Below are 110072 nucleotides of genomic sequence, written 5' to 3'. Positions count from 1 at the left end.
TAAACACATTTCAAGGAGATGCGGATGAAACAGTTTTTGATTGCTCCCTCAATTCTGTCGGCCGATTTTGCCCGCCTGGGTGAAGATACCGCTAAAGCTCTCGCGGCTGGCGCAGATGTCGTCCATTTCGACGTTATGGATAACCACTACGTCCCCAATCTGACCATTGGTCCAATGGTGCTTAAGGCGCTGCGCAACTACGGCATTACCGCCCCGATTGACGTCCATCTGATGGTGAAACCTGTCGACCGTATCGTGCCGGATTTCGCCGCAGCGGGCGCCAGCATCATCACCTTCCATCCGGAAGCTTCTGAACATGTGGATCGCACCCTGCAGCTGATCAAAGAGAACGGCTGCAAGGCGGGTCTGGTATTTAACCCGGCCACGCCGCTGAGCTATCTCGACTATGTGATGGATAAGCTGGACGTCATTTTGCTGATGTCCGTTAACCCTGGCTTTGGCGGTCAGTCGTTCATTCCTCACACGCTGGATAAGCTGCGTGAAGTACGCCGTCGCATTGATGAGTCAGGTTACGATATTCGCCTTGAAGTAGACGGCGGTGTGAAAGTGAATAACATTGGTGAAATTGCGGCAGCGGGCGCGGATATGTTCGTTGCAGGTTCAGCGATTTTCGACCAACCGGATTACAAAAAAGTCATTGATGAAATGCGCCGCGAGCTGGCGAAGGTAAGTCATGGATAAGTTGCAGGCAATTCGGGGTGTGGCATTCGACCTCGACGGCACGCTGGTTGACAGCGCGCCGGGCTTAACGAGTGCCGTCGACCAGGCGCTGTATGCCCTTGAACTGCCCGTTGCGGGCGAAGAGCGCGTCGTCACGTGGATTGGCAACGGCGCCGATGTGCTGATGGATCGCGCGTTGACGTGGGCGCGCCAGGAGCGCGCGTCGCAGCGTTCCGCGCAGGGTAAACCGAGCGTCGATGGTGCCGATATCCCGCAGGAAGAGCAGCTGCGCATTCTGCGCAAACTGTTCGATCGTTTCTATGAAGAGACCGTCGAGGAGGGCAGTTTCCTCTTCCCGGACGTTACGGAAACGCTGAGCGCGCTGCACGCGAAGGGCATTCCTCTGGGGCTGGTGACCAACAAACCGACGCCGTTTGTGGCACCCCTGCTTGAAGCGCTGGATATCGCGAAGTACTTCTCCGTGATTGTGGGCGGCGACGATGTGCAAAACAAAAAGCCGCATCCGGAACCGCTGCTGCTGGTGGCAGGAAAATTATCCTTAACACCTGCTGAGCTGCTCTTTGTCGGTGATTCGCGCAATGATATTCTGGCTGCCCGAGCGGCTGGATGTCCTTCCGTCGGATTAACCTATGGCTACAACTACGGTGAGGCCATCACGCTAAGTGAGCCGGATGTTGTGTTCGACCACTTCAAAGATTTGTTGCCCGCACTCGGGCTTTCGCACAGTGAACATCAGGAATTGAATAATGACTAAGCCCATCGTTTTTAGTGGCGCACAGCCTTCAGGTGAATTGACCATTGGTAACTACATGGGTGCGTTACGTCAGTGGGTCAGCATGCAGGATGACTACCATTGCATTTACTGCATCGTCGATCTCCATGCAATTACCGCCCGTCAGGATCCTGAGAAGCTGCGCAAAGCCACGCTGGACACCCTCGCCCTGTATCTGGCCTGTGGGATCGATCCTGAGAAGAGCACCATTTTTGTTCAGTCCCATGTGCCAGAGCATGCACAGCTGGGCTGGGCGCTGAACTGCTACACCTATTTCGGTGAACTGAGCCGCATGACCCAGTTCAAGGATAAATCCGCGCGCTACTCTGAAAACATCAACGCCGGTCTGTTTGACTATCCGGTGCTGATGGCGGCAGACATCCTGCTGTACCAGACTAACCAGGTGCCGGTGGGCGAAGACCAGAAGCAGCATCTCGAGCTGAGCCGCGATATTGCCCAGCGCTTCAACGCGATCTACGGCGATGTCTTTAAGGTGCCAGAGCCGTTTATTCCGAAATCCGGCGCGCGCGTGATGTCGCTGCTGGAGCCAACCAAGAAGATGTCCAAGTCTGACGATAACCGCAACAACGTTATCGGCCTGCTGGAAGATCCGAAATCGGTGGTCAAAAAGCTCAAGCGCGCGGTGACCGACTCCGACGAGCCGCCTGTGGTGCGCTACGACGTGCAGAATAAAGCGGGCGTCTCCAACCTGCTGGATATTCTCTCCGGTGTTACCGGCCAGAGCATTTCTGAGCTGGAACAGCACTTTGAAGGGAAGATGTACGGCCACCTGAAAGGCGAAGTGGCAGATGCCGTTTCCGGCATGCTGACTGAGCTGCAGGAGCGTTATCACCGCTATCGCAACGATGAAGCTTTCCTGCAGAAAGTGATGAAAGAGGGCGCGGAAAAAGCCAGCGCGCGCGCGTCCGAAACCCTGAAAGCGGTGTACGAAGCGATTGGGTTTGTGGGTAAACCTTAAGCCTGCTTTGCCGGGTGGCGCTGACGCTTACCCGGCCTACGAGGTCATGTAGGTCGGGTAAGGCGGAGCCGCCACCCGACAAAAAACCACCCTAATAAAAAACCGGGAAGCCCCGGTTTTTTTACGCCTGTAAAACGCTTACTGCTGTGCCGCCGGGCCGCAACCACCGATGATCTTTGAAATGGAGATCGCCGGGTGCAGCAGGTAATCGTAGCTGCAGTTATTTTTGGTGTTCTGTACGTGACCGGTGCAGGCCGTCAGAGTGGATAACAGGCCGACCAGAACGGCGGCTTTTGCCAGTTTGAACATACGCATTCCTTGTCTTAAAAACGAAAATTGGATGTAACTCAAGGGAATAAAGGGAAAATCTCCACTTCGGGGCGGTATGTTATCGACAGCGGTAAGAGGGGAGTAGTCCGCTTAAGGACTACTCCGGAAAGGAAGAATATGCGTTAGTGATTCGAGAACCAGTTGAGTTTATCGCGCAGTTCGACCACGCGCCCAACTACAATCAGCGCCGGGCTTTCGACCTGCTGCGCCAGTTCGCCTAGCTGCGTCAGCACCCCATCCACCACGCGCTGCGTAATGACGGTACCGTTTTCGATCAGCGCGACGGGCATATCTGACTCCATGCCATGCTCCAGCAGCTTCGCCTGGATTGTGGCAGCCTGGTTCAGCCCCATGTAGAACACCAGCGTCTGCTTTTCGGCTGCCAGGTTATGCCAGTCCAGCTCGCTGCCGGTCTTCAGGTGGCCCGTCACCAGGCGCACGCTCTGGGCGTAATCCCGGTGGGTCAGCGGAATGCCAGAGTAAGCCGAGCAGCCGGATGCCGCCGTAATCCCAGGCACGACGGAGAAGGGAATACCCGCGTCGCACAGGGTTTCCAGCTCTTCGCCTCCGCGACCAAAGATAAACGGATCGCCCCCTTTCAGACGCACCACGCGTTTGCCCTTTTGCGCCTCGCGCAGCAGGATCTGGTTAATCTCTTCCTGCGGAACGCAGTGGTAGCCCGCGCGTTTGCCGACGAAGACGCGGTCGGCGTCGCGACGCACCAGGTTCATGATGTCATCAGAGACCAGACGATCGTAAACCACAATATCCGCCTGCTGGATCTGCTGTAGCCCTTTCAGGGTCAGTAACCCTGCGTCGCCAGGGCCTGCGCCCACCAGCACTACTTCACCGCGATGGTCCAGCGGTTCAGAGAATAGCTGCGCCGTTGTCTCTTCAACCGCTTTGCTGTCCTGATTCGCCAGCGACTGCGCCAGCCTGTCGTTCACGAAGAATTTTTCCCAGAAGCGTCGACGCTCGCCAACGGTCGCGAAGGTTTGCTTCACGCGGGAACGCAGCTGCCCCGCGTAGTGGGCAATCTGACCGAGGTGCTGTGGCAATACGGCTTCCAGCTTTTCCCGCAGCAGGCGCGCCAGAACGGGCGAGCGGCCGCCGGACGATACCGCGATCATCAGCGGCGAACGGTCGATAATCGACGGCATGATGAAGCTGGCCTCTTTCGGCGCATCCACCACGTTGCAGAAGATCCGGCGCGCTTCGCAGGCGTCGCTGACGCGCTGGTTCACTGCATCGTCATCCGTCGCGGCAATGGTCAGCCAGCAGGTATCCAGCAGGGATTCATTAAACTCCCCCTGCTCCAGCGTAAGCATCCCTTCCTGCGCCCAGACGTCAAACTGGGGGGAGAAGGCAATGGCGTTGACGGTCAGTCGGGCGCCAGCCTCTAACAGCAGGCGCGCTTTGCGCTCAGCCACGTCGCCGCCGCCCACAAGCAGGCAGTCGCGGTGGCGTAATTGACAAAAAATCGGCAGGTGATCCACGACGTTACCTCGCAGTATTCATGGAGGGGGTAAGAATTGACGTCAGGATAACAGCAGGAATCGTACAGAACATACGGTTTTTCCTGCCGTTACCCATAAGGGGTCATAAGCTTTTCATATTGAAAAGGCGAGGGAATTAGCCTTTCAGCTGCACCTTGCCGTCCTTCACGCGGGCGTCGTAGTGCTTCACAGAGAAGCTTTCATCTTCCATGCAGTGCCCGTCGCTTAAACGGAAACGCTGCTTTTTCAACGGACTGGCGACCCAGAGCTCACCCTGATGTTCCGCAATCAGTCCACGGGAGAGCACGCTGGCCTCGAAGAACGGGTCGATATTGCTGATGGCAAAAACCTGTTCATCGCGGCGAGGGCGGAAAATCGCAACCTGCTCGCTGCCCAGCAGCGCGCACACGCCGGTTGCGGGGATAATGTCGTTAATATCGCAAATGTTTATCCACTGGCTCATGCGTTTTCCTCCACCAGCGTAACCGGAATACGTTCATACGGCGTTGCTGGACGATGCTGTTCACGCTCTGGCACAACCTGTACGTTCGGGTCGCGCTGGGTGCTGTTGATAAAGTGTTTGAAGCGGGTCTGTGCCGCCGGGCTATTAACGGTTTCAGTCCACTCGCAGATAACCGCCGCGCGCAGGCGAGCCATCTCGGCTTCCAGATGTTCGTTCAGGCCCAGCTTGTCGTCGATGATGACCGCTTTCAGGTAGTCGATACCGCCTTCCAGGTTATCGAGCCAGGAGGCCGTACGGGTCAGCTTATCGGCGGTACGGATGTAGAACATCATGAAGCGGTCGAGATACTGAATCAGCGTATCGTGGTCGAGATCCGCGGCCAGCAGGTCCGCATGGCGTGGCTTCATCCCGCCGTTACCGCAGACGTACAGGTTCCAGCCTTTTTCGGTGGCGATAATACCCACGTCTTTACCCTGCGCTTCCGCACATTCACGGGTACATCCGGAGACGCCGAACTTCATTTTGTGCGGCGTACGGATGCCTTTGTAGCGGTTTTCCAGCTCCACGCCGAAGCCCACGCTGTCACCGACGCCGTAGCGGCACCAGGTGCTGCCCACGCAGGTTTTCGCCATACGCAGCGCTTTGGCATACGCGTGGCCGGTTTCGAAGCCAGCTTCAATCAGCTGACGCCAGATTTCCGGCAGATCGTCTTTCTGCGCGCCAAACAGGCCGATGCGCTGGGAACCGGTGATTTTGGTGTACAGGTTAAATTCACGTGCAATGCGGCCCACCGCGACCAGCCCTTCCGGCGTAATTTCGCCACCGGCGGAACGTGGGATGACGGAGTAGGTGCCGTCTTTCTGAATGTTTGCCAGGAAGTTGTCGTTGGTATCCTGCAGCGGCGTGTGTTCCGGTTTGAGCACGTACTCGTTCCAGCAGGAGGCCAGCAGTGACCCGACGGTCGGTTTACACACTTCGCAGCCGTAGCCCTGGCCGTGTTTCGCCAGCAGTTCGTCGAAGGATTTGATGCCTTCCACGCGGATCAGGTGGTAAAGCTCCTGGCGAGAGTACGCAAAGTGCTCGCACAGGTTGTTGTTCACTTCGATACCCTGTTTCGCAAGCTCGGCGTTCAGCACCTGAGTGACCAGCGGAATACAGCCGCCGCAGCCGGTACCGGCTTTGGTTTCCGCTTTCAGCGCCGCCACGGTGTGGCAGCCTTTGTTGATGGCTGAAATCAGCATGCCTTTGGTGACGTCGAAGCAGGAGCAGATCTGCGCGCTGTCCGGCAATTTATCCACGCCGATAGAGGGCTTACCGCTGGAGGCGTGCGCCGGCAGGATCAGCGCGTCCGGGTTCTCCGGCAGTTCGATAGCATTCAGCACCAGCTGCAGCAGGTTGCCGAAGTCGCTGGTATCGCCCACCAGCACCGCGCCGAGCAGGGTTTTGTTGTCCTGGCTGACGATCAGGCGTTTGTAGACCTCTTTGCTTTCATCGAGATAAACGTAGCTGCGAGCGCCAGGCGTGCGGCCATGCGCATCGCCAATACCGCCAACGTCCACGCCCAGCAGCTTCAGCTTGGCGCTCAGGTCCGCGCCTTCGAAGGCGTTTTCAGTGCCGAGGATATGGTCCACGGCAACCTGCGCCATTTTGTAACCCGGCGCGACCAGACCATACACGCGGTTGTTCCAGCTGGCGCATTCGCCAATCGCGTAGATATCCGGGTCTGAGGTCTGGCAGGTATCGTTAATCATGATCCCGCCGCGCTGGGCGACGGCCAGGCCGCACTGGGTTGCCAGCTTGTCGCGCGGGCGAATACCGGTGGAGAAGACGATGAAGTCGACTTCCAGCTCGCTGCCGTCGGCAAAGCGCATGGTTTTGCGCGCCTCGGTGCCTTCCTGGACGATCTCTTTGGTGTTTTTGCTGGTGTGAACCTTCACGCCCATGCTTTCGATTTTACGACGCAGCTGATCGCCACCCATGTGGTCCAGCTGTTCGGCCATCAGCATTGGGGCAAATTCGATGACGTGGGTTTCAACGCCGAGGTTTTTCAGCGCGCCCGCGGCTTCCAGGCCCAACAGGCCGCCGCCGACCACCGCGCCGCGCTTGCTTCGACGTGCGCAGGACTCAATGGCGTTGAGATCTTCAATGGTACGATAAACGAAGCAATCCTGAGTTTCTGAGCCTTTAATCGGTGGGATCCACGGATAGGAGCCCGTCGCCATAATCAGCTTGTCGTAAAAAACCGTACGCCCGGCGCTGGAGTGGATCACTTTTTCCTGACGGTTGATGGTGATAGCGCGTTCGCCTACCAGCACTTTTACGCCATGCTTCTCGTAGAAACCTTCGCGCACCAGAGAGAGCTCTTCGGCGGTATGATGGGAGAAGTAGGAAGACAAGTGCACACGGTCGTACGCCTTGCGGGGTTCTTCACAGAACACGGTAATATCGAACTGCTCAGCATCGGCTTTATCGAGAAGATCCTCAATAAAGCGGTGGCCGACCATGCCGTTACCGATGATAGCGAGTCTGACTTTGCTCATTATTGCCTCGATTTCTTTTCTATTACTGCCTACCTTAACGATTCAGCAGGGGCGCTTATTGATGCAAATCAAATACGCCTTCGCCTACCCCTTAGGTGGTATGCGACTGATTTGTCAGGATTTTTATAAGTGGCGGAAATCGCAGGCTTTTCGTGTTCGTTGAATTTGTGTACAAATCAGGGGCGGTTTTGCAAAAATCGATACGCCTGAATATCAGCTGCGTTTTTTAGGGGAAAGGTATGTCTACAACACCGTTATGGCTTGTTCAGAATGTTCGTTTACCGGGTCGGGAAGGGCTGTGGCAGCTTGCCATTGAGAACGGGCGATTTGGTGACATCACCCCAATGGACGATACTCATGCCGAAAGTTATGAAGTACTGAATGCGCGCGGTGGGCTGGCTATTCCCCCGTTCATCGAGCCGCATATCCATCTTGATACCACCCAGACGGCGGGCGAGCCGAACTGGAACCAGTCCGGAACGCTGTTTGAGGGCATTGAGCGCTGGGCGGAGCGCAAGGCGCTGCTCAGCCATGACGATGTGAAAGCGCGTGCCTGGAAAACGCTGAAGTGGCAAATCGCCAACGGCATTCAGTTTGTCCGCACCCACGTGGATGTCTCCGACCCGACGCTCACCGCCCTGAAGGCGATGCTGGAGGTGAAGCAGGAGGTTGCGCCGTGGGTGACGCTGCAAATCGTCGCGTTCCCGCAGGAGGGCATTCTCTCTTACCCGAACGGCGCGGCGCTGCTGGAAGAAGCCTTAAAGCTGGGAGCCGACGTGGTGGGGGCGATCCCACACTTCGAGTTCACCCGCGAGTACGGCGTCCAGTCGCTGCATATCGCGTTTGACCTGGCGAAGAAATATGACCGTCCGCTGGATATCCACTGCGATGAAATTGACGACGAGCAGTCGCGGTTTGTCGAGACGGTGGCAACGCTGGCGTATGAGGCCGGTATCGGCCAACGCGTGACGGCAAGCCACACCACCGCCATGCACTCCTACAACGGCGCGTACACCTCGAGGCTTTTCCGCCTGCTGAAGATGTCGGGAATTAACTTCGTCGCTAACCCGCTGGTCAACATCCACCTGCAGGGTCGCTTTGACGACTATCCGAAGCGTCGCGGTATCACCCGCGTGAAAGAGCTGCAGGAAGCGGGCATTAACGTCTGCTTCGGGCATGACGATGTGTTTGATCCGTGGTACCCGCTTGGTACCGGCAACATGCTGCAGGTGCTGCATATGGGGCTGCACGTCTGCCAGATGATGGGGTATCCGCAAATCGACAGCGGCCTGAATCTGATAACCCATAACAGCGCCCGGACCTTTGGCCTGAGCGATTACGGCATTGAAACGGGAAACCCGGCGAATCTGATTATTCTGCCTGCGGAGAGCGGGTTTGAAGCGGTGCGCTGTCAGGTGCCGGTGCGCTGGTCCATTCGACAGGGGCGCGTGATTGCCACCACGCAGCTGGCGCAGACCTGGATCCAGATGGATATCGGGGGAGAAGAGGTGAGCTTTGCCAGAAACAGCCCCTCTGCCGAGCGCAAAGGGGCGTAGGGATTAGTGAGACGCCGCTGCCGCGTTGTGCTGGCGGTGGCGGGTCACGAAGCCCAGAACGAAGCACATGATAAACACCACGGCGTACAGACCGTTCGCGGTGTGCAGCGCCGCCAGCGGACCGCTGTGGGCGACGATCGGGCCCGTGACCACGAAGGTCAGCATGGTGCCGATGGTACCGCAGGTCAGGACGAAGTTAACCAGCTTCGGCGAGGCCACTTTGGTCTGCAGAGAGCCCAGGGTAATGATCGAGGTGTAGATCGCGCTGGAGAAGAAGCCCAGGGTCAGAATGAACCACGGCATATGCTCCGGCGAACCGTTGATGAACAGATACATCAGCACGGTGGCCAGGCCCGCCAGCACGGTCAGAATACGCTGCAGGTCGAAGAAGCGCAGGATGAAGCTAAACGCCCACATGCCGAACATGTAAGACATCCAGAAATCGCTCACCAGCTTACCCGCGTCGTTCAGGCTCATGCCCAGGCCTTTCGCATACTCCGGTACCCAGGAGATAAAGCCCAGCTGGCCCAGGATGTAGCACAGTGCGGCAATGGAGAGGAACAGCACGCCGATGCCCCATTTCTCTTTCGCGACGGGTTCTGCGGTAGTCTGCGCTTTTTTGCCCAGCACCGGGAACTCACAGCCGAAGGTCAGAATAAAGATTGCCACGTAGACCAGGCCGATGCAGGCATAAACCCAGTACCACTCAATGCTGCGGGCCAGCAGAACGGCGGCGACCATCGGGAAGATCATTCCGGCCATGCTGAAGAAAGAGTCGGTAAACAGCAGGCGCGCGCCGCGTTGACGGCCTTCATACATATGGGTAATAAGGAAGGTCCCGATCGACATGGTGATACCGCTGACCAGACCGAGCACGAACATGGCGGCGGAGAACAGGGCGATGCTGTGGCTCAGCATCAGGCCCGCCACGGCGGCGAGCATCAGCACAAAACCAAAGCGCAGCTGGGTTTTCAGCGGCACGATCTCCATCAGCCAGGCATTCAGGAAGATGGAGATCAGGATCCCCGCGTTGAGGAAGGTGAAGGTGTTACTCATGCTGGAAACGGGCAGCTGGAAGTAGTCTGCGATATTTCCCATCACCATCCCGGTGACGATCACCAACGCGCCGGTCAGGGCGTAGGAGAAGAAGCTGATCCATGTGAGCTTGATGCGATTGCTGTTAGTCATGTCTGGCCTGTTCAAAAAAAGAAAAGCGCCCATCGGGCGCTGAGAGCGGGCAGATTTTAGACATTAAAGTGATCTATTCATATCTTTTAAGAGAAATTAGAACTTCATTGCAGGTTTTTATGTGATCACGATCACATAAAAAGCCGCAAATACCAATCGTTTGCGCGGTTACAACTGTTTCAATTTCGTAAAATTAGGTAAAAGGCTGGTCTCCGTTCATACTGCTCTTTAGAATCAAGCCATTCGCTTTTTATACTGCGCTTTGTTAAGGAATTCTCATGCTCAAATCAACACTGGCGGCTGTCGCAGCTGTGTTTGCTCTTTCTGCCGTTTCCCCTGCTGCGCTGGCAGCAAAAGGAGACCCTCACGTTCTGCTGACCACCTCCGCCGGGAACATTGAGCTGGAACTGAACAGCCAGAAAGCCCCTGTTTCCGTGAAAAACTTCCTCGACTATGTGAACAGTGGTTTCTACAACAACACCACTTTCCACCGCGTGATCCCAGGCTTTATGATTCAGGGCGGCGGCTTCAACGAGCAGATGCAGCAGAAACAGCCGAACCCGCCGATTAAAAACGAAGCGGACAACGGCCTGCTGAACAAGCGCGGGACCATTTCTATGGCGCGTACGGCGGATAAAGACAGCGCGACCAGTCAGTTCTTCCTCAACGTGGCCGATAACGCCTTCCTGGATCACGGTCAGCGTGATTTCGGTTATGCCGTTTTCGGTAAAATTGTGAAAGGAATGGATGTGGCTGATAAGATTTCTCAGGTGCCTACCCATGACGTCGGCCCGTACCAGAATGTGCCGTCAAAACCGGTGGTTATCCTCTCCGCGAAAGTGCTGCCGTAATTGTCTTAAATACGGGCGATCCTCGCCCGTATGATTTAGCCCTCCCTGCGAAAGCGCGTTTTGCTGCTTATACTTGTGGCAAACGGACTATTCAGGGAGGCGTTAAGTGAAAAAACTCACCGATAAGCAAAAATCCCGTCTCTGGGAGCAGCAGCGTAACGTCAATCTTCAGGCCAGTTGTCTCCTTGAAAAAGGTATTGGTCCCTCAGAACCCCATATTGAGACGCTGGAGCTTGGGCCTCCCGCGCCCGGGTTACCCCATCTGTGCCTCATTCATCGACACCTGTATCGCAGTGAAATGAAGGGGGCAGGCGAGTTCCGTACCGACGATATTTTTAAGGGCGATATTCCGTTCTGCCATTTCGAATACATCGAAAAGATGGGTAACGAGCTGATGGCGGCGCTGGAAAGCGAGAAGTATCTGGCTGGCCTTGAGAAAGCGGCGTTTGTTGACAGAATTAGCCACTATTACTGCGAAATCAATATGCTGCATCCTTTTATGCGCGGCAACGGTATTGCCCAACGCGTTTTCTTCGAGCAGCTGGCCATTCATGCGGATTACGCCCTGGACTGGCGCGATATCGATCCCGAGCAGTGGGTCGCCGCTAACCGAAGTGGCGCAACGGGTGATTTGTCCGCGCTGAGCGCGATCTTTGCCAAAGTAGTGAGCGAAGCGCGGGAATCTGAGTAGAATAGGGCGGCATTTTTTTCGGGAGCCGCCATGATTCTGCTGATTGATAACTACGATTCCTTCACCTGGAACCTTTACCAGTATTTTTGTGAACTGGGTGCAGAGGTGGTTGTCCGCCGCAACGACGAGATCGATCTCGCCGATATTGAGACGCTGGCTCCGCAGAAAATCGTGATTTCACCCGGGCCGTGTACGCCGTCGGAGTCGGGTGTTTCTCTGGATGTCATCCGGCACTATGCCGGCAAGCTGCCGATTCTGGGCGTCTGCCTGGGCCACCAGGCGATTGCCCAGGCGTTTGGCGCTACCATCGTGCGTGCCGCGAAAGTGATGCACGGCAAAACCTCTCCGGTCACTCACGCCGGTACCGGAGTATTTACGGGGCTTAATAATCCTTTAACCGTGACGCGCTACCATTCGCTGGTGATTGACCCACCGACGCTGCCTGAGTGCTTTGACGTGACGGCCTGGAGCGAGTCGCAGGAGATCATGGGGATTCGCCACCGCGAATGGGATCTCGAAGGCGTGCAGTTCCACCCGGAAAGCATCCTCAGCGAACAGGGGCACGCGCTGCTGGCAAATTTCCTCAATCGCTGAATATCTGTTGCCTTGCCGTGATTTTTTATGCATATTTTGTGATTATATTTTCACAATTGATGTGACATAAAATGGATGGGCATGACATGGCAACTGAACAACCAGCAATTACCCGCGCGACATTCGATGAAGTGATTCTGCCGATTTATGCACCGGCTGAGTTTATCCCGGTGAAGGGAAAAGGCAGCCGCGTCTGGGATCAGCAGGGTAAAGAGTACGTGGATTTCGCGGGCGGGATTGCGGTTACGGCGCTCGGTCATTGCCATCCTGCGCTGGTGGACGCGCTGAAAACCCAGGGCGAAACCCTGTGGCACACCAGCAACGTGTTCACCAACGAACCGGCGCTGCGTCTAGGCCGCAAGATCATTGATGCCACGTTTGCCGAGCGCGTGCTGTTTATGAACTCCGGCACCGAAGCCAACGAAACCGCCTTCAAGCTGGCGCGCTACTACGCCACCACGCGCCACAGTCCGTACAAAACCAAAATTATCGCTTTCCACAATGCCTTCCACGGGCGCTCCTTCTTTACCGTCTCCGTTGGCGGTCAGCCGAAGTATTCCGACGGTTTTGGCCCGAAACCGGCCGACATTGTCCACGTGCCGTTTAACGATCTGCATGCGGTGAAAGCGGTAATGGACGATCACACCTGCGCGGTGGTGGTGGAGCCTATTCAGGGCGAAGGCGGCGTGACGGCGGCCACGCCGGAATTCCTGAAAGGGCTGCGCGAACTGTGCGACGAGCATCAGGCGCTGCTGGTCTTTGATGAAGTTCAGTGCGGAATGGGCCGTACCGGGGATCTGTTTGCCTACATGCACTACGGCGTGACGCCGGATATTCTGACCAGCGCCAAAGCGCTCGGCGGCGGCTTCCCGGTGAGTGCAGTATTGACGACCCAGGATATCGCCTCCGCGTTCCACGTGGGCTCTCACGGCTCTACCTACGGCGGCAACCCGCTGGCGAGCGCTGTGGCGGGTGCCGCGTTTGATATTATCAACACGTCTGAGGTGTTGAACGGCGTGAACGCGAAGCGCGAGCTGTTCGTAAAACACCTGCAAAAGATTGACGACCAGTACGACGTGTTCAGCGAGATCCGCGGGATGGGGCTGCTGATTGGTGCCGAGCTGAAGCCGCAGTACAAAGGCCGCGCGCGCGATTTCCTGCACGCCGCCGCCCACGAAGGGGTGATGGTGCTGAACGCGGGTCCGGACGTGATGCGTTTTGCACCGTCGCTGGTGGTGGAAGACAAAGACATTGAAGACGGGTTAACCCGTTTTGCCGCTGCGGTCGCGAAGATCGTAAAAGGTTAATACGCCGTCCGCTTCAGCCTGCGGGTGAGCCAAATCCCGTGATGTGGACGCTGACGCCATGCCACCGACGAAATGGTGTGCATGGTGTTCAGATGCCCCAGAATGCGCTGTAAATGCTGCTCCAGGGTGCTCATGGGCCCGTGGGTTAACGTCTCCGGCGCTTCCAGAATGTTCGAATCTCCCGACTCGCCCGGCGAGTCATATTCCAGGCGCTGCTGACATCGCTGCAGCGCAATTTCACACGACTGCAGGTAACGTTGGGCCAGGTCTGGCGTCAGCATCGTGTGCTCGCGCGCCAGCGTTGTCATGGCGTTAATATGCTCGACGATAAACTGGCTGTGCGTCACCCAGAGCTTCATGTCCGCCAGATAGTGCGAGTTAAAGCCCGGCTCCTGCATCGCCTGGTTGAGCGAGTTAAACAGGGCGTTATGCGCCTGGTTGACCTTCATGCGCTGATAGGCCAGCGGGGAGGGCTGCGGGTCGTCGCTCAGGATCAATCGAATGGCCTGCTGGTCGGCCTCCAGCGCGTCGTGGGCGTTCTGCCTGAGCAGCCCGCTTTGCCACTGCGGCCACAGCCAGACCATGCCGCCAAAGGCAATCAGGCAGCCAATGAGGGTATCAATCAGCCTGGCGACAATAAACTGTTCACCATTGAGCGTGAGCAGCTGCAGGGTATACACCGCCGTCACCGTAAAGCCCACCATCGCCCAGCCGTAGTTTTTGCGGATAATCAGGTAGCTCACCAGCGTAATCGCTAACATCCCTGCCAGGGTATAACCTTCCGGCACGTGGAAGTGCAGCGTCACGCCCGCAATAATCAGCCCCGCCATCGTTCCGCCGGCCCGGTGCAGAATACGCACCCGCGTGGCGCCGTAGCCGTTCTGGGTGACAAACAGCACGGTCATTAAGATCCAGTAGGGTTTCGGCAGATGCAGCGCCATGCCCATCAGGCTGGCGGTACTGAGCATTACGCTGATCCTGGCGGCGTTACGCAGGGCGGATGATTTAAGAGAAAGATAGCTTCTGAGCGCGGGCAGTAGCGGCAGCCGCTTTTGCTTATCCGCCATCAGATCGCGGGGATAAAGCGGGCGCTGCGTGCGCAGCACGCGGGCGATGCGGCTGAAGTGCCAGGCGGCAAACTGGCCAACCGGGTTATCCGGATGCTGGCGTGCGATTTTCTCCAGCGCGCCGAGCTGTTTTTCCATGTTAAAGCGCGTGGGGTAGCGGTGGTAGAGAATATCGTCAGCCAGGACCCGCAGACGTGCCGATACGGTCTGCGCGTTCCAGCGGATCACCGCTTCGGCGTGGCTGCGCTCGACCAGCTTTTGTACCTCCTGCGGATGGTGAAGGCTAACGGAGATATGTTCCTGCAGATCGAGCCCGACCTGGAAGGTGCGCAGCAGCCGTTTGTATTCGTGGTTCTTGTTGGCGGCGAGCATGTGCAGCTGCTGATAGCACTGGCTTATCAAATCCACCACCTTTTGCTGGCGCGTCAGCAGAGGCGGCAAGGATTTTTCCGGATCGGTATGCTGGGTGAGCAGGGTATATTTGGCTTCGCAGTAATCCGCCAGCTGCACATAGAGCAGGCTCAGGGATTCGCGCAGCGGCTGTTCGCGCCACAGCCAGAACCAGAACCAGTTGAACAGCCCGTACCACAGCGTCCCCAGAGCGTAGATCAGCAGCGGCTCCCACACCGGCATATTCCCGGCGAGGCTCAGCGTGAAAATGGCCGCAATCAGCGAGGCGGGAAGCAGGCGGGCGTGCAGCGAGCTGATTTCGGCGGTGACGCCGAGGGTCATGGCCAGCACGGTCAGGATCAGCGGCAGCGGGATGTCCCGGGCAAGCAGAAGCTGTACGGCGAGGCTGCAGCCCGCAAACAGGCAGCCGCCAATAGTCAGACGTTTGAAAAAGCGCTTATGCGGCGTGTCCAGACCGGCGATGTTGCAGCAGGCGGGCACGAGAGAAAACAGCAGACCTTGCTGAAGATGTCCGAGGATCAAGCCCACGGCCACAGGAAGACACAACACCAGCGTTTGTCGCAGTGCGTAGTTAACTTCGGGGTGATAGATCAGCCTGCGCCACATGGGGAGTAGAGACAAAAACGGCGTGACACCCTGCGGTGACACGCCGTTTAAGCGGAATTAACGCGTTCCGTAGACCACGATGGTTTTACCGTGGGCGGAGATCAGGTTTTGATCTTCCAGCATTTTCAGGATACGGCCCACTGTCTCACGGGAACAACCGACGATCTGACCAATTTCCTGACGGGTAATTTTAATTTGCATGCCGTCCGGGTGGGTCATTGCGTCTGGCTGTTTCGCCAGGTTCAGCAGCGTTTGTGCAATACGGCCAGTTACGTCCAGGAAGGCGAGGTTACCCACTTTCTCAGAGGTGACCTGCAGACGGCGCGCCATCTGGGAAGAAAGACGCATCAGGATGTCAGGGTTAACCTGAATCAGCTGACGGAACTTCTTGTAAGAAATTTCAGCCACTTCACATGCTGTCTTTGCACGAACCCAGGCGCTACGTTCCTGGCCCTCTTCAAACAGGCCCAGTTCACCGATGAAATCGCCCTGGTTCAGATAAGAAAGGATCATCTCTTTCCCTTCTTCATCTTTGATCAGCACTGCCACCGAGCCTTTAACGATGTAATACAACGTTTCCGCTTTTTCACCCTGGTGAATCAGCGTGCTCTTCGATGGGTACTTATGAATGTGGCAATGAGACAAGAACCATTCGAGAGTCGGGTCTGTTTGCGGTTTGCCAAGCACCATGCGCTGTTATCCTCTGTTATAAGCTGTCACCAGAGTCATCAGATGCATCCGGACTCTGGGGTTGCAATCGAATTCTTACCCATACCCTGGGAAGTCGGCTACCGTAACGTTTCGCAGCCAGTAAAGTTTGATGTCCTCTGCATACACGTGTAACGTCAATGTATTACTGTAGCATCCTGAGTGTTTTAGCATAGCTTTCGCCGCGTGTCTCCTGGTGTCTCGCTTCAGCATGATGCAGGTCGCCTTCCATTGCGAGAAATGTAACGCACGCGTAATCTGTCACCAAAAATGCAACGTTGGAGTTCAAAAATATGCAAGCGCGCGTGAAGTGGGTTGAAGGTTTAACGTTCCTGGGCGAGTCCGCGTCAGGACACCAGATTTTGATGGATGGTAACTCCGGCGATAAAGCGCCAAGCCCAATGGAAATGGTGCTGATGGCGGCAGGCGGATGCAGCGCGATTGACGTGGTGTCGATTCTGCAAAAAGGCCGTCATGACGTGACGGATTGCGAGGTCAAACTCACCTCAGAGCGCCGGGAAGAGGCACCACGCCTGTTCACCCACATTAATCTTCACTTTGTTGTCACCGGTAAAGCGCTGAAAGACGCGGCGGTCTCACGCGCGGTGGACCTGTCTGCGGAGAAGTACTGCTCTGTGGCGTTAATGCTGGAGAAAGCGGTAAAAATTACCCATTCGTATGAAGTGATCGAGGCTTAATCTTTTGGCGGGTGGCGCTGCGCTTACCCGCCCTACGGATTGTAGGCCCGGTAAGCGCAGCGCCACCGGGCAAAAATGATTATGCGATCTGCTTCCCTTCCATCAGCCGCTCCACCAGCGGCGTCATGATAAGCTCCATTGCCAGTCCCATTTTTCCGCCCGGCACCACCAATGTATTCATGTGCGAAATAAACGAGCCCTGCAGCATCGCCAGCAGCCAGGGGTAATCGATGCCTTCAAGATTGCGGAAATGGATCACCACAAAGCTCTCATCCAGAGAAGGGATCGTTTTGGCGGCAAACGGGTTGGAGGTGTCCACCGTCGGCACGCGCTGGAAGTTAATGTGCGTGCGGGAGAATTGCGGCGTTAAGTAATTGATGTAGTCTTCCATTGAGCGAACGACGGAATCCATCACCGCCTCGCGCGAGTGGCCGCGCTCGCTCATGTCACGCGTCAGCTTCTGGATCCACTCCAGGTTAACGATAGGAACCACCCCGACCAGCAGATCCACGTGGCGCGCCACGTCGTGCTGGGGCGTGACCACGCCGCCGTGTAACCCTTCGTAGAACAGCACGTCGGTGGGTTCCGGCAGCGGCTGCCAGGGGGTAAAGGTGCCCGGTACCTGGTTCCAGGGCACGGCTTCGTCGTAAGTGTGCAGATACTTACGGGACTGCCCTGTGCCGCTCAGGCCATATTCGTGGAAGGTTTGCTCCAGCAGGCCGAAGTCATTGGCTTCCGGGCCGAAGTAGCTGATGTGTTTACCCAGATCGCGCGCCTTACGGATGGCCATGTCCATCTCAGGGCGCGTGTAGCGGTGAAAGCTGTCGCCTTCGACCTCCGCCGCACGGAGATTCAGCTGGGCGAAAATCTTGCGAAAGGCGAGGCTGGTGGTGGTGGTTCCCGCACCACTCGACCCCGTAACGGCAATAACCGGATGTCTGGCAGACATAGCAACTCCCTGACTGAAATGGGTGGAAGATCAGCCGTGAAACGCGTTGCGGGGCATGATATTGACCGTCTCATGCAGTTCTGACCACACCAGCACCACGTCGCCGCTTTTCAGCTGGCGCTTTACATCGTTGACCTTTTGCTCAAGCGAGCGTTCTTGTTCACCATAATCGGTGCCTTCGCGTAATACAAAGCTTTCAATCAGATTATCGAGCGTTTCGGGAGCCAGATCCTGCCAGGGAATAATCATTTTGCACCGTCCAGATAAGGGGTTAGCCAGTCAGGAATACGCGTCTCAAGCCACATTTTCGGGCGGCGCAGCGTGCCGCCGATAAACCCAACGTGGCCACCGTGCTCCGTCAGCTGATAGTGAACGTTGTCGGGCAGGAATTCCTGAGCGGGGATCGAGTGATGATCCATAAAAGGGTCATCTTTGGCATGAATGATAAGCGTCGGCTGCGTGATCTTGCTGAGCAGCGGCATGGCGCTGCACTGACGATAGTAGTCAATCGCATCGGCGAAGCCGTGGATTTTCGCGGTGATCAGATCGTCGAACTCTCGAATACGGCGCACCTTTTTCAGCTGGCGCAGGCTCACCGGAAGGGTATCAGGATAGGCCTTCAGTTTACGCGCCGCGTTGGCTTTCAGCAGGTTGAGCAGGTAGCGCTGATAGACGCGGGAAAAGCCTTTCTCCATGTGGTAGCTGCACTGCTCCAGCATAAACGGCGCGGAGACAATCACCGCGGCATCCAGCGGTACGCTTTCGCCCTCTTTCGCCAGCAGGCAGGCTAGCATATTTCCGCCCAGCGAGTAGCCCACGGCAGCGGTGGGCACGGTGCCAAAGTTTTCCCGCAGCCAGTGTAAAAACCACGTTCCGTCTTCGGTTTCACCCGAGTGATAGATGCGTTTCTGACGATTGGGTTCGCCGCTGCAGCCGCGAAAATGCATCACCACGCCGAGCCAGCCGCGCGCTTTTGCCGCCTCAATTAACCCATGCGCATAGGGGCTGTGCAGGCTGCCTTCCAGGCCGTGAAAGACCACCAGGCGCGGCTTATGGCGGGCCTGCTCCGGCGCTTCGCTCCAGGCGAGATCCAGAAAGTCACCGTCTGGCAGATCAAGTCGCTGCCAGTGCGGGGTGAACTGAACCTTGCGGCGGATCAGTCGCGGCAGCATGGTCTGCAAATGCCGATTGGCGACGCCGCGCATAGGCACGAACTCAGTGCTGTCTTCGGCTGCAATGTCGAAGTCTGATGGAATGATTTGGGTCATAAGCGCGATGCTGATTCTTGTCGGAAATTAACGATACTTTCCGAATTGTACCCCGTTTAGCCTGGTTTTCCGAAACATGAACTGATCCCGATCACAAATATTTACCTTGATTATTACTCTCAGGCTAATGATTTGGCTCTACGCTTAATTGATGCCTTTCTCACCAGAGCGCACACTTTACTCAACGTTAAGCAAATCAAAATGATTAGCTGAATCAGGAGGTTAATAATGTTATCTGGGCAAACACCCACCCGGCAATGGAACACTCGACGCAGCGAAAAAGCGCGTCGTCTGGCGTCCGTACCGGTGCAGGGCAAGGTACTGCCAACCGGCGATCTTGTCGCCATGCTGGAAAAACTGATCGCGCCTGGCGACAAGGTCGTTCTGGAAGGTAACAACCAGAAGCAGGCGGATTTCCTTTCCCGCTCGCTTGCCGAAGTGAACCCGCAAATTGTCCACGACTTGCATATGATCATGCCGAGCGTCGGCCGCAGCGAGCATCTGGATATCTTTGAGAAAGGCATCGCCCGCAAGCTGGATTTCTCCTTCTCCGGGACGCAGAGCCTGCGAATCTCCCAGCTGCTTGAGGATGGTCAGCTCGAAATCGGCGCGATTCATACCTACATTGAGCTCTATTCACGCCTCTACGTCGACCTCTCGCCAAACGTGGCGCTGATCGCCGGCTTTAAAGCCGACCGCAAAGGCAACCTCTACACCGGGGCGAGCACCGAAGACACCCCGGCGCTGGTGGAAGCCGCAGCGTTCCACGACGGGATTGTCATTGCCCAGGTGAACGAGCTGGTGGATGACGAGTGTGACCTGCCGCGCGTCGATATTCCGGGCTCCTGGATCGACTTCGTTGTGGTTGCCGATAAGCCGTTCTTTATCGAACCGCTGTTTACCCGCGACCCGCGTCTGATTAAACAGGAACACATCCTGATGGCGATGATGGCCATCAAAGGCATCTACGCGGAACATCAGGTGCAGTCCCTGAACCACGGGATCGGCTTTAACACTGCGGCAATTGAGCTGCTGCTGCCCACCTACGGCGAACAGCTCGGCCTGAAGGGCAAAATCTGTAAGCACTGGACGCTGAACCCGCATCCGACGCTGATCCCGGCCATTGAAAGCGGCTGGGTCGAAAGCGTGCACTGCTTCGGCGGCGAGCTGGGGATGGAAGAGTACATCCGCGCCCGTCCTGACGTGTTCTTTACCGGTGCCGACGGCTCCATGCGCTCTAACCGCGCGTTCTGCCAGCTGGCAGGCCAGTACGCGGTCGATATGTTTATCGGCTCTACGCTGCAGGTTGATGGTTACGCCAACTCCTCAACGGTGACCCGCGGTCGTCTTTCCGGCTTCGGCGGTGCGCCAAACATGGGCCACGACCCGCACGGTCGTCGTCACGCCACGCCGGCCTGGCTGAACATGATCACCGAACCTGACCCGATGCAGCGCGGTAAAAAACTGGTCGTCCAGATGGTGGAAACCTTCCAGGCGGGCGTGAAGCCAACCTTCGTGGAAAAACTCGATGCCGTTGACGTGGCGAAAGCCTCCGGCATGCCGCTGGCGCCGGTGATGATCTACGGCGACGACGTGACCCACGTGCTGACGGAAGAGGGGATCGCTTACCTCTACCGGGCGAAAGATCTGGAAGAGCGTCGTGCCATGGTCGCGGCCGTCGCCGGTATCACCGATATCGGTCTGGGCCTGGATGCCAAACGCGTGGCGGAACTGCGTCAGAGCGGCAAAGTGGTCTACCCGGAAGATATGGGGATTCGCCGAACCGACGCCACCCGCTCTCTGCTGGCGGCAGGCAGCGTGTCAGACCTCGTGGAATGGTCCGGCGGTCTCTACAACCCACCTGCGAAATTCCGGAGCTGGTAATGAAACTTCTGCCCCAGATTCAGGTTGAAGGCGGTGCCGAATGGCTGGCGCGAACCGCCACGCAGTGTCTGATTGACGAAGCACGTTTAAGCCCGAAACCCGGTCTGGTGGACAGTCGGGGGAACGGCGCGCACCACGATTTATCCCTTGCTCTGATGGAGCGCTCCGCACACAGCCTGACCCCCACGTTTCAGGCGCTGGCGCAGCAAAGCTGGCAGCGTCCGGCAGATATTGCGCTCAGGCAAACCGTCGGGCGGCTCGGCCGCGAAGGCGAGCAGCAGATGATGGCCGCAACCGAGGGCGTAAACACCCATCGCGGCGCGATTTGGGCGCTTGGATTGTTGGTCAGCGCGGTGGCGATGCTGGGCGGTGATGCCCGTGCGCAAGACGTCGCCCGCACCGCCGCGCAGCTGGCAAAACTGCCGGACGATGCGGCGCCGAAGGTCTTCAGTAAAGGCCTGCGCGCCACGCACCGCTACCGCGTGCCGGGTGCCCGCGAAGAGGCTCAGCAGGCGTTCCCGCACGTTATGCAGCGCGCGCTGCCGCAGCTTCGCCTCAGCCGCCTGAACGGCAGCAGTGAAGCACAGGCCAGACTCGATGCGCTGATGGCCATCATGACGTCGCTCACCGATACCTGCGTGCTGTCGCGCGCCGGCATGGAGGGGCTGGACGCTATGCAGCACGGTGCCCGTGCGGTACTGAATGCGGGAGGCTGTGCCACCCTCGCGGGCCAGCAGGCGCTGGCGAACTTAGACCGTCAGATGCTGGCGCTTAACGCGTCACCGGGCGGCGCCGCCGACCTGCTTGCCGCCACGCTGTTTCTTGACCGCGTCGAATCGCCTTATTCAAAGCATTAAGAGGATGTTATGGAAAAAATTACATTGACCGTGCCAGCCAGCCGCGCGTTAAGCGGCAGGGCACTGGCGGGGGTAGTCGGTTCCGGGGATATGGAGGTGCTCTTCACCGCCGAACCGGGCCAGACGCTAACCATTGATATCACCACCTCCGTTGACAACAGCCGTGGTCGCTGGGAGGCGTTGTTCAACCGCCTGCAAACGGTCAGCAGCCTGCCGGCAGGAAAACTGACCATTCATGATTTCGGCGCGACGCCGGGCGTGGCCCGCATTCGCATCGAACAGGTATTTGAGGGGGTGAGCCATGCGTGATGACAGCAGCTTTATCGAATTAAAAGCACGCCAGCGTGCGCAGGCCCTGCTCGACGAGGGCAGCTACCGCGAACTGCTGGATCCGTTTGAAGGCATTATCTCTCCGTGGCTTGGCCCGCAGGGCATTGTGCCGCAGGCGGACGACGGCATGGTGGTGGCGAAAGGCACGATTAACGGTCAGCCGGCCGTTGTCGTGGCGATTGAAGGCGCGTTCCAGGGCGGCAGCATGGGCGAAGTGTCCGGTGCCAAAATGGCGGCCGCGCTGGAGCTGGCGGCAGAAGATAACCGCAACGGCATTCCGACTCAGGCCGTGCTGTGCCTCGAAACCGGCGGCGTGCGCCTGCAGGAAGCGAACCTCGGCCTGGCGGCGATTGCCGATATCCACGCTGCGATTGTCGACCTGCGTCGCTACACGCCCGTTGTCGGGATTGTGGCCGGAACCGTGGGTTGCTTCGGCGGCATGTCCATCGCCGCGGCGCTGTGCAGCTACCTGATTGTGACCCGCGAAGCGCGTCTTGGCCTGAACGGCCCGCAGGTTATCGAGCAGGAAGCCGGGATTGAAGAGTACGACTCTCGCGACCGTCCGTTTATCTGGAGCATGACTGGCGGCGAAGTGCGCTACCAAAGCGGGCTGGTGGATGCCCTGGTCGGTGACGGTATCAACGCGGTGAAACAGGCGATGAACGACGCGATTGCTAAAGGCGTGCCGGCGAAACATCGCACCGATAATTACGACGATTACCTGAACCGTCTGACGAATTTCGACACCCGCAAACAGGCCGATGCCGAACAAATTAACGCGCTTTTTGCCCGGGAGGTGAAATGATGACTAACTCAATTAGCCGTGGCGAACTCTGGCTGGATATTCTCGCCCCGAATGCAAAACGTGTGGAAGGGCTATGCCCGTCGGTGCAGGCTGCAGACGGCGAGCTTAACGGCGAAGCGGTGCGCTTTGTTGCCGTGGTTCCGGATGCCAACAACCACTTCCCGCGCGCCGCGAAGGGTGAAGTCGGTCTGCTGGAAGGCTGGACGCTGGCGAAAGTGGTCAGCGAGACCGTCGCGGCGGACGCCGATAAGGCCGTTAAGCGCCCGATTGTGGCGGTGATTGACGTTCCAAGCCAGGCCTATGGCCGTCGTGAAGAGGCGTTTGGTATTCACCAGGCGCTGGCGGGAGCCGCTGCCGCGTATGCGAACGCTCGCCTGGCCGGTCATCCGGTGATTGGCCTGATCGTCGGCAAGGCGATGTCCGGCGCGTTTCTGGCGCACGGCTACCAGGCCAACCGCCTGATTGCCTTTAACGACAAAGGCGTGCTGATCCACGCGATGGGCAAAGAGTCCGCCGCGCGCATTACGCTGCGTACCGTCGAGGCGCTGGAAAAACTGGCGGCAACCATTCCGCCAATGGCCTATGACATCAGCAACTACGCCACGCTGGGACTGCTCTCCAGCCTGCTGGACATCAGCAACCCGGATGTCCCATCCGATAACGATCTGGCGCAGGTGAAAACCACCCTGCAACAGGCCATCAGTGACGCTCGTCAGGACACCACGCTGAAAAATCGTCTGGGTGCTGACAACCGCCGCAGCTCGGCGCTCGTACGCGAACGTATGCGAGCCAGCTGGTAAGTAAAAAAGAGACCTGCCAGATGCATAACCCCGCGGGCGCGTCCGCTGCGCTCGTGTGGGAGCCTGCATCCTGAAAAATAATAATCATCGCGCCAGTGCTAAAACTTTTTTTACTACAGGTGATTTATGACTTACGTAATTGTTCATGCTCTTGCACCGATTTTCGTCATCATGCTGCTGGGATTCTGGGCCGGTAAGGCAAAGATGGTCGATAATAAAAACGTTTCCCTGCTCAATATCTTCGTGATGGATTTTGCACTGCCTGCCGCGCTGTTTAGCGCCACCGTGCAAACGCCGTGGACCGGCATTGTGGCTCAGTCGCCGCTGATCCTCGTGCTGACCCTGGCGATGTGGATTACCTATGCGGCCATCTACTTCCTCGCCACCAAAGTCTTTAAAAAATCACCGCAGGACGCCGCGGTTCTGACCCTGACGGTCGCGTTGCCGAACTACGCGGCGCTTGGCCTGCCGATTCTGGGCAGCGTGCTGGGGGAAGGTTCTTCCACGTCTCTGTCCGTCGCGGTCTCTATTGCCTGCGGCTCCGTGCTGATGACGCCGTTCTGCCTGCTGATCCTGGAGCGCGAGAAAGCGCGCGCCGAGGGGAATAATTCCGGCTCAACGCTCTCCATGCTGCCGGTGCTGATGTGGCGCTCCATTAAGAAACCGATTGTAATGGGCCCGCTGCTGGGTGTGATTTTGTCCGCCATCGGCATCAAAATGCCGGATCTGGTTCTGGCGGCGATTAAACCGCTGGGGCTGTCCGCCACCGCTGCGGCGCTGTTCCTGACCGGGGTGATCCTCTCTGCCCGTAAGCTGCAGATCAACACAATGGTTATCACCTCAACTATCGCCAAGCTGCTGATTCAGCCTGCGATTGCCTGGGGTATTGTGCTGATCTTCGGTCTGCATGGCTCCGTAGCGATTACCGCTATCCTGATGATTGCGCTTTCTGCGGGCTTCTTCGGCGTGGTGTTCGGTAACCGCTTTGGCGTGCAGTCGCCGGATGCTGAAGCCGTGCTGCTGTTAAGCTCCGTACTGTGTATCCTGTCGCTGCCGCTGTTTATCTCGCTGACTTCAGGAATGTAATCATGACCACAACATTACGCCCGCACGACCTCATCTGGCTTACCGCGCGCGACGCGCTGGAAGGGATCGCCGAATCCTGGGTGGATGCCGTCTGGCATACCGGCCTGCCGGTAGTGGTGCGGCGTGATGTTGATAGCGAAGGCCGCATCCCCGTTGGCGTTCGCGGCCTGCGCCGCGACCAGCGTGCGGCCGGGTGGGTGAAGCCTAAGAACGTGTTACGCGTGGTTTCGCCTGAGGCGCTGAGCGTGACGGCCGATCTGCTGCGCTCGCCGTTTGTGACTCAGCCACCGGTTCAGGTGGCGTTGCAGCTTTCACAGCAGGCGTGGCCGTGGACGTGGGGCGTTACCGGCAGCACCGGCTACGCGCTGGCGACCGGCATTCCGGTGATACACGCCGACAGCGATCTTGACCTGCTGATCCGCGCCCCTGAGCCGATTTCCCCTGATGCTTTTACCGCATGGCAGTCGCAGCTGGGCCGCGCGCTGTGCCGGGCGGATACGCAGGTCGATACGCCCGAAGGGGGCTTTGCGCTGGCGGAGTGGTTACGCGACGGAAAAACGCTGCTGAAAACCCGCCGCGGACCGCGCCTGGTAGCGGATCCGTGGCGCAGGGAGGAGTGATGAAAATACTGTTTACCTTTCCGGGACAGGGCACGCAGCACGAAGGCATGCTGCAAAATTTGCCGGGAACGACGCTTGCACAGGCACGCGAGGTGCTGGGTAGCGAAGTCGATACGCTGGATAGTGCAGCCTCGCTAACTCACACCCGCGCGGTTCAGCTGAGTCTGCTGATTTCAGGCGTGGCTTGGGCGCGCGAGCTCGAGCGGCGCGGCGTGTCGCCTGACATTGTGAGCGGTTTATCGATTGGCGCGTATCCCGCAGCGGTCGTGGCAGGCGCGCTGGAATTTACGGACGCGCTTAAGCTGGTGGCGCTGCGTGGCGATCTGATGGAGCAGGCGTATCCGCACGGCTACGGCCTGACGGCGATTATGGGGCTGACCCTGCCGCAGGTGGAGCAGCTTATCGAGGGTACCGGAACGTATATTGCTAACCTGAATGCCGAAACGCAGATCGTGATTGCCGGAAGCGATGACGGGATGTCGCAGGTGGCGGCGCGCGCGCTGGCAAAAGGGGCAAACAAGGCCAAACGGCTGGCGGTGAGCGTGCCGTCGCACTGTGAACTGCTGGCGGCACCGGCACAAACGCTGGCGGCGGCGTTTGAGTCCGTCACGCTGGCTCGCCCACGCTGTGCGTACCTGAGTGGCAGCACCGGGCGCGTGCTCTGGCAGCCGGAGAAAATCGCGGACGATCTGGCATTGAACATGGCGCGTACGGTGCGCTGGCAGGAGGCGATGATTTCCGCTAACGAACGCGAAGCCCGGCTGGCGATCGAGATGCCGCCCGGCGGCGTACTGACCTGTCTGACGCGACAGGCTGCGTGGGAAGGAGAGACGATTTCACTGGAGCGCAGCGGGGTGGACGTGGCGGTGCATCTGGCGGGTCGGCTTCAGCGATGAGTTTTTTGCCCGGTGGCGGCTGCGCCTTACCGGGCCTACGGGTTCGGTTGTCTTGTTTTGTATCACGCACTTTCCTGCAGGCTGCGCGCATACATCCGGCCTTCGGCCGCCAATGCCCGCAGGCTCGGGTCCTGCTCGCGGTTGCGGGCGAATACAATCGCGATAAGCTGCTGCATCTGGTACGGTTCAGCCAGCTTCAGTAGCTGCACCGAATTCTCGTAGACCTTCTTCATCCTGCCCGGCATTAGCGTAAAGCCGACGCCCGCCTGAACCAGACTGAGCATTGAAAAAATGTCGTTCACCCGGGTAACAATCTCCGGTTCGAACCCGGCGATATGGAACGCTTCCTGGAACCCGGCGTAGGTCGCAAACCCTTCTGCAAGCGCGACAAATTTCTGATCTTTATAATCGCGGAGATCCGCTGGCCCGTGGGTATTCAGCGTGGCGGAAGCCGGTGCGGCAAGGAATATGTCGTCATGGAACAGCGGCAGAACCTCAAGGCTGTTGCGGTCGATATCGCTTTCGGAGATGGAGATCAGGATGGCGTCCAGCGACCCGTCGTCCAGCATGTGGAGCAAGGTGTCGTTAGAGCCCATCGTCAGATCCATTTCCAGATCCGGACGACGCAGCTTCATGCCCATAATCAGACGCGGCACGGTTTCCAGGGTGAGCGAGTAGAGCGTACCGACGCGTAAGCGCCCCTGGCCAATGCCGGCGACCTTGCGCGACTCTTCCAGCCCGCGCTCCATCACCTGCATCACTTCCTGGCAATACTCCAGCAGCGTCCAGGCGGAAGGTAGGGCAATCAGGTTGCGCCCCTTGTGGGTAAAGAGCGGGCAGTGCACGTTCTCTTCCAGGGTGTGCAGCGCGCGGTGCACGCTTACGCCGCTCAGGCCCAGAGTCTCGGCGGTACGCGCGATATTCCCCTTCTCCATAAACGTCATGAAGATGCTGAGCTTGCGGAACGTAATCTCGCTCGTGATATCGAAACTCATAGCCCTCCCGGAGTCTTATTCAACCTGCAGCATCGCTTCAAGCTGTTCCTGCGCGTCGAGCCATGACATCTCACACTCTTCGAGGCTCGATTTGGTCTTCGCCTGGGTTTGCAGGCAGTCCGTCAGTTCCGCTTTACGGCTCTGGTCATAGAGACCGCTATCGCCGAGCTTCTCTTCAACGGCGGCAAGCGTGGCGTTGAGCTTTTCCATCTCTTTTTCGAGACGGGCAATCTCTTTACGCAGCGGCTGCGTCTGGGTGCGCAGCTCCGCTTCACGGCGCTTCTGGTCTTTACGCGCCTGCGCGCTGTTGGCGTTATCTTTCGTGGACTCTTCCGGCTGGTTTTCCTGCTTCTGCACGTCCGTCAGCCACTGTTGGTAGTCCTCCAGATCGCCGTCGAACGGTTCGACTTTGCCGTCGTGAACTAAGTAGAGATCGTCCGTGGTGGAGCGGATCAGGTGACGATCGTGCGAAACCACAACCAGCGCACCTTCGAACTCAATCAGCGCTTCGGTCAGCGCCTGACGCATGTCGAGATCCAGGTGGTTGGTGGGTTCATCGAGCAGCAGCAGGTTCGGGCGCTGCCAGACGATCAGCGCCAGCACCAGGCGGGCTTTTTCGCCCCCGGAAAAGCGCTCGGTATTTTCAGTGACCTTATCGCCCTGGAAGCCGAAGCCGCCGAGGTAGTCGCGCAGCTTCTGCTCCATCTCCTGCGGCGCCAGACGCGCGAGGTGCTGAATCGGAGATTCATCCGCCCGTAAAAATTCCAGCTGATGCTGGGCGAAATAGCCCAGCTTGATGCCCTTCGCCAGCCCGATTTCGCCGCTGACCGGGTTAAGCTCGCCCGCCAGCAGTTTGATCAGCGTGGATTTACCGGCACCGTTGCGCCCAAGCAGACCAATACGTGAGCCCGGCACCAGGTTGAGCTTGATGGAGTCGAGAATAATGCGATCGGCATAGCCCGCGCTCACTTTCTCCATCTTCAGGAGCGGGTTCGGCAGGCTTTCCGGCGCGCGGAAGCTGAAGTGGAACGGGTTATCCACGTGCGCCGGGGCGATCATCTCCATGCGTTCGAGCATCTTGATGCGGCTCTGGGCCTGCTTGGCTTTTGACGCTTTGGCCTTGAAGCGATCCACAAAGCTCTGCAGGTGCGCCACGCGCTGCTGCTGGCTTTCGTACATGGACTGCTGTTGAGCAAGGCGCGTCGCGCGCTGGCGCTCGAAGGAGCTGTAGTTGCCGGTGTACTCGAACATCGTTTGCTGTTCGATATGAATGATTTTATCCACCACCGGGTCGAGGAAGTCGCGGTCGTGGGAGATCAGAATCAGAGTGCCCTGATAGCTCTTGAGCCACTTCTCCAGCCAAATAACCGCATCGAGATCGAGGTGGTTGGTCGGTTCATCGAGCAGCAGCAGGTCAGAGCGGCAGATCAGCGCCTGCGCCAGGTTGAGGCGCATACGCCAGCCGCCGGAGAAGTCGCTGACCGGGCGTTCCAGCTGTTCATTGCTGAAGCCCAGGCCGTGCAGCAGGCTGGAGGCGCGGGAGCGAATGGTCCACGCGTCGATGGCGTCCAGCTTCCCGTGAACGGTGGCGATGGCGTGGCCGTCGTTGCGCTCGTTAGCGGCGTTGAGTTCCGCCTCGAGCTTACGGTATTCACGATCGCCGTCGATAACATAGTCGAGTGCCGGTTCGCTCAGGGCTGGCGTCTCCTGGTTCACCCATGCGAGCTGCCAGTTCCCCGGGAAGGTAAAGTTACCGCCATCCGCGCTAATCTCGTTTTTCAGCAGCGCCAGCAGCGTGGATTTACCGCAGCCGTTTTTGCCGACCAGACCCACTTTTTGGCCCGGATTGATGGTAGCAGTGGCGTTATCCAGCAGGACGCGCACGCCGCGACGAATTTGTAACGAGGAGAAAACAATCATAGAAGCGCCGTATGTTCCGACTATGTTAATTTGTCATTATGATAATGTAAGGTGTGCGCCATTTTCCGCACCGGGCCGCCATGGTAGCCCAAAACAACGACGATACACAAAAACAGAAACAAGACCGGGAGGGGAATGATGTCTCAGACAGCAAAAGTGCTGCTGCTGTATGCCCATCCGGAATCTCAGGACTCGGTGGCGAACCGGGTTCTGCTTAAGCCGGCTACTCAGCTCAGCAACGTGACGGTGCACGATCTTTACGCGCACTATCCTGATTTTTTTATTGATATCCCTTACGAGCAGGAACTGCTGCGTCAGCATGACGTGATTGTGTTTCAGCATCCGCTTTATACCTACAGCTGTCCGGCGCTGCTCAAAGAGTGGCTGGACCGCGTGCTGAGCCGGGGCTTCTCCAGCGGGGTGGGGGGCAACCAGCTGGCGGGAAAGTACTGGCGCAGCGTGATTACAACCGGTGAGCCAGAAAGCGCTTACCGCCACGACGGGCTGAACCGTTATCCAATGAGCGACATCCTGCGGCCTTTCGAGCTGACGGCGGCGATGTGCCGTATGCACTGGATGAGCCCGATTATTGTCTACTGGGCACGGCGTCAGGATCCGAAAGAGCTGGCAAGCCACGCCAGAGCCTACGGTGAATGGCTGGCATCCCCGATTCCGGCAGGAGGTCGTTAATGGAAGGATCGAATTTGCTCCTCGCCGGGGTGCTATTTTTATTTGCGGCCGTCGTCGCGGTGCCGCTTGCTGCGCGGATTGGAATAGGTGCGGTGCTGGGTTATCTGCTGGCGGGGATCGCGATTGGCCCCTGGGGGCTGGGATTCATCAGCGATGTGGATGAAATTCTCCACTTCTCCGAGCTGGGCGTGGTGTTCCTGATGTTCATCATCGGCCTGGAGCTGAATCCTTCTAAGTTGTGGCAGCTCCGGCGCTCTATCTTTGGCGTGGGGGCCGCGCAGGTGCTGTTCAGCGCCGCTATTCTGGGCGGCCTGTTAATGCTGACGAGTTTCTCCTGGCAGGCGGCGGTGATAGGCGGAATAGGCCTTGCGATGTCCTCGACGGCGATGGCCCTGCAGCTGATGCGCGACAAAGGGATGAATCGCAATGAAGCCGGTCAGCTGGGCTTTTCGGTGCTGCTGTTCCAGGACTTAGCGGTGATCCCGGCGCTGGCGCTGGTGCCGCTGCTGGCGGGTTCTGGCGACGATCACTTTGACTGGGCAAAAATTGCCATGAAGGTGCTGGCCTTTGCGGGCATGCTGATTGGCGGACGTTTTCTTTTACGTCCCGTGTTCCGCTTTATTGCCGCGTCGGGCGTGCGCGAGGTCTTTACGGCCGCGACGCTCCTGCTGGTGCTGGGATCGGCGCTGTTTATGGACGCGCTGGGGCTGTCGATGGCGCTCGGGACCTTTATCGCCGGGGTGCTGCTGGCGGAGAGCGAATATCGCCACGAGCTGGAAATTGCCATCGATCCCTTCAAAGGGCTGCTGCTAGGTTTGTTCTTTATTTCGGTGGGGATGGCGCTCAATCTCGGCGTGCTCTATACCCATCTGCTGTGGGTGGTGGTGAGCGTTGCCATCCTGGTGGCGGTGAAAACGCTGGTGCTGTACGTCATGGCGCGCATTTACGGCTTGCGCAGTTCGGAACGCATGCAGTTTGCCAGCGTGTTAAGCCAGGGGGGCGAGTTCGCGTTTGTGCTGTTCTCTACCGCCTCCTCCCAGAAGCTGTTTAAAGACGATCAGATGGCGCTTTTGCTGGTAACGGTCACGCTGTCTATGATGACCACACCGCTGCTGATGAAGCTGGTTGATAAACTCCTGTCGCGCCGCTTAAACCCGACTGACGATGAAGATGAAGCGCCGTGGGTGGAAGACGATAAGCCGCAGGTGATTGTGGTGGGCTTTGGCCGCTTCGGACAGGTTATCGGTCGTTTGCTGATGGCGAACAAAATGCGCATTACGGTGCTGGAACGCGATATCAGCGCGGTCAACCTGATGCGTAAATATGGCTACAAGGTGTACTACGGCGACGCGACCCAGCTTGAGCTATTGCGCTCGGCGGGTGCAGAGGCAGCAGAGTCCATCGTGATTACCTGCAACGATCCGGAAGACACGATGAAGCTGGTAGAGCTGTGCCAGCAGCATTTTCCGCATCTGCATATTCTGGCGCGCGCGCGTGGACGTGTTGAAGCTCACGAACTGTTACAGGCGGGTGTGAAACACTTCTCCCGTGAGACCTTTTCCAGTGCGCTGGAGCTGGGCCGCAAGGCGTTGATCTCACTGGGGATGCATCCTCATCAGGCGCAGCGCGCCCAGATGCATTTCCGCCGGCTGGATATGCAAATGTTGCGCGAGCTGATGCCGGTACATTCCGATACTGAGCAGATCTCCCGCGTGCGGGAAGCGCGTCGCGAGCTGGAGGAGATCTTCCAGCGAGAGATGCAACAGGAACGACGCCAGCTTGATGGCTGGGATGAATTTGAATAAAGGGTAACGAAAGATGGCTGTACGTAAACGCTTTATTGCGGGTGCAAAATGCCCGACCTGCCAGGCGCAAGATACCCTGGCGATGTGGCGGGAAAATAATGTTGATGTTGTTGAGTGTGTTAAGTGCGGTCACCAGATGCGTGAGGCCGATAAAGAGGCCCGCGATCATGTACGCAAAGAAGAGCAAGTTATCGGGATTTTTCATCCGGACTAGCGATATCGCCTGAGTTTTTTTAAGCTAAAGGGTACACGGGTGCAGATTTCCGCTACAATCTGCGCCAGCAATTTTCCCACGCTCAGGAGATATCATGAAAGTAGCAAAAGACCTGGTGGTCAGCCTGGCCTATCAGGTACGTACAGAAGACGGTGTGTTGGTTGATGAGTCTCCGGTGAGTGCGCCGCTTGACTACCTGCATGGTCACGGCTCCCTGATTTCTGGCCTGGAAACCGCGCTGGAAGGTCATGAAGTTGGCGACAAATTTGACGTTGCTGTAGGCGCGAATGACGCTTACGGTCAGTATGACGACAACCTGGTTCAGCGCGTTCCTAAAGACGTGTTCATGGGCGTTGACGAGCTGCAGGTTGGCATGCGCTTCCTGGCTGAAACTGACCAGGGTCCGGTTCCTGTTGAAATCACCGAAGTGGAAGACGACCACGTTGTGGTTGACGGCAACCACATGCTGGCTGGCCAGAACCTGAAGTTCAACGTAGAAGTTGTCGCTATCCGTGAAGCAACCGAAGAAGAGCTGGCTCATGGCCACGTTCACGGTGCAAACGGCCACGACCATGACCACGATCACGGCCACGACGGCTGCTGCGGTGGTCACGGCCACGATCACGGCCATGGTCACGACCACGGTAAAGGTGGTTGCGGTAACGGCGGCTGCGGTTGCCACTAATTCCGTCATGCGGAAAATAAAAAAGCGGGATAATCCCGCTTTTTTTACGCCTCAGTAATGAGGTGGTGGCGTCTCTTCAGATTGAGAGGCGATGTGCGATGCCTGTGTGGCCTTCACTTTTTCAGTGAGCAGACGCAGCAGATCCCGCAGTTTTGCCATTTCTAGCTCGTGGGCGGTCACCGTTTGGTTGAGCTCTTCGATGGTGATGTCCTGAAAAGCCAGGCGGCTTTCAAGCTCGGCCAGTCTCTCTTCTATCATCGTGTCCTTCATGATTCACCTCGTCTGTTTCTGATTCGCCATAATGGGTCAGCGGCGGCGAAGTTTAACCGAGTTTATCCCTGAGTGCAGTATTCATCCCTGCAGCAAGAAACTTATTTAAACAAAAATAGTCTGAAAAGTGGCGAGAATCGGGGGAGTCTGTCTGTAGATTTCTTCCGCAACGATTTATAGTACGTAACTCATTTACGTTTAATGCTGGGGTGAGAGTCCCCAGGCCCTGGAGATATGGATGAAATCACTGTTTAAAGTAACGCTGCTGGCGACGACGATGGCTGTTGCGCTGAACGCGCCGCTGTCATTCGCTGCTGATACTGCTGCGAAGCCTGCTGCCACTGCAGACAGCAAAGCGGCGTTCAAAAATGACGACCAGAAATCCGCCTACGCACTCGGCGCATCTCTGGGTCGTTACATGGAAAACTCTCTGAAAGAACAAGAGAAACTGGGCATCAAACTGGATAAAGCTCAGCTGATCGCCGGTGTTCAGGACGCATTTGCAGATAAGAGCAAGCTGTCTGACCAGGAAATCGAACAGACTCTGCAGGCGTTTGAAGCGCGTGTGAAGGGTGCCGCTCAGACCAAGATGGAAGCGGACGCTAAAGACAACGAAGCGAAAGGCAAAGCCTACCGCGATACCTTTGCTAAAGAGAAGGGTGTGAAAACCTCTTCTACTGGTCTGGTGTACAAAGTTGAGAAAGAAGGCACCGGCGATGCGCCTAAAGACAGCGATACCGTTGTTGTGAACTACAAAGGTACGCTGATCGACGGTAAAGAGTTCGATAACTCTTACACCCGTGGTGAGCCGCTCTCTTTCCGTCTGGATGGTGTGATCCCTGGCTGGACTGAAGGCCTGAAAAACATCAAGAAAGGCGGCAAAATCAAGCTGGTTATCCCACCAGATCTGGCGTACGGCAAAACCGGCGTTCCGGGTATCCCTGCCAACTCTACGCTGGTCTTTGACGTAGAGCTACTGGATATCAAACCGGCACCGAAAGCGGATGCAAAGGCAGACGCGCCGGCTGAAGAAAAAGCCGCGACAGACGCTAAGAAGTAATGTGATAAAAACCGCCGCCTTTAAGGCGGCGGTTTTTTTATTGTGGGGCAGATATAATTAACACTGGAAAGCGCTATACACGCTGTATTAATTTAGTTGTCCGTGTAGATAATGAGCCTGCCCTGAAAACCTAACGACAGGCTCCTGAAAAGGAGTGTTTTTTTCATGTCCAGGTCGCTTTTAACCAACGAAACCAGTGAACTTGATTTGCTGGATCAACGTCCTTTCGATCAGACCGACTTCGATATTCTGAAATCCTATGAAGCGGTGGTGGACGGGTTAGCGATGCTCATTGGCTCCCACTGCGAAATCGTATTGCACTCCCTGCAAGATCTGAAGTGTTCCGCCATCCGCATTGCGAATGGTGAGCATACTGGCCGTAAAATTGGTTCGCCAATCACCGACCTTGCATTGCGTATGTTGCATGACATGACCGGCGCGGACAGCAGCGTCTCCAAATGCTATTTCACCCGCGCCAAAAGCGGCGTGCTGATGAAATCAGAAACCATCGCGATTCGAAACCGCGAGCATCGTGTAATTGGTCTGCTGTGCATCAACATGAACCTTGATGTGCCATTCTCGCAAATCATGAGCACCTTTATTCCACCAGAAACGCCGGATGTGGGCTCTTCTGTTAACTTTGCCTCCTCCGTTGAAGATCTCGTGACTCAGACGCTTGAGTTTACGATTGAAGAGGTGAATGCCGATCGCAACGTTTCGAACAACGCCAAGAATCGCCAGATCGTGCTTAATCTCTATGAGAAAGGAATTTTTGATATTAAAGACGCCATCAATCAGGTGGCCGATCGTCTGAACATCTCCAAGCACACGGTTTACCTCTACATCCGCCAGTTCAAAAGCGGTGATTTCCTGGGACAAGACAAGTAATGCGTTTTGCGTTAATGGTGACAGGCCCGGCGTACGGTACTCAGCAGGCCAGCAGCGCGCTGCAGTTTGCGCATGCGCTACTGGCGGCCGGACATGAGCTGGCAAGCGTCTTCTTCTATCGGGAAGGGGTGTATAACGCGAACCAGTTTACGTCACCGGCGAGCGATGAGTTTGATCTGGTGCGCGCCTGGCAGGCATTAAACGAAAAGCAGGGCGTAGAACTGCATATCTGCGTTGCGGCGGCACTGCGCCGCGGCGTGACCGATGCAACCGAAGCCGCCCGGCTTGGTTTATCGGGTTCTAACCTGCAGCCCGGTTTTTCGTTGAGTGGTCTGGGTGCACTGGCACAGGCGGCGTTAACCTGCGACAGAGTGGTGCAATTCTGATGAAGCGTGTCGCGTTTGTTTTTTCCTCCGCGCCGCACGGTAATGCGTCCGGCAGAGAAGGGCTGGATGCGCTGCTCGCGACATCAGCGCTGACCGACGATATTGGCGTCTTCTTTTTGGGGGACGGTGTATTTCAGCTTCTGGCGGGGCAACAGCCTCAGGCCATTCTGGCGCGGGATTACATTGCAACCTTCAAAGTTTTACCGCTTTACGACATCGAAACGTGCTATGTCTGTGCCGACTCCCTGGCCGCGCGCGGTTTAAATGAGGCAACGCCTTTCGTGCTGGATGTGACAACGCTGTCTTCTGCTGCACTGCGCGAACACCTTTCCCACTACGACACCGTTCTGACTTTCTGAGGCTGCCATGCTCCATACTCTGAGCCATTCACCGTGGCAATGTGATATCGACGCGTTACTGAGTATGCTGCGCGAAGGTGACGACCTGCTGCTGATTCAGGATGGTGTACTTGCCGCGCTTGAAGGCAGTCGTTTCGTTGAAATCCTCTGCAATGCCCCCATATCTGTCTCTGCGCTGAAAGAGGATCTTGATGCGCGAGGACTATCTGGTCAAATTTCAGCCAAAGTTGACGTGGTTGGCTATACTGATTTCGTCAATCTTACTGTGATACACGCCAGTCAAATGAACTGGTGATTTGAGATCGCTGTATATTTCTTGACACCTTTTCGACGTAGCCCTAAAATTTCGCGTCCTCATATTGTATGAGGTCGTTTTATTACGTGTTTACGAAGCAAAAGCTAAAACCAGGAGCTATTTAATGGCAACAGTTAACCAGCTGGTACGCAAACCACGCGCACGCAAAGTTGCAAAGAGCAACGTGCCTGCGCTGGAAGCCTGCCCGCAGAAACGTGGTGTATGTACTCGTGTATATACCACCACTCCTAAAAAACCAAACTCCGCACTGCGTAAAGTATGCCGTGTGCGTTTGACTAACGGTTTCGAAGTGACTTCCTACATCGGTGGTGAAGGTCACAACCTGCAGGAACACTCCGTGATCCTGATCCGTGGCGGTCGTGTTAAAGACCTTCCGGGTGTTCGTTACCACACCGTTCGTGGTGCGCTCGACTGCTCAGGTGTTAAAGACCGTAAGCAGGCTCGCTCCAAGTACGGCGTGAAGCGTCCTAAGGCTTAATGGTTCTCCGTTAAGTAAGGCCAAACTGATTTATCTTAATGTCAAACTAAACTCTTTGAGTTTTGGACAATCCTGAATTAACAACGGAGTATTCCCATGCCACGTCGTCGCGTCATTGGTCAGCGTAAAATTCTTCCAGATCCGAAATTCGGATCAGAACTGCTGGCAAAATTTGTAAATATCCTGATGGTAGATGGTAAAAAATCTACTGCAGAAGCAATCGTATACAGCGCGCTTGAGACCCTGGCTCAGCGTTCTGGTAAAAATGAACTGGAAGCTTTCGAAGTCGCTCTCGACAACGTTCGCCCTACCGTAGAAGTTAAGTCCCGCCGCGTTGGTGGTTCTACTTATCAGGTTCCAGTTGAAGTTCGTCCGGTTCGTCGTAATGCTCTGGCAATGCGTTGGATCGTTGAAGCTGCTCGTAAACGCGGTGATAAATCCATGGCTCTGCGTCTGGCGAACGAACTTTCTGATGCTGCAGACAACAAAGGTACTGCAGTTAAGAAACGTGAAGACGTTCACCGTATGGCAGAAGCCAACAAGGCGTTCGCACACTACCGTTGGTAATCCCTTCGGAGTATTAGTCACCAGGCGGGCGCTTCAGAGAAGCCGCCCGCTCTGGGTAACTTAACTGAACGCCTAAAGATATAAACGAGGAATCAAATGGCTCGTACAACACCCATCGCACGCTACCGTAACATCGGTATCAGTGCGCACATCGACGCCGGTAAAACCACTACTACCGAACGTATTCTGTTCTACACCGGTGTAAACCACAAAATCGGTGAAGTTCATGACGGCGCAGCCACCATGGACTGGATGGAACAGGAGCAGGAGCGTGGTATTACTATCACCTCCGCAGCGACTACTGCATTCTGGTCAGGTATGGCTAAGCAGTACGAACCGCATCGCGTAAACATCATCGACACCCCGGGCCACGTTGACTTCACCATCGAAGTAGAACGTTCCATGCGTGTTCTTGACGGCGCGGTAATGGTTTATTGCGCAGTTGGTGGTGTTCAGCCACAGTCTGAGACCGTATGGCGTCAGGCGAACAAATATAAAGTTCCACGCATCGCGTTCGTTAACAAAATGGACCGTATGGGTGCTAACTTCCTGAAAGTTGTTGGTCAGATCAAAACCCGTCTGGGCGCGAACCCTGTTCCGCTGCAGCTGGCAATTGGTGCTGAAGAAGGCTTCACCGGCGTTATCGACCTGGTGAAAATGAAAGCCATCAACTGGAACGATGCAGACCAGGGCGTTACCTTCGAATACGAAGATATCCCGGCTGAAATGCAGGACCTGGCTGACGAATGGCACCAGAACCTGATCGAATCCGCTGCTGAAGCTTCTGAAGAGCTGATGGAGAAATACCTGGGTGGTGAAGAACTGACTGAAGAAGAGATCAAAAAAGCTCTGCGTCAGCGCGTTCTGAACAATGAAATCATCCTGGTAACCTGTGGTTCTGCGTTCAAGAACAAAGGTGTTCAGGCAATGCTGGATGCGGTAGTTGACTACCTGCCATCCCCGGTTGACGTTCCTGCGATCAACGGCATCCTGGACGACGGTAAAGATACTCCAGCAGAGCGTCACGCAAGCGACGAAGAGCCATTCTCTGCACTGGCGTTCAAAATCGCTACCGACCCATTCGTGGGTAACCTGACCTTCTTCCGCGTTTACTCTGGTGTGGTTAACTCCGGTGACACCATCCTGAACTCCGTGAAAGCGGCGCGTGAACGTTTTGGCCGTATCGTACAGATGCACGCTAACAAACGTGAAGAGATCAAAGAAGTTCGTGCGGGCGACATCGCTGCAGCTATCGGTCTGAAAGACGTGACCACTGGTGACACCCTGTGTGACCCGGATCACCCGATCATTCTGGAGCGTATGGAATTCCCTGAGCCGGTAATCTCCATCGCGGTTGAACCAAAAACCAAAGCTGACCAGGAAAAAATGGGTCTGGCTCTGGGCCGTCTGGCGAAAGAAGACCCATCATTCCGCGTATGGACTGATGAAGAATCTAACCAGACCATCATCGCTGGTATGGGTGAACTGCACCTGGACATCATCGTTGACCGTATGAAGCGTGAATTCAACGTTGAAGCGAACGTGGGTAAACCTCAGGTTGCTTACCGCGAAGCGATTCGTGCGAAAGTTACCGATGTTGAAGGTAAACACGCTAAGCAGTCTGGTGGTCGCGGTCAGTACGGTCACGTTGTGATCGACATGTACCCACTGGAGCCGGGCTCTAACCCTAAAGGTTACGAGTTCATCAACGACATCAAAGGTGGTGTAATTCCTGGCGAATACATCCCAGCCGTTGATAAAGGCATTCAGGAACAGCTGAAAGCGGGCCCTCTGGCTGGCTATCCGGTTGTTGACATGGGTGTTCGTCTGCACTTCGGTTCTTACCACGACGTTGACTCCTCTGAACTGGCGTTTAAACTGGCTGCGTCTATTGCCTTTAAAGAAGGCTTTAAGAAAGCAAAACCAGTTCTGCTTGAGCCAATCATGAAGGTTGAAGTAGAAACTCCTGAAGAGAACACCGGTGACGTTATCGGTGACTTGAGCCGTCGTCGCGGTATGCTGCGTGGTCAGGAATCCGAAGTAACTGGCGTTAAGATCCACGCTGAAGTTCCGCTGTCTGAAATGTTCGGATATGCAACTCAGCTGCGTTCTCTGACCAAAGGTCGTGCATCATACACCATGGAATTCCTGAAGTATGATGATGCGCCTAACAACGTTGCTCAGGCCGTTATTGAAGCCCGTGGTAAGTAATCCACAGGATTAAAACCTAAGTCCCGTGCTCTCTCCAGAGGGGAGAGCACTATAGTAAGGAATATAGCCGTGTCTAAAGAAAAATTTGAACGTACAAAACCGCACGTCAACGTTGGTACTATCGGCCACGTTGACCATGGTAAAACTACCCTGACTGCTGCAATCACTACCGTTCTGGCTAAAACCTACGGTGGTTCTGCTCGTGCATTCGACCAGATCGATAACGCACCAGAAGAAAAAGCTCGTGGTATCACCATCAACACTTCCCACGTTGAATATGACACCCCGACTCGCCACTACGCACACGTAGACTGCCCAGGCCACGCCGACTATGTTAAAAACATGATCACCGGTGCTGCGCAGATGGACGGCGCGATCCTGGTTGTTGCTGCGACTGACGGCCCAATGCCTCAGACTCGTGAGCACATCCTGCTGGGTCGTCAGGTAGGCGTTCCTTTCATCATCGTGTTCCTGAACAAATGCGACATGGTTGATGACGAAGAGCTGCTGGAACTGGTAGAGATGGAAGTTCGTGAACTGCTGTCTCAGTACGATTTCCCAGGCGACGATACCCCAATCGTTCGTGGTTCTGCTCTGAAAGCGCTGGAAGGCGAAGCTGAGTGGGAAGCGAAAATCATCGAACTGGCTGGCTTCCTGGATTCTTACATCCCAGAACCAGAGCGTGCGATTGATAAGCCATTCCTGCTGCCAATCGAAGACGTATTCTCCATCTCCGGTCGTGGTACCGTTGTTACCGGTCGTGTAGAGCGCGGTATCATCAAAGTTGGCGAAGAAGTTGAAATCGTTGGTATCAAAGAGACTGCGAAGTCTACCTGTACTGGCGTTGAAATGTTCCGCAAACTGCTGGACGAAGGCCGTGCTGGTGAGAACGTTGGTGTTCTGCTGCGTGGTATCAAACGTGAAGAAATCGAACGTGGTCAGGTACTGGCGAAGCCAGGCTCAATCAAGCCACACACCAAGTTCGAATCTGAAGTGTACATCCTGTCCAAAGACGAAGGCGGCCGTCATACTCCGTTCTTCAAAGGCTACCGTCCACAGTTCTACTTCCGTACAACTGACGTGACCGGTACCATCGAACTGCCAGAAGGCGTTGAGATGGTAATGCCAGGCGACAACATCAAGATGGTTGTGACTCTGATCCACCCAATCGCGATGGACGACGGTCTGCGTTTCGCAATCCGTGAAGGCGGCCGTACCGTTGGCGCGGGCGTTGTTGCTAAAGTTCTGGGCTAATTAATTATCCCCGAATAAAAAAAGGACGCTTCGGCGTCCTTTTTTGTTTTCTGCCGCTAAAAGTCTGTCACAAAATTTCGCATTTTTTGCCCGCTCCCGCCCCGTATTCCGGCGCTTGTGCTATTGTAATCATAACCATTCTCACTTACACTTTGCGCATATTTTGAACGGGAGTCTCTATGTACGTTTGTTTATGTAATGGTGTAAGCGACAAAAAAATACGTCAGGCCGTTCGCCAGTTTCAGCCTCAGTCATTTCAGCAGCTTCGCAAGTTTGTTCCGGTTGGAAATCAATGCGGTAAATGTGTACGTGCTGCGCGAGAGATTATGCAGGACGAATTGATGCAGATCCCGGAATACAAAGAGATCGCGTAAGCACCTATCTTTTTTTTGACATCCCTGTAGCCCGATCTACGCTTCAATGAGTGGAAGCGGAGGGACTATATAATGAAAGGTGATGTTAAAATCATAAGTTATCTCAATAAATTATTGGGAAATGAGCTTGTCGCAATCAACCAGTACTTTCTTCACGCAAGAATGTTCAAAAACTGGGGACTTAAGCGTTTAAACGACGTTGAGTACCATGAGTCGATTGATGAAATGAAACACGCTGATAAATATATCGAGCGTATTTTATTCCTTGAAGGCATTCCTAACCTGCAGGATCTCGGAAAGCTGGGCATTGGAGAAGATGTCGAAGAGATGCTTCGTTCCGACCTTAGGCTGGAGCTTGAAGGCGCCAAAGATCTGCGTGAAGCCATTGCCTATGCCGACAGCGTACATGACTACGTCAGCCGCGATATGATGATCCAGATCCTGGCCGATGAAGAAGGTCACATTGACTGGCTGGAAACGGAGCTGGATCTGATTGCTAAAATCGGCCTGCAGAACTACCTACAGTCGCAGATCAAAGTGGAAGAGTAACCACCGTCTTCCAGCCTACGCATAAACCCGCTGCCGCCAGAAATGGCCCAAAAGGCAGTGGGTTTTTTAATGCCCCTTTATCAGGGGTGAGAAACGAAAATACAAGAATGCTAAGTAGCGCCATAAGCGCAGCGAGTAACGCCAGCGAGGGCAGCATGCACCAGCCATGCCACGCACCAAGCGCCGCCAGGTATTTTACATCGCCATATCCCATCCCTTCACGCCGGCAGATAAACCGATACCCCCAGTAAATAACGGCAAAGCCGATATATCCAGCCATCGCACCCACCACCGCACTAGGCAAAAAATCAGGGTGGACACAGAGCTGAAAGAGCAGGCCCGTCCATAGCAGCGGGCAGAGAAATTTATCGGGAAGCAGTCCGTAGCGAATATCTGCACGGACAAGAAAGGCCGTCAGAGAAAAATAGACCAGCAAAAAGGGGAGGGTGGTTAACATGGAAAAGGCCTCAAAAGGGTTTGAGCGCATACTCGTTATAATCGGCCTGGCCGGCAATCTACAAAAACGACAATTGCGTAGGGGCTCCAGACAAAGCATTGAGAAGGGATACATTGCGTAAAAAGTTGCGCGCCCCTAAGCATACTGCGCCTCAGGCGCTTAATTTCTAAACGGCACTTGCGTCTTGCCCAGATTTACGTATAATGCGCGGGCTTGTCGTAATTGACGGCGGGTTCAATCAGAACCAGAGTAGCTCATTTTGTTACTCAACAATGCTCCCAATTGGGGAGCTACGTAAGAACGGTTACACTCTCCCATCAATCGTAATGGGTTTGAGGAGTAATCATTTTCGTTTATAAAATAATTGGAGCTCTGGTCTCATGCAGAACCAAAGAATCCGTATCCGCCTTAAAGCGTTTGATCATCGTCTGATCGATCAATCAACCGCGGAAATCGTCGAGACTGCTAAGCGCACTGGTGCGCAAGTCCGTGGTCCGATCCCGCTGCCGACCCGCAAAGAGCGCTTCACCGTTCTGATCTCCCCGCACGTCAACAAAGACGCGCGCGATCAGTACGAAATCCGCACTCACAAGCGTCTGGTTGACATCGTTGAGCCAACTGAGAAAACCGTTGATGCTCTGATGCGTCTGGATCTGGCTGCCGGTGTAGACGTGCAGATCAGCCTGGGTTAATCAGGTCATCGAGCGATTGAGAGGTTGATACAATGATTGGTTTAGTCGGTAAAAAAGTGGGCATGACCCGCATCTTCACTGAAGATGGCGTTTCAATCCCAGTAACCGTAATCGAAGTTGAAGCAAACCGCGTTACTCAGGTTAAAGATCTGGCTAACGATGGCTACCGCGCTGTTCAGGTGACCACTGGTGCTAAAAAAGCTAACCGTGTAACCAAACCAGAAGCGGGTCACTTCGCTAAAGCTGGCGTAGAAGCTGGCCGTGGTCTGTGGGAATTCCGTCTTGCTGAAGGCGAAGAGTTCACTGTAGGTCAGGACATTAGCGTTGAGCTGTTTGCTGACGTTAAAAAAGTTGACGTAACCGGTACCTCTAAAGGTAAAGGTTTTGCTGGTACCGTTAAGCGCTGGAACTTCCGTACCCAGGACGCTACTCACGGTAACTCCTTGTCTCACCGTGTTCCGGGTTCTATCGGTCAGAACCAGACTCCGGGCAAAGTGTTCAAAGGCAAGAAAATGGCAGGTCAGCTGGGTAACGAACGTGTGACCGTTCAGAGCCTGGACGTAGTACGTGTTGACGCTGAGCGCAACCTGCTGCTGGTTAAAGGTGCAGTTCCGGGTGCAACCGGTAGCGACCTGATCGTTAAACCAGCTGTGAAGGCGTAAGGGGATAGCAATGGAATTAGTATTGAAAGACGCGCAGAGCGCGCTGACTGTTTCCGAAACTACCTTCGGTCGTGATTTCAACGAAGCGCTGGTTCACCAGGTTGTTGTTGCTTATGCAGCTGGTGCTCGTCAGGGTACTCGTGCTCAGAAGACTCGTGCTGAAGTAACTGGTTCTGGCAAAAAGCCATGGCGCCAGAAAGGTACCGGCCGTGCGCGTTCAGGTTCTATCAAGAGCCCGATCTGGCGTTCAGGTGGCGTGACCTTCGCTGCGCGTCCACAGGACCACAGTCAAAAAGTTAACAAAAAGATGTACCGCGGCGCGCTGAAAAGCATTCTGTCCGAACTGGTACGTCAGGATCGTCTGATCGTTGTCGAATCATTCTCTGTAGAAGCGCCTAAAACTAAGCTGCTGGCACAGAAACTGAAAGACATGGCTCTGGAAGATGTGCTGATCATCACCGGTGAGCTGGACGAGAACCTGTTCCTGGCCGCACGTAACCTGCACAAGGTTGACGTACGCGACGCGACTGGTATCGACCCGGTTAGCCTGATCGCCTTCGACAAAGTCGTAATGACTGCTGATGCTGTTAAGCAAGTTGAGGAGATGCTGGCATGATTCGTGAAGAACGTCTGCTGAAGGTGCTTCGCGCACCGCACGTTTCTGAAAAAGCGTCTACTGCGATGGAAAAAACAAACACCATCGTTCTCAAAGTTGCTAAAGACGCGACCAAAGCAGAGATCAAAGCTGCTGTGCAGAAACTGTTTGAAGTCGAAGTCGAAGTCGTTAACACCCTGGTAGTTAAAGGGAAAGTTAAACGTCACGGACAGCGTATCGGTCGTCGTAGCGACTGGAAAAAAGCTTACGTCACCCTGAAAGAAGGCCAGAATCTGGACTTCGTTGGCGGCGCTGAGTAAGTCGGAGGAGTAATACAATGGCAGTTGTTAAATGTAAACCGACATCTCCGGGTCGTCGCCACGTAGTTAAAGTGGTTAACCCTGAGCTGCACAAGGGCAAACCTTTTGCTCCGTTGCTGGAAAAAAACAGCAAATCCGGTGGTCGTAACAACAATGGCCGTATCACCACTCGTCACATCGGTGGTGGCCACAAGCAGGCTTATCGTATTGTTGACTTCAAACGCAACAAAGACGGTATCCCAGCAGTTGTTGAACGTCTTGAGTACGATCCGAACCGTTCCGCGAATATCGCGCTGGTTCTGTACAAAGACGGCGAACGCCGTTACATCCTGGCCCCTAAAGGCCTGAAAGCTGGCGACCAGATTCAGTCTGGCGTTGATGCTGCAATCAAAGCAGGCAACACCCTGCCGATGCGCAATATCCCGGTTGGTTCTACCGTTCATAACGTAGAAATGAAACCAGGTAAAGGCGGTCAGCTGGCGCGTTCCGCTGGTACTTACGTTCAGATCGTTGCTCGTGACGGTGCTTATGTCACCCTGCGTCTGCGTTCTGGTGAAATGCGTAAAGTCGAAGCAGACTGCCGCGCTACTCTGGGCGAAGTTGGCAATGCTGAGCATATGCTGCGCGTTCTGGGTAAAGCAGGTGCTGCACGCTGGCGTGGTGTTCGTCCTACCGTTCGCGGTACTGCGATGAACCCAGTCGATCACCCACATGGTGGTGGTGAAGGTCGTAACTTTGGTAAGCACCCGGTAACTCCGTGGGGCGTTCAGACCAAAGGTAAGAAGACCCGCAGCAACAAGCGTACTGATAAATTTATCGTACGTCGCCGTAGCAAATAATTTTAGAGGATAAGCCATGCCACGTTCTCTCAAGAAAGGTCCTTTTATTGACCTGCACTTGCTGAAGAAGGTAGAGAAAGCGGTGGAAAGCGGAGACAAGAAGCCCCTGCGCACTTGGTCCCGTCGTTCAACGATCTTTCCTAACATGATCGGTTTGACCATCGCTGTCCATAATGGTCGTCAGCACGTTCCAGTCTTTGTTACCGACGAAATGGTTGGTCACAAACTGGGTGAATTCGCACCGACTCGTACTTATCGCGGCCACGCTGCTGATAAAAAAGCGAAGAAGAAATAAGGTAGGAGGAAGAGATGGAAACTTTAGCTCAACATCGCCATGCTCGTTCTTCTGCTCAGAAGGTTCGCCTTGTTGCTGACCTGATTCGCGGTAAGAAAGTGTCGCAGGCCCTGGACATCCTGACCTATACCAACAAGAAAGCTGCGGTATTGGTCAAGAAAGTACTGGAATCTGCCATTGCTAACGCTGAACACAACGATGGCGCTGACATCGACGATCTGAAAGTCGCGAAAATTTTCGTAGATGAAGGCCCAAGCATGAAGCGCATTATGCCGCGTGCGAAAGGTCGTGCAGATCGCATCCTGAAGCGCACCAGCCACATTACTGTGGTTGTGTCCGATCGCTGAGACTCTGGAGACTAGCAATGGGTCAGAAAGTACATCCTAATGGTATTCGCCTGGGTATTGTAAAACCATGGAACTCTACCTGGTTTGCGAACACCAAAGAATTCGCTGACAACCTGGACAGCGATTTTAAAGTACGTCAGTACCTGACTAAGGAACTGGCTAAAGCGTCTGTATCTCGTATCGTTATCGAGCGTCCAGCTAAGAGCATCCGTGTGACTATTCACACTGCTCGCCCTGGCATCGTTATCGGTAAGAAAGGCGAAGACGTAGAAAAACTGCGCAAGGTCGTAGCGGATATCGCTGGCGTTCCTGCACAGATCAATATCGCTGAAGTTCGTAAGCCTGAACTGGACGCTAAATTGGTTGCTGACAGCATCACTTCTCAGCTGGAACGTCGCGTTATGTTCCGTCGTGCTATGAAGCGTGCTGTACAGAACGCAATGCGTCTGGGCGCTAAAGGTATCAAAGTTGAAGTTAGCGGCCGTCTGGGCGGCGCGGAAATCGCACGTACCGAATGGTACCGCGAAGGTCGCGTACCGCTGCACACTCTGCGTGCTGACATTGACTACAACACCTCTGAAGCGCACACCACTTACGGTGTAATCGGCGTTAAGGTATGGATCTTCAAAGGTGAGATCCTGGGTGGTATGGCTGCTGTTGAACAACCGGAAAAACCGGCTGCTCAACCTAAAAAGCAGCAGCGTAAAGGCCGTAAATAAGGAGCGTCGCTGATGTTACAACCAAAGCGTACAAAATTCCGTAAAGTGCACAAAGGCCGCAACCGTGGTCTGGCGCAGGGTACGGATGTTAGCTTCGGCACTTTCGGTCTGAAAGCTGTTGGCCGTGGTCGTCTGACTGCACGTCAGATCGAAGCAGCACGTCGTGCAATGACCCGTGCAGTTAAGCGTCAAGGTAAGATCTGGATCCGTGTATTCCCGGACAAACCGATCACCGAGAAGCCACTGGAAGTTCGTATGGGTAAAGGTAAAGGTAACGTGGAGTACTGGGTTGCCTTGATCCAACCGGGCAAAGTCCTTTATGAAATGGACGGTGTTCCGGAAGAGCTGGCCCGTGAAGCCTTCGGCCTGGCAGCAGCGAAACTGCCTATCAAAACCACCTTTGTAACTAAGACGGTGATGTAATGAAAGCAAAAGAGCTGCGTGAAAAAAGCGTTGAAGAGCTGAACGCTGAGCTGCTGAACCTGCTGCGTGAGCAGTTCAACCTGCGTATGCAGGCTGCAAGTGGCCAGCTGCAACAGACTCACCTGCTGAAGCAAGTGCGTCGCAATGTTGCACGCGTTAAGACTTTACTGACTCAGAAGGCGGGTGCGTAATGACCGATAAAATCCGTACTCTGCAAGGTCGTGTTGTTAGCGACAAAATGGAGAAATCCATTGTTGTAGCTATCGAACGTATTGTGAAACACCCGATCTACGGTAAATTCATCAAACGTACGACCAAACTGCACGTACATGACGAGAACAACGAATGTGGTATCGGCGACAAGGTTGAAATCCGTGAATGCCGTCCACTGTCCAAGACTAAGTCCTGGACGCTGGTTCGCGTTGTAGAGAAAGCGGTTCTGTAATACAGTACGCATTCTCAATACGAATAAACGGCTCAGCGATGAGCCGTTTATTTTTTCTACCCATATTGCAGAAGCGGTGTTATAATGCCGCGCCCTCGATATGGGGCTTTTTAACGGCTCTGATTTTAGAGTCTCAGGTAGTAGTTGACATTAGCGGAGCACTAAAATGATCCAAGAACAGACTATGCTGAACGTCGCCGACAACTCCGGTGCACGTCGCGTAATGTGTATCAAGGTTCTGGGTGGCTCGCACCGTCGCTACGCAGGCGTAGGCGACATCATCAAGATCACCATCAAGGAAGCAATTCCACGTGGTAAGGTCAAAAAAGGTGATGTGCTGAAGGCGGTAGTGGTGCGCACCAAGAAGGGTGTTCGTCGCCCTGACGGTTCTGTCATTCGCTTCGATGGTAATGCATGCGTTATTTTAAACAATAACAGCGAGCAGCCTATCGGCACGCGTATCTTTGGGCCGGTAACTCGTGAACTTCGTACTGAGAAGTTCATGAAAATTATCTCTCTGGCACCAGAAGTACTCTAAGGAGCGAATCATGGCAGCGAAAATCCGTCGTGATGACGAAGTTATCGTGTTAACCGGTAAAGATAAAGGTAAACGCGGTAAAGTAAAAAATGTTCTGTCTTCCGGCAAACTCGTCGTTGAAGGTATCAACCTGGTTAAGAAACATCAGAAGCCGGTTCCGGCCCTGAACCAACCAGGCGGCATCGTTGAAAAAGAAGCTGCTATTCAGGTTTCTAACGTTGCAATCTTCAATGCGGCTACCGGCAAGGCTGACCGTGTAGGCTTTAGATTCGAAGACGGCAAAAAAGTCCGTTTCTTCAAGTCTAACAGCGAAACTATCAAGTAATTTGGAGTAGTACGATGGCGAAACTGCATGATTACTACAAAGACGAAGTAGTTAACAAACTCATGACTGAGTTTAACTACAATTCTGTCATGCAAGTCCCTCGGGTCGAGAAGATCACCCTGAACATGGGTGTTGGTGAAGCGATCGCTGACAAGAAACTGCTGGATAACGCAGCAGCTGACCTGACAGCAATCTCCGGTCAAAAACCGCTGATCACCAAAGCACGCAAATCAGTTGCAGGCTTCAAAATCCGTCAGGGCTATCCGATCGGCTGTAAAGTAACTCTGCGTGGCGAACGCATGTGGGAGTTCTTTGAGCGTCTGATCACTATTGCTGTTCCACGTATCCGTGACTTCCGTGGCTTGTCCGCTAAGTCTTTCGACGGTCGTGGTAACTACAGCATGGGTGTCCGTGAGCAGATCATCTTCCCAGAAATCGACTACGATAAAGTCGACCGCGTGCGTGGTTTGGATATTACCATTACCACTACTGCGAAATCTGACGAAGAAGGCCGTGCTCTGCTGGCTGCCTTTGACTTCCCGTTCCGCAAGTAAGGTAGGGTTACTGAATGGCTAAGCAATCAATGAAAGCACGCGAAGTAAAGCGCGTAGCTTTAGCTGATAAATTCTTCGCTAAACGCGCTGAACTGAAAGCGATCATTTCTGATGTGAACGCTTCCGACGAAGATCGTTGGAATGCGGTTCTCAAGCTGCAGTCTCTGCCGCGTGATTCCAGCCCGTCTCGTCAGCGTAACCGCTGTCGTCAAACAGGTCGTCCACATGGTTATGTGGGCAAGTTTGGGTTGAGCCGTATCAAACTGCGTGAAGCCGCTATGCGCGGTGAAGTGCCAGGCTTGAAAAAGGCTAGCTGGTAATTACCAATTGAATCACGGGAGTAAAGACAGATGAGCATGCAAGATCCGATCGCGGATATGCTGACCCGTATCCGTAACGGTCAGGCCGCGAACAAAGTTGCGGTCACCATGCCTTCCGCCAAGCTGAAAGTGGCAATTGCCAACGTGCTGAAGGAAGAAGGTTTTATCGAAGATTTTAAAGTTGAAGGCGACACCAAGCCGGAACTGGAACTTACTCTCAAGTATTTCCAGGGTAAAGCTGTTGTAGAAAGCATTCAGCGTGTCAGCCGCCCAGGCCTGCGCATCTATAAGAAAAAAGATGAGCTGCCAAAAGTTATGGCTGGTCTTGGTATCGCAGTTGTTTCTACCTCTAAAGGTGTTATGACTGATCGTGCAGCGCGCCAGGCTGGTCTTGGTGGCGAAATTATCTGCTACGTAGCCTAATCGGAGGAAAGAATGTCTCGTGTTGCTAAAGCACCGGTCGTTATTCCTGCCGGCGTTGATGTAAAAATCGACGGTCAGGTTATTACGATCAAAGGTAAAAACGGCGAGCTGACTCGTACCCTCAACAAAGCTGTTGAAGTTAAACATGCAGATAACGCTCTGACCTTCGGTCCACGTGATGGTTTCGTGGATGGATGGGCTCAGGCTGGTACCGCGCGTGCCCTGCTGAACTCAATGGTTGTTGGTGTTACCGAAGGCTTCACTAAAAAGCTTCAGCTGGTTGGTGTAGGTTATCGTGCAGCTATCAAAGGGAATGCAGTAGGCCTGTCTCTGGGCTTCTCACACCCTGTTGAGCATCCGCTGCCGGCCGGTATCACTGCAGAATGTCCGACTCAAACTGAAATCGTGCTGAAAGGCGCTGATAAACAGCTGATCGGTCAGGTTGCAGCAGATCTGCGCGCCTACCGTCGTCCTGAGCCTTATAAAGGCAAGGGTGTTCGTTACGCCGACGAAGTCGTGCGTACCAAAGAGGCTAAGAAGAAGTAAGGTAACACTATGGATAAGAAATCTGCTCGTATCCGTCGTGCGACCCGCGCACGCCGCAAGCTCAAAGAGCTGGGTGCAACTCGCCTGGTGGTACATCGTACCCCGCGTCATATTTACGCACAGGTAATTGCACCGAACGGTTCTGAAGTTCTGGTAGCTGCTTCTACTGTAGAAAAAGCTATCTCAGAACAATTGAAGTACACCGGTAACAAAGACGCCGCTGCAGCTGTAGGTAAAGCTGTTGCTGAACGCGCTCTGGAAAAAGGCATCAGCAATGTTTCCTTTGACCGTTCCGGGTTCCAATATCATGGTCGTGTCCAGGCACTGGCAGATGCTGCCCGTGAAGCTGGCCTTCAGTTCTAAGGTAGAGGTGTAAGATGGCTCACATCGAAAAACAGGCTGGCGAACTGCAGGAAAAGCTGATCGCGGTAAACCGCGTATCTAAAACCGTTAAAGGTGGTCGTATTTTCTCCTTCACAGCTCTGACTGTAGTTGGTGATGGTAACGGTCGCGTTGGTTTTGGTTACGGTAAAGCGCGTGAAGTTCCAGCAGCGATCCAGAAAGCGATGGAAAAAGCCCGTCGCAATATGATTAACGTCGCGCTGAACAACGGCACCCTGCAGCACCCAGTTAAAGGTGTTCACACGGGTTCTCGTGTATTCATGCAGCCAGCTTCAGAAGGTACCGGTATCATCGCCGGTGGTGCAATGCGCGCCGTTCTGGAAGTTGCTGGGGTTCATAACGTTCTGGCCAAAGCATATGGTTCCACCAACCCGATTAACGTGGTTCGTGCAACTATTGATGGCCTGGAAAATATGAATTCTCCAGAAATGGTCGCTGCCAAGCGTGGTAAATCCGTTGAAGAAATTCTGGGGTAATTGACCATGGCAAAGACTATTAAAATCACTCAAACCCGCAGTGCAATCGGTCGTCTGCCGAAACACAAGGCAACGCTGCTTGGCCTGGGTCTGCGTCGTATTGGTCATACCGTTGAGCGCGAGGATACTCCTGCTGTTCGTGGTATGGTCAACGCGGTTTACTTCATGGTTAAAGTTGAGGAGTAAGAGATGCGTTTAAATACTCTGTCTCCGGCCGAAGGCTCTAAAAAGGCGGGTAAACGCCTGGGTCGTGGTATCGGTTCTGGCCTCGGCAAAACCGGTGGTCGTGGTCACAAAGGTCAGAACTCTCGTTCTGGCGGTGGCGTACGTCGCGGTTTCGAGGGTGGCCAGATGCCACTGTACCGTCGTCTGCCGAAGTTCGGCTTCACCTCTCGCAAAGCAGCGATCACAGCGGAAATCCGTCTGTCTGACCTGGCGAAAGTTGAAGGCGGCGTTGTAGACCTGAACACGCTGAAAGCAGCAAACATTATCGGTATCCAGATCGAGTTCGCGAAAGTGATCCTGGCTGGTGAAGTTTCTACTCCGGTAACTGTTCGTGGCCTGCGTGTTACTAAAGGTGCTCGTGCTGCTATCGAAGCTGCTGGCGGTAAAATTGAGGAATAAGTAGCAGATGGCTAAGCAACCGGGATTAGATTTTCAAAGTGCCAAAGGTGGATTTGGCGAGCTGAAACGCAGACTGCTGTTTGTTATCGGCGCGCTGATTGTGTTCCGTATTGGCTCTTTTATTCCGATCCCTGGTATCGATGCCGCTGTACTTGCCAAACTGCTTGAGCAACAGCGAGGCACCATCATTGAAATGTTCAACATGTTCTCTGGTGGTGCTCTCAGCCGTGCTTCTATCTTTGCATTGGGTATTATGCCGTACATTTCGGCATCTATTATTATCCAGCTGCTGACGGTCGTTCATCCGGCCCTGGCAGAGTTGAAGAAAGAAGGGGAGTCTGGACGTCGTAAGATTAGTCAGTACACCCGTTACGGTACTTTGGTGCTGGCAATATTCCAGTCGATCGGTATTGCTACCGGTCTTCCGAATATGCCTGGTATGCAGGGCCTGGTATTAAACCCAGGCTTTGCATTCTATTTCACCGCTGTTGTTAGTCTGGTCACAGGGACAATGTTCCTGATGTGGCTCGGCGAACAGATTACTGAGCGTGGTATCGGTAACGGTATCTCAATCATTATCTTCGCCGGTATCGTTGCGGGTCTCCCGCCGGCCATCGCCCATACTATCGAGCAAGCGCGTCAAGGCGACCTGCACTTCCTCCTGTTGCTGTTGGTTGCAGTATTAGTATTTGCAGTGACGTTCTTTGTTGTCTTCGTTGAACGTGGTCAACGCCGCATTGTGGTGAACTACGCTAAGCGTCAGCAAGGTCGTCGTGTCTATGCTGCACAGAGCACACATTTACCGCTGAAAGTGAACATGGCGGGGGTTATCCCGGCTATCTTCGCTTCCAGTATTATTCTGTTCCCGGCGACCATCGCGTCATGGTTCGGGGGCGGTACTGGTTGGAACTGGCTGACAACAATTTCGCTGTATTTGCAGCCTGGGCAACCACTTTATGTGTTACTCTATGCGTCTGCGATCATCTTCTTCTGTTTCTTCTACACGGCGTTGGTCTTCAACCCGCGTGAAACAGCAGATAACCTGAAGAAGTCCGGTGCATTTGTACCAGGAATTCGTCCGGGAGAGCAAACGGCGAAGTATATCGATAAAGTAATGACCCGCCTGACTTTGGTTGGTGCGCTCTATATTACTTTTATCTGCCTGATCCCGGAGTTCATGCGTGATGCAATGAAAGTACCGTTCTACTTCGGTGGGACCTCACTGCTTATCGTTGTTGTCGTGATTATGGACTTTATGGCTCAAGTGCAAACTCTGATGATGTCCAGTCAGTATGAGTCTGCATTGAAGAAGGCGAACCTGAAAGGCTACGGCCGCTAAATGGTCGCCTGAGAAGTTACGGAGAGTAAAAATGAAAGTTCGTGCTTCCGTCAAGAAATTATGCCGTAACTGCAAAATCGTTAAGCGTGATGGTGTCATCCGTGTGATTTGCAGTGCCGAGCCGAAGCATAAACAGCGCCAAGGCTGATTATTTCGCATATTTTTCTTGCAAAGTTGGGTTGAGCTGGCTAGATTAGCCAGCCAATCTTTTGTATGTCTGTACGTTTCCATTTGAGTATCCTGAAAACGGGCTTTTCAGCATGGTGCGTACATATTAAATAGTAGGAGTGCATAGTGGCCCGTATAGCAGGCATTAACATTCCTGATCAGAAACATGCTGTGATCGCATTAACTTCGATCTACGGCGTCGGCAAGACCCGTTCTAAAGCCATTCTGGCTGCAGCGGGTATCGCTGAAGATGTTAAGATCAGTGAGCTGTCTGAAGAACAAATCGACACGCTGCGTGACGAAGTTGCCAAATTTGTCGTTGAAGGTGATCTGCGCCGTGAAATCAGCATGAGCATCAAGCGCCTGATGGATCTTGGTTGCTATCGCGGTTTGCGTCATCGTCGTGGTCTGCCAGTGCGCGGTCAGCGTACTAAGACCAACGCACGTACCCGTAAGGGTCCGCGCAAACCGATCAAGAAATAATCGGGGTGATTGAATAATGGCAAAGGCACCAGTTCGTGCACGTAAACGTGTAAGAAAACAAGTCTCTGACGGCGTGGCTCATATCCATGCTTCTTTCAACAACACCATCGTTACTATTACTGATCGTCAGGGTAACGCATTGGGTTGGGCAACAGCCGGTGGTTCCGGTTTCCGTGGTTCTCGCAAATCCACTCCGTTCGCAGCTCAGGTTGCAGCAGAGCGTTGCGCTGAAGCCGTAAAAGAATACGGCATCAAGAATCTGGAAGTTATGGTTAAAGGTCCGGGTCCGGGTCGTGAATCTACTGTTCGCGCTCTGAACGCCGCTGGTTTCCGCATCACGAATATTACTGATGTGACTCCGATCCCTCATAACGGTTGTCGTCCGCCGAAAAAACGTCGCGTATAACGCTCGTTTTTTAGGTTAGTTGGAGATAGAAAATGGCAAGATATTTGGGTCCTAAGCTCAAGCTGAGCCGTCGTGAGGGCACCGACTTATTCCTTAAGTCTGGCGTTCGCGCGATCGATACCAAGTGTAAAATTGAACAAGCTCCTGGCCAGCACGGTGCGCGTAAACCGCGTCTGTCTGACTATGGTGTGCAGTTGCGTGAAAAGCAAAAAGTTCGCCGTATGTACGGTGTGCTGGAGCGTCAGTTCCGTAACTACTATAAAGAAGCAGCACGTCTGAAAGGCAACACAGGTGAAAACCTGCTGGCTCTGCTGGAAGGTCGTCTGGACAACGTTGTATACCGTATGGGCTTCGGCGCTACTCGTGCTGAATCACGTCAGCTGGTTAGCCACAAAGCAATCATGGTAAACGGTCGTGTTGTTAACATCGCTTCTTATCAGGTTAAAGCGAATGACGTTGTTAGCATTCGTGAGAAAGCGAAAAAGCAATCTCGCGTGAAGGCCGCTCTGGAGCTGGCTGAGCAGCGTGAAAAGCCAACCTGGCTGGAAGTTGATGCTGGCAAGATGGAAGGTACGTTCAAGCGTCAGCCAGAACGTTCTGATCTGTCTGCGGACATTAACGAACACCTGATCGTCGAGCTTTACTCCAAGTAAAGCTTAGTACCAAAGAGAGGACACAATGCAGGGTTCTGTGACAGAGTTTCTAAAACCGCGCCTGGTAGATATCGAGCAAGTGAGTTCGACGCACGCCAAGGTGACCCTTGAGCCTTTAGAGCGTGGCTTTGGCCATACTCTGGGTAACGCACTGCGCCGTATTCTGCTCTCATCGATGCCGGGTTGCGCGGTGACCGAGGTTGAGATTGATGGTGTACTTCATGAGTACAGCACCAAAGAAGGCGTTCAGGAAGATATCCTTGAAATCCTGCTCAACCTGAAAGGGCTGGCGGTGAGAGTTCAGGGTAAAGATGAAGTTATTCTTACTCTGAATAAATCTGGCATTGGCCCTGTGACTGCAGCCGACATCACCCACGACGGTGATGTTGAAATCGTCAAGCCGCAGCACGTGATCTGCCACCTGACCGATGAGAACGCAGCTATTAGCATGCGTATCAAAGTTCAGCGCGGTCGTGGTTATGTGCCGGCTTCTGCCCGAATTCATTCGGAAGAAGATGAGCGCCCAATCGGCCGTCTGCTGGTCGACGCATGCTATAGCCCTGTAGAGCGTATTGCCTACAATGTTGAAGCAGCGCGTGTAGAACAGCGTACCGACCTGGACAAGCTGGTCATCGAAATGGAAACCAACGGCACAATCGATCCTGAAGAGGCGATTCGTCGTGCGGCAACCATCCTGGCAGAACAACTGGAAGCTTTCGTTGACTTACGTGATGTACGTCAGCCGGAAGTGAAAGAAGAGAAACCAGAATTCGATCCGATCCTGCTGCGCCCTGTTGACGATCTCGAATTGACTGTCCGCTCTGCTAACTGCCTCAAGGCAGAAGCTATCCACTATATCGGTGATCTGGTACAGCGTACCGAGGTTGAGTTGCTGAAAACGCCGAACCTGGGTAAAAAATCTCTTACTGAGATTAAAGACGTGCTGGCTTCACGTGGTCTGTCTCTGGGCATGCGCCTGGAAAACTGGCCACCAGCAAGCATTGCTGACGAGTAACCGGATCACAGGTTAAGGTTTTACTGAGAAGGATAAGGTCATGCGCCATCGTAAGAGTGGTCGTCAACTGAACCGCAACAGCAGCCATCGCCAGGCTATGTTCCGCAACATGGCAGGTTCACTGGTTCGTCATGAGATCATCAAGACGACCCTGCCTAAAGCGAAAGAGCTGCGTCGCGTAGTTGAGCCGCTGATTACTCTTGCCAAGACTGACAGCGTTGCTAATCGTCGTCTGGCATTCGCCCGTACTCGTGATAACGAGATCGTGGCAAAACTGTTTAACGAACTGGGCCCGCGTTTCGCGAGCCGTGCCGGTGGTTACACTCGCATTCTGAAGTGTGGTTTCCGTGCAGGCGACAACGCGCCGATGGCTTACATCGAGCTGGTTGATCGTTCAGAGAAAGCAGAAGCTGCTGCAGAGTAATCTGCAGTAACGTAAAAAAACCCGCTTCGGCGGGTTTTTTTATATCCGCGATATCCCCACTTCTCTACAATGTCTGTATCAATTCTGTTCATCCCCAGGAGCCGGTAATGTGGTTGCTCGACCAGTGGGCAGAACGCCATATTCGCGATGCCCAAAAGAAAGGTGAGTTCGACGATCTTCCGGGAAGCGGCGAACCCCTTGTTCTTGACGATGATTCGCACATCGCACCGGAATTACGGGCTGGATACCGTTTACTGAAAAATGCCGGTTGTCTCCCTCCGGAACTCGAACAGCGAAGAGAGGCTGTTGAACTGGCCGATCTTCTCAAAGGGGTCCGTCAGGACGATCCTCGACACGCTGAACTTAGTCGCCGGCTCGCCCTGCTTGAACTCAAGCTGCGCCAGGCAGGAATGAACACTGATTTTCTGCACGGGCAATACAGTGAAAGATTGATACAGAAAATAAACGAGGAATAGTTATGTACCGTATCGGTGAACTTGCGAAGCTCGCGAACGTCACGCCGGATACCATCCGATATTACGAAAAGCAGCAGATGATCGATCATGAAGTTCGCACTGAAGGTGGCTTTCGCCTCTATACCGATAACGATCTTCAGCGACTGCGGTTTATTCGTTATGCGAGACAGCTCGGTTTCACGCTGGACTCGATCCGCGAGCTGTTATCGATCCGCATCGATCCGGAACATCATACCTGTCAGGAGTCTAAAGGTATTGTGCAGGCCCGGCTTGATGAAGTTGAAGCGCGCATTCAGGAGCTGCAAACCATGCAGCGATCTCTGCAAAGGCTGAATGATGCCTGCTGCGGCACGGCCCACAGCAGTATTTATTGTTCAATTCTGGAAGCATTAGAGCAGGGGGCCAGTGGAGAAACCAGGAGCGGTTGATCTTTAGCCCAACCGGGTCTAGACTTCCGTCGTCATAAACCATGCTCAGGAGAAATTATGAGCCGCTATCAGCACACGAAAGGACAAATTAAGGACAATGCCATTGAGGCATTACTTCACGACCCGTTATTTAGACAGCGCGTTGAGAAGAATAAAAAAGGGAAAGGAAGTTATCTGCGTAAAGACAAGCATGAAAAACGGGGTAACTGGGAGGCCAGTGGCAAACAAGCGAATCGCTTATTTACCACTGGCCTTCCTGCTTTAAGTTATTGATTATACGCGGTTGTTCTGCTCTTTTAACAGATCGCGAATCTCACTCAGCAGCACTTCTTCTTTTGTTGGTGCAGGCGCCGCAGCCGGCTCTTCTTTTTTACGGTTGAGCCTGTTGATCAGTTTGATAGCCATAAAAATGGCAAACGCCACAATCACGAAATCAAACACGTTCTGAATAAATACGCCGTAGTGCATCACGACTGCCGGGACATCACCCTGTGCTTCACGCAGCGTGAAGGCGAATTGTTTAAAATCAATACCCCCAATTAACAACCCTAAAGGTGGCATGATAATGTCGGCGACTAATGATGAAACAATCTTGCCGAACGCCGCACCAATAATGACACCCACTGCCAAATCAACAACGTTCCCGCGCATCGCAAATTCGCGGAATTCTTTAATAAAACTCATTTTTCTCTCCTTGTGCCAGCTGACGACTATAAGTTTAACAAATGATTAGCCAATTGCCATTCGGGATAATTAAACGTTATGAAAAATAAAAGGCACAGAAATGAAAAGGATAAAGTTCGGGTGCGCTTTTTCAGGCACCCGATACATTAAAGGAAGAATGGACTTGGCTGGAATAAACGTTCAACGTCGGTAATAAATTTTTTATCGGTAAGGAACATAATAACGTGATCGCCCTGCTCAATACGTAAATTATCATTGGCAATCATGACGTCATTTCCGCGCACAACAGCGCCGATAATTGTACCAGGTGGCAGCTTAATTTCGTCGATCGAACGGCCCACAACGCGCGAAGTGGTTTCATCCCCGTGAGCAACAGCTTCAATGGCTTCCGCAACACCGCGGCGAAGCGATGACACCCCGACAATATCCGCTTTACGGACATGACTCAGAAGGGCGGAAATCGTCGCCTGCTGAGGCGAAATGGCAATATCAATGACGCTGCCCTGGACAAGATCGACATACGCCTTGCGCTGGATAAGCACCATGACCTTCTTTGCTCCCATACGCTTGGCGAGCATGGCGGACATAATATTCGCCTCGTCGTCATTGGTGACAGCAATAAAAAGATCAACTTGATCAATATGCTCTTCAGCCAGCAATTCCTGATCTGACGCATCGCCATAAAATACGATCGTATTTTGCAGTTTTTCCGCCAGTTCAGCAGCACGCTGCTGATCGCGCTCGATCAACTTCACGCTGTAATCTTTTTCCAGCCGATGCGCCAGACCTGCACCAATATTGCCGCCACCGACCAGCATAATGCGCTTATAGGGTTTTTCGAGACGCTGAAGTTCACTCATCACCGCACGGATATGCTGTGACGCTGCAATAAAGAAGACCTCATCCCCTGCTTCGACAATGGTGGAGCCTTGCGGGCGAATGGGTCTGTCGTGGCGGAAGATGGCCGCGACGCGGGTATCGATATGCGGCATGTGCTCGCGCATCGTGGAAAGCGCATTGCCGATCAATGGCCCACCGTAATAGGCCTTGACGACCGCCAGGCTCACTTTACCTTCGGCAAAGTTCACTACCTGCAGAGCGCCCGGATATTCGATCAGGCGATAGATACTGTCGATAACCAGCTGTTCTGGCGCGATGAGATGATCGATTGGGACCGCTTCTGAATTAAACAGTTTCTCAGCATCGCGAACATAGTCCGGAGAGCGGATGCGCGCGATTCGGTTTGGCGTGTTGAAAAGCGAGTAGGCCACCTGACAGGCCACCATATTGGTTTCGTCAGAACTTGTCACCGCAACCAGCATGTCGGCATCGTCGGCGCCCGCCTCACGAAGAACGCGTGGGTGCGAACCATGGCCCTGCACAACGCGCAGATCAAATTTATCCTGTAAAACGCGCAGGCGATCGCCGTTGGTATCAACAATTGTAATGTCGTTGTTTTCGCCAACCAGATTTTCCGCCAGCGTTCCGCCAACCTGTCCTGCACCCAGAATGATAATCTTCATATCTCGTGACCTGTTCTCAACATCACTCTTTGATTAGCTTAGCGTAAAAGAAGCCATCACCCTCTTCTGCACCCGGCAGGTTCTGCTGACCCGGGAATTCAGGTGTTCCCGTATCGCGCAGTGCCGCGTCAGGGGTACGTTTAAGGAAGGACGCGATTTGCAGGCTGTTCTCTTCCGGAAGTATGGAGCAGGTTGCATAGACCAGCGTTCCGCCTGGTTTAAGGTGCGGCCAAATGGCGTCGAGAATGTCCGACTGCAGTTGGGCAAGTTCCTTAATATCACGATCGCGGCGTAGCCACTTGATATCCGGATGACGACGAATAACACCGGTTGCAGAGCAGGGGGCATCCAGCAAAATGCGGTCGAACTGTGTTTCACCACACCATTCTGCGGGTTTGCGTCCATCGCCTTGCTTAACCTGTGCCTTCATGCCCAGACGCTTAAGGTTGTCGTAGACGCGTGACAGACGTTGTTCATCAACGTCCACCGCCATCACGCTGGCCTGGGGAGCCAATTCAAGAATATGCGTTGTTTTGCCACCAGGCGCGGCGCACAGATCGAGGATCTGCTCACCGTTTTTAGGTTCAAGCCAGGTCATGCAACCCTGGGCAGAGGCATCCTGTACGGTTACCCAGCCTTCATCAAAACCGGGTAATGCATGTACCGGTGCAGGCGATGCTAAACGTACGGCATCAGGGTATGCATCATGGGTGAAGCCGCTCATTCCAGCCTCTTCAAGCAAGGCCAACCAGGCATCGCGAGAATGATGATTACGATTCACGCGTAACCACATCGGTGGACGTTGATTATTGGCTTCGGCAATATTTTGCCACTGCTGTGGCCAGGCTTTTTTCAGGCGCTTCAACAGCCAGTCCGGGTGCAGGAAACGTGTTTCGCTTTGGGCAAATTCAGCCAGAAGCTCTTCCTGCTGTCGCTGGAACTGACGCAGTACGCCATTGATCAGCCCTTTCAACTGAGGGCGTTTAATCGCAACGGCGCCTTCCACGGTCTCAGCCAGCGCGGCATGAGGTGGGATGCGGGTATGAAGAAGCTGATAAAAACCCACCATAATCAAATAATGTACGGTGCGCTGCTTGCCTGTCATTGGGCGTGACATCAGCTTATTAATCAACCACTCAAGCTGAGAGAGTGTGCGCAGAACGCCAAAGCAAAGCTCCTGAAGCAGGGCTTTGTCTTTATCAGATACTTTTTGTTGCAGTGGAGGCAGGACGTTACTCAATGACTGACCCTGCTCGATAACCTGCTCAACGGCCTGAGCCGCCATACTGCGTAGATTTTGTTTTTTCATAACCGTAAAAATAAAAATGCCCGGAAACACCGGGCCTTAAGAATAAATTTGTTCAGGCGAGACGATTGCCCGGGATAAACCATTCACGACGGGAATTTAACAGATCCTGAGCGCTCATGGCTTTCTTACCGGCCGGTTGTAGCGATTCAAGATTCAGGATCCCTTCCGCAGTCGCCACCTGAATACCGTTCTTGCTGGCATCTATAATCGTACCGGGTTCGGCTGTGGTATTACCGCTAATGACGGAGGCCTTCCAGATCTTCACTGGCTGCCCATCAATCTCCATCCAGCTCATCGGCCACGGATTAAAGGCGCGAATGCAGCGTTCAAGTTGAGCGGCTGACAGGGACCAGTCCATCCTCGCTTCTTCTTTGCTCAGTTTTTCGGCATAAGTCACCCGCGCATCATCCTGAACTTCAGGTTTCGCCGTATTGTCAGCAAGCTGCTGGAGCGTCTCGATGAGTCCTTGCGTGCCGAGTTCTGCCAGTTTGTCATACAGCGTGGCGCTGGTGTCGTCTGACGTAATAGGGCAGGCCAGTTTATACAGCATATCGCCGGTGTCTAAACCTACATCCATCTTCATGATGGTAACGCCTGTTTCAGCATCACCTGCCCACAGGGAGCGCTGGATAGGTGCTGCACCACGCCAGCGCGGGAGCAGAGACCCATGCACGTTGATGCAACCCAGGCGAGGCATATCAAGCACAGCTTTCGGCAAAATTAAACCGTAAGCCACCACCACCATCACATCGGCATTCAGGTCAGCAACCAGCTGCTGATTTTCCTGCGGCCGTAACGATGCGGGCTGGAAAACGGGTAGACCATGCTCTTCTGCCAACACTTTTACCGGGCTTGGCATCAGTTTTTTACCGCGGCCAGCCGGACGGTCCGGCTGGGTAAAGACGCCAACAACCTGGTGACCAGAAGATAACAGCGCGTCAAGATGACGCGCTGCAAAATCAGGAGTTCCCGCGAAGATAATACGTAGTGTTTTAGACACGATGATCCTTGTATCCGGGGGGACGTTATGCGCGAGAACGCAAACGATCCAGTTTCTCTACTTTCTGACGAATACGCTGCTGTTTCAGCGGCGAGAGATAATCGATAAACAGTTTACCGACCAGGTGATCCATCTCATGCTGAATACAAATTGCCAGCAGGTCGTCTGCTTCCAGTTCGAACGGATTACCGTCACGATCCAGAGCGCGAATCTTCACTTTTTCGGCACGCGGCACTAAAGCACGCTGTTCAGGAATGGACAGACAGCCTTCCTCAATACCGGTTTCGCCACTCTTTTCGAGCAACTCAGGGTTGATCAGCACCAGGCGGCCATCGCGATTTTCAGAAACATCAATCACGATAATACGCTTGTGAATGTCCACCTGCGTCGCCGCCAGGCCAATGCCCTCTTCGGCGTACATGGTATCGAACATATCATCAACGATACGCTGGATTTCTGCATTCACTTCTTTGACCGGTTCAGCGACGATGCGAAGGCGCTCGTCCGGAATATGTAACACTTGCAAAACTGCCATAAATTTCCAGAGTCGTGTTCAGGAGTTGATAAGAATACTCTCTCTATTCTAGACAAAACCCCCATCGATTGACAGCATCAGTGACCAATCGCAATGATTGCGCAGGCCGCTTATGGCAGGGGAAAGGATGACGTCTACCGAGATATGGCTACGGCTAATACACACAGGTTCTCTGTATGGTGATGTAATGCTCAAAGCGGCTGCACAATTGCAGAAGCTGGAACGCATCGATGCTCTTGTCGTCAGAAACGCCGGGCTGACGGTAAAGCAGGCTGAACGGTTCTTTGCTCCAGATGAAAGTGAGCTGGAGCGTAGCCTGATATGGCTTGAGCAGCCGGGAAATCATTTATTGACGGCCAACCATCCGCTTTATCCCCCTTTACTCCGCGCGATTCCTGATTATCCCGGGGCGTTATTCATAAAAGGTAACCCTGAGACGCTTAATGCTGTTCAACTGGCGGTCGTCGGTAGCCGTTCGCCATCATGGTACGGCGAGCGATGGGGGAAGATTCTCTGTGAACAGCTTTCACAAACTGGTTTTACGATTACCAGCGGGCTGGCCTGCGGTATTGACGGCGTTGCCCACAGCGCGGCGCTGTCAGTAAAAGGGCGAAGTGTAGCGGTGCTGGGGAACGGACTGTTTAGCATTTATCCCCGCCGACATCAGGCATTGGCGATGCGGATTATCGAGTCTGACGGCGCGATAGTGTCTGAGTTTCCTCTTTCTGCACAGCCCAGGCCAGCAAACTTTCCCCGTCGTAATCGAATTATCAGCGGTCTGAGCCAGGGCGTGCTGGTGGTTGAAGCGGCGCGGCGAAGCGGTTCACTGGTCACGGCGCGATGCGCGCTCGAACAGGGGCGTGAGATTTTTGCCTTGCCCGGCCCGATAGGTAACCCCGGATGCGAGGGGCCGCACTGGCTGATTAAGCAGGGGGCGACACCGGTAACGGAAGTCGGAGACATACTTGAAAATTTGCAATATGGGCTGCAATGGCTGCAGGAAGATCCCGAAAAGCGACATTATTCATCAGATCAGGGAAAGGTGGCATTGCCATTTCCCAAGCTCCTGGCTAACGTAGGAGATGAGGTAACACCTGTTGACGTTGTCGCTGAACGTGCCGGCCAACCTGTGCCAGTAACGGTAGCACAGCTACTCGAACTGGAGTTAGCAGGGTGGATCGCAGCTGTACCCGGCGGCTATGTCCGATTAAGGAGGGCATGCCATGTTCGACGTACTGATGTATTTGTTTGAGACTTACATCCATAACGAAGCAGAAATGCGAGTGGATCAGGACAAATTGACACAGGATCTTACCGATGCGGGGTTTGAGCGGGAAGATATCTATAATGCGTTGATGTGGCTGGAAAAACTGGCTGATTATCAGGAAGGCCTCGCCGAACCGATGCAGCTTGCTTCTGACCCATTGTCAGTACGCATTTATACCGCTGAAGAGTGTGAAAGGCTGGACGCCAGCTGCCGGGGGTTCATTTTATTCCTTGAGCAGATTCAGGTGCTAAACCTCGAAACGAGAGAAATGGTGATAGAGCGCGTCATGGCGTTGGATACTGCAGAATTTGAGCTGGAAGATCTCAAGTGGGTGATCCTGATGGTTCTGTTCAATATCCCGGGCTGTGAAAATGCCTATCAGCAAATGGAAGAATTACTCTTTGAAGTGAATGAAGGTATGCTGCATTAATTCAATGTGCAGCACCAAGAGTTGTTATGGCCAAATCAGCACTATTCACGGTGCATAAAAACGAGCCCTGCCCGCAGTGCGGGGCTGAACTTGTTATTCGGTCCGGGAAACACGGCCCGTTTCTCGGTTGTTCACACTATCCGGAATGTGATTATGTTCGTCCCCTAAAAAGCCAGGCGGATGGACATATCGTTAAAATTCTGGAGGGGCAGCTTTGCCCTCTCTGCGGTGGCGAATTAGCGCTGCGCCAGGGACGTTTCGGCATGTTTATTGGATGTAGCCGTTATCCGGAATGTGAACATACGGAACAAATTGATAAGCCTGATGAAACGGCTATTGCCTGTCCTCAATGCCAACGCGGACAACTGGTACAGCGTCGCTCTCGTTTTGGTAAGACCTTTCATTCCTGCGATCGCTACCCTGAATGCCAGTTCGTTATCAATTTCAAACCGGTAGCGGGCGTCTGCACCCATTGCAATTATCCGCTACTTATCGAGAAGAAAACGGCGCAAGGTATGAAACGCTTCTGTGCCAGTAAACAATGTGGAAAGCCAGTTTTGGCGGATCAAAACAGTGAATAATAACCTGCAATCAGGCTCCATTGCGCATATGGTGGATGTCCTGAAAAACGAAGAAGTCATCGCCTATCCAACCGAAGCTGTTTTTGGGGTCGGTTGCGATCCCGACAGCGAGACGGCCGTGAGCCGCCTGCTTACCTTAAAACAAAGACCCGTTGAGAAAGGGCTGATTTTGATCGCTGCGAATTATGAGCAGCTTAAACCCTATATTGATGACTCTATGCTGACGCCTGCGCAGCGCGAGACGATCTTTTCCGCGTGGCCTGGTCCAGTGACCTTCGTCTTCCCGGCGCAGCCGGCAACGCCACGCTGGTTAACCGGACGCTTTGATTCACTTGCGGTTCGCGTAACTGACCATCCGCTGGTGGTAGAGCTTTGCCTGGCATATGGCAAACCGCTGGTTTCAACCAGCGCCAACCTGACAGGGTTGCCTCCTTGTCGCACAACCGATGAGGTGCTGGCGCAATTCGGAAATGACTTCCCTGTCGCTGTCGGTGAAACGGGAGGGCGCCAGAATCCGTCCGAAATTCGTGACGCTTTGACCGGCGAACGTTTTCGCCAGGGGTAATCTCATGGAAACCTATGCTGTTTTTGGTAATCCAATTGCGCACAGCAAATCACCGTTGATCCATCAGTACTTTGCGGAGCAGCTGCAGATAAATCATCCCTATGGTCGTGTACTGGCACCGGTGGATGCATTTATTGCAACGCTGGAGGCCTTTTTCGCCGCGGGCGGTAAAGGCGCGAATGTGACGGTTCCTTTTAAAGAGGAAGCTTTCGAGCGTGCGGATGAGCTGACCGAGCGCGCTTCACTTGCTGGTGCAGTAAATACCTTAAAACGGCTTGAGGATGGCCGTCTTCTGGGTGATAACACTGACGGAATTGGTTTACTTAGCGATCTGGAAAGACTCTCCTTTATCAAGCCCGGATTCCGGGTCCTGCTGATTGGTGCGGGTGGCGCATCGCGGGGAGTCCTTTTGCCTCTGCTTTCGCTGGACTGTGCGGTAACCATAACCAACAGAACTTTTTCCCGGGCAGAAGCGCTGGCGGCGTTGTTTGCACATACCGGTAGCGTGAGTGCGGTAGCACTTGATGATCTTGAGAATCGTGAATTCGATCTTGTCATCAATGCCACGTCCAGCGGCATAAATGGCGAGAGCCCGGCGATCCCCGCTTCGTTGGTAAATGCTCATAGGTACTTCTATGACATGTTTTATCAGAAAGGGAAGACCCCTTTCCTGAGCTGGTGTGAACAACACGGTGCGAAGCATGTAGCGGATGGACTGGGAATGCTGGTGGGGCAGGCTGCGCATGCGGTGCTGCTCTGGCATGGCGTGTTGCCTGCAGTCGAGCCGGTCATTGAAAAGTTAAAGCAGGAGCTTTCGGCGTGAATCAGGCTATACACTTCCCGGACAGAGAGAACTGGGAGGAGAGTAAACAAGCGGTCTGTTTCCCGGTGCTGGTACAGGGCATGCAGCTTACCTGTGCCATTTTGGGGGAAACGCTGTTGCGCCGTTTTGGCGGCTCTGATCCGATAGCGGTATTTTGTGAAAATCGCTGGGATCTGGAAGAGGAAGCCAGCGATTTAATCCGTGAACAGCAGGAGGACGATCAGGGCTGGGTTTGGTTGTCCTGATTCAGATAGTCATTCTTCCATTTAACGTAGTTGTTCGCTGAGTATTTTAATCCTTCGATCTCTGCCTCCTTCAGGGGGCGGATCTGTTTTACCGGGCTTCCCAGATAGAGATAACCGCTCTCGAGTCTTTTGTTTTGCGGGACAAGGCTACCGGCACCAATCATGACGTCATCTTCTACTATGACGCCATCCAGCAAAATCGACCCCATGCCAACGAGTACCCGGTTTCCGATAGTGCAGCCGTGAAGCATCACTTTATGGCCGACGGTAACATCTTCTCCAATGATGAGCGGATTACCTTCCGGGTTATAAGAGGATTTGTGGGTGACATGCAGAACACTACCGTCCTGAATATTCGTACGTGCGCCAATCGACACATAGTTAACATCTCCCCTGATGGCGACTAGCGGCCAGATACTGACGTCATCGGCCATTCGGACATCGCCAATGACCACGCTACTGGCATCGATCATCACGCGATCGCCTTTTTGGGGGAACAGATCTTTATACGGACGTAATACTGCGGGCATATCTACCTCTAATGATGAGCGCTATACAGAAGACTGTGATCATATTATTGGATCGAGGCAAGGCAAAATACGTCAATATTTAAGCAAATCGGGCGGGATTTCAGCGAAAAGCGCGGAAAATCAGCAGTCGGAAAAAAAGATCTAAAAAATACTTGTGCTAAAAATTGGGATCCCTATAATGCGCCTCCATCGACACGGCGGATGTGAATCACTTCACAAACAACCCGGTCGGTTGAAGAGAAAAAATCCTGAAATAACGGGTTGACTCTGAAAGAGGAAAGCGTAATATACGCCACCTCGCAACGGTGAGCTGAAAGCCGCGTTGCAACTGCTCTTTAACAATTTATCAGACAATCTGTGTGGGCACTCAAAGTGACATGGATTCTTAATGTCTTCGGACAATAAATGAATACCAAGTCTCTGAGTGAACATACGTAATTCATTACGAAGTTTAATTCACGAGCATCAAACTTAAATTGAAGAGTTTGATCATGGCTCAGATTGAACGCTGGCGGCAGGCCTAACACATGCAAGTCGAGCGGTAACACAGGGAGCTTGCTCTCGGGTGACGAGCGGCGGACGGGTGAGTAATGTCTGGGAAACTGCCTGATGGAGGGGGATAACTACTGGAAACGGTAGCTAATACCGCATAACGTCGCAAGACCAAAGAGGGGGACCTTCGGGCCTCTTGCCATCAGATGTGCCCAGATGGGATTAGCTAGTAGGTGGGGTAACGGCTCACCTAGGCGACGATCCCTAGCTGGTCTGAGAGGATGACCAGCCACACTGGAACTGAGACACGGTCCAGACTCCTACGGGAGGCAGCAGTGGGGAATATTGCACAATGGGCGCAAGCCTGATGCAGCCATGCCGCGTGTATGAAGAAGGCCTTCGGGTTGTAAAGTACTTTCAGCGGGGAGGAAGGTGTTGAGGTTAATAACCTCAGCAATTGACGTTACCCGCAGAAGAAGCACCGGCTAACTCCGTGCCAGCAGCCGCGGTAATACGGAGGGTGCAAGCGTTAATCGGAATTACTGGGCGTAAAGCGCACGCAGGCGGTCTGTCAAGTCGGATGTGAAATCCCCGGGCTCAACCTGGGAACTGCATTCGAAACTGGCAGGCTAGAGTCTTGTAGAGGGGGGTAGAATTCCAGGTGTAGCGGTGAAATGCGTAGAGATCTGGAGGAATACCGGTGGCGAAGGCGGCCCCCTGGACAAAGACTGACGCTCAGGTGCGAAAGCGTGGGGAGCAAACAGGATTAGATACCCTGGTAGTCCACGCCGTAAACGATGTCGACTTGGAGGTTGTGCCCTTGAGGCGTGGCTTCCGGAGCTAACGCGTTAAGTCGACCGCCTGGGGAGTACGGCCGCAAGGTTAAAACTCAAATGAATTGACGGGGGCCCGCACAAGCGGTGGAGCATGTGGTTTAATTCGATGCAACGCGAAGAACCTTACCTACTCTTGACATCCAGAGAACTTTCCAGAGATGGATTGGTGCCTTCGGGAACTCTGAGACAGGTGCTGCATGGCTGTCGTCAGCTCGTGTTGTGAAATGTTGGGTTAAGTCCCGCAACGAGCGCAACCCTTATCCTTTGTTGCCAGCGGTCCGGCCGGGAACTCAAAGGAGACTGCCAGTGATAAACTGGAGGAAGGTGGGGATGACGTCAAGTCATCATGGCCCTTACGAGTAGGGCTACACACGTGCTACAATGGCGCATACAAAGAGAAGCGACCTCGCGAGAGCAAGCGGACCTCATAAAGTGCGTCGTAGTCCGGATTGGAGTCTGCAACTCGACTCCATGAAGTCGGAATCGCTAGTAATCGTAGATCAGAATGCTACGGTGAATACGTTCCCGGGCCTTGTACACACCGCCCGTCACACCATGGGAGTGGGTTGCAAAAGAAGTAGGTAGCTTAACCTTCGGGAGGGCGCTTACCACTTTGTGATTCATGACTGGGGTGAAGTCGTAACAAGGTAACCGTAGGGGAACCTGCGGTTGGATCACCTCCTTACCTTAAAGAACCTGCCTTTGTAGTGCTCACACAGATTGTCTGATGAAAAGTAAATAGCAAGGCGTCTTGCGATTGAGACTTCAGTGTCCCCTTCGTCTAGAGGCCCAGGACACCGCCCTTTCACGGCGGTAACAGGGGTTCGAATCCCCTAGGGGACGCCACTTGCTGGTTCGTGAGTGAAAGTCACCTGCCTTAATATCTCAAAACTCATCTTCGGGTGACGTTTGAGATATTTGCTCTTTAAAAATCTGGATCAAGCTGAAAATTGAAACGACACATCTTAATGGTGTGTTCGAGTCTCTCAAATTTTCGCAATTTGATGGTGAATCGAAAGAAACATCTTCGGGTTGTGAGGTTAAGCGACTAAGCGTACACGGTGGATGCCCTGGCAGTCAGAGGCGATGAAGGACGTGCTAATCTGCGAAAAGCGCCGGCGAGGTGATATGAACCTTTGACCCGGCGATGTCCGAATGGGGAAACCCAGTGCAATTCGTTGCACTATCGTTAACTGAATACATAGGTTAACGAGGCGAACCGGGGGAACTGAAACATCTAAGTACCCCGAGGAAAAGAAATCAACCGAGATTCCCCCAGTAGCGGCGAGCGAACGGGGAGCAGCCCAGAGTCTGAATCAGCTTGTGTGTTAGTGGAACGGTCTGGAAAGTCCGGCGATACAGGGTGACAGCCCCGTACACGAAAGCACACAGGTTGTGAACTCGAAGAGTAGGGCGGGACACGTGGTATCCTGTCTGAATATGGGGGGACCATCCTCCAAGGCTAAATACTCCTGACTGACCGATAGTGAACCAGTACCGTGAGGGAAAGGCGAAAAGAACCCAGGCGAGGGGAGTGAAAAAGAACCTGAAACCGTGTACGTACAAGCAGTGGGAGCACCTTCGTGGTGTGACTGCGTACCTTTTGTATAATGGGTCAGCGACTTATATTCTGTAGCAAGGTTAACCGTATAGGGGAGCCGAAGGGAAACCGAGTCTTAACTGGGCGTTAAGTTGCAGGGTATAGACCCGAAACCCGGTGATCTAGCCATGGGCAGGTTGAAGGTTGGGTAACACTAACTGGAGGACCGAACCGACTAATGTTGAAAAATTAGCGGATGACTTGTGGCTGGGGGTGAAAGGCCAATCAAACCGGGAGATAGCTGGTTCTCCCCGAAAGCTATTTAGGTAGCGCCTCGTGAATTCATCTTCGGGGGTAGAGCACTGTTTCGGCTAGGGGGCCATCCCGGCTTACCAACCCGATGCAAACTACGAATACCGAAGAATGTTATCACGGGAGACACACGGCGGGTGCTAACGTCCGTCGTGAAGAGGGAAACAACCCAGACCGCCAGCTAAGGTCCCAAAGTCATGGTTAAGTGGGAAACGATGTGGGAAGGCACAGACAGCCAGGATGTTGGCTTAGAAGCAGCCATCATTTAAAGAAAGCGTAATAGCTCACTGGTCGAGTCGGCCTGCGCGGAAGATGTAACGGGGCTAAACCATGCACCGAAGCTGCGGCAGCGACGCTTATGCGTTGTTGGGTAGGGGAGCGTTCTGTAAGCCGTTGAAGGTGTGCTGTGAGGCATGCTGGAGGTATCAGAAGTGCGAATGCTGACATAAGTAACGATAAAGCGGGTGAAAAGCCCGCTCGCCGGAAGACCAAGGGTTCCTGTCCAACGTTAATCGGGGCAGGGTGAGTCGACCCCTAAGGCGAGGCCGAAAGGCGTAGTCGATGGGAAACAGGTTAATATTCCTGTACTTGGTGTTACTGCGAAGGGGGGACGGAGAAGGCTATGTTAGCCGGGCGACGGTTGTCCCGGTTTAAGCATGTAGGCGGAACGATTAGGTAAATCCGGTCGTTTATTAACGCTGAGGTGTGATGACGAGGCACTACGGTGCTGAAGTAACAAATGCCCTGCTTCCAGGAAAAGCCTCTAAGCATCAGGTAACATCAAATCGTACCCCAAACCGACACAGGTGGTCAGGTAGAGAATACCAAGGCGCTTGAGAGAACTCGGGTGAAGGAACTAGGCAAAATGGTGCCGTAACTTCGGGAGAAGGCACGCTGATATGTAGGTGAAGCCCCTGCGGGTGGAGCTGAAATCAGTCGAAGATACCAGCTGGCTGCAACTGTTTATTAAAAACACAGCACTGTGCAAACACGAAAGTGGACGTATACGGTGTGACGCCTGCCCGGTGCCGGAAGGTTAATTGATGGGGTTAGCGGCAACGCGAAGCTCTTGATCGAAGCCCCGGTAAACGGCGGCCGTAACTATAACGGTCCTAAGGTAGCGAAATTCCTTGTCGGGTAAGTTCCGACCTGCACGAATGGCGTAATGATGGCCAGGCTGTCTCCACCCGAGACTCAGTGAAATTGAACTCGCTGTGAAGATGCAGTGTACCCGCGGCAAGACGGAAAGACCCCGTGAACCTTTACTATAGCTTGACACTGAACACTGGTCCTTGATGTGTAGGATAGGTGGGAGGCTTTGAAGCGTGGACGCCAGTCTGCGTGGAGCCGCCCTTGAAATACCACCCTTTAATGGCTGGTGTTCTAACGTAGACCCGTGATCCGGGTTGCGGACAGTGTCTGGTGGGTAGTTTGACTGGGGCGGTCTCCTCCCAAAGAGTAACGGAGGAGCACGAAGGTTAGCTAATCCTGGTCGGACATCAGGAGGTTAGTGCAATGGCATAAGCTAGCTTGACTGCGAGAGTGACGGCTCGAGCAGGTGCGAAAGCAGGTCATAGTGATCCGGTGGTTCTGAATGGAAGGGCCATCGCTCAACGGATAAAAGGTACTCCGGGGATAACAGGCTGATACCGCCCAAGAGTTCATATCGACGGCGGTGTTTGGCACCTCGATGTCGGCTCATCACATCCTGGGGCTGAAGTAGGTCCCAAGGGTATGGCTGTTCGCCATTTAAAGTGGTACGCGAGCTGGGTTTAGAACGTCGTGAGACAGTTCGGTCCCTATCTGCCGTGGGCGCTGGAGAATTGAGGGGGGCTGCTCCTAGTACGAGAGGACCGGAGTGGACGCATCACTGGTGTTCGGGTTGTCATGCCAATGGCACTGCCCGGTAGCTAAATGCGGAAAAGATAAGTGCTGAAAGCATCTAAGCACGAAACTTGCCCCGAGATGAGTTCTCCCTGACTCCTTGAGAGTCCTGAAGGAACGTTGAAGACTACGACGTTGATAGGTCGGGTGTGTAAGCGCAGCGATGCGTTGAGCTAACCGATACTAATGAACCGTGAGGCTTAACCTTACAACGCCGAAGCTGTTTCGGCGGTGAGAGACAGATATTTTCAGCTCTGATACAGATTAACAGAATTTGCCTGGCGGCTTTAGCGCGGTGGTCCCACCTGACCCCATGCCGAACTCAGAAGTGAAACGCCGTAGCGCCGATGGTAGTGTGGGGTCTCCCCATGTGAGAGTAGGGAACTGCCAGGCATCAAATTTAGCGTGCTGATATGGCTCAGTTGGTAGAGCGCACCCTTGGTAAGGGTGAGGTCCCCAGTTCGACTCTGGGTATCAGCACCACTTTATACTTAGGTTAAAGTTCGGCAAGAAGTAAAAGAATTTGTCTGGCGGCTTTAGCGCGGTGGTCCCACCTGACCCCATGCCGAACTCAGAAGTGAAACGCCGTAGCGCCGATGGTAGTGTGGGGTCTCCCCATGTGAGAGTAGGGAACTGCCAGACATCAAATAAGAAGAACCCCGTACCGTAAGGTGCGGGGTTTTTTGCTTTGTGCGGTCTGAAAAAGTCGGGTGGCGGCTTCGCCTTACCCGACCTACATAGCCCAGAGGCCCGGCAGTCAGCGCGCTACCGGGCAAAACAGCAGATTAATGAATCACCTGCGACAGGAAGGCTCGCGTACGTTCTGACTTCGGATGCGCAAAAAACTCATCCGGTGGCGCCTGCTCAACAATCTCTCCGCGGTCCATGAAGATCACCCGGTCTGCCACGGTTCTCGCGAATCCCATTTCATGCGTCACACACAGCATGGTCATGCCGGACTGTGCGAGCCCAATCATGGTGTCCAGAACCTCCTTCACCATTTCTGGATCGAGGGCAGATGTCGGTTCATCAAACAGCATAATTTTAGGTTTCATACACAGCGAGCGGGCGATAGCCACACGCTGCTGTTGGCCACCCGATATCTGGCCGGGAAATTTATTGGCATGCTCTGCAATGCGGACGCGTTCCAGGTAATGCATTGCCAGCGCTTCCGCTTCCTTTTTCGGCATCTTTCGTACCCAAATTGGCGCAAGCGTACAGTTCTGCAGAACGGTCAGGTGCGGAAACAGATTAAAGTGCTGAAATACCATTCCCACTTCCTGACGCACGCGTTCGATGTTGCGGATATCTTCATTTAGCTCAATACCATCAACCACAATGCGTCCTTGCTGATGTTCTTCAAGATGGTTAATGCAGCGAATGGTTGTGGATTTCCCGGATCCTGAAGGACCACAAAGGACGATACGTTCTCCCTGCTTTACCTTGAGATTGATGTCTTTCAGAACATGAAACTGTCCGTACCATTTATTCACGTTTTCCAGCGTAATCATCGCGTCGGCAGGTGTCATAGTAATTTGGCTCATAATTTCCTCAGTGCGGTGTACGCCCGGTGTTAAAGCGCTTTTCCAGGTGCTGGCTGTAGCGCGACATGCTAAAACAAAAGATCCAGTAGATCAGAGCTGCAAAGACATATCCCTCAGTGGACATACCCAGCCAGACAGGGTCAACGGTTGCCTGTTGCACGCTGCTAAAGAGATCGAATAATCCGATGATGATCACCAGGCTGGTATCTTTGAAGAGGGCAATGATCGTGTTGACCAGGCCCGGAATGACCAGCTTGAGTGCCTGGGGAAGAATGACCAGCCCCTGCGTTTTCCAGTAGCCGAGCGCCAGTGATTCCGCCGCTTCGTACTGGCCTTTAGGTAACGCCTGCAAACCACCTCGCACAACTTCAGCGACATAGGCGGACTGGAAGAGAATCACACCGACCAGGGCACGAATCAGCTTGTCTATCGTTGTACCTTCTGCCATAAACAGCGGCAGCATGACCGAAGACATAAACAGAACGGTGATAAGCGGTACGCCGCGCCAGAACTCAATGAAGATAACGGAGAGCACGCGTACGATCGGCATTTTTGAGCGCCGACCCAGGGCAAGTAAAATCCCCCACGGTAGAGCGCCGGCTATCCCCACTGAAGCGATAATTAACGTCAGCGTCAGACCGCCCCACTGGCGAGTTTCTACCCGTTCCAGCCCCAGAAAACCGCCATACAGCAGCACCCAGACAATAACGGGATAAACCACTGCCCAGCCGGCAATGTAGCGTCCACGATGAGGCAGCTTTTTCCAGAACATGACCGCGACAGAGAGCAGGCCGATAACCAGCGCCAGATTAATCCGCCAGCGCTGTTCGTGCGGATACAACCCATACATGAACTGACCGAAGCGCTCGTGAATAAACACCCAGCAAGCGCCCGCTTTTGTACAGTCTGCTCGGGTTGAACCGACCCAGTTGGCCTGCAGAAACGCCCAGTTCAAAAGGGGCGGGATCAATTCCCACATCAGCCACAGACAGACAATCGTCAGCAGGCTGTTGCTCCAGCTGGAGAAGAGATTCTTACGCGCCCAGAGAATAAAACGTCCACCTGTCGAGTTGGCAGGGCGCGAGGAGTGCGACAGTATCGCTTTTGTCATCATAGATCCTTAGCGCTCGACCAGTGCTATACGACGGTTATAAAGGTTCATCAGCAATGAAATCACCAGGCTGATGATCAGATAGACAGACATTGTGATGGCGATAGTTTCAATGGCTTGCCCGGTCTGGTTAAGTACGGTTCCGGCGAAGAGTGACACCATATCGGGGTAGCCAATGGCAGCGGCCAGCGACGAGTTTTTGACGATGTTGAGATACTGGCTGGTCAGGGGCGGAATGATGACCCGTAAAGCCTGCGGAATGATGACCTGGCGAAGCGTCACGGTGTGGGGCAATCCCAGAGAGCGCGCTGCCTCGTGCTGTCCGTACGGTACGGCCTGGATCCCCGCACGGATAATCTCGGCGATAAACGCGGACGTATAAATCGACAGCGCCAGCGTCAGGGCTGCCAGCTCGGGAATTAATACCATTCCGCCCTGAAAGTTAAAGCCACGCAGATGCGGAATGTCCCAGTGCAGCGCGGCCCCAAACAGCCAGTGCGCCACTAGCGGCAGGCTGACGATCAGGACGACAGCCGTCGGCCAGGTCCTGCGAAGCTGGCCGGTTTTGACCTGATGCTTGCGGTTAAAACGAAATACCCCCGCAGAGAGAGCAAGCGCTATCACAATCGCGCCGATGAATGCGTACAGTCCTTCTCCAGGCTGAGGAGAAGGAATGGACAGCCCACGATTGCTCAGGAAAAACAGCTCAAACGCATCGACGGCCTGGCGAGGGCCGGGAAGGTTACGCAATACGGCGAAATACCAGAAGAAGATCTGCAGCAGCGGTGGGATGTTGCGGAACGTCTCGATATAAATGGTAGACAGTTTCCGCAGGAGCCAGTTTTCAGAAAGGCGTGCCAGACCAATGAAGAAGCCCAGTATCGACGCGAAGACAATACAAAGCGCCGATACCAACAGCGTATTCAATAAGCCGACCACGAACACGCGGCCGTAGGTGTCTCCTTCCTGGTAATCAATAAGGTGCTGAACAATGCCAAACCCCGCGCTGCGATCCAGAAACGCAAAACCGGAGGTAATGCCGCGGTTATTCAGGTTGGTGATCGTGTTATGGATGAGATACACGGCGATGAGAACAACCGCAACGATAGCAATAATCTGGAATAGCCAGGCGCGGACCGCGGGATGAGAAAAGGATAGCGATCCTTTTACGGCTGAGCGGCGATGGGACATAAAGAAACCTCAGTAACCATGACTCTGGAGTGGGCACTGCCTGAGCAGTGCCCGTTACAGCTATGACTTAACGTACTGGTGGTGCGTACTGAATACCGCCGTTATTCCAGAGATTGTTCTGGCCGCGTTTGATCTTCAGCGGGCTTTCCGATCCCACGTTGCGCTCAAAGATCTCGGAGTAGTTGCCCACCTGCTTGATGATGTTATAAGCCCACTTATTATCCAGCTTCAGATCCTTGCCGAAATCACCCTCTTTACCCAGCAGGTGTGCCATATCCGGGTTGGATGGATTCGCGGCTTTCTCATCAACGTTTTTCGAGTTAATGCCCATCTCTTCTGCGTTCAGCATGGCGAACAGCGTCCAGCGAACAATGGAGAACCAGTCTTCATCGCCGCGGCGCACCACGGGTCCGAGAGGTTCTTTGGAGATCACTTCAGGCAGGACAATCCACTCTGCCGGGTTACTCAGCTTAATACGTAAGGCATACAGCTGTGACTGGTCAGAGGCCAGCGTGTCACAACGACCGGATTCCAGCGCTTTAGCGGATTCATCCGAACGGTCGAATGTCACAGGAGTGTATTTCATGTTATTCGCTTTGAAATAATCCGCGACGTTCAGCTCGGTATCGGTGCCCGCCTGGATACAAACGGTCGCGCCATCCAGTTCTTTGGCGCTTTTCAGGCCAGCTTTATTGTGGGTAAGGAAACCGATGCCGTCATAATAGGTCACACCCGTAAATGACATCCCCATACCCGCATCACGGGAGGAGGTCCAGGTGGTATTACGGGAGAGCATGTCAACCTCGCCGGATTGCAGCGCCGTAAAACGTTCTTTCGCCGTCAGCGGGGTATATTTTACTTTGCTGTCATCACCAAAAACGGCGGCGGCGACGCCACGGCAGACATCCACATCAATACCGGTAAATTTGCCGTTCGCATCGGCATAAGAGAAGCCAGGCAAACCGTCACTGATACCGCATTGAACAAAACCTTTCTTTTTAACGGCATCCAGTGTCGTTCCAGCATGGGCTTGTCCGGCTACGGCAAACAACATGCCTGCAGCGGCCAGGCTGGCTATCATCGTCTTTTTCATAATGCATCCTGTGTGGCGAAATTTATCGTTATAGAGGCGCTTTTAAACGCTTTACCTGTCTGTGGCGTTGGCCAACGTTTATAAAGCAAACGTAATGCCAGTTTTGCGTTCGATAAAATAAGTGATGAGTGAACGCTTAATGCTGAGTGTAGACAGGCTTAAATAAAACGAGCGCCCCGAAACGGTGCGAAATTACAACCTGTGCCACAAATCGGAGCAAAAGTTTTAAGGACAGTCAGAGGAAAGGGAAAGATAGTTTCCAGAGTGAATATTGGCAGGGTATTCAATAGTATTAATGTGTGAAAATCATCACGATAGAATATGAAATTTAAAGAAGTATACGAAAAAGATGTGACTGGCTTCTGACTAAAATTAATTGCGTTAATAAATAGGGGGCTATTTTTTTACTTATTTAAAAATCCTGCACTCTTTAAAAGCAAAAGCGCGGCCAGAGCCGCGCTTTCTTAACAGATGTTACTTGGTCAGGGCAACGATACCCAGCGTCAAACCCGCCACTGCGGCAGCACCGCCGGCAATAGCACCCGCTGTTTCCCAGTTATCCTGGGTGGTGCCTTTCATACAGGTATTGGTATGAACCAGTCGGCCCTGGTCATCGTAAACCGGTACACATGGAGAGTCGTGCGCGCAACCAGCGAGCAGCGCAGCGAGTAGTGCAACGGAAATGAATCTTTTCATGATGTTACCTCAGTATTATTTCTCATCCGCTATAAAGCCAGGAGGGCTATTAACGAACTGATGGTTATTTTACCACCGGGGTAACTCCTCGTTACACGAGGAATAATCTCAAATTATGTAGTTTGTAAAAATCGTGGAGAAAAAGCGGTTTCAGGATGAATTAATGGAGAAATTATGAAGCTGCAAGAGGCTGTTTTTACTTAATGCAAACCATCGTATTTTTAACGCTGCTTTTGTGTAATACCTAATTCATTGTTTATGTTAAAAATAAAAAAGGCACCAGAGGTGCCTTTCAGGGAAAGATTAATCCTTATGGTTTGTAAACCGTCGCCGGACAACCACAAAGAAGACGGGTACGAAGAAAATCGCCAGAAGCGTTGCGGAAAGCATTCCTCCCATAACACCCGTACCGACGGCGTTTTGCGCGCCGCTCCCGGCCCCGGTGCTGATCACCAGCGGCATGACGCCAAGAATAAAGGCCAGGGACGTCATCAGGATAGGTCGAAGGCGCATCCTTGAGGCTTCCAGCGTGGCCTCAATAATACCTTTACCCTCTTTATCCATCAGGTCCTTAGCAAATTCGACGATCAGGATGGCATTTTTCGCCGATAAACCAATCGTCGTCAGCAGGCCGACCTGGAAATAAACGTCATTGTTTAACCCGCGCAATGATGCTGCGAGAAGCGCTCCGATGACGCCCAGCGGTACAACCAGCATGACAGAGAACGGAATGGACCAGCTTTCATACAGGGCTGCCAGGCACAGGAACACGACGATCAGTGAAATGGCGTATAGTGCTGGCGCCTGGTTACCCGAAAGCCGCTCCTGATAAGACATTCCTGTCCAGTCATAACCGATGCCGGAAGGCAGTTTTGCCGCGAGGTTTTCCATCATGACCATCGCCTCACCGGTACTTTTTCCAGGCGCTGATTCACCGAGGATCTCCATCGATGGCATTCCATTGTAGCGCTCCAGGCGAGGTGAACCATAAACCCAGTGAGCGTTGCTAAAGGCTGAGAACGGGACCATTTCCCCATTCGCGCTGCGCACGTAAAGGTTATTGATATCCTCCGGCAACATACGGAATTTTGCGTCGGCCTGGACGTAGACCTTTTTCACGCGACCGTGATCGATAAAGTCGTTCACATAGGTGCCACCTAAGGCCGTCGAGATCGTCTGGTTGACGTCAGAAAGACTGACGCCCAGCGCCTGCGCTTTCTCCTGATCGACATCGAGCTTGAACTGAGGAGTATCTTCCAGCCCGTTAGGACGCACGCGAACCAGAAGATCAGGATGCTCCTTCACCATGCCGAGCAGTTGGTTTCGCGCCTGAGTCAGCTGCGTATGCCCCAGGTTGGCCTGGTCAATCAACTCAAAGTCGAAGCCCGTAGCGGTACCCAGCTCAATAATTGCAGGCAGGTTAAACGGGAACACGAGTCCATCTTTAATCTGGCTGAAGGCTTTGGTCGCGCGACCGACAATGGCCTCGACGCCATTTTTCTCCCCCGGGCGCTCCTCCCAGGGCTTCAGGCTGACGAAGGCAATACCGGAGTTCTGACCCTGGCCGCTAAAGCTAAAGCCGTTAACGGTAAAGACAGATTCCACGTTCGCCTTTTCGTTGTTCAGATAGTAGTCCTGAACCTGGTCGAGTACCTGCTGAGTCCGCGTCTGGGTTGCACCTGCCGGGAGTTGAACCATCGTCATAAACACGCCCTGATCTTCCTCGGGCAGGAAGGAGGTGGGCAAGCGAAGGAAGAGCACCGCCATCCCGGCGACGATAATGACGTACACCACCAGATAGCGGCCGGTCTTGCGCAGAATACCGCTCACGCTGTTGCTGTAGTGCTCCACGCTCTTATCAAAGCGCGCATTAAACCAGCCAAAGAAGCCACCCTTCTTCTCGTGACGATCGTGGGATATGGGCTTAAGCAACGTTGCACAGAGTGCTGGCGTCAGGATCAGCGCCACCAGTACCGACAGCGCCATGGCGGAGACGATAGTCAGCGAAAACTGGCGATAGATAGCCCCCGTCGAACCGCCAAAAAAGGCCATCGGAATAAAGACCGCCGAGAGCACCATGGCGATCCCCACCAGGGCACCCTGGATCTGCTCCATCGACTTCTGCGTGGCCTCTTTCGGCGGCAGGTTGTCCTCGACCATGACGCGTTCAACGTTCTCAACGACCACGATAGCGTCATCAACCAGCAGGCCTATCGCCAACACCATACCGAACATCGTCAGGGTATTGATAGAGAAGCCGAACGCTGCCAGAACCGCGAAGGTGCCCAGCAGAACGACCGGCACCGCGATAGTCGGGATGAGCGTCGCCCGCAGGTTTTGCAGGAACAGGTACATCACCAGGAAGACGAGAACGATCGCTTCAAACAGGGTCTTCACCACTTCGTGGATGGAGATTTTCACAAAAGGTGTAGTGTCATAGGGATAGACTACTTTTAGCCCCTGCGGGAAGAACTGCTGCAGTTGCGCCAGTTTGCTCTTGATGGCTGCCGCCGTGTCCAGCGCATTTGCCCCGGTTGCCAGCTTAATCCCCAGGCCGGTTGCCGCCTGCCCGTTAATTTTGGTCACCATATTGTAGTTTTCGCCACCGAGCTCAATGCGAGCCACATCCTTCAGATGAACCATCGAGCCGTCCTGGTTCACCTTGAGGGTTACGCGGCCAAACTCTTCCGGTGATTTCAGGCGAGTTTGCGCGATGATCGAGGCATTCAACTGCTGCCCGGGAATGGACGGCGTTCCGCCCAGCTGGCCTGCCGCTATCTGGTCGTTCTGCGTTTTAAGCTGGTTGATAATATCCAGCGGCGTCAGCTGGTATTTGTTCATCGCGTTGCTGTCGAGCCAGATGCGCATCGCATACTGAGCGCCAAACAGCTGAACGTCACCGACGCCAGACGTTCGGCTGATAGCATCTTTGACGTTCGACGCGACATAGTCTGAGATGTCATTCTGCGAGAGGTTCTTGTTGTCTGAAACAAAGCCTGCGACCAGCAGAAAGCTGCTACTGGATTTCTCAACGCCAATTCCTTGCTGCTGAACTTCTTGCGGCAGCAACGGCATGGCGAGCTGCAGCTTGTTCTGAACCTGCACCTGGGCGATATCTGGATCGGTTCCTGACTCGAAGGTCAGGGTGATGGTGACGTTACCCGCTGAATCGCTGGTGGAGGACATATACATCAGGTTATCGATACCGTTCATGTTCTGTTCGATAACCTGGGTCACGGTATCCTGCACCGTTTGAGCATCCGCACCCGGGTAGGTTGCGGATATCGCCACGGCGGGAGGCGCAATGGTCGGATACTGTGCGACGGGAAGTTTGAGAATGGCCAGCCCGCCTGCAATCATTAAAATGATGGCAAGTACCCAGGCAAAAACCGGTCTCTGAATAAAGAAATTAGCCATGTCGTCGTCCCTTAACTGGCTGGCGCTGAGGAGGTATCAGGCGTGGCGACGACGGTTGCCCCCGGTCTGACTTTCTGTAACCCGCTGACGATGACGCGATCGCCGTTTTTCAGCCCTTCCGTCACCAGCCAGCGATCGCCAATGGCCTGAGGGGCTACGACGGTACGTGATTCAACCTGGTTTTTATCATTCACCACCAGAACGGTTGCATCGCCTCGCGGCGTACGTGTTACCCCTTGCTGTGGAACCAGAATCGCATCCGGCTGCGTGCCTTCATCAATGCGGGCGCGAACAAACATGCCGGGTAACAGCAGATGCTGAGGATTCGGGAAAATGGCGCGCAGGGTAATCGAGCCGGTACTTTCATCGACTGTGACGTCAGAGAACTGCAATGTGCCCTTTAGCGGATAGGGCTGACCGTTCTCCATCAGCAGCTCAACGGTGCTGGCGGTATCACCTTTTTGCAGACTCGTCTGTTTCAGGCGCAAAAAATCATTACTGGACTGGGTGACGTCGACATACATCGGGTCAAGCTGCTGGACCGTTGCCAGCGCTGCGGCTTGTCCGTTGGTGACGAGTGCGCCTTCGGTCACGCTGGATTTACCGATGCGGCCATCGACAGGAGACGTCACTTTGGTATAGGCAAGGTTGATACGCGCGCTTTCAACGCCGGCTTTTGCGGCAACGACGCTGGCATCTGCCTGCTGCGCCGTGGCAACAGCCTGGTCATACTCCTGCTTGCTGACATACTGTGTTCCCACCAGCGGGAGATAACGTTTCACCGTCAGGTGCGCAATGCTGGCCGCCGCCTGGGCCTTCGCCAGCTCGCCTTTCGCGCTGTCATAGGCCGCCTGATAGGTCGCAGGATCAATCTGATAAAGTGATTCGCCCGCTTTTACATCGCTGCCTTCCGTGAAGTTGCGGCGCAGGATAATGCCGCTAACCTGAGGTCGAACCTCCGCAACCCGAAATGCATCTGTTCTGCCCGGGAGTTCAGTGGTGACAGCCAGAGGTGCGCTTTTCACGATGTGCACGCTGACCTGAGGCGCCTGCGGGGACTGTTGTTGTTTTTCCTGACCATCGCATCCAGTGAGCAGTACCGCGCAGACAATGAAACCGGATAAGGGTAAGCGTCTGAAATAATTCGTCATTGCTGTTCCTTTAAATGCCCACTAACCGATATATGCCGTGAACCGGTAGCTAGGGCAGAGGGATAAAAAATAAAATGTAGCTGCGTATAATAATGAGGGTATTTAATGTTTTTTAATTTATAAGTGCGAATGACCAGGCCTGAAGACAAAATCAGAATCGGTCCCGGCACTTTCAGCGGTATACTTCTGGCGAATTAAACAGATAATCAGGGCTTAATGTTCTCTAGTTATTCATGCCGTGAATTTATTTGTCTTGATGTATTTGTATTAATTATAAATTATGTGCGTTGACTTTTTTTGTGCAAAATTAAAACGGATTTTGGTGAATACTTTCATTTCCATGAACGCAGTAATACCTTTAAACCTTGTGCATAACGAGTAGTTGTCTATGGCGCGTAAAAAGAAAGAAGAGGCTCAACAAACCCGGCAGCAGCTGATTGAGGCGGCTATCGGACAGTTTGCGACGCGTGGCGTAGCCAGCACGACGCTGACGGATATCGCGGATGCCGCCAGGGTGACGCGCGGCGCGATCTACTGGCACTTCACCAGTAAATCTGAAATATTTAATGCCATCTGGGAACAGCAATTACCGCTTCGCGACATTATTCGCGACAGGCTTTCTCTTTCCGAAAGTGATGACCCGTTGTTAATGCTTCGTGAGCAATTTATAACTGCGCTGCAGTATATTGCGCATGAGCCCCGGCAATGCGCGCTTTTGCAAATTCTGTATCATAAGTGTGAATTTAGCAGAGATATGATTTCAGAGAGTGAAATCAGAAAGCGTATTGGATTCAATTATGAGACGCTACGCGTCGCGCTGGAGTCCTGTATTTCGCGGAAAATTATTTCGTCAAAGGTGAATGTTGATCTCACCTTGATCGTATTCCACGGTTTTTTTAGCGGAATAATTAAAAACTGGTTAATGAATAACGACAGTTTTAATCTTTATCAGCAGGCACCAGCTCTGGTAGACAGCATTCTGGCGACACTCCCTGTTATTCGCGTATCGCCTCATGATGATGTTTACAGCTCCGCGCCGGGTAACATTTCCCCTCGGGCACAAAGTGCCTCTATGGTCTGCGCGCTGACCGGTTTACCTAACAGATAGCCCTGAAGGGTGTTACAGCCCAGTTCGGTCAAAAAGGTTTGCTGAGCCACAGTTTCCACACCCTCTGCCACGACTTTCAGGTTGAGCGTTTTAGCAAGGGCCACAATCGCTGAGACAATAGTGGCATCCTCGCTTTCCCCGCTTAACTCTTTCACAAACGCTCTGTCGATTTTCAATTCACAGGCCGGTAAGCGCTTGAGATACAGCAGGCTCGAATATCCGGTGCCAAAATCATCGATGGAGGCCTTCACGCCAGCATCCGTCAGCTCTGTCAGCACCCGTACACTTTCATCCGGGTTGCTCATTGCCGTGGTTTCCGTCACTTCCAGAATCAACATTTCCGGTGGCACATGGTGAAGTGCCAGGCAGTCGAGAACCGTTTTAACCAGCGAAGGTTGTTCGAACTGCAATGTTGACAGGTTTACCGCCATTGACCAGTTTTGATGCCCCTGAAGATGCCATTCCCGCAGCTGGCGGCAGGCTTCATTCATCACCCAGTTGCCAATGGGGATGATAAGCCCCGTTTTTTCCGCCAGCGGCAGGAAAAGATCCGGGGTCAGTAATCCCTGTTTGGGATGTTGCCAGCGCAATAGCGCCTCAAATCCAAGGATAGGCCCCGCGGGGGCGTGAAATTTTGGCTGATACAGGAGGCGCAGCTCATTGCGATCGATCGCCATCCACAGATCGTTCATGAGCTGGAGATGGGTCTGCGCCAGGGTGTTCATGGAAGGCTGGAAAAAGTGGTAACCGTTCCGGCCCATATGCTTCGTGTGGTACATCGCCGCATCGGCGTTAAACATCAGCTCGCGCTCGGTTTTGCCGTCGTGAGGATAAAGTGCGATACCGATACTGAGGGTCACCACCAGTTCATAGGGATCGATATTGAACGGGCTATCGATTGCGCGCACCAGGGAATTGGCCAGCGAGGCCGCATCGTCCGGACCTTCTCCCTCTGTCAGCAGGACAAACTCATCACCGCCGATGCGCGCGAGGGTAAACTGGCCTTTCAGCAGAAGCAGCAGACGCTGCGTAACGGCGACCAGCAGTTTGTCACCGACATCATGGCCGTAGGCGTCATTGATGGCTTTAAAACCGTCGAGATCCATGAACATCAGGGCAAAATGAGTACCTTCACGGTCGGCTTTGCTGATGGCCTGATCGAGTCTGTCTTCCAGCAGGATACGGTTCGGCAGACGCGTCAGCGTATCCTGCAGCGCCAGCTGAGCGAGCTCGCGGTTCGCTTCTGCAAGCGACGAGGCCAGAAGGGCGGTACGTGCCTGAAGGCGGGCGTCCAGCATCGACACCAGCAGGGTGATCCCAAGAATAGAGAGCGCGACGACGCTGACCAGCACCGCCAGCCAGCTTCCGTTAATACCGTCATGATGAACCATTGTGGACATCGGAAACTGCGCGGCTTTCATCCCGGCGTAGTGCATACCGGCAATGGCAATTCCCATCGTGATGGCGGCACCCATGCGCATCAGCACGACCTGCGCGGCTTCGTGACGCAGTCGGAAGGTTAGCCATAGGGCCGCGAGTGAAGCGGCAAGCGCAATCGCGACCGAAATAGCTACCCAGACCTTGTCCCAGATAATCCCGGGCATCACTTCCAGCGCCGCCATACCGGTGTAATGCATGGCAACAATACCGCTTCCCATCACCAGCGCACCGGGCAGCAGCCGACCCAAGCGCAATTGTTCACAGCTCACGAGCCATAGCGCAAACAGCGACGACCCTACGGCGATGACCATGGATAACACCGTCAGGGTGGTGTTGTAGCTCATGCTCATGGAGAGGTCCATCGCCAGCATGCCGATAAAATGCATGGCCCATATGCCAATGCCCATTGCAATTCCGCCGCCAGCCAGCCAGACGCGGGCTGCAACGCCCTGACTTCCGGCGACGCGTGCAGCCATATTCAGCGCGGTATACGCCGCAATGATGGCAACAACGAAGGAGAGGACTACAAGGATATGGTTGTATTGGCTAACCAGCATGGTCGGTTCTACTCGAGTGTGAGGTTACGCTAGAGCGGTTGAGAAGGGCGAGACATTATCACCGTAAGTTAACGGCTCAAAGGGATTTAAATCCCCGTTTTTAGTGGGTAATAAGGGGGAGATTTGCGCGATCGGGCGGTTAGTCGAGCTCTGAGCAGTTCACTAATTTCAGCGGATTCACGGAGTTCATATTGCGACACTTATCGGTCTCGGTGCTCATCAGTTCAATCCACTGCATCAGGAGCGTATCGAAGATGAGAACGGAGATTGCAAAGACAACCAGCCACCAGTATTTACGAATCATTGTGTCATTCCGCGAGAAGAGCGCCAGTAGAGTGGGGGAAATATACACGAAAAGACGCGCTTTAAAAGCGGGATAAGCGAAGGTTTACAAAGCGTTGACGGAGAGGGGAAGGAAATAAAAAAGGCGCATCCCCATGCCAGGTAGCGCCTTTTTAAACAAGCATTTCGCTAACCGAAATTAGTTCATGCCGTATTTTTTCAGTTTCTTACGCAGAGTACCACGGTTGATACCCATCATCAGCGCAGCGCGGGTCTGGTTACCGCGGGTGTATTGCATCACCATGTCCAACAGTGGCTGTTCAACTTCAGCCAGTACCAGCTCATACAGATCATTAACATCCTGACCATTCAGTTGAGCAAAATAGTTCTTCAGTGCCTGTTTAACCGAGTCACGCAGGGGCTTTTGAGTTACCTGATCCTGAGAGTTTACGGTAGATACGGTCAGTACGTCAGAATTTACGCGTTGTTCGAACATAGTTCTGTCAGCTCTTTATTTCATTACGCAAGATTTTCGAAGTATGCCTCCAACGCCTCCAGCTGTACGCTGGCATCCTCTATGGCGTTGAATGTGCGCCGAAACTGGTCATCTGGAGCATGCTCCTGGAGATACCAGGAGACGTGTTTACGCGCAATTCGGTACCCTTTTGCCTGACCATAAAAGTCATGCAATTCCCGAACATGCGAGCAAAGCAAACGCTTAACCTCTGCCAGCGGCAGCGGGGCAAGCAGCTCCCCAGTGTCCAGATAATGCTGGATTTCCCGAAAGATCCAGGGTCTTCCCTGAGCGGCACGTCCTATCATCAGAGCATCAGCTCCCGTATAGTCGAGTACAGCTCTGGCTTTAAGCGGGTCAGTTATGTCGCCATTCGCGATAATCGGAATGGAAACTTTCTGCTTAACTGCCCGAATGCTGTCGTATTCAGCTTCACCGTTGAACAAACAGGCGCGAGTGCGTCCATGAATGGTCAGGGCCTGAATGCCACAGTCTTCGGCCAGTTGGGCAATTTCTACACAGTTACGGTGTTCCGGCGACCAACCCGTGCGAATCTTCAACGTAACAGGAACGTCCACTGCGCTGACAACCGCCGTCAGGATAGATTTCACCTGGTCGGGGTATTGCAGAAGGGCTGAACCTGCAAGCTTGCGATTCACCTTTTTGGCCGGGCACCCCATATTGATATCAATAATCTGGGCACCACTCTCCACGTTAATCCGCGCGGCATCTGCCATCTCTTCAGGCACGCTTCCGGCAATTTGCACGGTGCGAATACCTGGTTCATCAACGTGCACCATCCGAAGGCGGGATTTATCGCTTTCCCAAACCTGCGGGTTAGACGACATCATCTCGGATACGGTTAAACCGGCTCCCATCTCATAACACAGCGTCCTGAACGGCCGGTCTGTAATACCTGCCATTGGGGCTGCGATCAGGCGATTTCTAAGCTGGTGGTGTCCGATGCGCATGAGTTAAGAAATGACCATACTGTGACTGCAAGGCGGCGTATATTACGCATTTTTTGCACGAGATGAAAGGCCAAACTTTGAACAATCCACTGTTGTAGATCAAGGAATCGCCGCTCAATCTGTCCGTTCAAAATTATTCATTATTTAAATCATTATGTTATGCAGGAATGGTTATTTTATGGACGCTTACAATTTCCCGTAACTTCTCATCATTTCTGAATAAATGCGTCACTGACGCGGGATAATCTGCTGTTTTTAGCAGCAGATTATCCCGCTTCTTTGCGATCTGCGTCGCATTTTAGAACATGATCGTCAGGCGAAAAATGCGTCTTATTCGACCACAACACGCCCATGCAGCGACTGTACCGGACGGTTATTATCGTGGTGCAGGGTATGGGTGAATTTTTCGAGCTGTTCTGCAGAAACCGTCATGGGGTGCTTAAGCACAATCCATGTGACGCCTTCTGAGCACGGTGGGGTGGTCAGTGAACCGCTAAAGCGCCAGTACGTTTTATCTTTCGGCAGCAGAGCGTTCAGGTTGAGATTACCTTTGATGGAGACGTTCTGCTCGGCCAGCTGAGGCATAACGCTCCACAGTTTTTCAAGCTCCGGGTTTGCGGTCCCTTTATCGAACATGACCGCCACCACCGCCAGTTCTCCGCCGGCATTTTTATGAACCAGGTGCATTTCCATCGCATATCTCTTGCCATGAACGGTGTTTTCGCTCGGCGCGTGGAAATGGAACTGCTGTAAAGTCCAGGTTTGCTTATCCAGAGTAAGGGTATCGCGGGTATCAGCCGGTTCACTGGCCTGAATGGTATGGCCGTTGTTTGTCAGCGTCACGGGGCCATCAATGTAGTGCGTTTGTAGCGGGGAGAGATGGGCGTCAACGGTCGAATCAATATTAATGGGAGACTGGTTCATTCCGTTTTGACAGGTATTGTATGCCTCGTCCAGTTCGCCCCAGTGTTCCGGTGAACTATTTCCTTCGTAGCCCCAGTGTGATGCGAATGCTGAAGCCGAGATCATGCTCAGCGTCAGCAGCGCTGCCTTGCCTGTAATGTGTTTCATCATATTCTTCCGGTGAATTTTTGTAATACAAACCAATATGATTTGTAGGGGTATATTACCGAAGAATGACCGGAGGAGAGAAAAGTATCGGAGGAGAAGGGCGTGGTCAGATGACCACGCCAGATTCTTATTTTTTACGGCCGGTGATACGACACCACTCTTCTTTTTCCACCACCGGGTCGAGATCAAAGAGATCGGCATAAGCTTCACACACGCTGTCAGCCTGGCTTGCAAGAATGCCGGAAAGCCCCAGCAGACCGCCCTCAACGGGCAGCACGCTGATTAACGGGGCCAGCTCGCGCAGCGGGCCCGCCAGAATGTTTGCGACCACCACATCGGCCTTCATGGCTTCTGGCTGCGCATCCGGCAGATACAGCTCCAGACGATCGGAGACGCCGTTGCGTTCTGCGTTATCGCGGCTGGCCTGAATTGCCTGCGGATCGATATCGATCCCGATGGCTTTTGCCGCGCCCAGCTTCAGGGCGGCAATCGCGAGGATCCCGGATCCACAGCCGAAGTCGATCACCGTCTTACCGTCAAGATCCAGACCGTCCAGCCACTGCAGGCACAGGGACGTGGTTGGATGGGTGCCGGTACCAAACGCCAGGCCCGGGTCGAGCATCACGTTAACCGCGCTTTCATCGGGAACATCGCGCCAGCTTGGGCAGATCCACAGGCGTTTGCCGAACTGCATCGGGTGGAAGTTATCCATCCACTCGCGTTCCCAGTCTTTGTCTTCAAGCTGTTCGATTTTGTGCGCAAAACCCGCGCCCAGCAGAGGATGATTTTCCAGAATCGCGACCACTTCTTTCATGTCGGTTTCGGCATCAAACAGACCAATAACGTCGGTGTCGCCCCACAGGCGGGTTTCACCCGGCAATGGCTCAAAGACCGGCGTGTCATGCGTGTCCTGGAAGGTGATAGAGACCGAGCCGGCCTCCATCAGCGCATCGCTCAGTTCCTCGGCGTTAGCGCCGGTTGTGTTCAGTTTTAGTTGGATCCACGGCATGGCAAAACTCTTTATTTATCAGATGAAATCATAGCGGGTTGTGGCGCGGGCTGACCGAAACGGTTCCCCACCACAAACGCCAGTAAACTTAGCAGTAACGAAGGCACAATCGGATGGAAGCCCAGGTACTGAATTTTAAACGTAGCGAGAACGGCATACAGCACACCGCCGACTATCATGCCGCTCAGCGCGCCCGCAGCGTTCGCGCGTTCCCAGTAGAGCCCTAACACCAGCGGCCACAGGAAAACGGCTTCAAGGCCGCCAAACGCCAGCAGATTCAGCCAGATGATCATCTCCGGCGGGCGCCATGCGGCTAACATCATCAGAATGCCGAGCACCAGCGTGGTCCAGGTCGAGATGCGTTTAAGCTTTTGCTCATTATGCATTTTAGCCGGACGCGCGCTAAGCCACAGATCTTTGATGATGGTGGCAGAAGCCTGCAGCAGATGGGCGTTAACGTTGGACATGATGGCCGCCATCGGTGCAGCAAGGAACAATCCTGCGGCCCATGGCGGGAGCACCTGCACCATCAGTGTAGGAATGACCTGATCCGGCACGGTCAGGTGGGGTAAAACCGCCCGTCCCAGCGCACCCGCCAGATGCATGCCCAGCATCAGAAGCGCGACAACGACGGTACCAATCACAATCCCCCGGTGAACGGCTTTGCTGTCTTTATAGGAGATACAGCGCACGGCCGTGTGAGGCAGGCCGATTACGCCAAAGCAGACCAGCACCCAGAAGGAGGTCATAAACGCCGGCGTCAGGATATCATCTGCACCGTGGGGGCTGACCAGTTTAGGATCGATCTGTTCCAGCGTTTGCACCGCATTGTGCAATCCGCCGGCCGCATAGATGACGCCAACCAGCAGCACAAGAGTGCCTATCAGCATCACCATACCCTGCATGGTGTCGTTCAGCACGCTGGCCCGGAAGCCGCCAAACGCGGTGTACAGCGCAATCGTGATCCCGAAGATGAGCAACCCGGTCTCGTACTTGATACCCGCCGCCGTTTCCAGCAATCGCGCGCCGCCAATAAACTGAACGGCAATAGCGCCGACAAAGGCAACAATCAGGCTGATACTTGCGATCCAGACCACCGCGCGGCTCTGATAGCGTGCCTGCAGCATGTCGTTAAGCGTAATGGCGTTATAGCGGCGGGCGAGAATAGCAAATTTTTTGCCCAGAATGCCCAGCGACAGCCAGATAGTGGGCACCTGGATCATGGCCAGCAATACCCAGCCGAGCCCGTATTTGTAAGCCGCTCCCGGTCCGCCTATGAACGAACTGGCGCTCACATAGGTGGCGGTCAGCGTCATCGCCAGCACAAACCCGCCCATGGAACGGCTGCCGAGGAAATATTCGCTCAGAAACGAACCGGTGCTGCGTTTGCGCATGGCATAGAAAGAGAGGCCAAACACCACGATCAAATAGACAATCAGCACGGTGATAATTTCAGTTTGCATCGCTATCCTCCAGCGGGAAATCGCGGAAGATAAAGCGCACCATCAGCCAGCTGAGCAGAATGAAAATCAGCGGTACCAGCAGACAGGCCATTTCAAACCAGTGCGGCAGGCCGGTTATGCCGATAGTGGAATCAGGTAAGTAAGCGGTCACTAACCATGCTGCGAGATAGAGAAGGGTCAGCCACAGCGCCCAGCGCGCTTCTTTATGGGCCTGAACAAAACGTTTGTCCATTGTTTGTCCCTTGTGGATGAAGAAAGCGGGGATTGTACATGATGAGGCTTTCCAGGCCCCAGAAATAAAAAAGGCCGGAAAATCCGGCCTTTTAGCAAAGATGCTGTATTACTTCTCGTGCAAACCGAGTTTTTTCTCCAGATAGTGGATGTTGGTTCCACCATTCTGGAAGTGCTCGTCGCTCATGATACGCATCTGCAGATCAACGTTGGTTTTGATTCCGTCGATGATCAGCTCCTGCAGGGCGTTCTTCATGCGGGCAATCGCCACGTCACGGTTTTCGCCATAGCAGATAAGCTTGCCGATCATTGAGTCATAGTACGGCGGTACGGTGTAACCGGCGTAGATATGAGACTCCCAGCGCACGCCAAAGCCGCCCGGCGCGTGGAAACGCGTGATTTTACCCGGGCTTGGCAGGAAGGTGTTCGGGTCTTCGGCGTTGATACGGCACTCTACCGCATGGCCTTTCACCACAACTTCTTCCTGCTTGATGGACAGCGGCTGTCCTGCGGCGATGCGCAGCTGTTCTTTGATCAGGTCAACGCCGGTGATCATTTCGGTAACCGGGTGTTCAACCTGAATACGGGTGTTCATTTCAATGAAGTAGAACTCGCCGTTTTCGAACAGGAACTCGAAGGTACCCGCACCGCGATAGCCGATATCGACACACGCTTTGGAGCAACGCTCGCCGATGTAGCGACGCAGTTCCGGGGTAATGCCCGGTGCTGGTGCTTCTTCGACCACTTTCTGGTGACGACGCTGCATGGAGCAGTCACGTTCTGCCAGATAGATGGCGTTACCCTGACCGTCTGCCAGCACCTGAATTTCGATGTGGCGTGGGTTTTCCAGGTATTTTTCCATGTACACCATGTCATTGCTGAAAGCGGCTTTCGCTTCCGCTTTGGTCATGGAGATGGACTGAGCCAGTTCAGCATCGCTGCGCACAACGCGCATACCGCGACCGCCGCCGCCGCCGGACGCTTTGATGATAACCGGGTAGCCAATGCGTTTAGCATGAGCACGGTTAGCATCCATGTCGTCGGTCAGAGGGCCGTCAGAGCCTGGTACGGTTGGAACACCGGCTTTTTTCATCGCGGTGATCGCAGACACTTTGTCGCCCATCAGGCGGATGGTGTCGGCTTTCGGGCCGATGAAGATAAAGCCAGAGCGTTCAACCTGCTCAGCAAAGTTGGCGTTCTCAGAGAGGAAGCCGTAACCCGGATGAATTGCCACCGCGCCGGTGATTTCAGCGGCGCTGATGATAGCCGGGATGTTCAGATAGCTTTTTACGGACGGAGCCGGGCCAATACAGACCGTCTCATCCGCCAGCAATACGTGTTTTAAATCGCGATCCGCGCTTGAGTGCACAGCGACGGTCTTGATGCCCAGTTCTTTACAGGCACGAAGAATACGCAGAGCAATCTCGCCGCGGTTGGCGATAACAATTTTATCCAGCATGTTCGCCTCGTTACTCGATGACGACCAGCGGCTCGTCAAATTCAACCGGCTGACCACTTTCGACCAGAATCGCTTTCACAGTACCTGATTTGTCTGCTTCGATCTGGTTCATCATTTTCATCGCTTCAACGATGCACAGGGTATCGCCTACGTTGACTTTCTGACCCACTTCGATGAACGCCTTCGCGTCCGGGCTCGGGGTGCGGTAGAAAGTACCAACCATTGGGGAACGTACGATGTGACCACTGATTTCTGCTGCAGCGGCAGGTGCGGCTTCAGCTGCTGGTGCAACGGCTGCGGAGAGCGCAGGCTGCTGCACTGGCGCAGCATAAGCCTGCTGCATTACCGGGAAGCTAGCGGCTGGGGCTGCACGGCTGATGCGTACAGACTCTTCGCCTTCAGAAATTTCCAGTTCGGAGATGCCTGATTCTTCAACCAGCTCGATCAGTTTTTTAATCTTACGAATATCCATGAGTGGGTTCCGTACTCTTGTTTAGTGTGATTGTGACAAGCGTTTTACCGCTGTCTGTAAAGCGTATGAATAGCCGTCTGCGCCCAGTCCGCAGATAACGCCAGCAGCGATATCCGACAGATACGAATGGTGGCGGAACGGCTCTCGGGCGTGCACATTACTCAGGTGGATCTCGATAAACGGGATACTCACCGCGAGCAGTGCGTCGCGGATAGCAACACTGGTGTGCGTAAACGCGGCCGGATTAATCAGGATATAGTCCACATTGTCTTTAGCCTGATGAATACGGTCGATGAGTGCGTACTCCGCATTCGACTGAAAATGATCCAAATCCACATTCAGTGACGCTGCTTCCGTTCCCAGACGGTTAACAATTTCACTTAATGTCAGCGTGCCGTACTTCTCTGGCTCACGGGTGCCGAGCATGTTCAGGTTCGGTCCGTTCAAAACTAAGATATGGAACTTATCAGTCATTGTGCTGCCATCTCCTGCGATTTTCCGGTAAAAAACAAAATATACCTTCGAAGCGCAATTGTCACCTTTTCAGAGGCTTAAAACCGCTGTCAGGCGAACCAAGGTCGCACATTATAACGATTTCGTAGCATTTAGCAGCTAAATACTGGTCTTATCAGGGAAGATTATCAACCGCTATCCGAAAAAGATTTGCGGTTGACGGGGAATCTGCGGGAAAACGCACAGTTTCGCGAACTATCGCAACCACTGGCGGAACTTCTTGTAACGCCATGCTAAAAGCGCCACGGCCGCCAGTGCGTAAAGGACTGGCTGAGGCGAGAGGATCTTCACCGACCACAGGTAATGAATGGGGGCGAGGATCGCGACAAGATAGACGAAGTTGTGCAACAGTTGCCAGCGCCTGCCCAGCTTACGCTGCGCATACTGCGTAGACGTCAGCGCTAACGCCAGTAAAACCAGCCAGCTCACGATACCCAGCGTCAGATAAGGACGTGTCACCAGTTCGCGGCCCAGCAGCGCCAGATTGTTAATACCCAGTTCCAGCAGGGCATAGCTGGTAAGGTGCAGCGTCGCCCAGGCAAAACACCATAGCCCCAAGAGCCGACGGGTTCGTATCAATAATGGCTGTTTAGCGTAACGCGCCAGCGGCGAGACGAGCAAGGTCGCCAGCAAAAATTTCAGAGCCATCCGACCCGTAAAATGCTGAATATCCTTGGCCGGATCTGCGCTAAAGAGCCCCTGGCTGGCGGCCCAGAACAGCCATATAAAAGGAAGTAACCCGGCCAGGTGCAGCAGCACCTTCAGCCAGGTAATCTGCTTTGCCGTTAAACGCACTTAGAAATTCTCCCGTAAATTCAGCCCACGGTAGAGAGAGGCCACTTCATCCGCGTAGCCGTTAAACAGCAGCGTAGGCTGGCGCTTGATGTCCAGCGCGCCGCCGGAACCGATAAAACGCTCGGTTGCCTGCGACCAGCGTGGGTGATCCACATGCGGATTCACGTTCGCGAAGAAACCGTATTCGTCCGGCGCCGCCAGATTCCAGGTGGTTGGCGGACGTTCGCGAGTGAGCTTAATGCTGACGATAGATTTAATCCCTTTGAAGCCATATTTCCACGGTACGGTTAAACGGATGGGGGCGCCGTTCTGCGGTGGAAGCGCTTTGCCATAAACGCCGACGGTCAGCAGGGTAAGGGGATGCATCGCTTCGTCGAGACGTAACCCTTCAACATAGGGATACTCCAGCCCGCCGCCGATAAACCGGTCTTTCTGCCCTGGCATCTCGTCCGGCGCATAACGCGTCTGAAAAGCGACATATTTTGCGTTGCTGTTGGGCTCAGCCATCGCCAGCAGTTTATGCAGCGGGAAGCCTACCCAGGGCACCACCATTGACCACGCTTCCACGCAGCGCATGCGATAGATACGCTCTTCGAGGGGAAAACGGGTGGTGAGATCGTGATGGTCCAGCGTCAGGGGTTTTGCCACTTCGCCCTCGATTTTCAACGTCCACGGATCGGTTTTGAGGCTGCCTGCGTTGGCTGCAGGATCGGCCTTGTCGAGACCAAATTCGTAGAAGTTGTTGTAGCCGGTAACTTTATCTTCCGGCGTGAGCGTCAGTTTATTTTGCCATTGGGCGGGTTTCGTAAAGGTGAGCGGTGCGCCGGAAGGCGCCTTTGGCCGATCGTTACCTTTAAACCAGTCGAGCAGGTCGGCGTGTGCCGCCGGTGAGAGCGTGAGCGCGGTGGCGCTGATGCCAAGCATTTTCAGGATCTGGCGGCGCTGTAACATAAAGACAGACTCAGACGTTACGTCGGCTTCCGTCAGTTTTCGGTTTTTCATGGCATCCTCCGTCATGCGTTTTTCTAAGCATGACGGAGGAGAGGGATTCGCGCGAATATGTCACGAAAATTTGAAGATTAGGCGATTTTCACCAGCGCGCGACCGTGGAACTGATTGTCCATGATTTTACTGGCATATTCCGGCGCCTGGCTGAGGGTAATCTCCGTTGCGCTCTGGGAATAGAAGATTTCCGGCAGATCGCGCACCAGCCGTTCCCAGGCTTCAAGACGACGGGCTGGCGGGGTCATCACGGAATCCACACCCTGCAGACGTACGTTACGCAGAATAAACGGCATCACGGTGGTTGGCAGGGCAAATCCTCCGGCCAGTCCGCAGGCTGCGACGCAGCCGCCGTAGTTCATCTGCGCCAGCACTTTTGCCAGCACCTTATCACCGACGGTATCCACCGCACCTGCCCAGACCTGTTTTTCCAGAGGGCGGGTTTCGTCAAACTCGTCGCGGCCAAGAATGCGGCTGGCACCGAGCTGACGCAGGTAATCGTGGGTACTTTCGCGACCCGACACCGCAGCGACCTGATAGCCCAGCTTGTGCAGCAGCGTTACGGCCGTGCTGCCGACGCCACCGCTGGCGCCGGTGACGACAACTTCACCCGACTCAGGGCGGACGCCCGCATCTTCCAGCGCCATCACGCACAGCATGGCGGTAAAGCCTGCCGTGCCGATAATCATCGCTTTGCGGCCATCCATGCCTTTCGGCATCGGCACCAGCCAGTCGCCCTTAACGCGCGCCTGCGTTGCCAGACCGCCCCAGTGATTTTCACCGACGCCCCACCCGGTAAGCAGCACCTGCTGGCCCGGATGGAAGCGCGGATCCTCGCTGGTATGAACCCGGCCAGCGAAATCAATTCCCGGCACCATAGGGAAATTTCGGATGATTTTACCCTTACCGGTGATAGCCAGCGCGTCCTTATAATTTAAACTGGACCAGTCGATGTCGACGGTTACTTCGCCTTCCGGCAGGCGACCCTCTTCAACCGCCTGCACTGAGGCAAGCGTTTTGCCGTCCTGCTGTTCTAAGATCAAAGCCTGCATACGGGGTCCTCTCGACTCAGATGATTGGAAAATAATTTCTGAAGACTATACTCGCTTAGGGAAACGCAGTGCCGATTTAACGCAATAAATTGCCAGATACACCAGGTTTGGTAGTATGCCGCATTTGAAATGCAAGTTAGCGCTTACTCGCTACCCCATCAACCCACGGAGTAATCTCAAGGATGCGATTAACGACGAAGTTCTCAGCTTTTATCACCTTGCTGACGGGGCTGACCATTTTTGTCACGCTTCTGGGCTGCTCTCTGAGTTTTTACAACGCCATTCAGGACAAGCTGGTCAACCGGGTACAGTCTGTCGCATCGGTGATTGATACGCGTCTGCTGACGACGCCGCTGCCGGCGCTCTCCCGCGAGCTCGATGAGTTGATGGTACCTGTTGATATTGTTCAGATCGACATTCAGCAGGGAAAGCATCGCGTTTTAAGCCATGAACGCCAGGGAAGCTATCGCCCCGCGGGCGTGGTGAGCCAGTACCGGGAAGTGACGGTGCACTCCCTCAAAAATCCGGGCATGACCATCCACATGGTCTATCTCGATCCGATGGCCAGCTATTTCCATTCCATGATGACCACCGCGCCGCTCACCGTCGCCGTGGTGTTTATTGTCCTGCTGATCTTTCTCGCGGTCCGCTGGCTGCGGCGCCAGCTTTCTGGTCAGGAGCTGCTGGAGCTCCGCTCCTTGCGGATCCTTAACGGTGAACGCGGCCCACAGGTGCGCGGCTCGGTTCATGAATGGCCTTCACGCGCCAGCAGCGCGCTGGATACGCTACTCTCAGAAATCCAGTTTGCCAGCGACCAGCGCAGCCGTATGGATACGCTGATCCGCTCGTATGCCGCGCAGGATAATAAAACCGGCCTGAACAACCGCCTTTTCTTTGATAATCAGCTCGCCACGCTGCTCGACGATTCGGAAAAGGTGGGAACACACGGGGTGGTGATGATGATTCGCCTGCCCGATTTCGATCTCCTGCGCGATACCTGGGGACAGCGGGCCGCGGAAGAAAATCTCTTTACGCTGATTAACCTGCTCTCCACCTTTATTATGCGCTACCCGGGGGCGCTGCTGGCCCGCTATCACCGCAGCGACTTTGCCGTATTGCTGCCTCATCGCACGCTGAAGGAGTCTGAAAGCATCGCCAGCCAGCTGCTGAAGGCGGTGGATGCGCTGCCGCAGAGCAAAATGCTCGACAGGGACGATATGGTGCACATGGGGATCTGCGCCTGGCGCGGCGGACAATCGGCAGAACAGGTGATGGAGCACGCCGAAGCCGCCACCCGCAACGCCGTTCTGCAGGGGGCGAACGGGTGGGCGGTTTATGATGACTCGCTACCGGAAAAAGGGCGCGGCAACGTGCGCTGGCGAACGCTGATTGAGCAAATGCTTAGCCGCGGCGGGCCTCGCATTTATCAAAAACCCGCGGTCATGAAAAATGGCAACGTCCACCACCGTGAATTGATGTGTCGTATTTTTGACGGCACGGAAGAGGTTATCTCTGCGGAATATCTGCCGATGGTGCTGCAATTTGGGCTGTCCGAAGAGTATGACCGCCAGCAAATTACCCGACTGATTCCGTTTTTATCCTTCTGGCCTGAAGAAAACCTCGCGTTACAGGTCACCGTGGAGTCGTTAATACGCCCACGTTTTCAGCGCTGGCTGCGTGATACATTAATGCAATGCGAAAAATCGCAACGCAAACACATTATTTTTGAACTTGCTGAGGCGGATGTAGGTCAACACATCAGCCGGTTACGCCCGGTGGTACGTTTGATAAATGCGCTCGGCGCGCGTGTCGCGGTGACGCAGGCAGGTTTAACGCTGGTCAGTACCAACTGGATCAAGGAGCTGGATGTGGAGTTATTAAAGCTACATCCAGGCCTGGTGAGGAATATTGAGAAGCGTACGGAAAACCAGCTGCTGGTACAGAGTCTGGTAGAAGCATGCAAGGGAACGCGGACACAAGTGTTTGCTACGGGCGTGCGCTCCAGAAGCGAATGGCAGATGTTAAAAGAGCGCGGTGTTATGGGTGGTCAGGGGGATTTTTTTGCTGCCTCTCAACCGCTTGACACCAACGTGAAAAAATATTTGCAAAGATACTCTGTTTGACCTGCCGTTTACGCTGTTTTCACGTAGAATATCGCGCCTGTAGCTTTGAGTATGTCGAGCAAAAAGCCAGTGAACGACCTTTAACGGGTTACAAATGTCAGTGGGGAACGCTACTGTTTACTCAGCCCTGAGGGAGTCAGGGGATGATTTTGTAACATCAGGAAACGTACTGCACAAATTTTCACCGTTGCAGATGATTTTTGCGCCTTGTCGCTGCTGCGTGTGGTTGGTAAAGTAAGCGGATTTTGTTTTCCGCCCCAGCTTTCAGGATTATCCCTTAGTATGTTGAAAAAATTTCGTGGCATGTTTTCCAATGACCTGTCCATTGACCTGGGTACCGCGAATACCCTTATTTATGTAAAAGGACAAGGCATCGTATTGAATGAGCCTTCAGTTGTGGCCATTCGTCAGGATCGTGCAGGCTCGCCGAAAAGCGTGGCCGCAGTGGGTCATGACGCGAAGCAGATGCTGGGTCGTACCCCTGGCAACATCGCCGCCATTCGCCCAATGAAAGACGGCGTTATCGCTGACTTCTTCGTGACTGAAAAAATGCTTCAGCACTTCATCAAGCAGGTTCACAGCAACAGCTTCATGCGTCCAAGCCCGCGTGTTCTGGTGTGTGTGCCGGTTGGCGCAACCCAGGTTGAACGTCGCGCAATTCGTGAATCTGCCCAGGGTGCAGGTGCACGTGAAGTGTTCCTGATTGAAGAGCCAATGGCTGCGGCAATCGGTGCAGGTCTGCCTGTTTCTGAAGCTACCGGTTCTATGGTGGTGGATATCGGTGGTGGTACCACTGAAGTCGCCGTTATCTCTCTGAACGGCGTAGTGTACTCCTCTTCCGTACGTATCGGTGGTGACCGCTTCGATGAAGCCATCATTAATTACGTGCGCCGTAACTACGGCTCTCTGATCGGTGAAGCTACCGCAGAGCGTATCAAACACGAAATCGGCTCTGCTTATCCGGGCGATGAAGTGCGTGAGATCGAAGTTCGCGGTCGTAACCTGGCTGAAGGTGTTCCACGCGGCTTTACCCTGAACTCCAACGAAATTCTGGAAGCACTGCAGGAACCACTGACTGGCATCGTGAGCGCGGTAATGGTTGCGCTGGAACAGTGCCCACCAGAGCTGGCGTCCGACATCTCCGAGCGCGGTATGGTTCTGACCGGTGGTGGTGCGCTGCTGCGTAACCTCGACCGCCTGTTAATGGAAGAGACAGGTATTCCTGTCGTAGTTGCAGAAGATCCACTGACTTGCGTCGCCCGTGGTGGTGGCAAGGCGCTGGAAATGATCGACATGCACGGCGGCGATTTGTTCAGCGAAGAGTAGTCGAGTTTGAGAGGGTAGCAATTTGCTACCCTTTCTCTCTGACGCGAGAATACGCATAGCCTATGAAGCCAATTTTTAGCCGTGGCCCATCGCTACAGTTTCGCCTCATTCTGGCGGTTCTGGTTGCGCTTGGGGTCATTATTGCCGATAGCCGCCTCGGTACGTTCAGCCAAATCAGAACGTACATGGATACCGCCGTCAGTCCTTTCTACTTTGTATCAAATGGTCCCCGTGAACTACTCGACTCCGTTTCTCAAACGCTGTCTTCGCGTGACCAACTCGAACTCGAAAACCGGGCATTACGTCAGGAACTGCTGCTGAAAAACAGCGAGCTGCTGATGCTGGGGCAGTATAAGCAGGAAAATGCGCGTCTGCGTGAGCTGCTCGGCTCGCCGCTGCGTCAGGATGAGCAGAAAATGGTGACGCAGGTGATCTCAACCGTAAACGACCCTTACAGCGATCAGGTTGTGATCGACAAAGGGAGCGTAAACGGCGTGTATGAAGGTCAGCCTGTTATCAGTGATAAAGGCGTAGTGGGCCAGGTTGTTGCCGTGGCCAAACTGACCAGCCGCGTGCTGCTGATTTGCGATGCCACGCACGCGCTGCCGATCCAGGTTCTGCGTAACGATATTCGTGTGATTGCGGCCGGTAACGGCTGTACGGACGATCTGCAGCTGGAACACCTGCCTGCTAACACGGATATCCGCGTGGGCGACGTCCTGGTGACCTCCGGTCTGGGCGGACGCTTCCCTGAAGGCTATCCGGTTGCGGTGGTCTCGTCAGTGAAGCTGGATACTCAGCGTGCCTATACCGTGATTCAGGCGCGTCCAACCGCCGGTTTACAGCGTCTGCGCTATCTGCTGCTGCTGTGGGGTGCCGATCGCAATGGTGCTAACCCGATGACGCCTGAAGAGGTGCATCGTGTGGCGAATGAACGCCTGATGCAGATGATGCCGCAGGTTCTCCCGCCTGCGGATTCCATGGGGCCACCTGCGCCAGTCCCGGCGCCGGCAACAGGGTTAACGCAGCCGCTGCCGGATGCGCCGCCACCGCCTAAACTCTCTTCGGGAGGGCAGTAGTGGCAAGCTATCGTAGCCAGGGACGCTGGGTCATCTGGCTCTCGTTTCTCATCGCACTGTTACTGCAAGTGATGCCCTGGCCGGATGACATTCTCGTTTTCCGGCCTAACTGGGTATTGCTCATTTTGCTCTACTGGATCCTTGCCCTGCCGCATCGCGTAAATGTCGGCACAGGTTTTGTGATGGGTGCCATACTGGATCTCATTAGCGGCTCTACGCTTGGCGTGCGTGCCTTGTCCATGAGCATTATTGCGTACCTCGTCGCTCTCAAATTCCAGCTCTTTCGTAACCTTGCGCTCTGGCAACAGGCCCTGGTGGTGATGCTATTGTCGCTCGCGGCGGATATCGTTGTTTTCTGGGCAGAGTTTTTAGTGATCAACGTCTCTTTCCGACCGGAAGTGTTCTGGAGTAGTGTAGTAAACGGTGTGCTCTGGCCATGGCTGTTCCTGCTGATGCGTAAGGTTCGCCAGCAGTTTGCTGTGCAATAAAAGGTTTCTATGACGTCTTTGTATCTCGCTTCCGGCTCCCCGCGCCGTCAGGAACTCCTGACGCAGCTAGGGGTGTCTTTTGAACGCATCGTGACCGGCATTGAAGAAAAACGTGCTGAGGGCGAAAGTGCTCAACAGTACGTGTCTCGCCTGGCGCGCGAGAAAGCGCAGGCTGGCGTAGCCAGCGTGCCACGCGATCTTCCCGTGCTGGGGGCAGATACCATCGTTATCCTTAACGGTGAAGTGCTTGAGAAACCGCGCGACGCCGCTCATGCGGCGCGCATGCTGCGCAAACTGTCCGGACAAACGCATCAGGTGATGACGGCCGTCGCGCTGGCTGACAGCCAGCACGTGCTGGATTGCCTGGTGGTGACGGACGTGACGTTCAGAGTACTTACCGACGACGACATCGCCGCTTATATTGCCAGCGGTGAACCGATGGATAAAGCAGGTGCATACGGTATTCAGGGGCTGGGTGGCTGTTTTGTCAGGAAGATTCATGGCAGCTATCACGCCGTAGTCGGCTTACCGCTGGTGGAAACGTATGAGTTGCTGAGCAATTTTAACTCACTGCGTGAGGGAAGGGATAATTATGACGGCTGAATTGTTGGTAAACGTAACGCCATCGGAAACCCGTGTGGCCTATATTGATGGTGGCATTCTTCAGGAAATTCATATTGAGCGTGAAGCGCGGCGCGGAATAGTAGGCAATATCTACAAAGGTCGTGTCAGTCGTGTACTACCGGGTATGCAGGCGGCTTTTGTAGATATTGGACTGGATAAGGCGGCATTTTTACATGCCTCCGATATCATGCCGCACACCGAGTGCGTTGCGGGCGAAGAGCAAAAGCAGTTTGCCGTGCGCGATATTTCTGAGCTGGTGCGTCAGGGACAGGATCTGATGGTACAGGTGGTGAAAGACCCCCTCGGTACCAAAGGCGCGCGTTTGACCACCGACATCACCTTACCTTCCCGCTATCTGGTCTTTATGCCCGGCGCGTCGCACGTGGGTGTTTCGCAGCGTATAGAGAGCGAAACCGAGCGCGAGCGTCTTAAAAAAGTGGTCAGCGCCTACTGCGATGAGCAGGGTGGGTTTATCATCCGTACCGCCGCGGAAGGGATCAGCGAAGAAGACCTGGCGTCTGATGCGGCCTATCTGAAGCGCGTCTGGACCAAAGTGATGGAGCGTAAGAAACGCAACCAGACCCGCTACCAGCTCTATGGCGAGCTGGCCCTGGCTCAGCGTGTTCTGCGTGATTTTGCCGATGCGCAGCTCGACCGCATTCGCGTGGACTCTCGCCTGACCTATGAAGCTCTGCTGGAGTTTACCGCCGAATATATCCCCGAGATGCCCGGCCTGCTGGAGCATTACTCAGGGCGTCAGCCGATCTTCGATCTCTATGATGTTGAAAACGAGATCCAACGCGCGCTGGAGCGTAAGGTCGAGCTGAAATCCGGCGGGTATCTGATCATCGATCAGACCGAAGCGATGACCACCGTCGATATCAACACCGGCGCGTTTGTTGGCCATCGCAACCTGGATGACACTATCTTCAATACCAACATCGAAGCCACCCAGGCGATTGCGCGCCAGCTTCGTCTGCGCAACCTGGGTGGCATTATCATCATCGACTTTATCGATATGAGTAATGAAGACCATCGCCGCCGCGTGCTGCACTCGCTTGAGCAGGCGCTGAGTAAAGATCGCGTGAAAACCAGCATCAACGGTTTCTCACAGCTGGGGCTGGTGGAAATGACGCGCAAGCGTACCCGTGAAAGCGTTGAGCATGTGCTGTGTAATGAATGCCCAACCTGCCATGGACGCGGAACGGTAAAGACGGTTGAGACCGTCTGCTACGAAATCATGCGTGAGATCGTTCGTGTTCATCATGCCTACGACTCCGATCGTTTTCTGGTCTATGCTTCCCCTGCGGTGGCTGAAGCGCTGAAAGGCGAAGAGTCACACGCGCTGGCGGAAGTGGAAATCTTTGTCGGCAAACAGGTAAAAGTACAAATTGAACCGCTCTATAACCAGGAGCAGTTCGACGTCGTGATGATGTAAGACGCAGTACGCTGCGTGACGAAAGCTGACAAGGAGAGATGCGTGAGGCGATTGCCGGGGATTTTATTGCTTACAGGGGCAACGCTGGTCGTGATTGTCGCGTTGCTCGTGAGCGGGCTACGCCTCGTTTTACCGCATCTGGACAGCTGGCGTCCGCAGCTGCTGGCAAAAATCGAATCCACCACTGGCGTGCCGGTGAACGTAAGCCAGCTCAGCGCCAACTGGCAGAATTTTGGCCCGACGCTTGATGTCCGGGATATCAATGCCAGCCTGAAAGACGGCGGCTACCTCAAAATTAAACGCGTGACCCTGGCGCTGGACGTCTGGCAAAGTCTGCTGCATCTGCGCTGGCAGTTTCGCGATCTCACCTTTTATCAACTCCAGTTTCTGACCAACACGCCGCTGTCTGGTGGCGATAGCAGTCAGGGGCTTGAAGCCAACCGCTTCAGCGATCTCTTCCTCCGCCAGTTCGATCATTTCGACCTGCGCGACAGCGAAGTGAGCTTTATTACCCTTTCTGGCCAGCGCGCCGAGCTCGCGATCCCCCAGCTGACCTGGCTCAACGGCAAAGATCGGCACCGCGCCGAGGGGCAGGTTAGTCTCTCAAGTCTGAACGGCCAGCACGGCGTGATGCAGGTGCGCATGGATCTGCGGGACGATGACGGCTTGCTTAACAACGGCAAAGTCTGGCTACAGGCCGACGATGTGGATGTGAAGCCGTGGCTGGGCGACTGGATCCAGCAAAATATGCAGCTGGAAACGGCCCGTTTCAGCCTTGAAGGCTGGCTGACCCTGACGAAAGGGGAATTTGCCAGCGGTGATATCTGGCTCAAGCAGGGGGGCGCAAGCTGGAAAGGTGAAAAACAGCAGCATCAGCTTTCCGTTGATAACCTCACCGCGCACGTCACGCAGGAGAAAGAGGGCTGGCAGTTCGCCATTCCGGACACGCGCATCACTATGGACGATAAGCCGTGGCCGCGCGGTGCGCTGACGCTGGCCTGGATGCCGGAGCAGGACGTTGGCGGTGCGGCCAGCAAACGCAGCGACGAGCTGCGCATCCGTGCCAGTAACCTGGATTTGGCCGCCATTGAAGGGCTGCGCTCCATGGCAGCAAAGCTCTCGCCTGACCTTGGTGAGATCTGGCTGGCCACGCAGCCGAGCGGGAAGATAGACGCCCTGGCGCTGGATATTCCGCTACAGGCGACAGAAAAAACCCGTTTCCAGGCAACGTGGAAAGATCTCGCCTGGAAGCAGTGGAAGCTGCTGCCGGGTGCGGAGCACTTTAGCGGCAAGCTGGAAGGCAGCGTGGAGAACGGCAGGCTGACGGTTGATATGCACGACGCCAGAATGCCTTACGAAACTGTCTTCCGCGCGCCGCTGGAAATTGAACAGGGCAGCGCGGTGCTAAACTGGCTCCGTAACGATAAAGGTTTCCAGCTTGATGGCCGCCATATCGACGTTAAAGCCAAAGCGGTGCATGCGCGCGGCGATTTCCGCTATCTGCAGCCAGAAGGTGAAGAGCCGTGGCTGGGTATTCTGGCCGGCATTAGCACCAGTGACGGTTCTCAGGCCTGGCGCTATTTCCCGGAAAACCTGATGGGTAAAGCGCTGGTGGACTATCTGAGCGGTGCAATTCAGGGCGGTCAGGCCGAGAGTGCCACGCTGGCCTACGGCGGTAATCCGCATCTTTTCCCGTACAAGCATAATGAAGGTCAGTTCCAGGTGCTGGTGCCGTTACACAACGCCACCTTCGCGTTCCAGCCAGGCTGGCCCGCGCTGAAAAACCTGGACATCGAGCTTAACTTTCTCAATGACGGGCTGTGGATGAAGTCAGACAGCGTTGCGCTGGGCGGCGTGACGGCCAGCAACCTGACGGCAAACATCCCGGATTATTCAAAAGAGAAACTGCTCATTGATGCCGACATCAGCGGGCCGGGCAAAGCGGTGGGACCGTACTTTGAGGAGACGCCGCTGAAAGAATCGCTGGCGGCGACTCTGCAGCAGCTGCAGCTTGATGGTGATGTGAATGCTCGCTTACATCTTGATATCCCGCTGGACGGTGAAATGACCACCGCCAAAGGCGACGTCCGTCTGAAGAATAACAGCCTGTACATCAAACCCCTTGAGAGCACCCTGAAAAATCTCAGCGGGCAGTTCAGCTTTGAGAACGGCAACCTGAAGAGCGAGACGCTTACCGCCAGCTGGTTTAATCAGCCCGTGAATATCGACTTCACGACTACCGAGGGGGAAAAGGCTTATCAGGTGGCCGTCAATCTGGACGGTAGCTGGCAGCCATCGCGTATGGATGTTCTTCCGAAGGCCATTGAGGGATCCGTGGACGGTGCGGTCGCCTGGCAGGGCAAAGTCGCTATAGAGCTGCCTTATCACGCGGGTGCGCATTATCAGGTCGACATCACCGGCGATTTGAAAAACCTTCATAGCCAGCTGCCTGCGCCGCTGGATAAACAGGCCGGACAGCCGCTGCCGGTGAAGCTGAACGTTGATGGCAACCTGAACAGCTTCGAGCTGACCGGAAGCGCGGGCGGGACGAACCACTTTAACAGCCGCTGGCTGCTTAACCGCAAGCTCACCCTCGACAAAGCCATATGGACGACGGATAGCCGCTCCACGCCGCCGCTGCCGGAGCAGGCGGGCGTTGAGCTGAATCTCCCGCCGATGGACGGTGCGGAGTGGCTGGCGCTGTTCCAGAAAGGCGTTGGGCAAAACGTCGATCAAACCGCTCAGTTCCCGCAGGCCATTACCGTACGCACGCCGTCGCTGATGCTGGGCGGACAGCAGTGGAACAACCTGAGTATTGTTTCACAGCCCACCGCTAACGGCTCGAAGGTGGAGGCCCAGGGCAGAGAGATCAACGGTACGCTGACCATGCGCAATAACGCGCCGTGGCAGGCGGCGATCCGCTATCTCTACTACAACCCGGCAAGCGCGAGTGGGAAAGACCAGCCGGCAAAAACGTCGCCATTGAGTAAGACATCCCGCATCGATTTTAGCGGCTGGCCCGATCTCCAGCTGCGCTGTGCGGAGTGCTGGCTGTGGGGGCAAAAATATGGCCGTATCGACGGTGATTTTGCCATCCAGGGAAACACGCTTACGCTCTCTGGCGGGTTGGTTGATACCGGTTTTGGCCGGATGACGGCCGCAGGGGAATGGGTGAATAACCCCGGCGAGCAGCGTACGTCTCTGAAAGGCGACATTAAAGGTAACAAGCTGGATGCAGCGGCCAATTTCTTTGGTGTCAGCACGCCGCTGCGCGGCTCGTCATTTGACGTCGATTACGATCTTCACTGGCGCGCCGCGCCGTGGACGCCAGATGAGGCCTCGCTGAACGGCATTCTGAAAACCCGCTTCGGCAAAGGTGAAATCGCCGACGTGAGCACGGGGCGCGCCGGGCAGATCCTGCGCCTGCTGAGTTTTGATGCGCTGCTGCGCAAGCTGCGCTTCGATTTCAGCGATACCTTCAACGAAGGTTTCTACTACGATTCCATCCGCAGTACGGCGTGGATCAAAGACGGCGTTCTGCATACGGACGATACGCTGGTGGACGGCCTGGAAGCGGATATCGCCATGAAAGGCTCAGTCAACCTCATGCGTCGCGAGCTGGATATGGAAGCCGTGGTGGCGCCGGAAATTTCCGCGAGCGTGGGCGTAGCGGCGGCCTTTGTGGTGAACCCGATTGTCGGTGCGGCGGTGTTTGCCGCCAGTAAAGTGCTGGGGCCGCTCTGGAGCAAGGTCTCCATTCTGCGCTACCGCATTACCGGTCCGGTGGATAAACCGCAGATTAACGAGGTGCTGCGCCAGCCGCGCAAAGATGCACAGCAATGATTTGACGTGGGCAGGTAATTGCCTCACTCTCAATAAATACGATCTTTATACCGCCACGGGCGGCAACGAACGAGTAGCAATACGATGAGTCTGAACCTGGTAAGTGAACATTTGCTCGCAGCGAACGGCCTGAGCCATCAGGACCTGTTCTCCATTCTTGGTCAACTGACCGAACGCCGTCTCGACTACGGCGATCTCTATTTCCAGTCGAGCTATCACGAATCCTGGGTTTTAGAAGACAGCATCATCAAAGATGGCTCTTATAACATCGACCAGGGCGTTGGCGTTCGTGCCGTCAGCGGCGAGAAAACCGGTTTTGCCTATGCCGATCAGATTAGCCTGGCCGCACTAGAGCAGAGCGCGCAGGCAGCGCGTACCATTGTGCGCGATACCGGTGATGGTCGCGTGAAAACCCTGGGCGAAGTGTCTCACTCTGCGCTCTATACCAGCATCGATCCGCTGCAGAGCATGAGCCGCGAAGAGAAGCTGGATATCCTGCGCCGCGTCGACAAAGTGGCGCGTGCTGCCGATAAACGCGTGCAGGAAGTCTCCGCCAGCCTGAGCGGCGTTTATGAATTGATTCTGGTTGCGGCCACTGACGGCACTCTGGCGGCGGATGTTCGTCCGCTGGTGCGTCTCTCTATCAGCGTGCAGGTCGATGACGACGGTAAACGCGAGCGCGGCTCAAGCGGCGGCGGCGGCCGTTTCGGCTATGACTGGTTCCTGGGGGATGTTGACGGTGAAGCGCGCGCTGACGCGTGGGCAAAAGAAGCCGTGCGCATGGCGCTGGTGAATCTGAATGCTGTCGCGGCACCGGCGGGCTCATTCCCGGTGGTGTTGGGTGCCGGCTGGCCGGGCGTGCTGTTGCACGAAGCGGTAGGGCACGGTCTGGAAGGCGATTTTAACCGTCGCGGTACGTCCGTATTCAGCGGCCAGATCGGGCAACTCGTCTCATCTGAGCTGTGCACCGTTGTGGATGACGGCACCATGCGCGATCGCCGTGGCTCGGTGGCTATCGACGACGAAGGTACGCCAGGCCAGTACAATGTGCTGATTGAAAACGGCGTGCTGAAAGGCTATATGCAGGACAAACTCAACGCGCGCCTGATGGGCGTAGCGCCAACGGGTAACGGTCGTCGTGAATCCTATGCGCACCTGCCAATGCCGCGCATGACCAACACCTATATGCTGCCGGGCAAATCCACGCCGCAGGAGATTATCGAGTCCGTTGATTACGGTATCTTTGCACCAAACTTTGGCGGCGGTCAGGTGGACATCACCTCCGGTAAATTCGTCTTCTCCACGTCAGAAGCGTATCTGATCGAGAAAGGCAAAGTGACCAAAGCAGTAAAAGGCGCGACGCTGATTGGCTCCGGTATTGAAGCGATGCAGCAGATCTCCATGGTCGGTAACGATCTGAAGCTGGATAACGGCGTGGGCGTCTGCGGTAAAGAGGGCCAGAGCCTGCCGGTTGGCGTGGGCCAGCCAACGCTGAAAGTGGACAACCTGACGGTGGGCGGCACGGCCTGATCTGCGTTCACATAAAAAAAGGCGCTACCGAGTAGCGCCTTTTTTTTAACGTAATTGACCCAGCGGTATCTCCGGATCCGGCTCGTGGGTAATGCGGTTGCGTAAATCGCGGCGAATGATTTCGATCGACCAGAACCAGATCAGATGACCCACGATCTCTGATACGTGTTCATACCAGGGAAGGTCGAACAGCGGTGGTGTCAGCCCCATCAGAGGGAAGGAGATCATATGAACAAAAAGCTGGGCTAACGCACCCGCCAGCAAACCCTGCCAGAGTTTAATTTTCGGAAAGACTTCAGCAACTACACAATACCCTACAGCGAACACGATTGAGAAAATAATATGTGTTACGCCAACCCAGTTAAATATATGACCGGCAAAGGTATAAACCGCCGCGTTAGGATCAACGACGCCCAGCCAGTCGCGTAAAAATACATAGGGAGGGTTTAAAAAATTACGGGAACAATCAATCTGGCTTGAGGCTCTTATTAATTGTTCAGGCCCGCACGCGGCGGTGAATAAATCGGTGGGGCTTCGTGGCGGGAGCGGCACCTCGGCTCCCCATTTGACAAACGCGGAGACAATCCCTGCAATTAAACCGATGAACGCGGCGAGTCCATAGCGCCTGCGTGAGGGCGGTGTTTGTTCAAATATATTCATTTCTTTTCCTTGTTTAACGTCATCCTGCGGAATACATTTTATTATTCAAATCAGCAACAAATTAATAACAGTCTGAATGGCAGACTGCTTATAAGGTAAAGGGCAGGCAGCGGCAGTGTCAATTCGCTATTCCTGATAGCGGAGGGGAAATATTCTCGGATGAATGTATGTTTCATCCGGGAAATATTAATAACGCATATACTTTCAGGAATTAATCGATTATTCCTTCCTTCTTCCCCGCATCCCCTGAAACAGCTCCGCCACGTCCACAAAATACTCGGTCAGATAGTTAATACACACCTGCACTTTGAGCGGCAGCTTGTCTTTTTCGGTGTACAGGGCGTACACCGGGCGCGGATCGGACTGATAGCGAGGGAACAGGATCTCCAGTACGCCGCTGTTGATCTCGTTGATCACCCACATCAGCGGCACGTAGGCGATCCCGGCCCCGGCGACCAGCCAGCGGGAGATAGTCATCGGATCGTTGGTGACGAACCGGCCTTCCGGCAGCAGTTTGGTGGAGATCCCTTCCGGGGCGATCAGCTCAAATTCATTGTCGGGCCGCACGCTGTACTCCAGCCACGAGTGGTTGGTGAGATCGGCGGGCTTTTCCGGAACGCCGTACTGCGCCAGATAGCTCTTTGAGGCGCAAACCACCATCGGCATGCTGCCCAGCCGACGTGAGAACAGGCTGGAATCCTGCAGCGCGCCGACGCGGATCACCACGTCCAGGCCGTCGGCAATCAGATCCGGCGCCGGGATGCCCGTCACCAGGTTGACGGTAAGCCCGGGGTACTCTTTCAGCATATCCGCGGTCATGGCAGCGAGAACATTTTGTGCCATAGTTGAAGAACACCCGATGCGCAGCGTGCCGATGGGGGTGTTGTTAAAGGCATAGAGCTGTTCGTGAACATCCTGCACTTCAAGCAGCATGCGGCGACAGCCCTGATAGTAAATTTTACCCGCTTCCGTCAGCCCAATGCTGCGGGTACTGCGGTTGAGCAGCTTAACCTGAAGCTCATCTTCCAGTTTGGACACCGTCTGGCTAATGGATGAGACACTCATCTGAAGCTGGCGTGCCGCTGCGGTGAAAGAGCCCAGCTCGACCACTTTGGCGAAGACCGACATGCGTTTTAAACGTTCCATTGTTCACTCTGGCTTAAAAGTGATTTAGATCACATATTATAGATAACAGCATAACAGTTACGTTAATATACTATTAATTACATAACGGCTGCGCCATTCTCGCCCGGCGTTTCTTGCTCTCCTGCGGTGGCGTGCGCTAAAAAATTCTGAAGCCTGCACTCTCTCTTATCAAGGTCAACATGAGTCTGTTTCCCGTTATCGTGGTGTTCGGTTTGTCGTTCCCACCGATATTTTTCGAGCTTCTTTTA

Annotated in this window: 122 protein-coding genes, 2 tRNA genes and 4 rRNA genes (1 of these 128 running past the window's edge); 85 read left to right on the top strand and 43 right to left on the bottom strand. The window is 54.2% G+C overall.

Features of this window, described 5'->3' with window-relative positions:
- The first annotated feature begins 24 nt into the window (after nucleotides 1-24).
- The 3 genes from rpe to trpS are packed head-to-tail and all read left to right on the top strand — an operon-like array spanning nucleotide 25 to nucleotide 2453.
- Complete coding sequence (gene rpe, locus ACWHWP_RS22075) at nucleotides 25-702, top strand: ribulose-phosphate 3-epimerase (RefSeq protein ID WP_024907923.1); 678 nt, start codon at nucleotides 25-27, stop codon at nucleotides 700-702.
- Nucleotides 695-1456 carry a phosphoglycolate phosphatase gene (gph, locus tag ACWHWP_RS22070; RefSeq protein ID WP_447856400.1) on the top strand — a complete coding sequence of 254 codons (762 nt, stop codon included), beginning with the start codon at nucleotides 695-697 and terminating at the stop codon, nucleotides 1454-1456. The genes rpe and gph overlap by 8 nt, the downstream gene beginning before the upstream one ends.
- Nucleotides 1449-2453, top strand: a complete 1005-nt coding sequence (gene trpS / locus ACWHWP_RS22065; RefSeq protein ID WP_063430386.1) for a tryptophan--tRNA ligase — start codon at nucleotides 1449-1451, stop codon at nucleotides 2451-2453. Before gph ends, trpS begins: the two co-directional genes overlap by 8 nt.
- Before the next feature lie 138 nt (nucleotides 2454-2591).
- Here trpS and ACWHWP_RS22060 read toward each other — a convergent pair whose 3' ends face one another.
- The 4 genes from ACWHWP_RS22060 to nirB all read right to left on the bottom strand — a co-directional run bounded on the left by ACWHWP_RS22060 (nucleotide 2592) and on the right by nirB (nucleotide 7282).
- A complete protein-coding gene (locus ACWHWP_RS22060; protein ID WP_008503029.1) occupies nucleotides 2592-2762 on the bottom strand; it encodes a YhfL family protein in 171 nt (56 codons plus the stop codon).
- Between the two features lie 143 nt (nucleotides 2763-2905).
- Nucleotides 2906-4279, bottom strand: a complete 1374-nt coding sequence (gene cysG, locus ACWHWP_RS22055) for a siroheme synthase CysG (RefSeq protein WP_447856398.1) — start codon at nucleotides 4277-4279, stop codon at nucleotides 2906-2908.
- Nucleotides 4280-4415: 136 nt separating this feature from the next.
- Nucleotides 4416-4742 (bottom strand): nitrite reductase small subunit NirD, encoded by a 327-nt coding sequence (nirD, locus tag ACWHWP_RS22050; protein WP_063430390.1) that lies wholly within the window; start codon nucleotides 4740-4742, stop codon nucleotides 4416-4418.
- Nucleotides 4739-7282, bottom strand: a complete 2544-nt coding sequence (nirB, locus tag ACWHWP_RS22045; RefSeq protein WP_447856396.1) for a nitrite reductase large subunit NirB — start codon at nucleotides 7280-7282, stop codon at nucleotides 4739-4741. The genes nirD and nirB overlap by 4 nt, the downstream gene beginning before the upstream one ends.
- Nucleotides 7283-7521: 239 nt before the next feature.
- On the opposite strand from nirB, the gene ACWHWP_RS22040 reads away from it, so the two are divergent.
- Nucleotides 7522-8838, top strand: coding sequence for a cytosine deaminase (locus tag ACWHWP_RS22040; protein WP_059311243.1), 1317 nt, complete (start codon nucleotides 7522-7524; stop codon nucleotides 8836-8838).
- A gap of 3 nt (nucleotides 8839-8841) precedes the next feature.
- Here ACWHWP_RS22040 and tsgA read toward each other — a convergent pair whose 3' ends face one another.
- Nucleotides 8842-10026, bottom strand: coding sequence for an MFS transporter TsgA (gene tsgA / locus ACWHWP_RS22035; RefSeq protein WP_447856394.1), 1185 nt, complete (start codon nucleotides 10024-10026; stop codon nucleotides 8842-8844).
- A gap of 278 nt (nucleotides 10027-10304) precedes the next feature.
- Between tsgA and ppiA the strand changes: the two genes are divergently transcribed.
- From ppiA to argD, 4 genes are all read left to right on the top strand, one after another.
- Nucleotides 10305-10877 (top strand): peptidylprolyl isomerase A, encoded by a 573-nt coding sequence (gene ppiA / locus ACWHWP_RS22030; protein WP_014885514.1) that lies wholly within the window; start codon nucleotides 10305-10307, stop codon nucleotides 10875-10877.
- 106 nt (nucleotides 10878-10983) lie between these two features.
- Entirely contained in the window at nucleotides 10984-11568 is a 585-nt protein-coding gene (locus tag ACWHWP_RS22025; protein ID WP_063958057.1) for a putative adenosine monophosphate-protein transferase Fic, read from the top strand.
- Between the two features lie 30 nt (nucleotides 11569-11598).
- Nucleotides 11599-12162: an aminodeoxychorismate synthase component 2 gene (gene pabA / locus ACWHWP_RS22020; RefSeq protein WP_059311246.1), complete on the top strand. Its 564-nt coding sequence runs from the start codon at nucleotides 11599-11601 to the stop codon at nucleotides 12160-12162.
- An 86-nt stretch (nucleotides 12163-12248) separates the two neighbouring features.
- A complete protein-coding gene (gene argD, locus ACWHWP_RS22015) occupies nucleotides 12249-13469 on the top strand; it encodes a bifunctional acetylornithine/succinyldiaminopimelate transaminase (RefSeq protein ID WP_186437540.1) in 1221 nt (406 codons plus the stop codon).
- Here argD and ACWHWP_RS22010 read toward each other — a convergent pair.
- Together ACWHWP_RS22010 and crp are read right to left on the bottom strand one after the other, a co-directional pair.
- Nucleotides 13466-15553, bottom strand: a complete 2088-nt coding sequence (locus ACWHWP_RS22010; RefSeq protein WP_264440032.1) for a YccS/YhfK family putative transporter — start codon at nucleotides 15551-15553, stop codon at nucleotides 13466-13468. The genes argD and ACWHWP_RS22010 overlap by 4 nt on opposite strands.
- A 57-nt stretch (nucleotides 15554-15610) precedes the next feature.
- Nucleotides 15611-16243 (bottom strand): cAMP-activated global transcriptional regulator CRP, encoded by a 633-nt coding sequence (gene crp / locus ACWHWP_RS22005; RefSeq protein WP_000242758.1) that lies wholly within the window; start codon nucleotides 16241-16243, stop codon nucleotides 15611-15613.
- A gap of 311 nt (nucleotides 16244-16554) precedes the next feature.
- On the opposite strand from crp, the gene ACWHWP_RS22000 reads away from it, so the two are divergent.
- On the top strand, nucleotides 16555-16959 hold the full coding sequence (locus ACWHWP_RS22000) for an OsmC family protein (protein WP_014885509.1): 405 nt from the start codon (nucleotides 16555-16557) through the stop codon (nucleotides 16957-16959).
- Between the two features lie 79 nt (nucleotides 16960-17038).
- Here the strand turns inward: ACWHWP_RS22000 and ACWHWP_RS21995 are convergent, their stop codons facing one another.
- The 3 genes from ACWHWP_RS21995 to ACWHWP_RS21985 are packed head-to-tail and all read right to left on the bottom strand — an operon-like array spanning nucleotide 17039 to nucleotide 19176.
- Nucleotides 17039-17908, bottom strand: a complete 870-nt coding sequence (locus ACWHWP_RS21995) for a phosphoribulokinase (RefSeq protein WP_047345763.1) — start codon at nucleotides 17906-17908, stop codon at nucleotides 17039-17041.
- A 30-nt stretch (nucleotides 17909-17938) separates the two neighbouring features.
- Nucleotides 17939-18157, bottom strand: coding sequence for a YheU family protein (locus ACWHWP_RS21990; protein WP_008503016.1), 219 nt, complete (start codon nucleotides 18155-18157; stop codon nucleotides 17939-17941).
- Complete coding sequence (locus ACWHWP_RS21985; protein WP_047345764.1) at nucleotides 18154-19176, bottom strand: hydrolase; 1023 nt, start codon at nucleotides 19174-19176, stop codon at nucleotides 18154-18156. The genes ACWHWP_RS21990 and ACWHWP_RS21985 overlap by 4 nt, the downstream gene beginning before the upstream one ends.
- A gap of 228 nt (nucleotides 19177-19404) precedes the next feature.
- On the opposite strand from ACWHWP_RS21985, the gene mdcA reads away from it, so the two are divergent.
- The 8 genes from mdcA (at nucleotide 19405) to mdcH (ending at nucleotide 26454) form a co-directional block, all read left to right on the top strand.
- Nucleotides 19405-21060, top strand: coding sequence for a malonate decarboxylase subunit alpha (mdcA, locus tag ACWHWP_RS21980; protein WP_447856390.1), 1656 nt, complete (start codon nucleotides 19405-19407; stop codon nucleotides 21058-21060).
- Nucleotides 21060-21917 (top strand): triphosphoribosyl-dephospho-CoA synthase, encoded by an 858-nt coding sequence (locus tag ACWHWP_RS21975; RefSeq protein ID WP_047345765.1) that lies wholly within the window; start codon nucleotides 21060-21062, stop codon nucleotides 21915-21917. Before mdcA ends, ACWHWP_RS21975 begins: the two co-directional genes overlap by 1 nt.
- A gap of 9 nt (nucleotides 21918-21926) precedes the next feature.
- Nucleotides 21927-22226: a malonate decarboxylase acyl carrier protein gene (gene mdcC / locus ACWHWP_RS21970; RefSeq protein ID WP_014885504.1), complete on the top strand. Its 300-nt coding sequence runs from the start codon at nucleotides 21927-21929 to the stop codon at nucleotides 22224-22226.
- Nucleotides 22219-23052 carry a biotin-independent malonate decarboxylase subunit beta gene (locus tag ACWHWP_RS21965; protein ID WP_447856388.1) on the top strand — a complete coding sequence of 278 codons (834 nt, stop codon included), beginning with the start codon at nucleotides 22219-22221 and terminating at the stop codon, nucleotides 23050-23052. Before mdcC ends, ACWHWP_RS21965 begins: the two co-directional genes overlap by 8 nt.
- Complete coding sequence (gene mdcE, locus ACWHWP_RS21960; protein WP_447856735.1) at nucleotides 23052-23852, top strand: biotin-independent malonate decarboxylase subunit gamma; 801 nt, start codon at nucleotides 23052-23054, stop codon at nucleotides 23850-23852. Before ACWHWP_RS21965 ends, mdcE begins: the two co-directional genes overlap by 1 nt.
- A gap of 126 nt (nucleotides 23853-23978) precedes the next feature.
- Entirely contained in the window at nucleotides 23979-24938 is a 960-nt protein-coding gene (locus ACWHWP_RS21955) for an AEC family transporter (RefSeq protein WP_063144222.1), read from the top strand.
- A 2-nt stretch (nucleotides 24939-24940) separates the two neighbouring features.
- Nucleotides 24941-25558, top strand: coding sequence for a malonate decarboxylase holo-ACP synthase (locus ACWHWP_RS21950; protein ID WP_447856387.1), 618 nt, complete (start codon nucleotides 24941-24943; stop codon nucleotides 25556-25558).
- Nucleotides 25558-26454 carry a malonate decarboxylase subunit epsilon gene (mdcH, locus tag ACWHWP_RS21945; RefSeq protein WP_447856386.1) on the top strand — a complete coding sequence of 299 codons (897 nt, stop codon included), beginning with the start codon at nucleotides 25558-25560 and terminating at the stop codon, nucleotides 26452-26454. Before ACWHWP_RS21950 ends, mdcH begins: the two co-directional genes overlap by 1 nt.
- Nucleotides 26455-26516: 62 nt before the next feature.
- Here the strand turns inward: mdcH and ACWHWP_RS21940 are convergent, their stop codons facing one another.
- Nucleotides 26517-27449 carry a LysR substrate-binding domain-containing protein gene (locus tag ACWHWP_RS21940; RefSeq protein ID WP_447856385.1) on the bottom strand — a complete coding sequence of 311 codons (933 nt, stop codon included), beginning with the start codon at nucleotides 27447-27449 and terminating at the stop codon, nucleotides 26517-26519.
- A 15-nt stretch (nucleotides 27450-27464) separates the two neighbouring features.
- On the bottom strand, nucleotides 27465-29369 hold the full coding sequence (locus ACWHWP_RS21935; protein ID WP_447856383.1) for an ABC transporter ATP-binding protein: 1905 nt from the start codon (nucleotides 29367-29369) through the stop codon (nucleotides 27465-27467).
- Between the two features lie 138 nt (nucleotides 29370-29507).
- Between ACWHWP_RS21935 and kefG the strand changes: the two genes are divergently transcribed.
- The 4 genes from kefG (at nucleotide 29508) to slyD (ending at nucleotide 32763) form a co-directional block, all read left to right on the top strand.
- Nucleotides 29508-30059 (top strand): glutathione-regulated potassium-efflux system ancillary protein KefG, encoded by a 552-nt coding sequence (kefG, locus tag ACWHWP_RS21930; RefSeq protein ID WP_014885493.1) that lies wholly within the window; start codon nucleotides 29508-29510, stop codon nucleotides 30057-30059.
- Complete coding sequence (kefB, locus tag ACWHWP_RS21925; RefSeq protein ID WP_063430418.1) at nucleotides 30059-31864, top strand: glutathione-regulated potassium-efflux system protein KefB; 1806 nt, start codon at nucleotides 30059-30061, stop codon at nucleotides 31862-31864. Before kefG ends, kefB begins: the two co-directional genes overlap by 1 nt.
- Nucleotides 31865-31877: 13 nt before the next feature.
- Nucleotides 31878-32078, top strand: a complete 201-nt coding sequence (locus ACWHWP_RS21920; RefSeq protein ID WP_033146793.1) for a YheV family putative zinc ribbon protein — start codon at nucleotides 31878-31880, stop codon at nucleotides 32076-32078.
- Nucleotides 32079-32172: 94 nt separating this feature from the next.
- Nucleotides 32173-32763: a peptidylprolyl isomerase gene (gene slyD / locus ACWHWP_RS21915; protein ID WP_063430420.1), complete on the top strand. Its 591-nt coding sequence runs from the start codon at nucleotides 32173-32175 to the stop codon at nucleotides 32761-32763.
- A gap of 51 nt (nucleotides 32764-32814) precedes the next feature.
- Here the strand turns inward: slyD and ACWHWP_RS21910 are convergent, their stop codons facing one another.
- Nucleotides 32815-33033 carry a protein SlyX gene (locus tag ACWHWP_RS21910; protein ID WP_047345774.1) on the bottom strand — a complete coding sequence of 73 codons (219 nt, stop codon included), beginning with the start codon at nucleotides 33031-33033 and terminating at the stop codon, nucleotides 32815-32817.
- 238 nt (nucleotides 33034-33271) lie between these two features.
- Here ACWHWP_RS21910 and fkpA point away from each other — a divergent pair, with 238 nt between their 5' ends.
- The 11 genes from fkpA to bfr all read left to right on the top strand — a co-directional run bounded on the left by fkpA (nucleotide 33272) and on the right by bfr (nucleotide 41475).
- Nucleotides 33272-34093, top strand: coding sequence for an FKBP-type peptidyl-prolyl cis-trans isomerase (gene fkpA / locus ACWHWP_RS21905; RefSeq protein WP_025758059.1), 822 nt, complete (start codon nucleotides 33272-33274; stop codon nucleotides 34091-34093).
- 165 nt (nucleotides 34094-34258) lie between these two features.
- A complete protein-coding gene (locus ACWHWP_RS21900; protein WP_003861697.1) occupies nucleotides 34259-34981 on the top strand; it encodes a helix-turn-helix transcriptional regulator in 723 nt (240 codons plus the stop codon).
- A complete protein-coding gene (gene tusD / locus ACWHWP_RS21895) occupies nucleotides 34981-35367 on the top strand; it encodes a sulfurtransferase complex subunit TusD (RefSeq protein WP_033146792.1) in 387 nt (128 codons plus the stop codon). The genes ACWHWP_RS21900 and tusD overlap by 1 nt, the downstream gene beginning before the upstream one ends.
- The gene (tusC, locus tag ACWHWP_RS21890) at nucleotides 35367-35726 is read left to right on the top strand and encodes a sulfurtransferase complex subunit TusC (protein WP_063430422.1); all 360 of its coding nucleotides are present in this window, start codon (nucleotides 35367-35369) and stop codon (nucleotides 35724-35726) included. The genes tusD and tusC overlap by 1 nt, the downstream gene beginning before the upstream one ends.
- A gap of 7 nt (nucleotides 35727-35733) precedes the next feature.
- Nucleotides 35734-36021, top strand: coding sequence for a sulfurtransferase complex subunit TusB (tusB, locus tag ACWHWP_RS21885; protein ID WP_063958059.1), 288 nt, complete (start codon nucleotides 35734-35736; stop codon nucleotides 36019-36021).
- A gap of 124 nt (nucleotides 36022-36145) precedes the next feature.
- On the top strand, nucleotides 36146-36520 hold the full coding sequence (rpsL, locus tag ACWHWP_RS21880) for a 30S ribosomal protein S12 (protein ID WP_000246815.1): 375 nt from the start codon (nucleotides 36146-36148) through the stop codon (nucleotides 36518-36520).
- Between the two features lie 96 nt (nucleotides 36521-36616).
- Complete coding sequence (rpsG, locus tag ACWHWP_RS21875) at nucleotides 36617-37087, top strand: 30S ribosomal protein S7 (RefSeq protein WP_004106370.1); 471 nt, start codon at nucleotides 36617-36619, stop codon at nucleotides 37085-37087.
- Nucleotides 37088-37183: 96 nt separating this feature from the next.
- Nucleotides 37184-39298, top strand: a complete 2115-nt coding sequence (gene fusA / locus ACWHWP_RS21870; protein ID WP_032662329.1) for an elongation factor G — start codon at nucleotides 37184-37186, stop codon at nucleotides 39296-39298.
- Nucleotides 39299-39367: 69 nt separating this feature from the next.
- Nucleotides 39368-40552 carry an elongation factor Tu gene (tuf, locus tag ACWHWP_RS21865; protein ID WP_014068448.1) on the top strand — a complete coding sequence of 395 codons (1185 nt, stop codon included), beginning with the start codon at nucleotides 39368-39370 and terminating at the stop codon, nucleotides 40550-40552.
- A gap of 179 nt (nucleotides 40553-40731) precedes the next feature.
- On the top strand, nucleotides 40732-40926 hold the full coding sequence (gene bfd / locus ACWHWP_RS21860) for a bacterioferritin-associated ferredoxin (protein ID WP_008503493.1): 195 nt from the start codon (nucleotides 40732-40734) through the stop codon (nucleotides 40924-40926).
- Between the two features lie 72 nt (nucleotides 40927-40998).
- Complete coding sequence (bfr, locus tag ACWHWP_RS21855) at nucleotides 40999-41475, top strand: bacterioferritin (RefSeq protein WP_008503492.1); 477 nt, start codon at nucleotides 40999-41001, stop codon at nucleotides 41473-41475.
- On the opposite strand, the gene ACWHWP_RS21850 is transcribed toward bfr, so the two are convergent.
- Nucleotides 41459-41932, bottom strand: coding sequence for a prepilin peptidase (locus ACWHWP_RS21850; RefSeq protein WP_447856377.1), 474 nt, complete (start codon nucleotides 41930-41932; stop codon nucleotides 41459-41461). The two genes, bfr and ACWHWP_RS21850, sit on opposite strands and share 17 nt — an antisense overlap.
- A 380-nt stretch (nucleotides 41933-42312) precedes the next feature.
- On the opposite strand from ACWHWP_RS21850, the gene rpsJ reads away from it, so the two are divergent.
- From rpsJ to ACWHWP_RS21695, 31 genes are all read left to right on the top strand, one after another.
- Nucleotides 42313-42624, top strand: a complete 312-nt coding sequence (gene rpsJ / locus ACWHWP_RS21845; RefSeq protein WP_001181005.1) for a 30S ribosomal protein S10 — start codon at nucleotides 42313-42315, stop codon at nucleotides 42622-42624.
- A gap of 32 nt (nucleotides 42625-42656) precedes the next feature.
- Nucleotides 42657-43286 (top strand): 50S ribosomal protein L3, encoded by a 630-nt coding sequence (gene rplC, locus ACWHWP_RS21840; RefSeq protein ID WP_006178923.1) that lies wholly within the window; start codon nucleotides 42657-42659, stop codon nucleotides 43284-43286.
- A gap of 10 nt (nucleotides 43287-43296) precedes the next feature.
- The gene (gene rplD, locus ACWHWP_RS21835; RefSeq protein ID WP_003031119.1) at nucleotides 43297-43902 is read left to right on the top strand and encodes a 50S ribosomal protein L4; all 606 of its coding nucleotides are present in this window, start codon (nucleotides 43297-43299) and stop codon (nucleotides 43900-43902) included.
- Entirely contained in the window at nucleotides 43899-44201 is a 303-nt protein-coding gene (gene rplW, locus ACWHWP_RS21830) for a 50S ribosomal protein L23 (protein ID WP_000617546.1), read from the top strand. The genes rplD and rplW overlap by 4 nt, the downstream gene beginning before the upstream one ends.
- Before the next feature lie 17 nt (nucleotides 44202-44218).
- Nucleotides 44219-45040: a 50S ribosomal protein L2 gene (gene rplB / locus ACWHWP_RS21825; protein WP_000301859.1), complete on the top strand. Its 822-nt coding sequence runs from the start codon at nucleotides 44219-44221 to the stop codon at nucleotides 45038-45040.
- Between the two features lie 16 nt (nucleotides 45041-45056).
- A complete protein-coding gene (gene rpsS / locus ACWHWP_RS21820; protein ID WP_001138117.1) occupies nucleotides 45057-45335 on the top strand; it encodes a 30S ribosomal protein S19 in 279 nt (92 codons plus the stop codon).
- Between the two features lie 14 nt (nucleotides 45336-45349).
- The gene (gene rplV, locus ACWHWP_RS21815; RefSeq protein WP_002919773.1) at nucleotides 45350-45682 is read left to right on the top strand and encodes a 50S ribosomal protein L22; all 333 of its coding nucleotides are present in this window, start codon (nucleotides 45350-45352) and stop codon (nucleotides 45680-45682) included.
- 17 nt (nucleotides 45683-45699) lie between these two features.
- The gene (gene rpsC / locus ACWHWP_RS21810) at nucleotides 45700-46401 is read left to right on the top strand and encodes a 30S ribosomal protein S3 (RefSeq protein WP_000529945.1); all 702 of its coding nucleotides are present in this window, start codon (nucleotides 45700-45702) and stop codon (nucleotides 46399-46401) included.
- Between the two features lie 12 nt (nucleotides 46402-46413).
- A complete protein-coding gene (gene rplP, locus ACWHWP_RS21805) occupies nucleotides 46414-46824 on the top strand; it encodes a 50S ribosomal protein L16 (protein WP_002919759.1) in 411 nt (136 codons plus the stop codon).
- A complete protein-coding gene (gene rpmC, locus ACWHWP_RS21800) occupies nucleotides 46824-47015 on the top strand; it encodes a 50S ribosomal protein L29 (RefSeq protein ID WP_003863282.1) in 192 nt (63 codons plus the stop codon). Before rplP ends, rpmC begins: the two co-directional genes overlap by 1 nt.
- On the top strand, nucleotides 47015-47269 hold the full coding sequence (gene rpsQ, locus ACWHWP_RS21795; RefSeq protein WP_008503489.1) for a 30S ribosomal protein S17: 255 nt from the start codon (nucleotides 47015-47017) through the stop codon (nucleotides 47267-47269). The genes rpmC and rpsQ overlap by 1 nt, the downstream gene beginning before the upstream one ends.
- A gap of 166 nt (nucleotides 47270-47435) precedes the next feature.
- Nucleotides 47436-47807: a 50S ribosomal protein L14 gene (rplN, locus tag ACWHWP_RS21790; protein ID WP_002919748.1), complete on the top strand. Its 372-nt coding sequence runs from the start codon at nucleotides 47436-47438 to the stop codon at nucleotides 47805-47807.
- A gap of 10 nt (nucleotides 47808-47817) precedes the next feature.
- Nucleotides 47818-48132, top strand: a complete 315-nt coding sequence (gene rplX, locus ACWHWP_RS21785; RefSeq protein ID WP_003863287.1) for a 50S ribosomal protein L24 — start codon at nucleotides 47818-47820, stop codon at nucleotides 48130-48132.
- A 14-nt stretch (nucleotides 48133-48146) separates the two neighbouring features.
- Nucleotides 48147-48686, top strand: a complete 540-nt coding sequence (rplE, locus tag ACWHWP_RS21780) for a 50S ribosomal protein L5 (protein WP_001096206.1) — start codon at nucleotides 48147-48149, stop codon at nucleotides 48684-48686.
- Nucleotides 48687-48700: 14 nt separating this feature from the next.
- Entirely contained in the window at nucleotides 48701-49006 is a 306-nt protein-coding gene (gene rpsN, locus ACWHWP_RS21775) for a 30S ribosomal protein S14 (protein WP_003863291.1), read from the top strand.
- A gap of 30 nt (nucleotides 49007-49036) precedes the next feature.
- The gene (rpsH, locus tag ACWHWP_RS21770) at nucleotides 49037-49429 is read left to right on the top strand and encodes a 30S ribosomal protein S8 (protein ID WP_006178918.1); all 393 of its coding nucleotides are present in this window, start codon (nucleotides 49037-49039) and stop codon (nucleotides 49427-49429) included.
- 12 nt (nucleotides 49430-49441) lie between these two features.
- Nucleotides 49442-49975 carry a 50S ribosomal protein L6 gene (gene rplF / locus ACWHWP_RS21765; protein ID WP_003863296.1) on the top strand — a complete coding sequence of 178 codons (534 nt, stop codon included), beginning with the start codon at nucleotides 49442-49444 and terminating at the stop codon, nucleotides 49973-49975.
- 9 nt (nucleotides 49976-49984) lie between these two features.
- A complete protein-coding gene (rplR, locus tag ACWHWP_RS21760; protein WP_003863297.1) occupies nucleotides 49985-50338 on the top strand; it encodes a 50S ribosomal protein L18 in 354 nt (117 codons plus the stop codon).
- A 14-nt stretch (nucleotides 50339-50352) separates the two neighbouring features.
- Complete coding sequence (gene rpsE, locus ACWHWP_RS21755; protein WP_003863299.1) at nucleotides 50353-50853, top strand: 30S ribosomal protein S5; 501 nt, start codon at nucleotides 50353-50355, stop codon at nucleotides 50851-50853.
- Between the two features lie 6 nt (nucleotides 50854-50859).
- Nucleotides 50860-51039 (top strand): 50S ribosomal protein L30, encoded by a 180-nt coding sequence (rpmD, locus tag ACWHWP_RS21750; protein ID WP_003863301.1) that lies wholly within the window; start codon nucleotides 50860-50862, stop codon nucleotides 51037-51039.
- A gap of 3 nt (nucleotides 51040-51042) precedes the next feature.
- Nucleotides 51043-51477, top strand: a complete 435-nt coding sequence (rplO, locus tag ACWHWP_RS21745; RefSeq protein ID WP_003863304.1) for a 50S ribosomal protein L15 — start codon at nucleotides 51043-51045, stop codon at nucleotides 51475-51477.
- 7 nt (nucleotides 51478-51484) lie between these two features.
- Entirely contained in the window at nucleotides 51485-52816 is a 1332-nt protein-coding gene (gene secY / locus ACWHWP_RS21740; protein ID WP_003863305.1) for a preprotein translocase subunit SecY, read from the top strand.
- Nucleotides 52817-52847: 31 nt separating this feature from the next.
- Nucleotides 52848-52964 carry a 50S ribosomal protein L36 gene (gene rpmJ, locus ACWHWP_RS21735; RefSeq protein ID WP_000868187.1) on the top strand — a complete coding sequence of 39 codons (117 nt, stop codon included), beginning with the start codon at nucleotides 52848-52850 and terminating at the stop codon, nucleotides 52962-52964.
- Between the two features lie 146 nt (nucleotides 52965-53110).
- Nucleotides 53111-53467 (top strand): 30S ribosomal protein S13, encoded by a 357-nt coding sequence (gene rpsM, locus ACWHWP_RS21730; protein WP_003863308.1) that lies wholly within the window; start codon nucleotides 53111-53113, stop codon nucleotides 53465-53467.
- Nucleotides 53468-53483: 16 nt separating this feature from the next.
- Nucleotides 53484-53873: a 30S ribosomal protein S11 gene (gene rpsK, locus ACWHWP_RS21725; protein WP_003863312.1), complete on the top strand. Its 390-nt coding sequence runs from the start codon at nucleotides 53484-53486 to the stop codon at nucleotides 53871-53873.
- 32 nt (nucleotides 53874-53905) lie between these two features.
- A complete protein-coding gene (gene rpsD, locus ACWHWP_RS21720) occupies nucleotides 53906-54526 on the top strand; it encodes a 30S ribosomal protein S4 (protein WP_004868345.1) in 621 nt (206 codons plus the stop codon).
- Nucleotides 54527-54551: 25 nt separating this feature from the next.
- Complete coding sequence (locus tag ACWHWP_RS21715) at nucleotides 54552-55541, top strand: DNA-directed RNA polymerase subunit alpha (RefSeq protein WP_002919219.1); 990 nt, start codon at nucleotides 54552-54554, stop codon at nucleotides 55539-55541.
- Nucleotides 55542-55581: 40 nt separating this feature from the next.
- Entirely contained in the window at nucleotides 55582-55965 is a 384-nt protein-coding gene (rplQ, locus tag ACWHWP_RS21710; RefSeq protein ID WP_001216368.1) for a 50S ribosomal protein L17, read from the top strand.
- Between the two features lie 107 nt (nucleotides 55966-56072).
- The gene (locus ACWHWP_RS21705) at nucleotides 56073-56441 is read left to right on the top strand and encodes a DnaJ family domain-containing protein (RefSeq protein ID WP_059312397.1); all 369 of its coding nucleotides are present in this window, start codon (nucleotides 56073-56075) and stop codon (nucleotides 56439-56441) included.
- Nucleotides 56442-56443: 2 nt separating this feature from the next.
- Nucleotides 56444-56869, top strand: a complete 426-nt coding sequence (zntR, locus tag ACWHWP_RS21700; RefSeq protein WP_059312398.1) for a Zn(2+)-responsive transcriptional regulator — start codon at nucleotides 56444-56446, stop codon at nucleotides 56867-56869.
- A 57-nt stretch (nucleotides 56870-56926) separates the two neighbouring features.
- The gene (locus ACWHWP_RS21695; RefSeq protein WP_429056830.1) at nucleotides 56927-57142 is read left to right on the top strand and encodes an alternative ribosome-rescue factor A; all 216 of its coding nucleotides are present in this window, start codon (nucleotides 56927-56929) and stop codon (nucleotides 57140-57142) included.
- On the opposite strand, the gene mscL is transcribed toward ACWHWP_RS21695, so the two are convergent.
- The 5 genes from mscL to def form a co-directional block, all read right to left on the bottom strand.
- A complete protein-coding gene (gene mscL / locus ACWHWP_RS21690) occupies nucleotides 57143-57553 on the bottom strand; it encodes a large-conductance mechanosensitive channel protein MscL (RefSeq protein ID WP_023309449.1) in 411 nt (136 codons plus the stop codon).
- A gap of 146 nt (nucleotides 57554-57699) precedes the next feature.
- The gene (gene trkA, locus ACWHWP_RS21685) at nucleotides 57700-59076 is read right to left on the bottom strand and encodes a Trk system potassium transporter TrkA (RefSeq protein WP_047345326.1); all 1377 of its coding nucleotides are present in this window, start codon (nucleotides 59074-59076) and stop codon (nucleotides 57700-57702) included.
- A 22-nt stretch (nucleotides 59077-59098) separates the two neighbouring features.
- A complete protein-coding gene (gene rsmB, locus ACWHWP_RS21680) occupies nucleotides 59099-60385 on the bottom strand; it encodes a 16S rRNA (cytosine(967)-C(5))-methyltransferase RsmB (RefSeq protein WP_447856374.1) in 1287 nt (428 codons plus the stop codon).
- Between the two features lie 52 nt (nucleotides 60386-60437).
- The gene (gene fmt / locus ACWHWP_RS21675; protein ID WP_447856373.1) at nucleotides 60438-61385 is read right to left on the bottom strand and encodes a methionyl-tRNA formyltransferase; all 948 of its coding nucleotides are present in this window, start codon (nucleotides 61383-61385) and stop codon (nucleotides 60438-60440) included.
- Between the two features lie 25 nt (nucleotides 61386-61410).
- Nucleotides 61411-61920 (bottom strand): peptide deformylase, encoded by a 510-nt coding sequence (gene def / locus ACWHWP_RS21670; protein WP_008503479.1) that lies wholly within the window; start codon nucleotides 61918-61920, stop codon nucleotides 61411-61413.
- 127 nt (nucleotides 61921-62047) lie between these two features.
- On the opposite strand from def, the gene dprA reads away from it, so the two are divergent.
- From dprA to ACWHWP_RS21640, 6 genes are read left to right on the top strand one after another with little or no spacing between them, the layout of a single operon-like run.
- On the top strand, nucleotides 62048-63172 hold the full coding sequence (dprA, locus tag ACWHWP_RS21665; protein WP_447856371.1) for a DNA-protecting protein DprA: 1125 nt from the start codon (nucleotides 62048-62050) through the stop codon (nucleotides 63170-63172).
- The gene (gene smg, locus ACWHWP_RS21660; protein ID WP_008503477.1) at nucleotides 63144-63617 is read left to right on the top strand and encodes a DUF494 family protein Smg; all 474 of its coding nucleotides are present in this window, start codon (nucleotides 63144-63146) and stop codon (nucleotides 63615-63617) included. Before dprA ends, smg begins: the two co-directional genes overlap by 29 nt.
- A gap of 26 nt (nucleotides 63618-63643) precedes the next feature.
- On the top strand, nucleotides 63644-64198 hold the full coding sequence (locus tag ACWHWP_RS21655) for a DNA topoisomerase family protein (RefSeq protein ID WP_048339009.1): 555 nt from the start codon (nucleotides 63644-63646) through the stop codon (nucleotides 64196-64198).
- Nucleotides 64191-64763 carry an L-threonylcarbamoyladenylate synthase type 1 TsaC gene (gene tsaC, locus ACWHWP_RS21650; RefSeq protein WP_447856369.1) on the top strand — a complete coding sequence of 191 codons (573 nt, stop codon included), beginning with the start codon at nucleotides 64191-64193 and terminating at the stop codon, nucleotides 64761-64763. The genes ACWHWP_RS21655 and tsaC overlap by 8 nt, the downstream gene beginning before the upstream one ends.
- A 4-nt stretch (nucleotides 64764-64767) precedes the next feature.
- Nucleotides 64768-65586, top strand: coding sequence for a shikimate dehydrogenase (aroE, locus tag ACWHWP_RS21645; protein ID WP_447856367.1), 819 nt, complete (start codon nucleotides 64768-64770; stop codon nucleotides 65584-65586).
- The gene (locus ACWHWP_RS21640) at nucleotides 65583-65831 is read left to right on the top strand and encodes a DUF1488 domain-containing protein (RefSeq protein ID WP_447856365.1); all 249 of its coding nucleotides are present in this window, start codon (nucleotides 65583-65585) and stop codon (nucleotides 65829-65831) included. The genes aroE and ACWHWP_RS21640 overlap by 4 nt, the downstream gene beginning before the upstream one ends.
- On the opposite strand, the gene ACWHWP_RS21635 is transcribed toward ACWHWP_RS21640, so the two are convergent.
- On the bottom strand, nucleotides 65807-66361 hold the full coding sequence (locus tag ACWHWP_RS21635) for a gamma carbonic anhydrase family protein (protein ID WP_447856363.1): 555 nt from the start codon (nucleotides 66359-66361) through the stop codon (nucleotides 65807-65809). The genes ACWHWP_RS21640 and ACWHWP_RS21635 overlap by 25 nt on opposite strands.
- 473 nt (nucleotides 66362-66834) lie before the next feature.
- Here ACWHWP_RS21635 and ACWHWP_RS21630 point away from each other — a divergent pair.
- The 6 genes from ACWHWP_RS21630 to rrf (ACWHWP_RS21605) all read left to right on the top strand — a co-directional run bounded on the left by ACWHWP_RS21630 (nucleotide 66835) and on the right by rrf (ACWHWP_RS21605) (nucleotide 72067).
- A 16S ribosomal RNA gene (locus ACWHWP_RS21630) occupies nucleotides 66835-68374 on the top strand.
- Between the two features lie 85 nt (nucleotides 68375-68459).
- Nucleotides 68460-68535 (top strand) — tRNA-Glu (locus tag ACWHWP_RS21625).
- A gap of 192 nt (nucleotides 68536-68727) precedes the next feature.
- A 23S ribosomal RNA gene (locus ACWHWP_RS21620) occupies nucleotides 68728-71633 on the top strand.
- A gap of 69 nt (nucleotides 71634-71702) precedes the next feature.
- A 5S ribosomal RNA gene (gene rrf, locus ACWHWP_RS21615) occupies nucleotides 71703-71818 on the top strand.
- A gap of 14 nt (nucleotides 71819-71832) precedes the next feature.
- Nucleotides 71833-71908 (top strand) — tRNA-Thr (locus tag ACWHWP_RS21610).
- A gap of 43 nt (nucleotides 71909-71951) precedes the next feature.
- Nucleotides 71952-72067, top strand: a 5S ribosomal RNA gene (gene rrf, locus ACWHWP_RS21605).
- The 16S, 23S and 5S rRNA genes sit together here with 2 tRNA genes alongside, the layout of an rRNA operon.
- A 143-nt stretch (nucleotides 72068-72210) precedes the next feature.
- Here the strand turns inward: rrf (ACWHWP_RS21605) and ACWHWP_RS21600 are convergent.
- The 7 genes from ACWHWP_RS21600 to ACWHWP_RS21570 all read right to left on the bottom strand — a co-directional run bounded on the left by ACWHWP_RS21600 (nucleotide 72211) and on the right by ACWHWP_RS21570 (nucleotide 81628).
- Entirely contained in the window at nucleotides 72211-72969 is a 759-nt protein-coding gene (locus ACWHWP_RS21600; protein ID WP_014171880.1) for an amino acid ABC transporter ATP-binding protein, read from the bottom strand.
- Between the two features lie 7 nt (nucleotides 72970-72976).
- Complete coding sequence (locus tag ACWHWP_RS21595) at nucleotides 72977-74080, bottom strand: amino acid ABC transporter permease (RefSeq protein WP_059312125.1); 1104 nt, start codon at nucleotides 74078-74080, stop codon at nucleotides 72977-72979.
- A gap of 9 nt (nucleotides 74081-74089) precedes the next feature.
- Nucleotides 74090-75271, bottom strand: a complete 1182-nt coding sequence (locus ACWHWP_RS21590) for an amino acid ABC transporter permease (protein WP_059312126.1) — start codon at nucleotides 75269-75271, stop codon at nucleotides 74090-74092.
- A 67-nt stretch (nucleotides 75272-75338) separates the two neighbouring features.
- Entirely contained in the window at nucleotides 75339-76364 is a 1026-nt protein-coding gene (locus ACWHWP_RS21585; protein ID WP_063431964.1) for an amino acid ABC transporter substrate-binding protein, read from the bottom strand.
- Between the two features lie 474 nt (nucleotides 76365-76838).
- On the bottom strand, nucleotides 76839-77060 hold the full coding sequence (locus ACWHWP_RS21580; RefSeq protein WP_008502867.1) for a lipoprotein: 222 nt from the start codon (nucleotides 77058-77060) through the stop codon (nucleotides 76839-76841).
- 303 nt (nucleotides 77061-77363) lie between these two features.
- Nucleotides 77364-80477, bottom strand: a complete 3114-nt coding sequence (locus tag ACWHWP_RS21575) for an efflux RND transporter permease subunit (protein WP_447856361.1) — start codon at nucleotides 80475-80477, stop codon at nucleotides 77364-77366.
- A gap of 11 nt (nucleotides 80478-80488) precedes the next feature.
- Nucleotides 80489-81628: an efflux RND transporter periplasmic adaptor subunit gene (locus tag ACWHWP_RS21570; RefSeq protein ID WP_447856360.1), complete on the bottom strand. Its 1140-nt coding sequence runs from the start codon at nucleotides 81626-81628 to the stop codon at nucleotides 80489-80491.
- Nucleotides 81629-82016: 388 nt separating this feature from the next.
- Between ACWHWP_RS21570 and envR the strand changes: the two genes are divergently transcribed.
- Nucleotides 82017-82736, top strand: a complete 720-nt coding sequence (gene envR / locus ACWHWP_RS21565) for an acrEF/envCD operon transcriptional regulator (RefSeq protein WP_447856358.1) — start codon at nucleotides 82017-82019, stop codon at nucleotides 82734-82736.
- Here the strand turns inward: envR and ACWHWP_RS21560 are convergent.
- The 14 genes from ACWHWP_RS21560 to acuI all read right to left on the bottom strand — a co-directional run bounded on the left by ACWHWP_RS21560 (nucleotide 82652) and on the right by acuI (nucleotide 95567).
- Nucleotides 82652-84733 (bottom strand): putative bifunctional diguanylate cyclase/phosphodiesterase, encoded by a 2082-nt coding sequence (locus ACWHWP_RS21560; RefSeq protein ID WP_447856356.1) that lies wholly within the window; start codon nucleotides 84731-84733, stop codon nucleotides 82652-82654. The two genes, envR and ACWHWP_RS21560, sit on opposite strands and share 85 nt — an antisense overlap.
- Nucleotides 84734-84872: 139 nt before the next feature.
- Nucleotides 84873-85037, bottom strand: coding sequence for a DUF2556 family protein (locus ACWHWP_RS21555; protein ID WP_023309432.1), 165 nt, complete (start codon nucleotides 85035-85037; stop codon nucleotides 84873-84875).
- Between the two features lie 177 nt (nucleotides 85038-85214).
- Nucleotides 85215-85511: a DNA-binding transcriptional regulator Fis gene (gene fis / locus ACWHWP_RS21550; protein WP_000462905.1), complete on the bottom strand. Its 297-nt coding sequence runs from the start codon at nucleotides 85509-85511 to the stop codon at nucleotides 85215-85217.
- A 23-nt stretch (nucleotides 85512-85534) separates the two neighbouring features.
- A complete protein-coding gene (gene dusB / locus ACWHWP_RS21545; protein ID WP_047347654.1) occupies nucleotides 85535-86500 on the bottom strand; it encodes a tRNA dihydrouridine synthase DusB in 966 nt (321 codons plus the stop codon).
- Between the two features lie 330 nt (nucleotides 86501-86830).
- The gene (locus ACWHWP_RS21540; protein WP_447856733.1) at nucleotides 86831-87571 is read right to left on the bottom strand and encodes a carbonic anhydrase; all 741 of its coding nucleotides are present in this window, start codon (nucleotides 87569-87571) and stop codon (nucleotides 86831-86833) included.
- Between the two features lie 127 nt (nucleotides 87572-87698).
- Nucleotides 87699-88580 (bottom strand): 50S ribosomal protein L11 methyltransferase, encoded by an 882-nt coding sequence (gene prmA, locus ACWHWP_RS21535; protein WP_047347656.1) that lies wholly within the window; start codon nucleotides 88578-88580, stop codon nucleotides 87699-87701.
- Between the two features lie 11 nt (nucleotides 88581-88591).
- Nucleotides 88592-90043 carry a sodium/pantothenate symporter gene (gene panF / locus ACWHWP_RS21530; RefSeq protein ID WP_059312133.1) on the bottom strand — a complete coding sequence of 484 codons (1452 nt, stop codon included), beginning with the start codon at nucleotides 90041-90043 and terminating at the stop codon, nucleotides 88592-88594.
- Nucleotides 90033-90275, bottom strand: a complete 243-nt coding sequence (locus tag ACWHWP_RS21525) for a YhdT family protein (RefSeq protein ID WP_059312134.1) — start codon at nucleotides 90273-90275, stop codon at nucleotides 90033-90035. Before ACWHWP_RS21525 ends, panF begins: the two co-directional genes overlap by 11 nt.
- 108 nt (nucleotides 90276-90383) lie before the next feature.
- Complete coding sequence (gene accC / locus ACWHWP_RS21520) at nucleotides 90384-91733, bottom strand: acetyl-CoA carboxylase biotin carboxylase subunit (protein ID WP_010436177.1); 1350 nt, start codon at nucleotides 91731-91733, stop codon at nucleotides 90384-90386.
- A gap of 10 nt (nucleotides 91734-91743) precedes the next feature.
- Nucleotides 91744-92205 (bottom strand): acetyl-CoA carboxylase biotin carboxyl carrier protein, encoded by a 462-nt coding sequence (gene accB / locus ACWHWP_RS21515; protein ID WP_010436174.1) that lies wholly within the window; start codon nucleotides 92203-92205, stop codon nucleotides 91744-91746.
- A 21-nt stretch (nucleotides 92206-92226) separates the two neighbouring features.
- A complete protein-coding gene (gene aroQ / locus ACWHWP_RS21510; RefSeq protein ID WP_023309405.1) occupies nucleotides 92227-92679 on the bottom strand; it encodes a type II 3-dehydroquinate dehydratase in 453 nt (150 codons plus the stop codon).
- Nucleotides 92680-92913: 234 nt separating this feature from the next.
- The gene (msrQ, locus tag ACWHWP_RS21505) at nucleotides 92914-93513 is read right to left on the bottom strand and encodes a protein-methionine-sulfoxide reductase heme-binding subunit MsrQ (protein WP_059312136.1); all 600 of its coding nucleotides are present in this window, start codon (nucleotides 93511-93513) and stop codon (nucleotides 92914-92916) included.
- Complete coding sequence (msrP, locus tag ACWHWP_RS21500; RefSeq protein WP_447856352.1) at nucleotides 93514-94515, bottom strand: protein-methionine-sulfoxide reductase catalytic subunit MsrP; 1002 nt, start codon at nucleotides 94513-94515, stop codon at nucleotides 93514-93516.
- A gap of 77 nt (nucleotides 94516-94592) precedes the next feature.
- A complete protein-coding gene (gene acuI, locus ACWHWP_RS21495; RefSeq protein WP_447856350.1) occupies nucleotides 94593-95567 on the bottom strand; it encodes an acrylyl-CoA reductase (NADPH) in 975 nt (324 codons plus the stop codon).
- A gap of 182 nt (nucleotides 95568-95749) precedes the next feature.
- Between acuI and csrD the strand changes: the two genes are divergently transcribed.
- The 8 genes from csrD to tldD all read left to right on the top strand — a co-directional run bounded on the left by csrD (nucleotide 95750) and on the right by tldD (nucleotide 108018).
- A complete protein-coding gene (gene csrD, locus ACWHWP_RS21490; RefSeq protein WP_059312139.1) occupies nucleotides 95750-97690 on the top strand; it encodes an RNase E specificity factor CsrD in 1941 nt (646 codons plus the stop codon).
- A 282-nt stretch (nucleotides 97691-97972) separates the two neighbouring features.
- On the top strand, nucleotides 97973-99016 hold the full coding sequence (mreB, locus tag ACWHWP_RS21485) for a rod shape-determining protein MreB (RefSeq protein WP_000913396.1): 1044 nt from the start codon (nucleotides 97973-97975) through the stop codon (nucleotides 99014-99016).
- 62 nt (nucleotides 99017-99078) lie between these two features.
- The gene (gene mreC, locus ACWHWP_RS21480) at nucleotides 99079-100095 is read left to right on the top strand and encodes a rod shape-determining protein MreC (RefSeq protein WP_023309400.1); all 1017 of its coding nucleotides are present in this window, start codon (nucleotides 99079-99081) and stop codon (nucleotides 100093-100095) included.
- Entirely contained in the window at nucleotides 100095-100583 is a 489-nt protein-coding gene (mreD, locus tag ACWHWP_RS21475) for a rod shape-determining protein MreD (protein ID WP_023309399.1), read from the top strand. The genes mreC and mreD overlap by 1 nt, the downstream gene beginning before the upstream one ends.
- A gap of 9 nt (nucleotides 100584-100592) precedes the next feature.
- The gene (locus tag ACWHWP_RS21470; RefSeq protein WP_059312140.1) at nucleotides 100593-101186 is read left to right on the top strand and encodes a Maf family protein; all 594 of its coding nucleotides are present in this window, start codon (nucleotides 100593-100595) and stop codon (nucleotides 101184-101186) included.
- Entirely contained in the window at nucleotides 101176-102645 is a 1470-nt protein-coding gene (gene rng, locus ACWHWP_RS21465) for a ribonuclease G (RefSeq protein WP_010436156.1), read from the top strand. Before ACWHWP_RS21470 ends, rng begins: the two co-directional genes overlap by 11 nt.
- Nucleotides 102646-102687: 42 nt before the next feature.
- Complete coding sequence (gene yhdP / locus ACWHWP_RS21460; protein ID WP_447856347.1) at nucleotides 102688-106488, top strand: AsmA2 domain-containing protein YhdP; 3801 nt, start codon at nucleotides 102688-102690, stop codon at nucleotides 106486-106488.
- 84 nt (nucleotides 106489-106572) lie between these two features.
- Nucleotides 106573-108018, top strand: coding sequence for a metalloprotease TldD (gene tldD / locus ACWHWP_RS21455; protein ID WP_047347665.1), 1446 nt, complete (start codon nucleotides 106573-106575; stop codon nucleotides 108016-108018).
- A 45-nt stretch (nucleotides 108019-108063) separates the two neighbouring features.
- On the opposite strand, the gene ACWHWP_RS21450 is transcribed toward tldD, so the two are convergent.
- Nucleotides 108064-108678 (bottom strand): YagU family protein, encoded by a 615-nt coding sequence (locus tag ACWHWP_RS21450; RefSeq protein WP_063957245.1) that lies wholly within the window; start codon nucleotides 108676-108678, stop codon nucleotides 108064-108066.
- A 219-nt stretch (nucleotides 108679-108897) separates the two neighbouring features.
- Complete coding sequence (aaeR, locus tag ACWHWP_RS21445) at nucleotides 108898-109824, bottom strand: HTH-type transcriptional activator AaeR (protein ID WP_023616809.1); 927 nt, start codon at nucleotides 109822-109824, stop codon at nucleotides 108898-108900.
- Nucleotides 109825-110003: 179 nt separating this feature from the next.
- Here aaeR and aaeX point away from each other — a divergent pair, with 179 nt between their 5' ends.
- Nucleotides 110004-110072, top strand: partial view of a p-hydroxybenzoic acid efflux pump operon protein AaeX gene (gene aaeX, locus ACWHWP_RS21440; RefSeq protein WP_003860416.1) — the start only. It continues 135 nt past the right edge of the window; 69 of the gene's 204 nt are visible here — the first part of the coding sequence; its start codon is at nucleotides 110004-110006; the stop codon falls past the right edge of the window.

It is taken from the genome of Enterobacter sp. WI-ESBL-E8 (assembly GCF_053364895.1).
Note: the sequence above shows the minus strand (reverse complement) of the source record. Positions and strands in the feature narration are given on the sequence as shown.

What these genes read in the sequence shown, in the direction of transcription:
- rplR (WP_003863297.1), top strand. Translation starts at nt 49,985, where the DNA reads ATGGATAAGAAATCTGCTCGTATCCGTCGTGCGACCCGCGCACGCCGC.
- ACWHWP_RS21975 (WP_047345765.1), top strand. Translation starts at nt 21,060, where the DNA reads ATGAAACTTCTGCCCCAGATTCAGGTTGAAGGCGGTGCCGAATGGCTG.
- mscL (WP_023309449.1), bottom strand. Translation starts at nt 57,553, where the DNA reads ATGAGTTTTATTAAAGAATTCCGCGAATTTGCGATGCGCGGGAACGTT.
- rpsJ (WP_001181005.1), top strand. Translation starts at nt 42,313, where the DNA reads ATGCAGAACCAAAGAATCCGTATCCGCCTTAAAGCGTTTGATCATCGT.
- rng (WP_010436156.1), top strand. Translation starts at nt 101,176, where the DNA reads ATGACGGCTGAATTGTTGGTAAACGTAACGCCATCGGAAACCCGTGTG.
- rplO (WP_003863304.1), top strand. Translation starts at nt 51,043, where the DNA reads ATGCGTTTAAATACTCTGTCTCCGGCCGAAGGCTCTAAAAAGGCGGGT.
- rplE (WP_001096206.1), top strand. Translation starts at nt 48,147, where the DNA reads ATGGCGAAACTGCATGATTACTACAAAGACGAAGTAGTTAACAAACTC.
- kefG (WP_014885493.1), top strand. Translation starts at nt 29,508, where the DNA reads ATGTCTCAGACAGCAAAAGTGCTGCTGCTGTATGCCCATCCGGAATCT.
- envR (WP_447856358.1), top strand. Translation starts at nt 82,017, where the DNA reads ATGGCGCGTAAAAAGAAAGAAGAGGCTCAACAAACCCGGCAGCAGCTG.
- ACWHWP_RS21580 (WP_008502867.1), bottom strand. Translation starts at nt 77,060, where the DNA reads ATGAAAAGATTCATTTCCGTTGCACTACTCGCTGCGCTGCTCGCTGGT.
- accC (WP_010436177.1), bottom strand. Translation starts at nt 91,733, where the DNA reads ATGCTGGATAAAATTGTTATCGCCAACCGCGGCGAGATTGCTCTGCGT.
- gph (WP_447856400.1), top strand. Translation starts at nt 695, where the DNA reads ATGGATAAGTTGCAGGCAATTCGGGGTGTGGCATTCGACCTCGACGGC.
- ACWHWP_RS21695 (WP_429056830.1), top strand. Translation starts at nt 56,927, where the DNA reads ATGAGCCGCTATCAGCACACGAAAGGACAAATTAAGGACAATGCCATT.
- mreB (WP_000913396.1), top strand. Translation starts at nt 97,973, where the DNA reads ATGTTGAAAAAATTTCGTGGCATGTTTTCCAATGACCTGTCCATTGAC.
- rplW (WP_000617546.1), top strand. Translation starts at nt 43,899, where the DNA reads ATGATTCGTGAAGAACGTCTGCTGAAGGTGCTTCGCGCACCGCACGTT.
- ACWHWP_RS21595 (WP_059312125.1), bottom strand. Translation starts at nt 74,080, where the DNA reads ATGACAAAAGCGATACTGTCGCACTCCTCGCGCCCTGCCAACTCGACA.
- crp (WP_000242758.1), bottom strand. Translation starts at nt 16,243, where the DNA reads ATGGTGCTTGGCAAACCGCAAACAGACCCGACTCTCGAATGGTTCTTG.
- ACWHWP_RS22010 (WP_264440032.1), bottom strand. Translation starts at nt 15,553, where the DNA reads ATGTGGCGCAGGCTGATCTATCACCCCGAAGTTAACTACGCACTGCGA.
- ACWHWP_RS22060 (WP_008503029.1), bottom strand. Translation starts at nt 2,762, where the DNA reads ATGTTCAAACTGGCAAAAGCCGCCGTTCTGGTCGGCCTGTTATCCACT.
- rplQ (WP_001216368.1), top strand. Translation starts at nt 55,582, where the DNA reads ATGCGCCATCGTAAGAGTGGTCGTCAACTGAACCGCAACAGCAGCCAT.
- ACWHWP_RS21570 (WP_447856360.1), bottom strand. Translation starts at nt 81,628, where the DNA reads ATGACGAATTATTTCAGACGCTTACCCTTATCCGGTTTCATTGTCTGC.
- rpsE (WP_003863299.1), top strand. Translation starts at nt 50,353, where the DNA reads ATGGCTCACATCGAAAAACAGGCTGGCGAACTGCAGGAAAAGCTGATC.
- zntR (WP_059312398.1), top strand. Translation starts at nt 56,444, where the DNA reads ATGTACCGTATCGGTGAACTTGCGAAGCTCGCGAACGTCACGCCGGAT.
- trkA (WP_047345326.1), bottom strand. Translation starts at nt 59,076, where the DNA reads ATGAAGATTATCATTCTGGGTGCAGGACAGGTTGGCGGAACGCTGGCG.
- ACWHWP_RS21555 (WP_023309432.1), bottom strand. Translation starts at nt 85,037, where the DNA reads ATGATTCGTAAATACTGGTGGCTGGTTGTCTTTGCAATCTCCGTTCTC.
- dprA (WP_447856371.1), top strand. Translation starts at nt 62,048, where the DNA reads ATGACGTCTACCGAGATATGGCTACGGCTAATACACACAGGTTCTCTG.
- rsmB (WP_447856374.1), bottom strand. Translation starts at nt 60,385, where the DNA reads ATGAAAAAACAAAATCTACGCAGTATGGCGGCTCAGGCCGTTGAGCAG.
- kefB (WP_063430418.1), top strand. Translation starts at nt 30,059, where the DNA reads ATGGAAGGATCGAATTTGCTCCTCGCCGGGGTGCTATTTTTATTTGCG.
- ACWHWP_RS21450 (WP_063957245.1), bottom strand. Translation starts at nt 108,678, where the DNA reads ATGAATATATTTGAACAAACACCGCCCTCACGCAGGCGCTATGGACTC.
- ACWHWP_RS22040 (WP_059311243.1), top strand. Translation starts at nt 7,522, where the DNA reads ATGTCTACAACACCGTTATGGCTTGTTCAGAATGTTCGTTTACCGGGT.
- bfr (WP_008503492.1), top strand. Translation starts at nt 40,999, where the DNA reads ATGAAAGGTGATGTTAAAATCATAAGTTATCTCAATAAATTATTGGGA.
- tusD (WP_033146792.1), top strand. Translation starts at nt 34,981, where the DNA reads ATGCGTTTTGCGTTAATGGTGACAGGCCCGGCGTACGGTACTCAGCAG.
- ACWHWP_RS21940 (WP_447856385.1), bottom strand. Translation starts at nt 27,449, where the DNA reads ATGAGTTTCGATATCACGAGCGAGATTACGTTCCGCAAGCTCAGCATC.
- rpsG (WP_004106370.1), top strand. Translation starts at nt 36,617, where the DNA reads ATGCCACGTCGTCGCGTCATTGGTCAGCGTAAAATTCTTCCAGATCCG.
- rpe (WP_024907923.1), top strand. Translation starts at nt 25, where the DNA reads ATGAAACAGTTTTTGATTGCTCCCTCAATTCTGTCGGCCGATTTTGCC.
- mreC (WP_023309400.1), top strand. Translation starts at nt 99,079, where the DNA reads ATGAAGCCAATTTTTAGCCGTGGCCCATCGCTACAGTTTCGCCTCATT.
- dusB (WP_047347654.1), bottom strand. Translation starts at nt 86,500, where the DNA reads ATGCGCATCGGACACCACCAGCTTAGAAATCGCCTGATCGCAGCCCCA.
- fusA (WP_032662329.1), top strand. Translation starts at nt 37,184, where the DNA reads ATGGCTCGTACAACACCCATCGCACGCTACCGTAACATCGGTATCAGT.
- ACWHWP_RS21585 (WP_063431964.1), bottom strand. Translation starts at nt 76,364, where the DNA reads ATGAAAAAGACGATGATAGCCAGCCTGGCCGCTGCAGGCATGTTGTTT.
- tsgA (WP_447856394.1), bottom strand. Translation starts at nt 10,026, where the DNA reads ATGACTAACAGCAATCGCATCAAGCTCACATGGATCAGCTTCTTCTCC.
- rpsK (WP_003863312.1), top strand. Translation starts at nt 53,484, where the DNA reads ATGGCAAAGGCACCAGTTCGTGCACGTAAACGTGTAAGAAAACAAGTC.
- ACWHWP_RS21950 (WP_447856387.1), top strand. Translation starts at nt 24,941, where the DNA reads ATGACCACAACATTACGCCCGCACGACCTCATCTGGCTTACCGCGCGC.
- ACWHWP_RS21850 (WP_447856377.1), bottom strand. Translation starts at nt 41,932, where the DNA reads ATGTTAACCACCCTCCCCTTTTTGCTGGTCTATTTTTCTCTGACGGCC.
- rpsH (WP_006178918.1), top strand. Translation starts at nt 49,037, where the DNA reads ATGAGCATGCAAGATCCGATCGCGGATATGCTGACCCGTATCCGTAAC.
- argD (WP_186437540.1), top strand. Translation starts at nt 12,249, where the DNA reads ATGGCAACTGAACAACCAGCAATTACCCGCGCGACATTCGATGAAGTG.
- rplV (WP_002919773.1), top strand. Translation starts at nt 45,350, where the DNA reads ATGGAAACTTTAGCTCAACATCGCCATGCTCGTTCTTCTGCTCAGAAG.
- fkpA (WP_025758059.1), top strand. Translation starts at nt 33,272, where the DNA reads ATGAAATCACTGTTTAAAGTAACGCTGCTGGCGACGACGATGGCTGTT.
- nirD (WP_063430390.1), bottom strand. Translation starts at nt 4,742, where the DNA reads ATGAGCCAGTGGATAAACATTTGCGATATTAACGACATTATCCCCGCA.
- ACWHWP_RS21540 (WP_447856733.1), bottom strand. Translation starts at nt 87,571, where the DNA reads ATGAAACACATTACAGGCAAGGCAGCGCTGCTGACGCTGAGCATGATC.
- ACWHWP_RS21920 (WP_033146793.1), top strand. Translation starts at nt 31,878, where the DNA reads ATGGCTGTACGTAAACGCTTTATTGCGGGTGCAAAATGCCCGACCTGC.
- rplP (WP_002919759.1), top strand. Translation starts at nt 46,414, where the DNA reads ATGTTACAACCAAAGCGTACAAAATTCCGTAAAGTGCACAAAGGCCGC.
- ACWHWP_RS21910 (WP_047345774.1), bottom strand. Translation starts at nt 33,033, where the DNA reads ATGAAGGACACGATGATAGAAGAGAGACTGGCCGAGCTTGAAAGCCGC.
- prmA (WP_047347656.1), bottom strand. Translation starts at nt 88,580, where the DNA reads ATGCCGTGGATCCAACTAAAACTGAACACAACCGGCGCTAACGCCGAG.
- ACWHWP_RS21900 (WP_003861697.1), top strand. Translation starts at nt 34,259, where the DNA reads ATGTCCAGGTCGCTTTTAACCAACGAAACCAGTGAACTTGATTTGCTG.
- ACWHWP_RS21995 (WP_047345763.1), bottom strand. Translation starts at nt 17,908, where the DNA reads ATGTCTGCCAGACATCCGGTTATTGCCGTTACGGGGTCGAGTGGTGCG.
- rpsL (WP_000246815.1), top strand. Translation starts at nt 36,146, where the DNA reads ATGGCAACAGTTAACCAGCTGGTACGCAAACCACGCGCACGCAAAGTT.
- acuI (WP_447856350.1), bottom strand. Translation starts at nt 95,567, where the DNA reads ATGCAGGCTTTGATCTTAGAACAGCAGGACGGCAAAACGCTTGCCTCA.
- mdcH (WP_447856386.1), top strand. Translation starts at nt 25,558, where the DNA reads ATGAAAATACTGTTTACCTTTCCGGGACAGGGCACGCAGCACGAAGGC.
- def (WP_008503479.1), bottom strand. Translation starts at nt 61,920, where the DNA reads ATGGCAGTTTTGCAAGTGTTACATATTCCGGACGAGCGCCTTCGCATC.
- tldD (WP_047347665.1), top strand. Translation starts at nt 106,573, where the DNA reads ATGAGTCTGAACCTGGTAAGTGAACATTTGCTCGCAGCGAACGGCCTG.
- rpsN (WP_003863291.1), top strand. Translation starts at nt 48,701, where the DNA reads ATGGCTAAGCAATCAATGAAAGCACGCGAAGTAAAGCGCGTAGCTTTA.
- rpsQ (WP_008503489.1), top strand. Translation starts at nt 47,015, where the DNA reads ATGACCGATAAAATCCGTACTCTGCAAGGTCGTGTTGTTAGCGACAAA.
- rplD (WP_003031119.1), top strand. Translation starts at nt 43,297, where the DNA reads ATGGAATTAGTATTGAAAGACGCGCAGAGCGCGCTGACTGTTTCCGAA.
- csrD (WP_059312139.1), top strand. Translation starts at nt 95,750, where the DNA reads ATGCGATTAACGACGAAGTTCTCAGCTTTTATCACCTTGCTGACGGGG.
- ACWHWP_RS21715 (WP_002919219.1), top strand. Translation starts at nt 54,552, where the DNA reads ATGCAGGGTTCTGTGACAGAGTTTCTAAAACCGCGCCTGGTAGATATC.
- msrP (WP_447856352.1), bottom strand. Translation starts at nt 94,515, where the DNA reads ATGAAAAACCGAAAACTGACGGAAGCCGACGTAACGTCTGAGTCTGTC.
- bfd (WP_008503493.1), top strand. Translation starts at nt 40,732, where the DNA reads ATGTACGTTTGTTTATGTAATGGTGTAAGCGACAAAAAAATACGTCAG.
- ACWHWP_RS21575 (WP_447856361.1), bottom strand. Translation starts at nt 80,477, where the DNA reads ATGGCTAATTTCTTTATTCAGAGACCGGTTTTTGCCTGGGTACTTGCC.
- ACWHWP_RS21985 (WP_047345764.1), bottom strand. Translation starts at nt 19,176, where the DNA reads ATGACCCAAATCATTCCATCAGACTTCGACATTGCAGCCGAAGACAGC.
- aroQ (WP_023309405.1), bottom strand. Translation starts at nt 92,679, where the DNA reads ATGACTGATAAGTTCCATATCTTAGTTTTGAACGGACCGAACCTGAAC.
- panF (WP_059312133.1), bottom strand. Translation starts at nt 90,043, where the DNA reads ATGCAAACTGAAATTATCACCGTGCTGATTGTCTATTTGATCGTGGTG.
- nirB (WP_447856396.1), bottom strand. Translation starts at nt 7,282, where the DNA reads ATGAGCAAAGTCAGACTCGCTATCATCGGTAACGGCATGGTCGGCCAC.
- mdcA (WP_447856390.1), top strand. Translation starts at nt 19,405, where the DNA reads ATGTTATCTGGGCAAACACCCACCCGGCAATGGAACACTCGACGCAGC.
- rplC (WP_006178923.1), top strand. Translation starts at nt 42,657, where the DNA reads ATGATTGGTTTAGTCGGTAAAAAAGTGGGCATGACCCGCATCTTCACT.
- rpsS (WP_001138117.1), top strand. Translation starts at nt 45,057, where the DNA reads ATGCCACGTTCTCTCAAGAAAGGTCCTTTTATTGACCTGCACTTGCTG.
- tusB (WP_063958059.1), top strand. Translation starts at nt 35,734, where the DNA reads ATGCTCCATACTCTGAGCCATTCACCGTGGCAATGTGATATCGACGCG.
- rplX (WP_003863287.1), top strand. Translation starts at nt 47,818, where the DNA reads ATGGCAGCGAAAATCCGTCGTGATGACGAAGTTATCGTGTTAACCGGT.
- secY (WP_003863305.1), top strand. Translation starts at nt 51,485, where the DNA reads ATGGCTAAGCAACCGGGATTAGATTTTCAAAGTGCCAAAGGTGGATTT.
- accB (WP_010436174.1), bottom strand. Translation starts at nt 92,205, where the DNA reads ATGGATATTCGTAAGATTAAAAAACTGATCGAGCTGGTTGAAGAATCA.
- tusC (WP_063430422.1), top strand. Translation starts at nt 35,367, where the DNA reads ATGAAGCGTGTCGCGTTTGTTTTTTCCTCCGCGCCGCACGGTAATGCG.
- rplB (WP_000301859.1), top strand. Translation starts at nt 44,219, where the DNA reads ATGGCAGTTGTTAAATGTAAACCGACATCTCCGGGTCGTCGCCACGTA.
- ACWHWP_RS21990 (WP_008503016.1), bottom strand. Translation starts at nt 18,157, where the DNA reads ATGATTATTCCCTGGCAGGATCTGGCTCCCGAAACGCTCGATAATCTG.
- ACWHWP_RS21955 (WP_063144222.1), top strand. Translation starts at nt 23,979, where the DNA reads ATGACTTACGTAATTGTTCATGCTCTTGCACCGATTTTCGTCATCATG.
- ACWHWP_RS21935 (WP_447856383.1), bottom strand. Translation starts at nt 29,369, where the DNA reads ATGATTGTTTTCTCCTCGTTACAAATTCGTCGCGGCGTGCGCGTCCTG.
- ACWHWP_RS22000 (WP_014885509.1), top strand. Translation starts at nt 16,555, where the DNA reads ATGCAAGCGCGCGTGAAGTGGGTTGAAGGTTTAACGTTCCTGGGCGAG.
- trpS (WP_063430386.1), top strand. Translation starts at nt 1,449, where the DNA reads ATGACTAAGCCCATCGTTTTTAGTGGCGCACAGCCTTCAGGTGAATTG.
- ACWHWP_RS21590 (WP_059312126.1), bottom strand. Translation starts at nt 75,271, where the DNA reads ATGTCCCATCGCCGCTCAGCCGTAAAAGGATCGCTATCCTTTTCTCAT.
- fis (WP_000462905.1), bottom strand. Translation starts at nt 85,511, where the DNA reads ATGTTCGAACAACGCGTAAATTCTGACGTACTGACCGTATCTACCGTA.
- mdcC (WP_014885504.1), top strand. Translation starts at nt 21,927, where the DNA reads ATGGAAAAAATTACATTGACCGTGCCAGCCAGCCGCGCGTTAAGCGGC.
- ACWHWP_RS21470 (WP_059312140.1), top strand. Translation starts at nt 100,593, where the DNA reads ATGACGTCTTTGTATCTCGCTTCCGGCTCCCCGCGCCGTCAGGAACTC.
- rpsC (WP_000529945.1), top strand. Translation starts at nt 45,700, where the DNA reads ATGGGTCAGAAAGTACATCCTAATGGTATTCGCCTGGGTATTGTAAAA.
- rplF (WP_003863296.1), top strand. Translation starts at nt 49,442, where the DNA reads ATGTCTCGTGTTGCTAAAGCACCGGTCGTTATTCCTGCCGGCGTTGAT.
- pabA (WP_059311246.1), top strand. Translation starts at nt 11,599, where the DNA reads ATGATTCTGCTGATTGATAACTACGATTCCTTCACCTGGAACCTTTAC.
- aroE (WP_447856367.1), top strand. Translation starts at nt 64,768, where the DNA reads ATGGAAACCTATGCTGTTTTTGGTAATCCAATTGCGCACAGCAAATCA.
- aaeR (WP_023616809.1), bottom strand. Translation starts at nt 109,824, where the DNA reads ATGGAACGTTTAAAACGCATGTCGGTCTTCGCCAAAGTGGTCGAGCTG.
- ACWHWP_RS21560 (WP_447856356.1), bottom strand. Translation starts at nt 84,733, where the DNA reads ATGCTGGTTAGCCAATACAACCATATCCTTGTAGTCCTCTCCTTCGTT.
- rpmC (WP_003863282.1), top strand. Translation starts at nt 46,824, where the DNA reads ATGAAAGCAAAAGAGCTGCGTGAAAAAAGCGTTGAAGAGCTGAACGCT.
- ACWHWP_RS21705 (WP_059312397.1), top strand. Translation starts at nt 56,073, where the DNA reads ATGTGGTTGCTCGACCAGTGGGCAGAACGCCATATTCGCGATGCCCAA.
- ppiA (WP_014885514.1), top strand. Translation starts at nt 10,305, where the DNA reads ATGCTCAAATCAACACTGGCGGCTGTCGCAGCTGTGTTTGCTCTTTCT.
- ACWHWP_RS21655 (WP_048339009.1), top strand. Translation starts at nt 63,644, where the DNA reads ATGGCCAAATCAGCACTATTCACGGTGCATAAAAACGAGCCCTGCCCG.
- ACWHWP_RS21635 (WP_447856363.1), bottom strand. Translation starts at nt 66,361, where the DNA reads ATGCCCGCAGTATTACGTCCGTATAAAGATCTGTTCCCCCAAAAAGGC.
- ACWHWP_RS21600 (WP_014171880.1), bottom strand. Translation starts at nt 72,969, where the DNA reads ATGAGCCAAATTACTATGACACCTGCCGACGCGATGATTACGCTGGAA.
- mdcE (WP_447856735.1), top strand. Translation starts at nt 23,052, where the DNA reads ATGACTAACTCAATTAGCCGTGGCGAACTCTGGCTGGATATTCTCGCC.
- ACWHWP_RS21965 (WP_447856388.1), top strand. Translation starts at nt 22,219, where the DNA reads ATGCGTGATGACAGCAGCTTTATCGAATTAAAAGCACGCCAGCGTGCG.
- rplN (WP_002919748.1), top strand. Translation starts at nt 47,436, where the DNA reads ATGATCCAAGAACAGACTATGCTGAACGTCGCCGACAACTCCGGTGCA.
- smg (WP_008503477.1), top strand. Translation starts at nt 63,144, where the DNA reads ATGTTCGACGTACTGATGTATTTGTTTGAGACTTACATCCATAACGAA.
- slyD (WP_063430420.1), top strand. Translation starts at nt 32,173, where the DNA reads ATGAAAGTAGCAAAAGACCTGGTGGTCAGCCTGGCCTATCAGGTACGT.
- rpsD (WP_004868345.1), top strand. Translation starts at nt 53,906, where the DNA reads ATGGCAAGATATTTGGGTCCTAAGCTCAAGCTGAGCCGTCGTGAGGGC.
- rpmD (WP_003863301.1), top strand. Translation starts at nt 50,860, where the DNA reads ATGGCAAAGACTATTAAAATCACTCAAACCCGCAGTGCAATCGGTCGT.
- rpmJ (WP_000868187.1), top strand. Translation starts at nt 52,848, where the DNA reads ATGAAAGTTCGTGCTTCCGTCAAGAAATTATGCCGTAACTGCAAAATC.
- ACWHWP_RS21525 (WP_059312134.1), bottom strand. Translation starts at nt 90,275, where the DNA reads ATGGACAAACGTTTTGTTCAGGCCCATAAAGAAGCGCGCTGGGCGCTG.